Annotated in this window: 85 protein-coding genes, 1 tRNA gene and 3 pseudogenes (1 of these 89 running past the window's edge); 38 read left to right on the forward strand and 51 right to left on the reverse strand. The window is 69.9% G+C overall.

What is annotated here, in order from left to right:
- The 3 genes from OG587_RS44130 to OG587_RS44140 all read right to left on the reverse strand — a co-directional run.
- On the reverse strand, positions 1-290 hold the beginning of the coding sequence (locus OG587_RS44130) for a hypothetical protein (protein ID WP_329084822.1). It extends 613 nt beyond the left edge of the window; the window shows 290 of its 903 coding nt (coding positions 1-290); its start codon is at positions 288-290; its stop codon lies off the left edge, out of view.
- Positions 291-1290: 1000 nt separating this feature from the next.
- Complete coding sequence (locus tag OG587_RS44135) at positions 1291-1872, reverse strand: hypothetical protein (protein WP_329084823.1); 582 nt, start codon at positions 1870-1872, stop codon at positions 1291-1293.
- A 55-nt stretch (positions 1873-1927) separates the two neighbouring features.
- Positions 1928-2089 carry a hypothetical protein gene (locus OG587_RS44140; protein WP_329084824.1) on the reverse strand — a complete coding sequence of 54 codons (162 nt, stop codon included), beginning with the start codon at positions 2087-2089 and terminating at the stop codon, positions 1928-1930.
- Positions 2090-2138: 49 nt separating this feature from the next.
- On the opposite strand from OG587_RS44140, the gene OG587_RS44145 reads away from it, so the two are divergent.
- Positions 2139-2885, forward strand: a complete 747-nt coding sequence (locus tag OG587_RS44145; protein WP_329084825.1) for a hypothetical protein — start codon at positions 2139-2141, stop codon at positions 2883-2885.
- Positions 2886-2934: 49 nt separating this feature from the next.
- Here the strand turns inward: OG587_RS44145 and OG587_RS44150 are convergent, their stop codons facing one another.
- The 3 genes from OG587_RS44150 to OG587_RS44160 are packed head-to-tail and all read right to left on the reverse strand — an operon-like array spanning position 2935 to position 7442.
- A complete protein-coding gene (locus OG587_RS44150) occupies positions 2935-5196 on the reverse strand; it encodes a protein kinase domain-containing protein (protein WP_329094199.1) in 2262 nt (753 codons plus the stop codon).
- Between the two features lie 53 nt (positions 5197-5249).
- A complete protein-coding gene (locus OG587_RS44155; RefSeq protein ID WP_329084826.1) occupies positions 5250-7082 on the reverse strand; it encodes an NERD domain-containing protein in 1833 nt (610 codons plus the stop codon).
- A 12-nt stretch (positions 7083-7094) separates the two neighbouring features.
- Positions 7095-7442 carry a hypothetical protein gene (locus OG587_RS44160; protein ID WP_329084827.1) on the reverse strand — a complete coding sequence of 116 codons (348 nt, stop codon included), beginning with the start codon at positions 7440-7442 and terminating at the stop codon, positions 7095-7097.
- Positions 7443-7747: 305 nt separating this feature from the next.
- Between OG587_RS44160 and OG587_RS44165 the strand changes: the two genes are divergently transcribed.
- The 3 genes from OG587_RS44165 (at position 7748) to OG587_RS44175 (ending at position 12265) form a co-directional block, all read left to right on the forward strand.
- A complete protein-coding gene (locus OG587_RS44165) occupies positions 7748-10276 on the forward strand; it encodes a DUF4132 domain-containing protein (RefSeq protein ID WP_329084828.1) in 2529 nt (842 codons plus the stop codon).
- 340 nt (positions 10277-10616) lie between these two features.
- On the forward strand, positions 10617-11519 hold the full coding sequence (locus tag OG587_RS44170; RefSeq protein WP_329084829.1) for a hypothetical protein: 903 nt from the start codon (positions 10617-10619) through the stop codon (positions 11517-11519).
- Entirely contained in the window at positions 11516-12265 is a 750-nt protein-coding gene (locus tag OG587_RS44175; RefSeq protein ID WP_329084830.1) for a hypothetical protein, read from the forward strand. Before OG587_RS44170 ends, OG587_RS44175 begins: the two co-directional genes overlap by 4 nt.
- Before the next feature lie 182 nt (positions 12266-12447).
- Here the strand turns inward: OG587_RS44175 and fusA are convergent, their stop codons facing one another.
- The 11 genes and pseudogenes from fusA to OG587_RS47440 all read right to left on the reverse strand — a co-directional run bounded on the left by fusA (position 12448) and on the right by OG587_RS47440 (position 30055).
- Complete coding sequence (fusA, locus tag OG587_RS44180) at positions 12448-14562, reverse strand: elongation factor G (protein ID WP_329084831.1); 2115 nt, start codon at positions 14560-14562, stop codon at positions 12448-12450.
- Positions 14563-15287: 725 nt separating this feature from the next.
- Complete coding sequence (locus OG587_RS44185; protein ID WP_329084832.1) at positions 15288-16592, reverse strand: proton-conducting transporter transmembrane domain-containing protein; 1305 nt, start codon at positions 16590-16592, stop codon at positions 15288-15290.
- Positions 16589-17932 (reverse strand): proton-conducting transporter transmembrane domain-containing protein, encoded by a 1344-nt coding sequence (locus tag OG587_RS44190; protein ID WP_329084833.1) that lies wholly within the window; start codon positions 17930-17932, stop codon positions 16589-16591. Before OG587_RS44190 ends, OG587_RS44185 begins: the two co-directional genes overlap by 4 nt.
- On the reverse strand, positions 17929-21252 hold the full coding sequence (locus tag OG587_RS44195; RefSeq protein WP_329084834.1) for a DUF2309 domain-containing protein: 3324 nt from the start codon (positions 21250-21252) through the stop codon (positions 17929-17931). Before OG587_RS44195 ends, OG587_RS44190 begins: the two co-directional genes overlap by 4 nt.
- Entirely contained in the window at positions 21249-22868 is a 1620-nt protein-coding gene (locus OG587_RS44200; RefSeq protein WP_329084835.1) for a SulP family inorganic anion transporter, read from the reverse strand. Before OG587_RS44200 ends, OG587_RS44195 begins: the two co-directional genes overlap by 4 nt.
- 87 nt (positions 22869-22955) lie before the next feature.
- Positions 22956-23435, reverse strand: coding sequence for a hypothetical protein (locus OG587_RS44205; RefSeq protein ID WP_329084836.1), 480 nt, complete (start codon positions 23433-23435; stop codon positions 22956-22958).
- Between the two features lie 739 nt (positions 23436-24174).
- Positions 24175-24947, reverse strand: a pseudogene (locus tag OG587_RS44210) (transposase family protein).
- Between the two features lie 291 nt (positions 24948-25238).
- Positions 25239-26546 (reverse strand): group II intron reverse transcriptase/maturase, encoded by a 1308-nt coding sequence (ltrA, locus tag OG587_RS44215; protein ID WP_329094200.1) that lies wholly within the window; start codon positions 26544-26546, stop codon positions 25239-25241.
- 1397 nt (positions 26547-27943) lie between these two features.
- The gene (locus OG587_RS44220) at positions 27944-28177 is read right to left on the reverse strand and encodes a hypothetical protein (protein ID WP_329084837.1); all 234 of its coding nucleotides are present in this window, start codon (positions 28175-28177) and stop codon (positions 27944-27946) included.
- 7 nt (positions 28178-28184) lie between these two features.
- Complete coding sequence (locus tag OG587_RS44225; RefSeq protein WP_329084838.1) at positions 28185-29483, reverse strand: erythromycin esterase family protein; 1299 nt, start codon at positions 29481-29483, stop codon at positions 28185-28187.
- Between the two features lie 443 nt (positions 29484-29926).
- On the reverse strand, positions 29927-30055 hold the full coding sequence (locus tag OG587_RS47440) for a carotenoid oxygenase family protein (RefSeq protein WP_443075358.1): 129 nt from the start codon (positions 30053-30055) through the stop codon (positions 29927-29929).
- On the opposite strand from OG587_RS47440, the gene OG587_RS44230 reads away from it, so the two are divergent.
- The gene (locus OG587_RS44230; RefSeq protein ID WP_443075650.1) at positions 30038-30532 is read left to right on the forward strand and encodes an aldo/keto reductase; all 495 of its coding nucleotides are present in this window, start codon (positions 30038-30040) and stop codon (positions 30530-30532) included. The genes OG587_RS47440 and OG587_RS44230 overlap by 18 nt on opposite strands.
- A 305-nt stretch (positions 30533-30837) precedes the next feature.
- Here OG587_RS44230 and OG587_RS44235 read toward each other — a convergent pair whose 3' ends face one another.
- Entirely contained in the window at positions 30838-34665 is a 3828-nt protein-coding gene (locus OG587_RS44235) for a S8 family peptidase (protein ID WP_329084841.1), read from the reverse strand.
- Positions 34666-34835: 170 nt separating this feature from the next.
- Here OG587_RS44235 and OG587_RS44240 point away from each other — a divergent pair, with 170 nt between their 5' ends.
- Positions 34836-35039 carry a helix-turn-helix domain-containing protein gene (locus OG587_RS44240; protein WP_329084843.1) on the forward strand — a complete coding sequence of 68 codons (204 nt, stop codon included), beginning with the start codon at positions 34836-34838 and terminating at the stop codon, positions 35037-35039.
- A 62-nt stretch (positions 35040-35101) separates the two neighbouring features.
- Positions 35102-35755, forward strand: coding sequence for a hypothetical protein (locus OG587_RS44245; protein ID WP_329084845.1), 654 nt, complete (start codon positions 35102-35104; stop codon positions 35753-35755).
- A gap of 106 nt (positions 35756-35861) precedes the next feature.
- Here the strand turns inward: OG587_RS44245 and OG587_RS44250 are convergent, their stop codons facing one another.
- The 3 genes from OG587_RS44250 to OG587_RS44260 all read right to left on the reverse strand — a co-directional run bounded on the left by OG587_RS44250 (position 35862) and on the right by OG587_RS44260 (position 39337).
- Positions 35862-36230 (reverse strand): carotenoid oxygenase family protein, encoded by a 369-nt coding sequence (locus tag OG587_RS44250; protein WP_329084846.1) that lies wholly within the window; start codon positions 36228-36230, stop codon positions 35862-35864.
- A 222-nt stretch (positions 36231-36452) separates the two neighbouring features.
- Positions 36453-37076: a hypothetical protein gene (locus tag OG587_RS44255; protein WP_329084848.1), complete on the reverse strand. Its 624-nt coding sequence runs from the start codon at positions 37074-37076 to the stop codon at positions 36453-36455.
- A gap of 311 nt (positions 37077-37387) precedes the next feature.
- Positions 37388-39337 carry a hypothetical protein gene (locus tag OG587_RS44260; RefSeq protein ID WP_329084850.1) on the reverse strand — a complete coding sequence of 650 codons (1950 nt, stop codon included), beginning with the start codon at positions 39335-39337 and terminating at the stop codon, positions 37388-37390.
- A gap of 252 nt (positions 39338-39589) precedes the next feature.
- Here OG587_RS44260 and OG587_RS44265 point away from each other — a divergent pair, with 252 nt between their 5' ends.
- Positions 39590-41671: a hypothetical protein gene (locus tag OG587_RS44265; RefSeq protein WP_329084851.1), complete on the forward strand. Its 2082-nt coding sequence runs from the start codon at positions 39590-39592 to the stop codon at positions 41669-41671.
- Between the two features lies 1 nt (position 41672).
- Here the strand turns inward: OG587_RS44265 and OG587_RS44270 are convergent, their stop codons facing one another.
- Positions 41673-42116, reverse strand: a complete 444-nt coding sequence (locus OG587_RS44270; protein ID WP_329084852.1) for a hypothetical protein — start codon at positions 42114-42116, stop codon at positions 41673-41675.
- Positions 42117-42201: 85 nt separating this feature from the next.
- Between OG587_RS44270 and OG587_RS44275 the strand changes: the two genes are divergently transcribed.
- Positions 42202-42492, forward strand: coding sequence for a hypothetical protein (locus OG587_RS44275; protein ID WP_329084854.1), 291 nt, complete (start codon positions 42202-42204; stop codon positions 42490-42492).
- 46 nt (positions 42493-42538) lie between these two features.
- On the opposite strand, the gene OG587_RS44280 is transcribed toward OG587_RS44275, so the two are convergent.
- Together OG587_RS44280 and OG587_RS44285 are read right to left on the reverse strand one after the other, a co-directional pair.
- Positions 42539-42850: a DUF397 domain-containing protein gene (locus tag OG587_RS44280; RefSeq protein ID WP_329084855.1), complete on the reverse strand. Its 312-nt coding sequence runs from the start codon at positions 42848-42850 to the stop codon at positions 42539-42541.
- A gap of 24 nt (positions 42851-42874) precedes the next feature.
- On the reverse strand, positions 42875-43729 hold the full coding sequence (locus tag OG587_RS44285; RefSeq protein WP_329084858.1) for a helix-turn-helix domain-containing protein: 855 nt from the start codon (positions 43727-43729) through the stop codon (positions 42875-42877).
- 196 nt (positions 43730-43925) lie between these two features.
- Between OG587_RS44285 and OG587_RS44290 the strand changes: the two genes are divergently transcribed.
- The 6 genes from OG587_RS44290 (at position 43926) to OG587_RS44315 (ending at position 50851) form a co-directional block, all read left to right on the forward strand.
- On the forward strand, positions 43926-44201 hold the full coding sequence (locus OG587_RS44290; protein WP_329084860.1) for a hypothetical protein: 276 nt from the start codon (positions 43926-43928) through the stop codon (positions 44199-44201).
- Positions 44198-44608, forward strand: a complete 411-nt coding sequence (locus tag OG587_RS44295; RefSeq protein WP_329084861.1) for an ATP-binding protein — start codon at positions 44198-44200, stop codon at positions 44606-44608. The genes OG587_RS44290 and OG587_RS44295 overlap by 4 nt, the downstream gene beginning before the upstream one ends.
- 46 nt (positions 44609-44654) lie before the next feature.
- On the forward strand, positions 44655-44906 hold the full coding sequence (locus OG587_RS44300; protein WP_329084863.1) for a hypothetical protein: 252 nt from the start codon (positions 44655-44657) through the stop codon (positions 44904-44906).
- A 308-nt stretch (positions 44907-45214) separates the two neighbouring features.
- Entirely contained in the window at positions 45215-48331 is a 3117-nt protein-coding gene (locus OG587_RS44305; RefSeq protein WP_329084865.1) for a HelD family protein, read from the forward strand.
- A 130-nt stretch (positions 48332-48461) separates the two neighbouring features.
- The gene (locus OG587_RS44310; protein WP_329084867.1) at positions 48462-50666 is read left to right on the forward strand and encodes an N-6 DNA methylase; all 2205 of its coding nucleotides are present in this window, start codon (positions 48462-48464) and stop codon (positions 50664-50666) included.
- Positions 50663-50851, forward strand: coding sequence for an RNaseH domain-containing protein (locus OG587_RS44315; RefSeq protein WP_329084869.1), 189 nt, complete (start codon positions 50663-50665; stop codon positions 50849-50851). Before OG587_RS44310 ends, OG587_RS44315 begins: the two co-directional genes overlap by 4 nt.
- A gap of 123 nt (positions 50852-50974) precedes the next feature.
- On the opposite strand, the gene OG587_RS44320 is transcribed toward OG587_RS44315, so the two are convergent.
- Genes OG587_RS44320 through OG587_RS44330 form a run of 3 tightly spaced genes read right to left on the reverse strand, consistent with a single transcriptional unit; the run spans position 50975 to position 56519 of the window.
- Complete coding sequence (locus OG587_RS44320; RefSeq protein ID WP_329084871.1) at positions 50975-52144, reverse strand: hypothetical protein; 1170 nt, start codon at positions 52142-52144, stop codon at positions 50975-50977.
- Complete coding sequence (locus tag OG587_RS44325) at positions 52141-55095, reverse strand: DEAD/DEAH box helicase (protein WP_329084873.1); 2955 nt, start codon at positions 55093-55095, stop codon at positions 52141-52143. Before OG587_RS44325 ends, OG587_RS44320 begins: the two co-directional genes overlap by 4 nt.
- Positions 55092-56519: a hypothetical protein gene (locus OG587_RS44330; protein ID WP_329084874.1), complete on the reverse strand. Its 1428-nt coding sequence runs from the start codon at positions 56517-56519 to the stop codon at positions 55092-55094. Before OG587_RS44330 ends, OG587_RS44325 begins: the two co-directional genes overlap by 4 nt.
- A gap of 1051 nt (positions 56520-57570) precedes the next feature.
- Here OG587_RS44330 and OG587_RS44335 point away from each other — a divergent pair.
- Positions 57571-59865, forward strand: coding sequence for a hypothetical protein (locus OG587_RS44335; RefSeq protein ID WP_329084875.1), 2295 nt, complete (start codon positions 57571-57573; stop codon positions 59863-59865).
- 21 nt (positions 59866-59886) lie between these two features.
- On the opposite strand, the gene OG587_RS44340 is transcribed toward OG587_RS44335, so the two are convergent.
- The gene (locus OG587_RS44340) at positions 59887-61443 is read right to left on the reverse strand and encodes a serine/threonine-protein kinase (protein WP_329084876.1); all 1557 of its coding nucleotides are present in this window, start codon (positions 61441-61443) and stop codon (positions 59887-59889) included.
- Between the two features lie 289 nt (positions 61444-61732).
- Here OG587_RS44340 and OG587_RS44345 point away from each other — a divergent pair, with 289 nt between their 5' ends.
- Entirely contained in the window at positions 61733-62713 is a 981-nt protein-coding gene (locus tag OG587_RS44345; protein ID WP_329084877.1) for a D-isomer specific 2-hydroxyacid dehydrogenase family protein, read from the forward strand.
- Positions 62714-63065: 352 nt separating this feature from the next.
- Here the strand turns inward: OG587_RS44345 and OG587_RS44350 are convergent, their stop codons facing one another.
- From OG587_RS44350 to OG587_RS44390, 9 genes are all read right to left on the reverse strand, one after another.
- Complete coding sequence (locus OG587_RS44350) at positions 63066-64139, reverse strand: helix-turn-helix domain-containing protein (RefSeq protein ID WP_329084878.1); 1074 nt, start codon at positions 64137-64139, stop codon at positions 63066-63068.
- 268 nt (positions 64140-64407) lie between these two features.
- The gene (locus tag OG587_RS44355) at positions 64408-65571 is read right to left on the reverse strand and encodes a M20 metallopeptidase family protein (RefSeq protein ID WP_329084879.1); all 1164 of its coding nucleotides are present in this window, start codon (positions 65569-65571) and stop codon (positions 64408-64410) included.
- Between the two features lie 37 nt (positions 65572-65608).
- Complete coding sequence (locus OG587_RS44360; RefSeq protein ID WP_329084880.1) at positions 65609-65842, reverse strand: hypothetical protein; 234 nt, start codon at positions 65840-65842, stop codon at positions 65609-65611.
- A 4-nt stretch (positions 65843-65846) separates the two neighbouring features.
- A complete protein-coding gene (locus OG587_RS44365) occupies positions 65847-67166 on the reverse strand; it encodes an amidohydrolase family protein (protein WP_329084881.1) in 1320 nt (439 codons plus the stop codon).
- Between the two features lie 149 nt (positions 67167-67315).
- Entirely contained in the window at positions 67316-68104 is a 789-nt protein-coding gene (locus tag OG587_RS44370; protein WP_329084882.1) for an oxidoreductase, read from the reverse strand.
- 221 nt (positions 68105-68325) lie between these two features.
- Positions 68326-69603, reverse strand: a complete 1278-nt coding sequence (locus OG587_RS44375) for an MFS transporter (protein WP_329084884.1) — start codon at positions 69601-69603, stop codon at positions 68326-68328.
- Between the two features lie 519 nt (positions 69604-70122).
- Positions 70123-70593: an ATP-binding protein gene (locus tag OG587_RS44380; protein ID WP_329084886.1), complete on the reverse strand. Its 471-nt coding sequence runs from the start codon at positions 70591-70593 to the stop codon at positions 70123-70125.
- 377 nt (positions 70594-70970) lie between these two features.
- Positions 70971-71927 (reverse strand): TIGR03885 family FMN-dependent LLM class oxidoreductase, encoded by a 957-nt coding sequence (locus OG587_RS44385; protein ID WP_329084887.1) that lies wholly within the window; start codon positions 71925-71927, stop codon positions 70971-70973.
- 247 nt (positions 71928-72174) lie between these two features.
- Positions 72175-73239 (reverse strand): hypothetical protein, encoded by a 1065-nt coding sequence (locus OG587_RS44390; protein ID WP_329084888.1) that lies wholly within the window; start codon positions 73237-73239, stop codon positions 72175-72177.
- 260 nt (positions 73240-73499) lie between these two features.
- Here OG587_RS44390 and OG587_RS44395 point away from each other — a divergent pair, with 260 nt between their 5' ends.
- Positions 73500-74474 (forward strand): SCO6745 family protein, encoded by a 975-nt coding sequence (locus OG587_RS44395; protein WP_329084889.1) that lies wholly within the window; start codon positions 73500-73502, stop codon positions 74472-74474.
- A gap of 6 nt (positions 74475-74480) precedes the next feature.
- Here the strand turns inward: OG587_RS44395 and OG587_RS44400 are convergent, their stop codons facing one another.
- Positions 74481-77327 carry a glycosyl hydrolase gene (locus OG587_RS44400; RefSeq protein WP_329084890.1) on the reverse strand — a complete coding sequence of 949 codons (2847 nt, stop codon included), beginning with the start codon at positions 77325-77327 and terminating at the stop codon, positions 74481-74483.
- 873 nt (positions 77328-78200) lie between these two features.
- On the opposite strand from OG587_RS44400, the gene OG587_RS44405 reads away from it, so the two are divergent.
- Both OG587_RS44405 and OG587_RS44410 read left to right on the forward strand, forming a co-directional pair.
- Entirely contained in the window at positions 78201-78578 is a 378-nt protein-coding gene (locus OG587_RS44405) for a hypothetical protein (RefSeq protein ID WP_329084892.1), read from the forward strand.
- 396 nt (positions 78579-78974) lie between these two features.
- Positions 78975-80126 carry an FAD-dependent oxidoreductase gene (locus OG587_RS44410; protein ID WP_329084894.1) on the forward strand — a complete coding sequence of 384 codons (1152 nt, stop codon included), beginning with the start codon at positions 78975-78977 and terminating at the stop codon, positions 80124-80126.
- Positions 80127-80178: 52 nt separating this feature from the next.
- Here OG587_RS44410 and OG587_RS44415 read toward each other — a convergent pair whose 3' ends face one another.
- Entirely contained in the window at positions 80179-81924 is a 1746-nt protein-coding gene (locus OG587_RS44415; protein WP_329084895.1) for a hypothetical protein, read from the reverse strand.
- Positions 81925-82187: 263 nt separating this feature from the next.
- On the opposite strand from OG587_RS44415, the pseudogene OG587_RS44420 reads away from it, so the two are divergent.
- A pseudogene (locus tag OG587_RS44420) lies at positions 82188-82391 on the forward strand (transposase family protein); the annotation flags it as partial.
- A gap of 169 nt (positions 82392-82560) precedes the next feature.
- On the opposite strand, the gene OG587_RS44425 reads toward OG587_RS44420, so the two are convergent.
- Complete coding sequence (locus OG587_RS44425; protein WP_329084897.1) at positions 82561-83475, reverse strand: alpha/beta hydrolase; 915 nt, start codon at positions 83473-83475, stop codon at positions 82561-82563.
- 115 nt (positions 83476-83590) lie between these two features.
- On the opposite strand from OG587_RS44425, the gene OG587_RS44430 reads away from it, so the two are divergent.
- Positions 83591-84007: a MarR family winged helix-turn-helix transcriptional regulator gene (locus tag OG587_RS44430; protein ID WP_329084900.1), complete on the forward strand. Its 417-nt coding sequence runs from the start codon at positions 83591-83593 to the stop codon at positions 84005-84007.
- Here OG587_RS44430 and OG587_RS44435 read toward each other — a convergent pair.
- Positions 83991-84907: pseudogene (locus tag OG587_RS44435) on the reverse strand (helix-turn-helix domain-containing protein). The gene OG587_RS44430 and the pseudogene OG587_RS44435 sit on opposite strands and share 17 nt — an antisense overlap.
- 67 nt (positions 84908-84974) lie before the next feature.
- Positions 84975-86630, reverse strand: a complete 1656-nt coding sequence (locus OG587_RS44440) for a pyruvate, phosphate dikinase (protein WP_329084901.1) — start codon at positions 86628-86630, stop codon at positions 84975-84977.
- A 17-nt stretch (positions 86631-86647) separates the two neighbouring features.
- On the opposite strand from OG587_RS44440, the gene OG587_RS44445 reads away from it, so the two are divergent.
- Positions 86648-87274 (forward strand): transcriptional regulator, encoded by a 627-nt coding sequence (locus tag OG587_RS44445; protein ID WP_329084903.1) that lies wholly within the window; start codon positions 86648-86650, stop codon positions 87272-87274.
- Positions 87275-87339: 65 nt separating this feature from the next.
- Here OG587_RS44445 and OG587_RS44450 read toward each other — a convergent pair whose 3' ends face one another.
- Complete coding sequence (locus OG587_RS44450; protein WP_329084904.1) at positions 87340-87555, reverse strand: hypothetical protein; 216 nt, start codon at positions 87553-87555, stop codon at positions 87340-87342.
- Positions 87556-87573: 18 nt separating this feature from the next.
- On the opposite strand from OG587_RS44450, the gene OG587_RS44455 reads away from it, so the two are divergent.
- Complete coding sequence (locus OG587_RS44455; RefSeq protein ID WP_329084906.1) at positions 87574-88005, forward strand: hypothetical protein; 432 nt, start codon at positions 87574-87576, stop codon at positions 88003-88005.
- Positions 88006-88293: 288 nt separating this feature from the next.
- A complete protein-coding gene (locus tag OG587_RS44460; RefSeq protein ID WP_329084908.1) occupies positions 88294-88935 on the forward strand; it encodes a tetratricopeptide repeat protein in 642 nt (213 codons plus the stop codon).
- Between the two features lie 236 nt (positions 88936-89171).
- Here OG587_RS44460 and OG587_RS44465 read toward each other — a convergent pair whose 3' ends face one another.
- Both OG587_RS44465 and OG587_RS44470 read right to left on the reverse strand, forming a co-directional pair.
- On the reverse strand, positions 89172-90020 hold the full coding sequence (locus tag OG587_RS44465; protein ID WP_329084911.1) for an alpha/beta fold hydrolase: 849 nt from the start codon (positions 90018-90020) through the stop codon (positions 89172-89174).
- A gap of 395 nt (positions 90021-90415) precedes the next feature.
- A complete protein-coding gene (locus OG587_RS44470) occupies positions 90416-93286 on the reverse strand; it encodes an AfsR/SARP family transcriptional regulator (RefSeq protein ID WP_329084913.1) in 2871 nt (956 codons plus the stop codon).
- Positions 93287-93918: 632 nt separating this feature from the next.
- Between OG587_RS44470 and OG587_RS44475 the strand changes: the two genes are divergently transcribed.
- Entirely contained in the window at positions 93919-97590 is a 3672-nt protein-coding gene (locus OG587_RS44475; protein WP_329084915.1) for a choice-of-anchor D domain-containing protein, read from the forward strand.
- 146 nt (positions 97591-97736) lie between these two features.
- On the opposite strand, the gene OG587_RS44480 is transcribed toward OG587_RS44475, so the two are convergent.
- Positions 97737-98666, reverse strand: coding sequence for a phosphotriesterase family protein (locus OG587_RS44480; RefSeq protein WP_329094202.1), 930 nt, complete (start codon positions 98664-98666; stop codon positions 97737-97739).
- Between the two features lie 26 nt (positions 98667-98692).
- Positions 98693-99367, reverse strand: coding sequence for a GntR family transcriptional regulator (locus OG587_RS44485; RefSeq protein ID WP_329084916.1), 675 nt, complete (start codon positions 99365-99367; stop codon positions 98693-98695).
- 270 nt (positions 99368-99637) lie between these two features.
- Between OG587_RS44485 and OG587_RS44490 the strand changes: the two genes are divergently transcribed.
- The 10 genes from OG587_RS44490 (at position 99638) to OG587_RS44535 (ending at position 111381) form a co-directional block, all read left to right on the forward strand.
- On the forward strand, positions 99638-100561 hold the full coding sequence (locus OG587_RS44490) for an ROK family protein (protein WP_329084917.1): 924 nt from the start codon (positions 99638-99640) through the stop codon (positions 100559-100561).
- On the forward strand, positions 100561-101343 hold the full coding sequence (locus OG587_RS44495; protein ID WP_329084919.1) for an SIS domain-containing protein: 783 nt from the start codon (positions 100561-100563) through the stop codon (positions 101341-101343). Before OG587_RS44490 ends, OG587_RS44495 begins: the two co-directional genes overlap by 1 nt.
- 8 nt (positions 101344-101351) lie before the next feature.
- Positions 101352-102038, forward strand: coding sequence for an SDR family oxidoreductase (locus OG587_RS44500; protein ID WP_329084920.1), 687 nt, complete (start codon positions 101352-101354; stop codon positions 102036-102038).
- Complete coding sequence (locus OG587_RS44505; protein ID WP_329084922.1) at positions 102035-103387, forward strand: FAD-dependent oxidoreductase; 1353 nt, start codon at positions 102035-102037, stop codon at positions 103385-103387. Before OG587_RS44500 ends, OG587_RS44505 begins: the two co-directional genes overlap by 4 nt.
- A 175-nt stretch (positions 103388-103562) precedes the next feature.
- A complete protein-coding gene (locus OG587_RS44510; RefSeq protein WP_329084924.1) occupies positions 103563-104492 on the forward strand; it encodes an ABC transporter permease in 930 nt (309 codons plus the stop codon).
- Positions 104489-105364, forward strand: coding sequence for an ABC transporter permease (locus OG587_RS44515; RefSeq protein WP_329084925.1), 876 nt, complete (start codon positions 104489-104491; stop codon positions 105362-105364). Before OG587_RS44510 ends, OG587_RS44515 begins: the two co-directional genes overlap by 4 nt.
- A gap of 47 nt (positions 105365-105411) precedes the next feature.
- Positions 105412-106929 carry an ABC transporter substrate-binding protein gene (locus OG587_RS44520; protein WP_329084928.1) on the forward strand — a complete coding sequence of 506 codons (1518 nt, stop codon included), beginning with the start codon at positions 105412-105414 and terminating at the stop codon, positions 106927-106929.
- Between the two features lie 238 nt (positions 106930-107167).
- Positions 107168-107977, forward strand: a complete 810-nt coding sequence (locus OG587_RS44525; RefSeq protein WP_329084930.1) for an ATP-binding cassette domain-containing protein — start codon at positions 107168-107170, stop codon at positions 107975-107977.
- An 18-nt stretch (positions 107978-107995) separates the two neighbouring features.
- Positions 107996-109858, forward strand: coding sequence for an MGH1-like glycoside hydrolase domain-containing protein (locus OG587_RS44530; protein WP_329084931.1), 1863 nt, complete (start codon positions 107996-107998; stop codon positions 109856-109858).
- Between the two features lie 686 nt (positions 109859-110544).
- A complete protein-coding gene (locus OG587_RS44535; RefSeq protein ID WP_329084932.1) occupies positions 110545-111381 on the forward strand; it encodes a hypothetical protein in 837 nt (278 codons plus the stop codon).
- Between the two features lie 232 nt (positions 111382-111613).
- On the opposite strand, the gene OG587_RS44540 is transcribed toward OG587_RS44535, so the two are convergent.
- Positions 111614-111871: a hypothetical protein gene (locus OG587_RS44540; protein ID WP_329094248.1), complete on the reverse strand. Its 258-nt coding sequence runs from the start codon at positions 111869-111871 to the stop codon at positions 111614-111616.
- Between OG587_RS44540 and OG587_RS44545 the strand changes: the two genes are divergently transcribed.
- Entirely contained in the window at positions 111857-112399 is a 543-nt protein-coding gene (locus OG587_RS44545; RefSeq protein ID WP_329094204.1) for an IS66 family transposase, read from the forward strand. The genes OG587_RS44540 and OG587_RS44545 overlap by 15 nt on opposite strands.
- Before the next feature lie 207 nt (positions 112400-112606).
- Here OG587_RS44545 and OG587_RS44550 read toward each other — a convergent pair whose 3' ends face one another.
- The 3 genes from OG587_RS44550 to OG587_RS44560 all read right to left on the reverse strand — a co-directional run bounded on the left by OG587_RS44550 (position 112607) and on the right by OG587_RS44560 (position 114539).
- The gene (locus tag OG587_RS44550; protein ID WP_329084933.1) at positions 112607-112999 is read right to left on the reverse strand and encodes a peptidase inhibitor family I36 protein; all 393 of its coding nucleotides are present in this window, start codon (positions 112997-112999) and stop codon (positions 112607-112609) included.
- A gap of 162 nt (positions 113000-113161) precedes the next feature.
- On the reverse strand, positions 113162-114190 hold the full coding sequence (locus OG587_RS44555; protein WP_329094206.1) for an IS630 family transposase: 1029 nt from the start codon (positions 114188-114190) through the stop codon (positions 113162-113164).
- 272 nt (positions 114191-114462) lie between these two features.
- A tRNA-Lys gene (locus OG587_RS44560) sits at positions 114463-114539 on the reverse strand.
- Between the two features lie 257 nt (positions 114540-114796).
- Between OG587_RS44560 and OG587_RS44565 the strand changes: the two genes are divergently transcribed.
- The gene (locus tag OG587_RS44565; RefSeq protein ID WP_329084934.1) at positions 114797-115168 is read left to right on the forward strand and encodes a PRC-barrel domain containing protein; all 372 of its coding nucleotides are present in this window, start codon (positions 114797-114799) and stop codon (positions 115166-115168) included.
- Positions 115169-115343 lie beyond the last annotated feature (175 nt).

Genomic DNA, 115343 nt, shown 5'->3' on the forward strand with positions numbered 1-115343 from the left:
GCCAGCGTGGTGTCGCCACCGGCCGACAGGGTCACCTCCACTTTGGAGACCTTGGGGCGGACGACCCCGCCCTCCTCCACCAGGGTCGTGTCGATCGCCGCCCAGGCCCCGTCCTTCTTGACCCGGATGGGCGCGCTGTGGACGTACGTGCCCAGCGTCTTGCCGTTGGTGGTGGCCACTGTCGTCGAGTTCTCGGTGTGCAGAGCCTCGATCTCAACCTGTTTATTCTGCCGTTTCGCCTCCTGCTGTGCCGCCTCCACCGGGTCAGAGGTGGCGGTCGGTCGCGTCACGGGAGAGGTGGGAGCAGGCGCGGGGGTAGGTGTGGCTGCGGCGGGAGTCACGAGGAGCGAGGTGGACAGCCCTACTGCGACTATCAATGAGGTGCGGCGATGGTTACGGAACGGAACGCCAGGTCTTGGTTTCTGTGGTTTCACTCCGACCTTTCCGGTAAACGGTCTTGGGCCGGAGTGATCTTCACATGGAACCAGCGCAAAAGTAAAGGCATGATCGCGGAAGCCGGATAGCTTTCACAATCGGTAGCGTAATGAAAACCTCACATTCCGCATTCTCGACGGCGTCCGATACCTAAAGAAGCCTGCCATCAAAATAAAACCGAAGCCAAGGGATATCCCCTGTTTCTGCAGTTCAGGCGGTCAAAACAAGCTACAACCAGGCACATCGACCACGAGACGGAGAGCAGCTTTGTCGAAAATGTCGGTGACCCTGCCCATACTCCCCGTCCGCGAATGATTCGGTCAGTGACATCGGCATTTTACGGATGAGACATATGCACCCACCACTCATACATGCGCTCCTCAACACTGAGGATTTCCGGGGCGAAGATCTGGCGGACGACCACCCGGAACATCACATCAGGTCGTCGGTGTGAAACCGATCAGCCGACGGATGCGATCGACCTAAACGGGGCGGGTGACGATGACCACACCGCCCGGCGTCCGAGAGAGCTCCCTACCCTTGGCGATGATCATCCTGGCCGGAGGTGCTCCCAGGATGCTGTGGGGCGAGGCCCACGCCCCGAGGAGGTCGCCCCCTCCCGGCGCCCCAGAGATGCGAGACGACGGCCGAGACTTCGCGAAAAATCGCGGTCGATCAGCGCGAGGCGGGGTATATTCGGGGAGTCGCGAAAGCGAGCACATGCTTACCCGGGGCTTCATGCCCCTGAGGGCGCGGTCTTCGGACCGCGCCCTCTTTTCTTCCCCCTTGCTTCTCCCCCACCCGAGGCTGCGCCGCCATGAACGCGATCCCCATCGGGCGTGACCCTCGCTCCGCCTACTCACGGCATGTCACGACCCGCCTGCTCGACTTCAGCAGCGTCACCACCCCGTGGACACGCCGGCTCTCTGGGACGTGAGCTCCCTCCTCGCCTTGGAGGAGCTGCACGAGGCGGGCATCTGGGTCGATCGCAGGGTGCTGTCGCAGGGCGCGGTCGACTGGCAACGCCACACAATGGAGCGGCTCCTCGGCAACGACCCGGCGATGGGATCCGGGACCTACCGGCGCGAACTGCAGGAATGCATCAAGACCACTCTGACGCTGGCCAGTGACGGCCGCCGCAAGCTGCGCCACCTCATCGACGTCGCCCGTCCCGGCTACCTGGACCGCTGGGCCACCTGTGTCGCCGTCGACGCCCCGCCCGCACCCGAGCGGGTCGCCCGTGCCGTCGCCTCCCACCTGCTCGACAGCGGGCACAGCCTCTCCGGCCTGCAGCGCTGGCTCCGCGACGGGCGCCAGAACCTCTCGGCCACGGACCTGCTCTCGGAGGCGGCGACCCTGATCGCCACGCCGCCGCGCGGCCGGCACGTCGTCGTCCCGTTCCACGCCCTGCACAGGTACGAGGAACTGGCCGGGCATCTGCCGCACTGGCGGGCGGCGGCCGAGACGCAGATGCTGATCGCGGAGGCGGGGCTCAGCCTCCGGAGCGGATCGTGGGCTCGCTGGTCTTCACCGTGGAGGCGCGAGACTCCACCCGTGCCGTGGAGATCGTCTCCGACCTGGTCGAGCGGATGTAGGCCAGGGCCAGATTTGCCGCGAGCGGGCCCGTTCTCCCCCTCGGGGACGCGTACGTCATCGGAGAGACCAAGCCGGTCCCGCTGCAGCCGCCCGCCCGGGGAGCCCAGGTGCTGTCGCTGGCCGCCGAACGTCAGCTTTACGTGGTCGGCGGGGAGACACAACGCTTCGGTGAGCAGGCACGGAGCACACTCGACGACGCCTTGGAGATCGCCTCCGCGCTCAACCAGGGGCCGCTCGCACCCGCGATCGCCGGAGGCTGGGCAGCCCTGGAGTCCCTGCTCACCGAGGCCCGCGACCCCGACGAGCGGGAGAAAGTGGCGGCCGCGGCCCGCGCCGCCGCCCTCGTCGCCGCCTCCTGGCCACGCGCCGAACTCACCGCGCTCTCCTACCGGATCCGGAAGGTGAAGGGCGGCGATCTCGATACCCGCCTCGAAGCGTGCGAGTCGAACCGGAGCCGGGCCGCAGTGATCGCCGCCGAGCTGAGAAGCGGGAGCTCCCTCCCCCTCGTGCGCTCCTGGCGGACCGGCAGCGACGTCGCCTCCGTCCTGCGCCTGCGCGAGCTGCTCGCCGACGAGAGGCACGTACTGGAGCGGGTCCGCTTCTACGTGGAGGTTTCGCTCAGGCGCCTGTACCGCTGCCGCAACATCGTGCTACACGGCGGCTCCACCGGAGGCGTCGCGCTCCCTGCGGCCCTCCGCGTGACCGCTCCCCTGGTCGGAGCCGCCCTGGACCGCCTCACCCACACTCATCTGGTCACCGGGGTCTCCCCCATCACCCTCGCCTCACGCGCCGAGACCGCCTTGCGCATGGTCGGCGACGAGCTGGGCCCTGACCTCTGCGACCTGCTCGAATAACCTCCGGCAGGGTTACGAGGCGGCGAGGTGGCGGTGTGCCTCGACCCACTTACCGGAGACCTTCAGCGCACCAAGGGAGCCGGGGGCCGGCCGGTCGTCGACGTAGGGCGCCACCCCGCTCGACGGGGAGCAGCAGCCACCGGGCAGCGGGTCTGGCGGTCGCCTTGTCGGCCAGGCGTTCCAGCACGCCCAGTCGGTCGTAACGGGCCAGCGGGGCCGCCTCGACGACCAGCAGCGGCTCAGGGGCGGTGGTCAGCCGCTCCTCCAGCCCGGCCGCCGCGAGCTCGACGAGCCGCCTCAGATTCGCGGCGTCCTGCGGAGCCGCGTCCGGACGGTCGGAACGGAGCACCAGGGACCAGTCGACGCTGAGGGCCTCGGCGGTCACCCGCATCGCGGCGAGCAGCTCGGCGGTGACGTCGAGCACCTCGGCGCCGAAACGGGCGCTCAGCGCGGCGATGGCGTCGGCGTACAGACGGTAGTCGACGCTGAGGGTGACGAATCCCCGCTCCTGTGACGAGAGCGCCATCCGGCGTTCGAAGTCCGCGAACTCCCGGTCGCCCGCGCCTCCACTCAGGCTCGTTACCGGTCGGCTCTTGGACGAGGGGAGGAGAGTCGCCTGCACATTGCGAGGCGCGTAGCCGCTCTGGCCGGGAACCAGCGGGACGCCGGCCTTCTTGAGCAGGGCGTCCAGGTCCTGGCGTTGCTCGGGGAACGCGCCGACCCTGGGATAGCGGGCGCGGATGCGCGCCTTGAGCTGCTCGGGGTCCATGCCGTGGCGGATCACACCGAGCGAGGAGGCCATCTGCTCCAGGGCTCGGCGCGGGTCCAGCTCGTCGGGGTAGACCTCGCCCCGGCCGTTGGCCGCCGCCGTGCGCGAGGCGGCGGCCGCGAGGAGGGCCAGCCGTTCGGGCCGCAGTTCGGCGAATCCCTGTGGCAGCCGCACGGCGCGAAGCCTGGCCTCGGTGCGGGCGGCGGTCGGCAACGGGCTCTCCGCGGCCAGCTGGTCGGCGGCCTTTCCGAGTCGTACGGCGTAGTCGAGCAGGTCCGTGCCCGGCACTGCGTCGGGATCGGTGGGCTTTTCCAGCGCGATGATGACGGAGTGGTGGGAACGTCTCTGAAGCAGCCTGGCCTCCCCACCACGCTCGGCCTCAACCTCGACGGCCGCGCGGACGAGCCCCAGGGCACGGCGCATCCGCCGGTCGCCCGCCGCGTCGGACCCCCGCGAGGTCAGCAGCGCCTCCGCGACGCCGGTGGCGGAGATCACCCCTCCGGCATCCTCGACGATCTCGTCACGGACCTGGGTGAGACCTCTCTTGGGCCGCCAGCCCTTGCGTGCCTTGGGGATGATCTGGCCGACCCGGCCAGCGGTGACTCCGGCCGCCCGTGCCAGCTCGTTGTTGCCCGGCCAGTCGGTGGCGGTGTCCTCCAGCCCGAGGTAGAGCCGGAGCACCTGTGCCTCCGCGGAATCTTTTTTGAGGTGCTTCGGTACGAGGGAGCCGAGCACCGAGCCGACACCGCAGTCGGAGTCGTCCTGGACCTCCTCCGCCTGGGAGGCCGCGGTGACCGGCGGTTGGAGACGTCCGCGCCACTGTTTGGCCCTGCGCCTGATCTCCCGCTTGGTGGGGTCGGCCACGCCGGAGAGCCGGGAAAGCTCGAACGGGGAGCGGGCCAGCAGATCTCTGACGGTCCTGACGTCGATGCGGTGCAGCGCGTCGACCGCGCGTGGGGTGAGACCGGCCGAGACGATCGCCGTGTCGAGGAGAGCCTTGGCCGCCGCCTGGTCGAGCTCCTCGCCCGTCACCGGGTTGACGCTGGTCGGCGTGGCCGCGGCGGGCGGTACGGCCTCGAAGGCCGACTGCCAGGCGATCCTCATCGTCTCGATCGAGTCGTGCCGGGCCTTGACGTCGCGCGCGAGGGCGCTGCGGAAGAAGGCGATCACCCCGTCGCGGGCCGGCCCCGGCTCGAAGTCGTCGGGGTCGATCGTGACGTCATCCTTGATCACTGCCGGGTGGCTGCCGCCGGTGCCGTAGGAGGGAGTCCGGCCGGTGGCCATCTCGTACAGGGTGACGGCTACCGCGTAGCGTTCGGCCGCCGCGTCGTAGCGGGGCCGGTGAACCGTGTCGAAGAACGGGTCGAGGTAGGGCGGTGTGCCGACGCCGGTTTGTTCCAGCGGCGCTCGTGACAGGGAGAAGTCGAAGAGCGACAGGTGGACCTCGCGGCTCTTGCCGCGCTCACGGAAGGCGAGGTTGTCGGGCTTGATGTCTCGGTGGTTGACCCCGGCCAGGTCGAGCGCGGCGAGAATCTCCAGCAGGTCCCTGCCTCAGCGGCTGAGGAAGTCGAGCGAGAGCCGTCCCTCGCGGCGGATCATGGCCGCCAGGCTCCCCCTGCCGGCGTCCTCCAGCAGCAGCCCCCCACGAGCAACGGCCCCTCCAGGCCGCGGGCGATGCGCGGCTCGCGGGCAAGTTGGAGCACCTCGGACTCGTCCAGCAGTCTCCGGCGGGCCCCGTCCTCGTCCAGCGCGACCTTGAGCACGGCCGGGCCGTGCTCGGGATCCTTGACCAGGAGGGCAAGGGCGGTGGAGCCCTGGCCGAGACGCTGAACGACCTCGAACCGGCCCGGCCGCTCCAGAGTGCCGATCGTCGAACCGGGCGTCGCCTCCAGCGGGTCGACCTGCTGTGCGACCCCCTCCCGCAGGAAGATCTCCTGGATCAGATTCTCGAGCTCCTGCGTGAACTTCTCCGCCGACTCGGTGCGGAGGTCGACGTCGCCCGCCGTGGCGTTCCTGACCAAGTCGATCATCGCCTGGGAGGCGCCGTCGAGCTCGACGCCGACGTCGAGGCCGCGTTCGCGGGTGAGCCGCTGCTGGAGCTCCTCGCTGCTGCCGGCCGGGGCGTTGCCGGTGAAAATGAGAAAAGAGACGGAGCCGAGGCCGAAGACGTCCGCCAGGATCGGGTCGGCGTCGAGATTGTGGAACGTCTCGGGCGCGATGTATCCGTGGGCCGCCTGATCGGTCATCGCCTCGAGGGTGCGGGTGCCCGCGGCGTAGCTGCCGTGACCGGGGGAACCCGGTATGAGCCGGCCCGCGGTGTGCCAGTCGCGGACTCGCGCGCCGTACCGACCCCGGGCGAGGGTACGGACGAAGATGGACAGCGGACTGAGCCTGCGGTGGACCAGTCGTCGCGAGTGCGTGTGCCGCAGCGTGTTGGCCAGCGTGCGGACCAACCTGATCCGGTCGTCGACGGAGAGCTCCCCGGCCTTCTGCATCAGGAAGTGGTCGAGGCGCACCTCGGTCGCGTCGTGGTCGAACACGACGGCGGGACCGCGGTCGTGTTCGTAGAACTCGATCGCGCGGGCGATCCCCGGATGGTTGACGTTCTCCAGGGTGACGAACTCGCGCTTGGCCGCCCGGACGGTCGCGCCGCGCTCCTCGTCGGAGACGGTGCGGTCGACCAGGTAGAAGCGGACCCGCCGGGCACTGTCCAGCATGGGGTGCTTGGCCAGGTAGTCCTGCCAGCCCGGCCCCTCGGCCAGCGGGGTGTCTGCCAGCTCCAGGTTCCCGACCCTGCGATGTCGGACGCTGGGCCGCACACCCGCCCTGTCGATCAGTCTTGCCAGCATGACCGAGCGCCTGTGGTCGACCACGTTCCGGGGATTTCCCGGCGTGACGGCCAGCTCGTCCCCGATCAGCTCGGCCAGCCCGTCGGGGCCCTGCCCATCGATCCGGTAGACACCGTGTCTACCTCGGTCGGTGAGCCTGACCTCGGTGGTCGGCTGGTGGAGGACCACCCCGGCGTGCACGAACGGCAGGTCTCGCCCGCCCGCATCGATGAGGAGCTGCTTGAAGTGCTTGGCCTTGCTGTCGGCGAGGATGCGCGGGTTGTCCTCGGCTTTGCCGTTGTGGAACCAGGTCTGGTGGTCGCCGGTGATCCACCCCGACCAGTGCTTCAGCTCCAGCAGGTAGATGCCGCCCCTGCCGATGATGAGGAGGTCGACCTCGTACTGGCGGCCACTGCGGGTGGTGAAGGTGAAGTTGCTCCACGCCCGGTAGGGGTCTTCGTCGTCCAGCTTCGCCCGGATCGCGGCGAGACCACCCGTTCGTGGGCGTACTCGGAGGGTGTGACCTCCACCCAGCGCCTGCTTCCGGACTCCACACGCCCCTCCGTTCCTCGGCGCAGGGTCTAGTCCTGGCAGTGGCATCCTTTCCCACGGTCATTCCTGCTGGGTAACGGTGGCCCGAAACCAGTCCAGGCAGCCCGCCACCACATCCCAGACGCTCGGGGCGACGAGGGAGGTCACCCGGAAGGACGGGTAGAGGTCCAGTTTCGCCAGTGGGATCTCCACCTCCGGAGCGGCGTTGAGACGTTCCCTCAGTTCCTCCCTGACGGCGACGTCGTCGAACGGATTCCTCTTCGCGAGCGTGCCGAAGGGGATCTCCACCTTCTTGGGGTAGATCCGGATCGCCGCCAGCACCTCGCTGCCGCGTTTGACGACGGGAGCGCAGGAGGCGCCCCCAGAGCCGTACTGGATCTCGCCTCCGCCCGCTCGCCAATGCTCCATCAGTCGCTGAACCGCTCCGGCCGCCTGCGGCCCGCTCGCCTCGCCGAGTTGCTCCAGGAAACGCCGCTGTGGGTCCGCGATGTGCTGGTGCTCGCCCGGCGCCAGTTCCGACTCGCGCAGGCACTCGCCAGGCCGAGGAGGGCCGCCAGTTCTCGGGCAATGATCCGCTGCGACGTCTGCGCCCGGCCCAGCGCCGAACCCTTCAGTTCATCACTCCACTCCTCGCCTACCTGCCGATCTGCGTCACCTGGTTTGTCAGAGCCGGCTGATAGTCATGGCAACGTCTCCACCGCTGGAGGCGACCGATGACTTCGGAGGCTGACATGGGTCTTCTCGACGAGCTCTCCCCCGAGCAGCTCGGCTGGCTCGGCGACGACCCCGGCCGGGTTCGCGCGGACCTGTTCGCTCGGCTCGACGAGCTCTACGTGCCGGCGCGGGAGTGGCCGGCGCCGACGTTCAGCGAGACGGTCTTCGCCGAGCTCGGGCCCAGGCTCGGCGACGCGCAGTGGCGCGCGCTGGGGGTGTGGGCGCAGCTGCGAATAGACCTTCATCTCCACGGGACGGACTATCGCCCGGATCCGGCGATGCTGACCGCGCGGGTCGCCCAGCGGAAACTCGCCTGGACCGGCGACGAGGTCGAGCTGCTCTGGCGGGCCGCGATCGGGCCTGGCCTGCTCGACTACCGCCACGAGTCCTCGACGGCCCTTCCGTGGGCGGCCACCAAGAGGCTCTCCCACGAGGCACAACGCCGCCATCTCCCGCTCCTGCGCCAGATCCAGGAGAGCCTGGTCGGCAACCCGTGGGCGTCCCACTCCCGGCTCAAACGCGACATGGACATCTTCCTGGGGGAACACACGGAGAACGACCCCGTGCGGGCCACCACCTACCTGGTCGGCGAGGGCGACGGCTTCGCCGACCTGCTGGCCACCGAGTACGGCTCCCGCCTCGGTGATTCGAAGACGCTTCCCCTGCTGTGCCACTGGGTCACCGCGACCGCCGCGCGCCCCGCACCCACCTGGCTCCGACAGGCCGCCGCCCTGCTCACACCGGACACCGGCCCGCTCATCCGGGACATCCTGAGCCGCGTCCCCGCTCACCGGGAGACGACGACCCGGCACCGCCAAGGCACCCACGAGTGGACCACGACGACCTATCTGAACGAACGCACCGCCGTGGCGCTGCGCGGCCTGATATGGACGTGCGAGCTGATCGACGAGCCGTGGGTGGTCCCGCTGCTCGGGGAAGTCGCCCTGGCGGCGGGCACCGGCATCGGCGGATCCGGGTCCAACTCGCGCAGCGAGAAGCTCGTCAACGCCGCCCTGCTCGTGCTGGCCGAGCACGGCGGCCTGGAGGTGGTGGCTCCGCTCGCCCGGATGCAGACCAAGGTCAGGAAGAGGTCGATCCTGGCGAAGGTGGCGCTGACGCTGGACGCGGTGGCCGCACAGGCCGGGCTGAACCGTGAGCAGCTGCTCGACCGGACCGTGCCGACGTTCGGGCTCGGCCCGGACGGCGTGCGGGAGGAGAAAGCCGGAGATCACGTCCTGCGGCTGGCGCTGGACGAGGCGGGCACACCGCTGCTGACCTTTCTCAATCCGGCGGGCAAGCCGGTCAGATCGGCTCCGAAAGCGGTCAGGGAGAACCACGGCGGGCTGCTCACCGAGTTCAGGAACACGCTCAAGGAGATACGGAAGACGCTGTCCTCCGAGCGGCTCCGCGTCGAGCGGGCGCTCGCCGAGGACCGGCTCTGGCGCTGGAACCAGGTCGAGGAGTTCTTCCTCGACCATCCCGTCACCGGTGTCCACGGCAGGCGGCTGATCTGGCAGATCCTGCAGGGCCCCGCCGGGATACCGGTCAGGACCGCCGACGGCTGGGAGCTCACCGATCCGACCGGCCGCCGGATCCAGCCCCGCGCGGACACCCCGATGCGGCTCTGGCATCCCATCGGGGAAACCGTCGAGGAGATTCGCAGCCGGCGTGACCACCTTCTGGAGATCGGGCTGCGGCAGCCGTTCAAGCAGGCCTTCCGTGAGGTCTACCTGCTCACACCGGCCGAGGAGCAGTCCGGGACGCTCTCCAACCGCTTCTCGGGACACAGGCTGCGGTACGGCCAGGCCAAGGCGCTGCTGTCCGAACGCGGCTGGACCGGCCTCTCCCTCGGCCACTGGGACGCGGCGGGCGGCTCGGAGCAGAGCGAGGCCGTCAAGGAGGTTCCAGGCTGGCGGATGCGCTGGGACATGCACCTGCCCATGGGGTCCTGGGAGACGGATCGCCACGGCGACCCGGCCTCGTTCTGCGTCAGCGGTCCGATTCGGTTCGACCGCACCGACTCCGACCATCTCGGTGAGGAGTCATGGAAGGGGGTTCCCAAGCCGACGCCACTCATCGAGGTGCCCCCGCTGGTGCTGTCGGAGGCCATGCGCGACGCCGACCTCGCCGTGGGCGTCTCCTCCGTCGGCCTCGACCCGCAGGGACAGGGCGACTACTGGAACTCCTACAACTTCGGCGACCTCACCGAGAGCGCCGAGATCCGCCGCGACGCCCTGACCCGGCTGCTTCCCCGGCTGCGCATCGCCGACCGGGCCGAGCTCACCGACCGTTTCCTGCGGGTCCGTGGCGACCTTCGTACCTACCGGATCCACCTGGGGTCGGGCAACATCCTGATGGAGCCCAACGACGCCTACCTGTGCATCGTCCCCAACGTCACGTCCGACCAGGTCTTCCTGCCGTTCGAGGAGGAGGGCGGCATGCTGTCGGTCATCATCTCCAAGGCGCTCCTGCTGGCCGGCGACGCCGCCATCACCGACCCGTCCATCACCCGCCAGATCAGGGTCTGACCTGGTGCCCGCCGGGAGACGCGGCGTGGCGAGCACGGCGCGTCTCCCGGCGGACTCGCCAGCCGCGTCCGCACCGCCCTCCACGAAGCGGGCAGACCGGGGAGTGTCCGTTTTACGGCCCGCGGAATCTCTGACTCTCCAGCTACCCAAGGGCATCATCGCTTCGTCTCCAGGCCCGGTCACGAGGCGGGGCGGGGTGGTGCGTTCCTCGTCCGCCGGTACGCGCGTCCTGTGCAAAAATGATCATGGCTTCCATGAGCCATGAACCGGTCCATCCGGATTGCCGAAAAGGCGCTCGGCACCACCGAGGACACCATCGAGGAGAGGATGTCGGTTGTCCGTGACGGACTCGGAGCTCGCCGGCGAGCTCCGCGAGCTCGCCGATCATCCTCATCTGGCGGCCCGCCGGGACCAGCTGAACGACCTCGCGAACGCGATCACCGATCCCGGGAGAGCCGGACGCTGGTGCGAGGTCGACCTGTTCGCCGCCTTCGCTCCCGACGACAGCATCCTCGTGGACGACGAACCGGTGGATACCACCTCCTCGCCGAGGAGACCGCGATGGCGCCGGGGGCTCGGCGCCGCCGTCGGCCCGGCCCTCGTCTTCGTACCGATCCTCATCACCTGGCTCGGGTTGATGATGGCCACCGGCGCCTACGGCGACGTCCTCGACGACGGCGGGGTGGACGCGGCCCGACGGCCTTTCCTGGAGATGTGGCAGCAGGGCTTCGACGGCAGGCTGCCCCGGTTGTTCGAGTTCGGCAACATCGCGCTCTGCACCCTCGCGGCCATCTTCTGCCTCATCTGCTGGACCGTGTACGAGAACATCGCGCGGAACAGCAGGGAGGATGCCTCGGAGCGGGCGCTCCGTGCCCTTCGCGTCCGGCTTCGCGGGGCGCTGACCGAGGCGAGCCTCGTACTCGGCCAGGTACGGCTCTCCTCCCCGGAGCGGTTCGGGGCCGAGCTCAGCAGGACGGCGGCCGACATCGGCTTCGTCGGGACCACCGCGCGCAAGGTGCACACCGAGCTGGTCGAGGCGCTCACCCTCACCCTGGAGGCCACCCGGAAGACCACGGACGCGCTGGCCGGCAGCGCGATCGACGTACGCGACGCCGTCGAACTCCTCAGCGGGCACCTCGCGGCCATCAACAACACCTGTGACGACCTCGCCGCGGTCGTGGCGCGGGCCTCGACCGTGATCAAGGTCCAGGACGCCTCCCAGAAAATCCGGACCCCGCGGTGACTGCCCGGCGAAGAACCCCCACCTCGACCCTGCTGGCCGGTTTGCTCTTCGCCGACCTGCTGCTCGGGCTCACGATCATCATGCTGGGAACGCAGGCGCCGCCTCCCTCGCCCGCCGAAGCCGCAGCGGACACCACCAGGCTCCGGCTGGACACCGTCCGGTCCCTGCCGGAGACCACCCGGCCTCCGGCGGAAAAACCCGAGACGGAAAAACCCAGGACGGAAAAGCCCGAGGCCGAAAAACCTCGGGGGGAGAAGCTCCCGGAGGAAAAGCCGACGGAGGAAAAGCTCCCGGCGGAGGAGTCCCCACCGAAGGAGCGGAAGGAACGGGAGAAGAGCGAGGATTCCCCGGGGAAGGAAAGCCCCGCCCGGCCCCGCCCCTGCGCCGATCTCGTCGGAGGCGTCCGGGCGGAACCGACCACGATCTCGTTCCGGGTCGCCCCCGGCGCCGGTGACGGCGTGCTGGCCGCGCGGGTACGCCAGGAGCTGCGTAAGTACGGGGACCGCCTGGCCGGACGGCACGCCGGCATGGTCCTGACCTTCGGCACCGGCGACGGCGCCGGGGAGGGCGTCCGCCTGGCCACCCGGGTCAACACGGTCATTCGCGAGGCGTACCCGCGCGTCTTCGGGGCGGCCGTGACCCGGAACTTCCACGACCTCGCCGCCCCGAACGGGTCGGTCTCCATGGAGATCTACTTCGTGACCCACGGCTGCTCACCCGATCCCACGAACCCGAGAGACCGATAAACCGCTCGCGCGGGCCTTCCCGGAACCGTTGCCGTTAGCGCGGGTCTTACCCGGACGGTCGGCCGGCGGGGCGCCGAGCGATGGTCCCGCCCGGAGGCGGGACCATCGCCGGTTTCTACCGGGGCGACGTCCCGTCGGGCACCGGGGCGTACCCGGTGGCCCAGGTGGTGAAGGTTCCCCTTCTACCGGGGCGGCGTCCCGTCGGAGACCGCGCCCGGCACCGGGGCGTACCCGGTGGCCCGGGTGGTGAAGGTTCCCCGGCCCTGGGTCCGGCTGCGCAGCCGGGTCGCGTAGCCGAACAACTCGGCCAGCGGCACGGTCGCGGTGATCACCACCGTCCCCGCCCGCGCGGTCGAGCCGGAGACCCGGCCGCGCCGTGCCGACAGATCGCCCAGCACCCCGCCGGCGGCGTCGTCGGGCACGGTGGCCGTGACCTCGACCACCGGTTCCAGCAGCACCATCGCGCTGGCCCGCAGCGCCTCCCGCAGCGCGAACCGGCCGGCCGTGCGGAACGCCATCTCCGAGGAGTCCTTGGGATGGGTGGCCCCGTCGGTCAGCGTGACCCGCAGGCCGGTCACCGGATGCCCTCCGAGGGGACCCTCGGCCAGCGCGTCCCGGCAGCCGGCCTCGACCGCCCGGACGTACTCCTTCGGCACCCGCCCGCCGACAACGGCCGAGCGGAACACGAAGCCCGCCGCACCGCCGTCAGCGGTGGTGTCCGGGGCGCCCTCCAGTGGTTCCACGTCGAGGACGACGTGGGCGAACTGGCCGGCGCCGCCGTCCTGCTTGACGTGCCGGTACAGCAACCCGGACACCCCGCGTCCGACCGTCTCCCGGTAGGCCACCTGAGGCCGCCCGACCCCGACGTCCAGCCCGTGGGTACGACGGATCTTCTCCACCGCGACCTCCAGATGCAGCTCGCCCATCCCCGACAGCACCGTCTGACCGGTCTCGGGGTCGGTCCGTACCACCAGCGAGGGATCCTCCTCGACCAGCCGCGCCAGCGCCGACGCCAACCGGCCGGCGTCGACGCTCCTGCGGGCCTCGACCGCGACGGAGACCACCGGGTCGGCCACGGTCGGCGGTTCGAGAACCAGCGGCGCCGAGGGCTCGCACAGGGTGGCTCCGGTACGAGCCGCCTTCAGCCCGATCACCGCGACGATGTCCCCGGCCACCGCCAGGTCCACCTCCGTGTTCCGGTCGGCCTGTACCCGCAGGATCCGGCCGATCCGCTCGGTACGCCGCGCGCCCGCGTCCAGCACCGTGTCTCCCTTCCGGATCGTCCCCGAGTAAACGCGCAGGTAGGACAGCCGCCCGGTGGCGGTCGAACTCACCTTGAACACCAGCGCGGCGAACGGCGCCGCCGGGTCGGCCGCCCGCTCCCGCACCGTGCCGTCCCGGGAGCCGTCCTGGGTGCCGCGTACCGGCGGCACGTCCAGCGGCGAGGGCAGGTAGGCCACGACGGCGTCCAGCAGCGGCTCGATCCCCCGGTCGCGGTAGGCCGATCCGCACAGCACCACCACGCCCTCACCCGTACGGGTCAGGTCGCGCAGTGCGGCGGCGAGGGTCGGCGCGGAGATCTCCGGTTCCGCGCAGAACTCCTCCAGCGCGATCGGGTGCAGTTCGGCCACCGTCTCCTCGAGCAGCCGGCGGCGCCGGCGCGCCTCCTCCAGGAGGGCGTCCGGCACCGGCCCCTCCTCGAACGTGTCTCGGCCTCCGGCCCACACCAGCGACCGCATCCGCAGCAGGTCCACCACGCCGGTGAACCCGTCCTCCCGCCCGATCGGCAGCTGGACCACCAGCGGGACCACGCGCAACCGCTCACGGATCGACGCGACCGCCGCGTCGAGGTCGGCACCGGCGCGGTCGAGCTTGTTGACGAAGGCGATCCGCGGCACCCCGTGCCGGTCGGCCTGCCGCCACACCGACTCGCTCTGCGGTTCGACGCCCGCGACCGCGTCGAACACCGCGATCGCGCCGTCGAGCACCCGCAGCGAGCGCTCCACCTCGTCGGAGAAGTCGACGTGGCCGGGTGTGTCGATCAGATGGACGCGGTGGCCGTCCCATGCGCAGCTCACCGCCGCGGCGAAGATGGTTATTCCACGGTCACGCTCCTGGGAGTCGAAGTCGGTGACGGTCGTCCCGTCGTGCACCTCGCCACGCTTGTAGGTGGCGCCGGTGACGTACAGGATCCGTTCGGTGATGGTGGTCTTGCCCGCGTCGACGTGGGCGAGGATGCCCAGGTTGCGGACGCCGGTCAGCGAGTCGGTGATATGACGGTGCAGGTCGGTACGCACGGCCCATGGCCCTTCGGAATGATCCGGACAGGACGGCGCGATTCCCGGACGAGACGAGACGACCCGAGGTCAGGTCGTGAAGAGACCCCTCACGCGGTGCGACCGCGTAGGGAGATGCCCTATACCGGGCAGGGCAGGGGTCAGGCGTTCGTCACGGGCATTCGACGCGGGCCGCGCGGCCGGCGTCGGGCACCAACGAAGACACCAGGATCACGTCGTAGCGTGACGGGGGAATGACCACAGCGGTGCGACAACGCACGGCCTGCTCCCCTCACTGGTCAAGGCGCGCGCCGCGGTGTCGCGGCAGCGCGTGATCAGTGGCGAGTGTACTGAGACCGGCCTGGGCGGGAAACCGATTTTTCCGCCGACGGCGACCGGGGTTCGACGTGTCAACGACAGACGAAGCCTGGATCCGGCACCGAGCTCGCTCCGCTCCAGCCGCGTATCCGCTTCGCCCCTGAGCAGGGTGATCCCGTACGGAGCCCGCCCGAGATGACAGGTCCGCAGCTGGCTGACCCCCTGCGCACCGCTGCAACGCTGGTGGCGCAACTGGCACCTGCAATCCATGGTTTCTTCCGAAGCTCCGTCCTCCGCGTGACAGATCGCGTGCGTAAGCATCCGCATTTGAAGGCCGGAGTATGACGACGGCCCTATCGCTCCAGCTCGGGCGCGCGGGCCGCGCGGCGATCATGGCGACCTCGCCTCCGCTCCGCCCTTCCCATCGTTCACGGGGTCATCGGGAGAACGGCGCCGAGCAGCGACGCGCCGATGACGACCGTGAGCGCGTACGCCTCAAGCGGGACGAGATCACGTTCACCGCAGTGCACGCGACTGCCCGTAAAAAGCATGAAAAAGCATCTCATCACGGTCATCCCATTGATGGCGACGGTCCCGAGGAGCGCGAGCCAGACCGGTAGGAACCCGGCGGCCGAGCCGTGGACCAGCAGGTGGCCGCCGGCGAACCCGAGGGACGGCGGGAAGCCGACCGCGGCGAGGCCGCACAGCAGGAACGCCACGGCCAGCCTCGGGGTCCGGGTGAAGTCGCCGCCGGGCGCCACCAGTGACAGTGGCCCTCGCCGGGCTTCCAGCGCGGCCAGGGCCATGGCGAGTCCCGACAGGGCGAGGGCCGACGCCTGCCAGGTCAGCACTGCCCCGGACCTCGCGACCGGCGAGCCGGCGCCGAGCCCGAACGCGATGAGCCCGGCCTGGCTCATCGCCAGGAAGGCCAGCGCCCGCCTGGCCCGCTCCTGCACCACCGCGAACACCGAGGCCGCGGCGGCGGTCAGGGCGCCGAGCAGCGCGACCCCGTACGCGAGCGACGCGGGCAGCCGCGTGGACAGCAGGTCGAGATGGGTGATCACACCGGCGGGCGCGATGCCGAACGCGACCACCAGCCCCATCGGCGCCCGCTCCACGAACCTGGGGTACCAGCCGTGCGCGGGCAGGAGGGCGAGCCTGATCGCGACGCCGAGGACGACGAGGACCGCTCCCGCCGTCTCCCGGCCGGACGCCGTCAGGGCGGTGCCCGCGCCGAAGAGCACGACCCCGGGCACCTGGTAGGCGGCGAACAGGCGGCCGAGCCCGTCACCGCTGTCGTGATCGCGTAGTTCGGCCCAGACGATCCAGGCCGAGAACGCCCACAGCGCGACCGTCACCCCGTCGTTCCTGAAGGCCGCGAAACCCGACGAGACGGCCAGCAGCCGCAGTATCCGGGCCAGGGTCGCCGGCGGGTGCGAGGCGAGCGGGCTCATCGCGACCACCAGCAGGCCGGCCACGCACGCCAGGGTGCCCGCGAGCCGCCCGGTGCCGCCCGGCACGGCCGCCACGAGCAGGCCCCGCACCTGCCCCCCGGTGGCCGGGGCGAGCATGCCGGCTAGGGGCGGTGCGGCCGACAGCGCCGTGACGGCCGTGGCGGCCGTGGCGCAGGCCACCGCGACGCGGCGCGCGAGCCGCCGATCGGCGATCCGGGCGACGACGACGGACGCGGCCAGGAACAGGGCCGTCACCAGCGACGGGACCAGTGCGATCACGACTGCCGCCCTCCTCGCCCGGTGCTCAGCCGCCGCGCCCAGCGGTCGTCCAGCGCGTCGGCCCGCCGGATCAGGCGGGTGAGCCCGCCGACCAGGTGATCGCGCAGCCAGGCGTCGAAGTAGCCTCTTTCCAGCGCGTACCGGTACAGCCACGCCTGCGCCGCCCGGGGAACCAGGCGGTCCAGATGCCTTCCGGTGCGGGGCAGCGGGCCGCCGGTCAGCCGCTCCAGGTGGTGGTGGTCGTGGATGAGGCTCGGCGACCGCAGGATCTGCGCGCTGCGCGACGCCGCGTGCGCGACCAGGTGTGCCAGCGCGAGATAGCGCAGCCCGAGCCCGATCTCGGCCATGATCATCCCTATCTGGGTCATCGACGCGTAGGCCAGCGCGCTCTTGATGTCGGTCTGCACCCGCCCGCTCAGGGTGACGTGGACGGCGGTCAACGCGCCGACGGCGACGATCGCCGTCCGCGCCGCCGGGGCCTGCGCCCAGACGGACTCGGTGCGCAGCAGCAGGTACGGACCCAGGCTGACGGAGATCGCGCCGTAGAAGAGGGCGCTCGACGGGGTCGGCCCCTCCATGGCGCGGGGCAGCCATCCTCCCAGGGGCACCTGGGCGGCCTTCCCCATCGCCGCCCACAGCAGCAGGATCCCGATCAGGGCGGCGTCCCCGCCGGCGGCGGGCGCCTCGAAACCCGCCCACCCGCCGTCATGCAGGACACCGGTGACGGTGGACCCGCCGGTGGTGCGGTGCAGCCATACGACGGCGGCCGGCAGCCCCACGTCGCAGGCCCGGTAGGTCAGGAACGCGCGCAGCGCGTGCTCCACGGGCTTCCTGCGCTCGTGGAAGAACGCGATCAGCAGCGCCGAGGCCAGGCCGGCGAGTTCCCAGCCCACGAAGGCGAGCTCCAGGCCGCCCGCCAGGGCGACGATCTCGACGCCCGTGCCGAACAGGGCCAGGAGCAGGTAGAACCGCAAGTATCCCGGTTCCCTGTGCAGGTAGCGCCGGGAGAAGACGCCGACGAGGCCCACCAGGAGCGCGGTGAGCGCGGCGAAGGGAAGCGACAGCCGGTCGCCCACGAGCACCAGGGGGAACCGGTGGTCTCCCTCGCCGAACCAGGCGCCCGCCGACACCTCCAGGGCCCGGTCGCCGCCGGTCGTCACGGTGAGGGCGAGCACGAGCGCGCACGCCGTCGCGAGCCCGAAGGCCGCCGTGACGACCGTCGAGACGATCCGCTCGGCTCCCCCGCGACGCCGCAGGGCGAGGGCCGCGAGGAGCAGGAACGCGCCGAGCGGCAGCCCGGCGACCGCGATCAGCAGGAACCGGTCCGCCGCGACGCTCACGACGGCTCCCCGGCTCGCGACCCGCGACCCGCGAGCTCGTGTCCGGCACCGGAGGTCCCAGACAGGCCCGACATATCCGATACGCCGGGTGGTGTCTGCCCGAACGCGGCCATCACGTGGGCGCCGCCCAGGTGCCCGCGCTCGCCCGCGTAGAAGTGCGCGGAGCGGTCCACGACGGGAAACGCGGTGGTCTCGGGAGTGTGGGGCCGGAAGGCGCCGTCGCGGAAGACGTGCATCGCCTCGGAGTCCGAGCTCCACGCCACGAGCTGAATCCAGCCGTTCGCCGCGAGCCGGTTCAGGCCGGGGTGCGCGCGCAGGATCGCCACCAGGAGCTCGGGCTCGGCCTCGACGACCAGCAGCAGGCGTACCGGCTCGTGGATCTCGACCATCTGCCATGGAAGCCCGGTCCGCAGGTCGGAGGCGTGCCCGTCCATCACACCGAGCAGGCCCACGATGTTGTGCGGCAACTTCGTCCCGCAGCCGTGACCGGCCGGGTCCACGTGGCTGAAGTAGTACTCCAGGTTGATGCCGGCGCAGACCGGCCCGGCCGCGAGGAGCAGACCGGCCAGGAGTTCCCCCGAGGGGTCGCCGCCCGGGTCGTAGGAGACGAGGAAGGCCCGCCGGTCGAGGAAGAGGCCGCGGGTGCGTGACCGCCGCCCCACCACGCACGCCGCGTTCGTGGCGTGCCCGTACTCGGGCCGGGGCTGCCCGAGGTCCACGGTACGGGTCTCGACATGGGCCGGCGCGGTGCCGGGCGTGAGACCGGCGGGCGCGGACTCGAAGCGGCGGGACCGCTCGTGTGCGGCCAGGGCGCACGCGGCGGCCAGGGCCTCGCGCGCCCCGCCCGCCTCCGTCCGGCACCGCTCCGGCACCAGGTCCTCGTCGTAGTAGGTCATCGAGTCGTCGCAGGTGTCGTGGTAGGCGCCCACGAACCACGTGTCCTCCGGGACGTCGATCCCCCGGTCGCGAAGGTTCGCGCGCACCCCGGGGTGGTTGGCCATGGCGGCGAACGCGCGGGCGTTCGGACCGCCGCGTCCGCCGCCGGTGGCACCGCAGTCGTGCGCGGACTCGTGCGGGTTGTTGAGGCTGGAGGAGCCGTGGCCCACGATCAGTACCACGGGGCACGGGCTCCGTCCGAGGCCCGTCACCCGCAGGACGCCCGACACCACGTCGGCCATCTCCGGTACCGAGTAGCCGGGGAGCAGGCCGTCGCCGCGTACCTCGGCCGTGATCCGTTCGAGGGCCAGGCGGGTGCCGGACCCGGCGTCCCTGCCGTGGCCGAGACGCCGGGACCAGCGGTGGGACGCCAGGGGGAAGAGGCAGCGGCCGGCCAGGACGAGCAGGTGGGCGAGGCCCGTGCCGAGGGTGATCGCACTCCCCCGTACGAGGGTTCTGCTCCCCACCGCGACCAGCCGGCTCCATGAGGCCCAGCGGCGACGTGAGGCCGCGTGCCGGCGGGACCGTGCGGCGTCCACCGGCTCCACCGGCTCCACCGGCTCCACTGGCTCCATTAGCTCCGCTCGCTCCACCGGCTCCACCGGCTCCACCGGCTCCACTGCCTCCACCGGCTCCTCCGCGAGCTCTTCCGCGACCGGGTGCCGGGGCGCGGGGCCCGGCGGGGTCCGCACCGGCTCCCCCACGACCTTCTCCACGACCAGGTGCCGGGGTGTGACGCCGACCGGGCACAGCGGGCGGGCGCGCACGTCCTCCAGCCCCCGGTAGACCATGGCGACCCCGAAGAAACCGGCGTAGCCGAAGGTCTCGGCCCCCGGGAAGTGCTCCTCCAGGTGCCGGCGCAGCGACTCCTCCCGCTCGTCGATGCAGAACACGGCCTGGAAGCGGGGAGGGGGCGAGGATCGCCGCGCGGCGACCCGGTGATGTGCGGCGAGCGCGTCGAGCACCCCGATCCGATGGCGCCGCTCGTAGGCGAGGTGCAGCAGGCGGCGCCGTTCGAGCGCGTCGCAGGACCCGACCGCCGCCAGCCAGGCCGCCGCGTGCCCCGCGTCGGCGAACACCGCCGTGTCGACCGGCATCACCTGGGCCAGGAGGAACGCCTCGTACACCAGTTCCAGGCCAGACCTGGCCCGCGCGGCGGGCTCCCCGCCGCCGCCCAGGCCGGGAAAACGGCTCGAATCGAGAAACCGGTCCTGGCCGGGAAGGTCGTCCGGGCTGGAGCCCGCGTCCGGGCCGGGGAACGCGTCGAGGCCGGCGAGCGTGGCGTGCGCGCCGAGGTGCTCCGCCACCACGTGGCGTGCCGCGTACGCGTCGAGGACGAGCTGCACCGCCAGGTAGTCGACCAGCCGCGCGGGACGCGCCTCGACCGGCGAACGGTCGGGCCACCGCTCGAACCGGTGCGTCATGCCCGCCCACCCGCGCAGCGACAGCAGGGTCGCCTGGATCACGGCCCCCCAGTCGCCTTCGGGCACGGCGAGTTCCGCCAGGGCCCACCCGACGGTCCGCTCGGCCGTCCACGACTCGGCCTCCTGCCGTCCCAGTTCGGGGGCGAGGCCTCGGAGAAATCCGTCGGGCGGGCCGCCCGCCCGGCCGTAGAGGTGCCGGAAGGCGCACAGGAGGCCCCTGTCGCGTTCCGGCATCGGCCAGTAGGCGACCCCCTGGTCCAGGAACGCCGCGGACAGCCGGATCAGCAGCGGGTGGACGAGGTCGTCGGTGTCCCGCCCGGTGGCGGCGAGGATGAGGTCACGCGGGCGCGGCGACGCGCGCCCGGCGTGCCGTACGGCCGGCGCCGCCCCTTCCAGCCGGTCCCAGAGCCGCCCGAGCAGCTGCTCGCCCAGCGCCCGCGCGTCCGGTTCCGGCACCGCCCGCCCGGTCCAGTCCCGCCTGGCCTGCCGCAGCAGCTCGGCGCGGCGGCGCGTGCCGAGGTGGGCGGTGAAGCGGGTCCGCTGGGGCGTCTCGTGCAGCAGCCAGCGCAGGGCGTGGCCCCGAGGGAGGTCGAGCAGGTGCCGGAGCCGGATGGCGCGGAACTCGCGGCTCGTCGGGCCGCCCGGCACGAGCGGGACGTCGTCTCCGGCGCCCCCGGGTTCGACGACCGCGTCGAGATCGCCCGGCAGGATCCGCCCCGAGCCGAGGTGATCGTGGAAGGCGGCCTCGCTCAGGAAGGGCTCGGTGCCGAACAGCCGCGCCGCGTGGACGACGGCGTCCTCGAAGGGCAGGTGCTCGAACGCGTGCAGGGTGTTGTGGTGGACGAACGCCTGCAGGGGCGCCTGCTCGGGCAGCAGCCTCGCCGCCCGCTCCACCAGGTCCGCCACGCACGGCCGGCGGCCCTCGCGGGCCGGATAGGTGACCACGTTCGTATGGTTCATGCTCGCCTCCTGCGCCGGGTGGCCTGCGGGTGGGGCGAGACGGGATGGAGCCGGTCGAGCCCGCGGAAGGTGAGGGTGGCGGCGGGCCATTCCCGGGACATCGTGTCGATCCCGGCCAGGAAGGTGTGGTCGACCACCGCGGCGTCCTTGACGTCGATGACGATCTCGGTGATGCCGCCGGCGCGGTTCACCGTACGCCGCACGGGCAGCAGGGCGGTGAAGACGGCCGCGCCGAGAACGCGGACGTGCAGCACGTCGCCGGTGCGGACCGCCTCCGCGCGGGGGTGGAACAAGGCGGGCACCGGCACACCGCGCAGCAGGTGCAGCAGGAACTTGGCGGCGAGCCCGGCCGCGACGCCGGCCAGCAGGTCGGTGGCGAGCGTGACGAGCATGGTGATCAGGAACAGGGCGAGCTGGTCGAGGCCGACCCTCCTGGCGTGCAGGAACTCGCGGGGCGCGGCGAGCCTGGTGCCGGTGTAGACGAGCATGGCAGCCAGGACGGCGAGGGGGATGATCTGCAGCAGGCCCGGGGCGAGGGCGACGAACAGCAGCAGGAAGGCGCCGTGGAAGAAGTTGGACCGGCGTGAGAGGGCCCCAGCGTCGACGTTGGCCCTGCTGCGGACGATCTCGGAGATCATCGGCAGGCCGCCGAGCAGGGACGAGACGAGGTTGCCGCCACCGAGGGCGAGCAGGTCGCGGTTGAGGTCGGCGGGCCGCTTCCCCGGAACCATCGAGTCGACCGCGAGGACCGTCAGGGTGGACTCGATGGTGCCGATCAGGGCGAACATCACCACGTACTTCAGCGACGCCGCCGTCAGGAGCATCGAGAAGTCGGGGAAGGCGACGGCGTCGAGCAGGGAGTCGGGAAGCCGGACGAGATACTCCGGGCCGAGGTGGTAGGTCATGGTCATGAACCGGTAGTCGTGCGGGCTGTGCAGGTCGAACAGCAGTCCGATGGGCACGGTCACGGCGAGCACGACCAGCGGGGCGGGCACGGCGCGGGCCCACCGGGCGCGGATCAGGGGCAGGCCGAACAGGAGCGCCAGCGACAGCGCGCCCAGCAGCAGGATGCGGGGGTTGGCGTGGGTGAGGCTGCGGGGAATCTCGGCGATCAGCTCGAAGGGGCGCTCACCGTGGGGTTTCACCCCCAGCACGACGTGGGCCTGCTTGGCGATGATGACGACCCCGATCGCGGCGAGCATGCCGTGCACGACCGAGGGGGACATGGCCACGCCGACGCTGGCCACCCGGCACAGGGCGAAGACGATCTGTACGCACGCGGCGACGACCCCGACGGCCAGCGCCCGCCGGTATCCGGCGGCGAGATCGCCCCCGCCGAGTTCCTGGACCGCGCCCAGCGCGATCACGATGAGGCCGGCGGCCGGGCCCTTGATGGTCAGCGGCGCGCTGCCGAGGAAGCTGACCAGCGTGCCGCCGACGATCGCCGTCAGGACACCGGCGACCGGCGGGAACCCGCTGGCCAGAGCGATCCCCAGGCACAGCGGGAGCGCGATGAGGAAAACCAGGAAACCGGACTTGACATCCGCTTTCTGGAACGCGGACCGGCGCGTGGCCGGTAAGGCGTCATGGATCTTCGAGTCTTGCCGTTCGGGCATGAGCGTGGTCCTCACATGGGCAGGGATGGTCCACTCCGGCCGTGTCCGGCCGGAGGCGGTGCGCTGAGGGACGCCTGGGAACAGGCGTCAGGTGCGCACAGGTGGACCGCGGGCCCTGCCCGCCTCCGGACTCGTCTGGGACGGCCGGGTCCGGTGAAGCCCGGCGACGGCACCCGACGCCGGTTGCCGGAACCCGCCCGGCGCGATGTCGGAGAGGTCGTCCCTGTCGTCGAGACGTTCGTCCTCGAACTCGCACGGCTCCCCGCAGGGAGGCGCGGTGAACCGGTCACCGGGCGGCGTGATGACCGCGTTACCGGAAGACGTGGTGACCGCGTTACCGGGAAACGCCGTCCGGACCGCCGGGGACGCCCCGGAGGTGACCGTGCCGCCGCTCGGCGAGGATCCGGTGGGAACGCGGAATAGGATGACTCCCAGGACCGCCACCAGCGACATCACCAGCATGACCGCCAGCGCCGCTCCCGGCGCGCGGCGCGGCGTCGCGCGCTCGCGGCTCGACGGGTGCATGGCGGTCCGCGGATTCAGGCGTTGGTCGTGTGGTGACGTCACTCTGGCTCCAGGCGAGAAATCCTGGTGGGTGGGGGCAGGATGAAGCCCCCGACTGATCCGGAAAACGACAGGTGCGGTCAATATCCATGAAGCGCGGGTTAGTCAATCCGCATATCCGCTTCCATGACTCCCGGCCGGCCGCCCTCCGGCGACCGCGATTCAACCGGCGCCCCACTCCGTCCAGTCAGCGTCAATATAACTTTCCACAGGCGACACGGGCCAAGAATATCGAAGCATTACCGAAAAGTCGCCAGGTTGCGATACCCAATTAACACTTTAACGCCATTTATTATAGTCGTTCACTATATTTAGTTACATCAACCGATAAAAGGCTTTTCAGTGATCCCGAGATGCGACTTTCGGCATTCGCGATACGGCTTCACGGCACGACCTGGGCCCGCCGGAGTCGAGGGCGGCGAGGACCTGGCATAGCGGAGCCGGGCCGGCCTGATCAACGATGGGCGTCTGGGCTGGAACTCCTGGAGCTACGGCGAACCACCACGTGGTTGATGGGTGGTGTTGAGAGTCGATCGATCAACCGGCAAAATCACAGCGGGTGGCGGGGCTCGCGCAGGCCTCACGGAGAGTCCAGGGAACGTGTCGGGAATCCGAAGCGTCCAGCAACCTGTACGGATTTCTCTTCCGCACACCGAAGCGGACGATCGTCACCCCCTGATCGTCACCCCCGCCAGGTTCGGCGGCGGCCGGGGTGCGCTGCGTCAGTGAACCTTTTTCATCCTCAGGCGGCCTGTGCGACGCGGTGGTTTTGAAGGACGGCGATGGCCTTGCACAGGTGACCGGCCTTGGAAGGGCTGCAACGTAGCTTCCGGAGGATTTTCCAGCTCTTCAGCTGGGCGTTGGCGCGTTCGCCGGGTCCGCGGAGGCGGGCGTGGGAGCGGTTGGCCTGTTTCTGTGACGCGGGCTTGTTCTTGCCCTTGTACGGCGTGGCAAGCGGGCCCTCGGCTCCCTGATACGCCTTGTCGGCCAGGGTGATGATTGCGGCCTGCTCCAGCGCGCGCAGGATACCCCAGATGCGGGCGGCGCCAGATCATGGGCCTTGCCCGGCAGGGCTCCAGAGGTCCACAGGATCGTCCCGTCCGGCGAGGCGATGACCTGCACGTTCATTCCGTGCACGCGGTGCTTGCCGGAGAAGTACGGCCGATCGGCTTTCACCCGGTCGGTGTGGATCAGCGTGCCATCCAGCACCAGGTAGTGCAGCCCGTCGCTCTTCGCCTTGCGCAGCGCCTGTCGGAGTTTGGGCGAGCGCGCCGACAGCAGCATCACGGCCTCTTCCACGTACCGCCACGCGGTCGCCGTCGACACCCCGAAACCGGCCCCAAGCTCCTCGAACGTCTCGCCCTTGCGCAGGTAGACCAGCACCAGCAGCGCTTGCTGCCCTGCATTGAGCCGTCGCCAGATCGACTTCATCGCCTTGCGGTGCCGGCGGATCAGCCCGGCGACGTAGTTCAGCGTTGAACGCGACAAATCGACGGCAGCACGATAGAACAGCATCCGAAGCCCCTGGTTGTGACGGATCTGGTTGTGGTGATCAACCCGTCTACCAGGGGTTTCTCTACATCGTCAGGCGAATACCGGCCTTGCGATCATGCTGTGACCAGCAGTTCGCCCCCAGGGGATGTAGGGTCGGGAGCTGGCGCGGTGGCGTGGCCTGGCGGTAGGGCTCGGGGCCTGTATTCCGCCGGTTTCCCGGTCGGCTGTGCTCTCCCCGATGACCGTGGCCAGGTCGCTCCGTTTCCAGCTCCCGCCGCTTCGAACCGTGCATGCGGTTCTCCCGCACACGGCTCACCGACGTCGTTCACCGCCGGCATTCGGTCTCTCCCGCCAGGGCTTGCCTGCCCTGGGTGCGACGACGATTCCATACAAGCTGATCAGGCCCAGGTCGATCGGCCGGGAGCAGACCATCACCCACCAGCCGAACGCCGTGCTGCGCCGGTGCTTCTTGCTGACGAACCGCGCCAGCCGCTGTTGCGCATACCGCCTGATCTTGCTGAGACGCTGGGCCGAATGCCCGTACTTGAAGTACGCAGCCCAGCCGCGAAGGAAGGCGTTCAGATCCTCCGTAATGGTCTCCGGCCGCAACAGGAGCCTGCGCCGGTCGGTGATTTCCCGAATCCGGTCACGGGCATACCGCATGGCCTTGTCCGCGGGCCAGCGCGCGAGGAACGCCACCTTCGCCCTGCCCCGATCGCCCCGCGAGCGCACCAACCGGTGATGAAAGCCAAGAAAGTCCAGGCCCTCGCCCCCGACCTGCAGGTGCACGATGCGGGTCTTAGCCGCCTTCGGCTCCAGGCCGAGGTCGGCCAGCAGGCCGGTCAGACGCGCGAGCGCCCGTTCGGCCTGGCTCTGCGACCAGCACATGACGATCAGGTCGTCGGCGAACCGCACCAGCGTCCCATCACTTTCGTCCCATTCCCGATCGAGCCGGTGCAGATAGACGTTGCAGAGCAACGGTGAAAGCGGGGAACCCTGAGACGTTCCAGTGACCTTTCGCCGGACCTGTCCGTCCTGCATGACTCCCGCGCGCAAGATCACACGCAGCAGCTTGAGCACGGACCGGTCACTGACGCGTTCCTCGATCGCGTGCATCAACTCCTCATGCGGAATCGCCGTGAAACAGTTGGCGATGTCCGTCTCGACCACCCACCGCCGCCCCCGCCGCTGCTCATCGATGAGCACCTGCAGAGCGTCGTGCGGCGACCGTCGCGGGCGAAACCCGAACGAACAGTCGGCCATGTCAGCCTCGAAGACCGGCTCGAGCACGATCTTCACAGCGGCCTGCACGATGCGGTCACGAACTGAGGGAATCGACAACGGTCTCTGCTCACAGGCGCTACCCGGCTTCGAGATCATCACCCGCCGAGCGGCCAGCGGCCGATACCGCCGCGTCTTCAGTTCGCCGGCCAGCTCGCCGAGGAGCCGGTCAACGCCGTACTCCTCGACCTCGGCCAGAGTGGTCCTGTCGATGCCGGGTGCGCCGTTGTTATTGCGCACCGCGACCCACGCGCGCTGCAGGACGTCTCTGCGGAAGACCTTGTCCATCAGCGCGTGGAACCTGCGTCCGGGATCGGCCTTGGCCGCCCGGTAGAGCACATGCTGCAAGGCACGGACCGGATCACGCGGACGTGATCCCAAAGCGGCGGGACTAGCCTGACCGGCACTCACCGGGCCTCCTCCTTCAAGACGCTGCGCATCGACGAAGTAGTGGCCCTTCCCTCACCGCCGGTTGTGTTGTCCGGTCGGCTCAAGCGGTACTACGGCCACCTCCGACGCCCACCCGGCCGGCCATCCACTTCCCGAGGTCATCGGTTATAGGACACCACGCTCCGATGACACTTCCGCAGGTCACCGGGCCGGGAAAGGCCTCCCCAGTTCCCGTCGTCACTATCGATACGTTCCGCGCCCCATACGCCGGGGAGTCCTTGACGGCTGCAATTTCCAGGCTCTTCGCCGCTTCCATGGCCTTCACCCCGATTTCGAAGGGCTCGGCTCTCCCTGTTCCCACCCGAAAGCAGGCTGAGTAACGACGCCGCAGGCTTCGCTTCATGCTACGGACCGCATCCTCGCTCCCCCTCTTACAGGGCCTTTGACGCTGGGCTTCGACCCCGCCCGTTTCCAGACGAAACCGCCAGCCTGCTACCGGGCCTCCTGGCAGCTACCCGGACCGGACTCACACCGGCAAGCGACGACGAGCCTACGAACACGAAGATCAGCTACTCACGTAGCCCCACCTCCGTTCTGCTGGGCGCACAAAAAAGGTTCACTGTGACGATTTCCATCTCCCCGAGGGGCTGGGGTACCCGGCTCTGTCTCTGTCCGCCAAGGCAAGTGAGGACGACTACTGGGCCGCGATCGGCTTCGAACCGAACGGCGATGCCCTGGGGTCGATAGCGATCTCGGCGAACGTCGTCGCGCTGACCGGAGCATCCGGAAAGTGGGGGTGCTGGGGTGAAAGGGACCCCGAGGTGGCGGTATTCCAGGGGTTCCCCGACGCGACCGCGCGCAGTGAATGGTGTGAACGGTTTGGGCCCTTCCTGGACGTGGCAGGCGCGTTGAAGTCATATCTTCCGATGCCTTTCGGCGGGCGGCCCGTCCCGGAGGAGTATGCCGCAACCCTGACTGCTAATTACGGCAATTAAGCGGGCAAACGACCGTAACAACACGAAGGGCTCCGCCGGGATTCCGGCGGAGCCCTTCGTGTTGTTACGGGAGGTCAACCTCATTATTGAATTCCACAATCCGGACCAAGTAATCAAACTCCGACAACAGGTATGCGTCTGCAAAATTTAAGCTTTGCCAGATCTGTCGGACCAGGCGGTCGGCCCCGCGCCCGCGGCAATGATCCTGCGGCCTCGTCGTCGGCCTACAGCGGGTCGATGTGCTCCCCATGTTAGCGAGGGATGGGATTCATCGTTAGATCGATCATGGATGCGTTCCTTCAACGACTGGTGCCCGATGGAGTTTTCGAATGGCTCTCTTGGTGCCAGGGCCTATCCCCGCAGGTGCGGGGCCGACGTCAGGACGTAGTGCCCCTTACCGGTCTCGTCCGGACCATCCCCGCGCGAGGATGGCCCGTGGACCGCGTTGAGCCTCACATACGCGATCAGGGCCAAGACGGTGGCGTTGATTCGGGAGACGGTCGGATCGAAGGCGATCGGGCCGAACAGTTCTGGTTGGGAGCGCAGCATCGCGATGTCGGCCAGGCAGTCACCTCCCAGCGTCAACGGCGAGTCATGAGTCCGGTCCGGGAGCGACGTGCTTGACGAAGAGGAGTCCGTCGGTCTCGCGCAGTTGGCCGGGGTCCAGCGGGAAGTAGCTGTGATTGGCCGACGTACCGGTGCGCGGGGCCGGTTCGGTCCCCGTGGCGCCGAGAGCCCCGGCCAGGCTCGCCGAGTCGACGACGTAGCGGTTTCCCGGCAGGGTGGACAGGATTCCCTCCAGGGTGTCCGGCTCCGGAGCGTCGAGCCCCTGGTGCGTCGCGGCTCCCAGGGCCGAGGCCACGAAGGCGTACTCGTCGCCCAGCCGCGCGGCGACGACCGCGCCGGCGCTCCACCACTTCAGCGTCCGGCCTTCCAGCGGCCCCCAGCCCGGCGGTAGCAGCCAGAGGCTCTCGTCTCGCTGGAGGTGGCGGTTGTGGGCGTGGACCAGCGTCGGTCCGCGCCGCGCCTGGCGCTCCCGCTCCGCGATGGCCAGCAGGTTGTCGGCCATCATCGCGTCCCGGAGGCCCATGAGCCGCACCATGCGCGCCTCGGACGTGTCGGCCATCACGGCGTGGTAGCGGAGCAACCCGGTCGCGGTACGCCCGTGCAGGTTCGCCCGCCACCAGTCCTCACGCGACGTCGCGCGGATCAGGCGCGGTGACTCCGCGGTGAGCAACGCCAGAAGGTCGTCCGCGATGAGGCGCAGTTCTCCGGCGTCGGCGGACAGTCCCACGGACAGGGAGGGATCCATGGTCACCGCGGGATCGCTCCATCGGTCGTCGGAGCCGACCAGGTGATCGATGGTGCCCACGGTGTACGGGAGAAGCTCGATCTCCACATGGGCCGCGAGGTAGCCGTGCAGCGCGGTGAGGGCCCGCCTGGGGCTGTCCGGGCCGGTCATCTCGAACGGACCGTCGAACCCGAAGAACCGGACCCTGTCCGACGCGGGACGATCCTGGTTGTGCTCCCTCATCCACCGCACGAGCTCGCGGCTCGACTCCAGCTCGCCGGATCCGTGACTGAGGCCGCGGCGCACGACGTCGTCGAGCTCTCCCACCCCCTCGGTGACGTACGCGTCGACGGTCAGGCCCGCGAGGCAGTCGCTCTCGAGCGCGATCGACCGGTAGCCCTCGTGCTCGACGAGATGCCGGAAGACCTCGTTTCGCAGCCGGGGAAGCGTCTCCTCACCGTGCATGGCCTCGCCCAGGCCGAGCAGGCGGGGCCTGGCGGGGAGCGACCGGAGGAGTCTCGTGATCGCGGCGCCGAGATCGGCGGCGTTTTCACCGGCGAAGGCCCACGCGTCGTCTCGGACCGGTGCGTCAGCGGCCATGGCGGCTCCTGTCTCTTCGATGACCCTGGCAACACCTTCAACCGTATCGCTGAACTCTTCTTTTAAACTTTGGTGCTTCTCTGCTGGTCTACCTGGTCAAAACCTTCAACCTCATAGGACGGCCCCAGATTCCGCGGGCGACTGCGGCCGCGCCCCACCCCCGGGTACTCGGTCGCGCCGACCGCACGGGAGCCGCGGAAGTTCTGGTACCCGGACACGACCATGGCAGATCTCGTACGCATCGCGATGTCTCCTCCACGGTCGCGGACGGCGCGCGTCGGCACCACCCCGACTGTGGTCTCGTGCCGCCACCCGGGATCCGCCCCCGTGAACCCCCGGTGACGGGCACTCGACAGAACCCGCACGGGAACAGAAGAACGTTCCGCGCGATGAGCCACAGAGCGAATGCGCCGTTCTCCTTCAACCGGCCGGTCTCGCGGCCGTCACAGGTCGGGCAGCCAGCTCCCGTGGAAGCCGAGCGGCACCCGCACCGGGAGGTGGACGCGTGCGACGGGCTCGCCGGTGAAGTCCCCGGCGGGGCGGTCCAGGGCCTGATCGAGCTGCGCGAACAAGGTCTGATCGGCGCCATCGGCATCGCCGCCGGCGAAATCAAGCTGATGACCCGGTACGTGACCAGCGGCGCGTTCGACGTGCTGCTCACCCACAATCGCTACACCCTCATCGACCGGCGCGCGGAGGAATTGATAGCCGAGGCGGCGGCGCACGGTATGGGCATCTTCAACGCCGCCCCGTTCGGCGGCGGGCTCCTTGCCGGCGACGGCACCCGCTATGCCTACTGTGAGGCGTCGCCGGAGTTGCCGGCCTGGGTCGACCGCGCCCGGGAGTTGTGCCATTCGTGGTCGATCGAGCTACCCACGACGGCGTTGCACTTCTCACTGCGCTGCCCGCTGATCCACTCCACGGTGGTCGGCGTGAGCCGGCCGGAACGGATCGCTCAGCTCGAGAAGTTGCGCCTCACCACGATTCCCGACGACTTCTGGCCCGCATTGCAGGCGCTGGGAACGCCGCCCTCCACCATCGATGACTGACCCGGCACGCCGAATCCCTTGCCCGATCCCACTTTCGCGCCGAGGTCAAGGACCTTCGTGACCCATCGCGGTGCCGCCCGGAACACGCGCATCGCCATACAGGGCTTCGGCGAGTTCGGCCTCAAGAAGGTGGTTCGGTCTCAAGAAGGCGGAAGGCGTCCACTGCGGCTGAGCGCGGTGAGAGCCGCCCGGCTCCCGGGAGCCGGGCGGGCCTCGGTCGGGGCCCGCCCGGATCCCGGTTCGGTGTTTCGCACGTCCGGGACGGCTTTCGGTGCTTTGCCGTCCGGGGACGGCTGCGTGCGCCGTCAGCGCCTGGCGTAGGCGCGGATCACCTCCTGGGTCAGCGTGCCGCCCGTGCCGTCCGCGGCCTTGACGCGAAGCGAGACGTGGTCACCGGTGCCGCGGCCGAGGGTGGCCTCGTAGGCGTTGCCGCCCTTGGCGCGGAGCCGCTCGGCGGCACGCCAGGTCGCGCCGTCGTCGTAGGAAACCTCCAGGGACACGTCGTTGATCGCGCTCGTCGCGGCCCCCTTCTGGTGGTACACCCGCAGCCCGAGCTTGTCGGACGAGCTCCTGTTGCGCAGGTCGGACGGGATGTCGTAGTCGGCGAACAGCAGCGGGAGCACCGTGGTCGCGGCACCGCCGGGGCGCTGCGAGCCGAACGTCCACACCGACCTCGTCCGGGTGGACAGTTTCGCCCAGGGGGCGCGCATCTCCAGGTCATACTCCATCCGGTAGGTCGCGGCGGCCTCGGGGATCGCGATGGTGCCGATGGCTTCCTCGTTGGTCCCGGCGAGCAGGGTGTCACCCTGGTAGACGCGGAAGTCGGTCTTCGTGCCGTTCTCGATCGGCTCGGTCCGGGCGGGCCCCATGTTGCCGTGGGCGTCCGCGAAGCCCTGCAGGTTGATCGAGACCAGGTTGCCCTGCCTGCGTATCGGGTCGTTCAGCGGGACGCCCGGGAGGATCGGCTGCTTCAACCAGTCGAGTGTGGTCCGCTCGCCTGGCCGGTAGGAGCGTACGTCCGGCGCCGCGAGCATGGTCCTGGAGATCGCCGGTGGCTGCCATTGGGCGTTGTAGTGCGGCTCCGGTGTGATGACCGACGCGGACCATTTGACGCCGGGATCGGCCGTGATGTAGTCGGCCCTGGTGAAGGGCGTGCGCCGCACCGGACGCGAGAGGTCGAACGCCGTGTCCTCCCATGACTGCTTGCCGATGCGCGTCTCGGCGATGACCGTGTTGCCGGTCTGCTGGGTGCGGAACGTCATGTCCACCCTGGCCATGGATTTGGCCCGCTCGACGTATTCGAGCTTGTCGGGGACGCGCCCCTCCTCGCGTGGGTAGACGTCGTAGGCGTAAGGGCTGGCCACGACGCCGGTGGCGGCGATGGTGACCGGCAAGCGGCGCATCCGGTCAAGCAGCTGCCTGCCCTCCTCATGCGTCAGCCGTACCGTCGGGACGGAGAGCTTCTCGCCCGCGCCGGGGAACGCGCCGTCTATGCCGGGGGTGTCACTGTAGACGGCGACCATCTTGGCACCGGCCGCGGCGGCGGCGTTGGCCTGGGCCGCGACCGTGACCTGCGGGTCGCGGCGAATCAGCGCGAGCCTGCCGCGCAGGTTCACCCCGGCCAGGTCCTTCGCCTCGGCCCGCTTCGCGTCGGCGGCGCGCAGGATCGAGGTGCCGTCCAGGCGCGGGTACTGGGTGGAGTCGTCGCTGAACCACACCGGGTCGTAGTACTCGGGGCGAAGTTCGACGCCCGGGGTCTTCATGGTGATCTCGGGTGCCTCCAGCCGCCAGCGGCTGGCGACGCCGAACTCGCCCTTGGTGACGCGCTCGGTGGGCTGGATGAAGATCCGCTCTTCGAGGTTGCCGCCGGAGGAGAGGTAGAAGTCGACACTGTCCGGCCCCTTCTCGGGGGAACGGTGCCAGCTCACCTTGGACGCGGCCCCCGGGTTGCGGTGCGTGCCGTGGTCGGGGGTCGTGACGAGCACCTCGGTCGCCTTGCGGGCGTCGAGCACGATCTCGGTGTCGCCGGTGACCTCCACCTCCGGGTCGCCGACCAGGCTGCCGTGCAGCACGCTGCCGCGGTCGTTGTTGTACGGGTCCTTCGACGGGTGCATGGTCTCGACCCGTCCGAGGACCGAGTAGGTGCCGGGCAGGACGAGCAGGCATTGACCCGACTGGTCACCGGGGCAGTACTGGACGGGGTCGTGCGGCATGGTCTTCCCGTCGAGGCCGCCGTCCGCCAGGTTGACCACATTGGCCACGGCACGAGTGGCCCGGCCGTCCCTGGCGATCGGGGTCATCTGCAGTCTCAGCCGCTTGAGCTCGGCGTTGCCGGTCAGCAGGGTCCGCAGGGTCCCGCCGGCGCGCGAGGTGGCGACCAGTTCGGCGCGCTGAGGTCCGGCCGCGACCTTGGCAGGGTCAAGGGTGACGGTCACCTGTGCCTCGCCGCCCGGGGGCAGGGAGAGTTCGGCGGGGGTGACGGTGAACGCGCCGCCCGCCGTCAGGTCGAGGACGACCTGGGCGGACCCGGGGTTGCGGTACGTCATGGTCCGGGTGACGGGCTCGCCATCGGGCATCACCATCACCCCGAAGCCGAGAGAACCCGAGGAGGCGACGGCCGGTCCGGCGAGCGCGGCGGCGACGTCCACCCTGCCGGCGCCCTGCCGATCCGGTGTGACATCCGCCGTCGGCTTGGCCGTACCCATCAGCAGCGACTTCAGTTCGGCGGCCTTGATGCCCGGCCTGGCCTGCCTGAGCAGCGCGGCGGCCCCGGCGACGTGCGGGGCCGCCATCGAGGTGCCCGACATTCTGGTGTGGGTGTCGCCCACCGGCTCACCGAGCTCGGTGCCGTGAGCCCTGGCTGCGACGATCCCCACGCCGGGCGCGGTCACGTCCGGCTTGATCAGGCGGTCCAGGCCGACCGGGCCGTAGCTGGAGAACTCCGCCATCCGGTCCTCGGCATCCACCGCGCCCACGGTCAGCGCCGCCGGTGAGTCTCCAGGGCTGCCGATGCACGCCGCGCAGCCGTAGTTGCCGGCGGCCACGACGAACAGGGTGCCGTACCGCTCGGTCAGCGCGCCGATGGCGTCGGTGAGCGGGCCGCCGGGCTCCGAGCTTCCCAGGCTCATGTTCACGATCTCGGCGCCGGCCTCTCCGGCCGCCCACTCCATCCCGTCGATGGCCCAGGATGAGAGCCCGATGCCGTCCGCGTTCAGCACCCGGCCGTTGACGATCCGGGCACCGGGGGCGACGCCCTTGTGTTCCCCGACGCCTCCCACGGTCGCGGCGACGTGGGTGCCGTGGCCGTTCAGGTCCTTGGCCGAGTCTTCGTCGCTGAAGTTACGCTCGGCGGTGACCCGCCCGGTCAGGTCGGGATGGCTGGTGTCGATCCCGCTGTCCAAGATCGCCACGGTGGTGCCCGCGCCGTCGAACCCGGCCTGCCACGCGGCGGGCGCGTTGATCTGCGGCACGCTGCGGTCCAGCACCGGCTCGATCTTCCGGTCGAGCCAGATCTTCGCCACCCCGTCGAGCGGACTCGCCGCCTTGGTACGAGGCGCGGCGGCGAGCTGGGACAGCGCACCGCCGAACTGGGCCGCCTGGTCCTTGGCCAGGGACACGCCGGCACCATTCAGGCTCTCCAGTGCACGTACCTGTTTGACCTGCGGGATCGCCGCCTTTGTGGCCTGTTCACGGTAGGTGAGGATGAGCGGGATCGAACGCGCCGCCGTGTCGGCCTGGCCCTGCTCGGCAAGCGCGGTGACGTTGAACAACTCGGGGTCCAGGCGCTCCGGGATCAGGTCCAGCATGTCGCCGGGGTAGACGTAGACCTGTCCGCCGCGTTCCTGGATGTGGAAGCCGGCGGGCAGGACTCCCTTCGCGCGGGGCGCCGGGGTAACCGTCGCGGTGCTGCGATCGTCGGCGGCCACGGTGACGTGCACCCGGTCCCCGGTGATCAGGGTGATGTCGTGGGTGCTGGACTTCGCGGCGCCGAATTCGGCCTGCGGCACAACGGTCCGCGCGACCGCCTGCCCGGTGAGCATGGTGGAGGCCACCGCGGTGGCCAGGCAGACGGTCGTGACGGATACGGTGACGGCGGGACGGCGTAAGCTTCGTTTTCGGTTCCGGAACCCCATATGGCAGCATCCCTTAATTGGCAATAACGGCTGTCCAATTCGTAATCATCAGATCAATTGATGTCTACGACCTTTGCTGGCGACAAGTGGACATGTCATGAATCAGACAGGGAGGACGGCGTCGGCCCTAAGCTCGGCCCTGCTGGCCGGATCCAGACGAGGGCGGGGAAATGACGGAACGGCGATTGCTGGAGAGCCTCGGAGTCGGGGGCGCCGAGGAGGTGACATACCGTGCGCTGCTCCGGCACGGACCGTCCACCCTGAGCAGCCTCTCCTCGGAGACCGAGGTGTCGGTCACGGCGATCCGCCGGATGCTGCCGAGGATGGAGAACCTCGGCCTGGTACCCGGGTCGCGGGCAGACCGCTCCGGCTGATCGCGACGCCGCCCGACCTCGCCGTCGACATCCTGGTGGCCCGCCGCCAGGATGAGATCACCTTGAGCATGACCGCGGCGGCGCTGCTGGCCGCCGAGGTCTCCGACCACGGCGGGCACCCGGAGGAGGTGCTGGAGGTGGTCACCGGGCGTGACACCGTCGCCCGCCGGTTCCTCCAGCTCGAACGCAACGCCACCGAGGAGTTCCTGGTGCTGGTGCACCCGCCGTACGCGGTGGACATCAGCGACGAGGAGGAGAACCAGCGGCGCAGCCGGTCCCGGGTGCGAGCCGTCTACGGCCCGCTCGCGTTCGACGAGCCGAAGATGCTCGAACACACGCGCCGCGCGATCGAGGACGGCGAGCAGGCGCGCTTCGGCGAGGCGCCGCTCAAACTGGCCATCGCCGACGGGCGCACCGCGATCCTGCCGCTGGTCTCCGAACAGGCGAAGGCTGACGAGCACGCGCTGGTGGTACACCCCTCGGCGCTGCTCGACGCGCCGCTCGGGCTGTTCGAGGCGCTGTGGCACTCGGCCGTCCCCCTGCACCTGGCACCACTGCCCGGCGGTGCCGACCCCCAGTTCGAACCCGGCACCCGGCTGCCGCCCTCGGACATCGAGGTGCTCACGCTGCTGGCCACCGGCATGAAGGACGACGCGATCGCCAGGCAGCTCCTGCGTGCCCTGATGGTGCTGACCAACATCGAAGTCACCCGCTGACCACTACCGGCAGACGATCAAGGATCATGATCCAGACCCGCCACCAGCGCGAGCACGCCCTACCGGACTCACACCACCCCACCTGACCAGCAATTTCAGGATGGAACTAGCTCAGTGCGAGCGTACGGCCGGCGTGCCGGATCACGTGCGTGTTCGCGGCGAAGTCCGTGGCCGGGTCGACGTCGCCGGTCCGGCCGGGGCGGCGCGGCTCCCCGAGCCGGTCGGTCACGTCGGCCGAGCGCACCCACCGGTTGCGGTACCACTCGGCGCGGCCGTCGCGGAGCCGGATGCCGTGGATCATGCCCTCGCCGAGCATCCAGTGGTGGGCCGCCGGGTCCTCGATGTTCAACGGGTTGGGGCCGTTACGCAGCAACCGCCCGTTGAGCTCCGGCGGGATGCGCCCGGACACGGGCAGGTCGTACGCGGTGACCTCTTCCTTCACCGGCGCGAAGGGACCTTCCAGGTAAGGATTCATGACGAACGTCCTTCGGTGAGGTTGTGACGTCACCGACCTTCGCCGAGATGGCTGACGGCCCGCGTACCGGCCGCTGACGAGGTGGTCACCGAGCCCACCGGCTTTCCGCGACAGGTCAGTGGTGGCCGAACCGACCGAGGCGCGCGCCGGAGATCAGGCGCGCCCCATCCTGGATGATCATGTCCGATGGCCTGAGAGGAGGCCGAAAGGCTGCGACACGGTTCAGCGCAGGTCGTATGGGACGTGAAGAGCATGGGGAAGGTCACCGATGATCCGGGCGTCGAGTCGCACGCCCGTCTCCAGCTCGAGAACGGTCAGCATGACGGCCCGCAGGTAAGTCGGGTCCGCCCCCTCCTCGTCATCGGCTTCCTCTGCCCGGAGATAGCGGTGGAACAGGTCGGCGTACTCCGCGAGAGGCCCTTGCCGCAATGCCTCGACCATGCCCTCCCCCGCTTCCTCATCGGCACGTGATTCCTCGTCCCAACTACCGCCGCCGCCGTCACGGCGTACGTAGGCGAACATCAGGTTGTAGAAGTCCCACTGCACGATTCCGTAATCACATCCTCTGGCGAGAGCGTCTCCGCCGCGAAGAAAGCGGCCGACCCCTGCCTCGTCGAACGTGACAACGGCCTGCCCGGCCTGCCCGATGAGGAGGCACCCCTCCTCGGCAAGCGTGTCGTGCCCCTCCGCGGGGAGAAGTGATTTCTCATGCATGCCGATGCGCCGAACAGCCTCGTCGACGAGGAGAGGCGTGATCACGGTGTAGCAGAAATGCTCCCGGTATTCGATCAATTCGTGATAGTAAGCAATGATGTCACGGTAGCGCGAGGGAATGTCGTCGTACATTGCAACCTTTCTTCATAGGCAAAGGACAGGGGCGCCTCCGAGAGGCTGAGAGCCTGCCGGGGTCACCCGTTGTTGCCGATCCGTCGCACTCCAGGGCTGACAACCTGGAACCGTCCCTCAACAGAGAATCTGAAAATACCCGCCGATCGATGACTGCGGCGAGCACTTCATCGACATCCACTCCGCCCGCCAGGCATATGACGGTGACATCATGAAACGTAGACAGGAAACAATTCGAGCCCATGACAACCATCCGCCTCAGTGCGATTTACAAGGCGATCGCCCTCGCTTTCACAGCATTGGCCTTGACATCATGCAGCACGCCCTATTGGGAGAAGATCTATTTCACGACACTGTCCGATGATGAGTTGACCTTGACAACAAATGTGATCTTCGGAAATCCCGACAAGAACAGCACACCCTGCGAGCGAGTCACAAGGGCGGAAATATCCGAATCCTCCTCCAAGGTGATCATCAGGGTTCAGGTGAGCGAAAGCGCCTGCCCCCAACCCTGGCCCTGGGAAAAGGTCACCACCCATTCGATCGGCTATCTGCATCCCGTGCAATTCAGGCTGAAGAAGCCACTCGCGGGGCGGACCGTCGTCGACGGTACAAGCCGACGAGCGATCGGAGTCAAGCGATCGACGGATTTCCCCTGACAGCCACCGGGGTACGGAGGTGTCGCGCGCGGACGGCAGCACGCCAGAGGTCCGCACCGCGCACACGAAGGCCCGCTCACCGGTCATCGGGCGGGACGTGGCGGGATCCTCGGATCCCGCCGTTCTCCCCCGGCCGGGCTCGGACAGCGCGCAGTCGCTCGCCGAGGTGACCGGGCCGCGCGCCTGGTCCGCCACCGGAAGCAGGCAGAGCACCGCGACCGGCGCGAGGCACGCCGCGACCACCCGGTACGGCGAGCGCCGGGCCAGGCCCCACCCGTACAGGGAGATCAGGATGAGCGCGGACGCGACGAAGGCCGCGCTGTGCCACAGCGGCGAGACACCGAAGGCGAAGTCACCGCCTTCCCCGGCGGGATGGAACATCCAGTCGGGGTACAGCCGCCCGCCCACGTACGGGAAGGCCATTTCGCCCTTCGACAGCTCGGCGGCGGTGTAGGACCCGGTTTCCCGGGTTGTGGCCGCAGTGACGACCCCGACCACGGCGGCGACGAGCAGGACGCACACCGTCGCCCACACGGAACGGCGGGTTCTCCGTGTCACCGCGGCCAGGACGAGGAGACCGAGGCCACCGACCCCGACGAGGAGGTCGAAGGACAACCACAACTGCGTCAGGTGCGCGAGATGCGCGCGGACGGCGGACTCGACCGCCCCTCTCGGCCCGATCCAGAACGGCATGCCGTGGGCGAGGTTGACGGCCACCGGGAGCAGCGGCAGCACGACCACGGTGACAGGTAGCGGCCACCGTCCGAACGGCGCCTTGACCGGAACCGGCCGCTCCCGCCGTCGTACGGCCTTCGCGCGCGGGCCGGCGAGATCGTGGGCGGACCGGGCCAGCCACACCGGCAGCAAGACGTTGAACAGGAGGTAAGCCACCGTGAAAAGGAGCTCACCACTGTAGGGGAGGCCGAACGTCATCGGTATGGCGAGAAGCGGAAGCGTCATGCACGTGGCCCCCGACCATACGGTGCCCCTCCCCCAGCGACCGTCCCTGGCCTGGGCGACGAGGGTGAGCAGCATCCAGAACGCCCAGACCAGCCCATCCAGTTGGACGAGCTCGAAGACGTTCTCGACCGACTGGGAACCGAATTCGTCGGACACCCCTTCCCCGATCGAGCCCAGCACGTCGAGTGTCCCGACCACGAGCGCGGTGAGCCGCAGGACACGGGAGGCGCCGTCCAGCACCCGGTAGAACAGCACCACGAGAGCGAGCTGACCGATCTCGACGACGACGTACGCCCCCTGGGGCAGATCGGGCCCGAACTCGGAGATCAGATTGGCGGCCAGGCTGGCGTAGAGCACCACGCGCAGCCGGCGGATGTGCCTTCCCGCTTCGCCTGTCTCTCCGGCCACCCGCCCGCGCAGGATCTGCCACAGGGCCCAGCCCTGCACCCCACCGGCCAGGACCAGGGGAAACACCTGCCACCTCGGGTTCTGGTCCGGCCACGGCCCCTCCCAGTGGAACACAAGCCCCCGGAGGAGGTCGCCGTCACCGATGACCAGCGTGATGACAGCGGCCACGATGATGGCGGTCAGATACCCGGCCGCGACGAAGGCTGCGAAACGGCCGAAACGATGGCGGCGCACGTGCTACTTCCCTGGGGAGTGAGAAAAGGGATCAAATAGGCGAAGCGCCCAACCATAGCGACTCACTCCCACGAAGTCGATCTTCCAATCGTCATACGACGAACGGGATGCGGTGTCAGCGATGCATGCTTCCACACCTGTTCTACCGTTTTTTGACCAATCCCCAGAACCTGGGGTTATCTGTAACGACGGATGAAAATCACTCATTCTGGAACTAGGGTGAAATAACCAAAATAGAGTGAGGGGGAGTCGATGTCGCCGGGAACGGGGCCCACGTCGCCGGACTTCACCGGAATCGACCCCGATCTGATGCGGAGCTTCGTCACCGCGCTGGAACGCGGTCGCGACGTGATCGGTGAGCAGTCCGAGCGGATCCGGCAGCTGCTCGCGGCGGCCGAGGTACCGGCGGCGGGGCTGGGGCCGATCAGGGAGATCGACGGCTGGGTCGGCGACGAGCTGCCGAAACTGCGTGAGCGCCTGGAGACGATCAACCAGGACCTCCCCATGATGGGAGACGCGCCCCACATCCCCAAGCAGGGCTCGATGTGGACCGGCGACCCGCTCCAGGACCCGTTCCAGTGGGGGCTGCTGCCCTACGACGAGAAGACGGGAAAGTCCCCGGCAGGCAACGCCAAGAAGGGCACCGACCTCGCCGCCGAGTTCAGGCGTCTACCCGAGCTCTCCCCTGGCCGGTCCAACGCCGCCTACGACCGGATCCTCGACAAACTCGCCGACGGGCAGAAGGACGCCTACCTCACCGCTGGTTTCTTCCGGTCCCTCGGCCCACAAGGCATGATCAGCATGATCAGCCGCCTGGAGAGGTACGACAAGAAGGCGTCCGACAAGCACCGACAGGTCATGGGCGACGCCCTGGCCACGGCGGTCGGCGCGCAACCGGCCCTCCTCGGCTCCGCCTGGCAGGCCGGCAATCTCAAGAAAGCGCCGGACCACGAGCTGACGTCCCTGCTCCGGCACGGCATGTTCCCCACCGCGTGGCTCACCGAGATAGCACGGAGCAGGGTGGGCAAGCCGGTCGGCGACGGCGACGGCTCCCGCCCCCGGCGCTGGGAGACCGAACTCGCCCCGCTGCTGCCCGCCCTGGCCAACAACCCCGACGTGGCCAGGGGCCTGTTCAACGCTATGTCCCGCGAAGATCTCAGAGACCTGTTCACCGAGCTCAACCGCTTAGGAACCCTCAAAACCTACGTATTCCCCGTGTGGGGGACGGAGCTCCCGAAACCCTCCTGGCGGGGGCCGAAGAGCATGGACTTCGAGACCGGCGCGGAGTTCGGCCGGATGCTCGCCGCCGCAGGCGGGGCCTACGAGAAGGGCCCGCACAGCCCCGAGGCCGCGAAGTTCGCCTTCAACGTCATGACCATCATGGGAGACCTCAAGGACGCCGACGGCACCTCGGACACTCCGGCCACCCCGATGGAGGTCGCGCCGAAAGCCAGGATCTTCATGTCGACGCTGGCCGGCGCCTACGCCGCCGAGATCACCGAGGGCGCGAACATCGGCGACGCCAACATGATCGAGGAGAGCACGCTGAAGCCCTTCACCTCGGCCTTCGGCATGACATCGGCGTTCACCCTGAGCCCGAAGGACACCTACCGCTTCCTGAAGACCTTCGCCGACTCCCCGGCGAACCTCGCCCCGTTCGACCGGGCGATGGGCGGCCTCTCCCAGAAGCTCATCGCCGACGCCTCGGAGAAGGCCCGGCGTACCGGCGACGTCGACCACCTGGACCGGGTCTTCACCGCCCTGGGCAACGTACGCGGCTTCGAGCTGGGCGCCGTCGAAAAGGTTCAGGGCAACCTGGACGCGATCGACAAGCAGCAGAAGGACACATTCAACTTCTTCCGCGACGCCACCATCGGGCTGGTGAGCATCTACGCCTCCCCCGTCAAGGCTGCGGACTTCGCCTGGTACGCGCTGAGCACCAGCTTCTCCGGCTACGGCGCCTTCATCGAAGAGGACAAGACCCGGATGGACCAGGTGACCAAGAACGAAAGAACCGCGACCCTCGGCCGCCAGCACACCTACGCGCACATCCTCATGGCCAACGGCTTCGACCTGAAGGTGACGCCCGCCGAGTTCCAGGCCACCTGCCCACCGGGCGTGGCCATCGCCGACGCCAAGGGCAACCTCAAACCATTCTCCGAACTGATCAAGCAGGGGAACGAGGGGCTTGAGGCGTTCGAAAGGTGGGCGGTGCTCAACGGGATGGGCAGCAGGGAGAAGCTATCCATAGGAAAATTGTCCGATGACACTGCGAACTGGTTCGAGGGCGGCAACAAGCGAGGCAGAGAACGCAGTCTGGCGTTCGACAGTTAGCTCATGAGATCGGCAAGCACTCGGTTTCACCGCTGACTGCGTACTGCCCGTTACCTGGCGATTCCAACGTCATCCTTGTCTTGTACTTGTCGTTGGCAAGCTTGAGAGGAGCGTCACCACGATCTTCAACGATGCGATAGTCAGCCACTCCGGAGAGTGAGCCCAAAAGGAGGGTATTAAGACTGTCCGCTCTCCGCGTCTCCGCTCCATCTTTACCAGTGGCCGCAAAAGTGCGCTTGGCCTTACCTTCACCACAGGGAATATCACGTCCACCAGAATCAGTGATTTGGACATCCAAAGCATGGCGTCCCTTCATCAAGTCGGTGATGTGTATTTTGAGGGTCTCCCCCGCTTCGGCCGCCGTGGGGCCGCTGTCCCCGCATCCGGACACCGTCAGCACCACCGCCACGCCGACCAGGATGCCGCGCCATACAAAACGTGTCATGCATTCCTCCGGGACTGGCCGAGGTGCTGTAGATCCAATAATGTCCAATAGTCCGCCTGATGTATCGGCATCCGAAGAGGGATATATGAATCCTGGCCCGGAAGGTCTGGTGCCCAACCCGCGGCGTCAGGTGCTGGAACAGACATTGGTAGAGGTCAAAGCGAGAGTCGCCATCCTTGAGGCCGCACTCGACCCGGCCCACGGCCAGTTCACCGGCCAGTCGGTGTGGGTGGGACCGAAGGCCAGGACGTTCACCGAAGATCTCACCGCCCGCCGTGCTCGACTACGCCAGGCGGCCAAGGCGCTCGTCGAGGCGCTCGAAGAGGAAATCCAGTCCGCCCCCGCGAAGGTTCAGCCTTCCGCCGCGCGGCAGTGACGCGCCAGGCTGGACATCCGGCCGCGAGCCGACGCCGCGACATACGTCACGCCTCGTGATGCGCGACCAGTTCGCCGAAGTCATCGCCCTTGATCCTGTCGAGGAAGCCGTCCCATTCGGCCGAGGTGAAAGCCAGCATGGACCCCTCGGGGTCCTTGGAGTCGCGGACAAGGACGAGCAGGTCGACGTCCGAGCCGGGCTCAGCTTGGGAGGTACCGACGAGGGTGACTTCGACGCAGTCAGAGCCGTTGCCGCTCAGCGAGCTCTTGCGCCAGACACCGACCTCGACGCAGTCTTGACCGTTTCCGCTGCGTGAGCTCTTACGCCACGTCACCTGGGACAGTTCCGGTGTGGACATTCCACATTGCCTTTCACGGAGTGGTCATTCGAACTGGGAAGCCGCCTCGGCGATGAAGCGGCGGGAGTCGTCCGGGTCCAGCGCTTTCGCCCGCAGGTGATCGAAGGCCAGGCTGTATCGGTAAATATCCGTCTCTCGCTCTATGTAGAGACTTCCCGTGAAGTTCTCCATGAACACCACGTCGGGGTCGGCAGGTTCGGGAAACTCCATGATCTGGAATGCGCCGTTCGTACCAGGATGAACTCCAACAGCGAAGGGCAGGACCTGGATGGCGACGTTGGGCAGGTCGGTTATGTCGAGTAGCCGTTTGAGCTGGGAGCGCATCACCTCAGGTCCGCCGACGGGACGACGGATGACGGCTTCGTCCAGAACAGTCCAGAGGCGCAGGGGCACGTCTTGAACGAGAAGCGTCTGGCGAGCCATGCGGACCTCGACGCGGCGCTCGATCTCGCCCGGGGATGAGATGGACAAGGCGGAGCGGATCACGGCGCGAGCGTAGTCCTCGGTCTGGAGAAGGCCGGGAAGAACCGTGGGCGCGAAGCTGCGCATCGAGGTCGCTTCGGCTTCGAGCCCGATGTAGGTGGTGTACTCCGTGGGGAGATCGCCGTACGCCTGCCACCAGCCCTTCTTGCGGGCATCTTTCGCGAGGTCAAGCAACTCCCCCCGCTTGGCGGAGCCGACGGCGTAGAGGTCAAGAAGGCGCCCGGTGTCCGTGAGGGCCACCCTGACGCGGGCCGTCTCGATCCGCGAGACCTTCGTAGCGGACCAACCGAGCCGTTCTCCTACCTCTTCCATCGTCAGTTGAGCCCGTTCACGCAAACGTCGCAGCTCAGAGGCCAGACGGCGCCTGCGCACCGTGGGACTTGCGGTTTGCTTCACGTTCACCCCTCCTTGAGTCGAAGCCAAGAGTAGCGGTCACGTAACAGAAAGTGTTGAAGTTACTTCCCGAGCAATTTGCCAATCCCGTTGCACAGCCCTCCGCCTGGCTGCATGCTCTAAGTGCACAGTCAGTGACTTTAGGTCACCAAGAGGTGTTCGGGCACCTTGGCCACGAAGGGCGGAGGATCAGATGAGGGTGCGTGATCTTCAAGGGTGGGGCGGTGAGTTGCTGGAGCTGGCTTGGGAGTTGAACGATCTCGGGTTCGACTCCGTGGTCAGGCTCTCGCCCGGTCGGCGGCCGAGCGTGGAGATCTTCGTGCCGCCGGGGCGATCAAGGGTCGCCACGGCTCAGCGGGGCCGCACGTCGGTGTTCACCTGGGAGCGGCGAGGCCGCGCCCGGCAGAGCCCGGACCGGCAGGGGCGCGGCAGGATGCGGGAGGCGGCCGAGCGGCTGGTGGAGGTGGCGCGGTGAGGGCGCTGGGGCTGCTGGGCCAGGTCGATCAGCCCGCGCAGATCGCCGCCGTTCCCCGGGCCCGCCGCTACGTCCGCGATCTGCTGAAAGGGATCGACCACCCGCACACCGACGATGCCCTGCTCCTCCTCACCGAACTCGTCACCAACTCCGTACGCCACTCCGACTCCGGCCGATGCCCCAGCGGACGGATCACCATCGCCGTCGCCCACCATGATGGAACGCTCCACATCGACGTGATCGACGCCGGTTCGACAGCCGGACACCAGCCTCTGGTCTGCGCGGGCGTGACCCCCGACAGCGGCGGAGGACGTGGGCTCTGGCTGGTCAGGGAACTGTCATCGGCCTGGGGCTGGTACGAAATCTCGGCCGGACGCGTTGTCTGGTTCCAACTGGGCGGAGGCTGACTCCATGGTCCGCTGGGAATGTCCACCCCGCTGCCTCAGCCCGCACGTGCTTCCCGCGCGATCCCACTGCGAGGAGCTGACCTGGCATCCCCCGCGCGGAGACGGCCAGGCCCGGGTCGTGCGATGGACCTGCGACTGTGACCCGGCCTTCTACGAGCTGTGTCAGTCGGGCGGCCTGAGGTTCATCCGCCGGACCGTACGCGCGCGGAACAACCCGTCGATCGACGAGAGCGACCACTGGCCCGCCGGAGAGGCCGACGCGATGTGGATCGCCCTGCTTCACGGACTGGCGCGATAACCGGATTCCACCGCCTGCTCCAGCCTGGCTGCGCTCAGGTGCCCGCGAAGTCGATCGTCCCGGGAACGTTCCGTCGAGGACGTGAACCGGACCGTACGCCTGCCGCCGTTCCATGTCCACACAAAAAATCATTGTGCACTTAGTTCACATTTTCCAAGAAATGGTCTACGTTCCATGGATGTGACGCGGCGCACATCCGATCGGGTTACCGAGCGGAGTCCTTTCGCTCCGATCCGGCGCGGGCCGCGCGTCCCACCGAAGAAAGCCCCCGGCCGGTGAGGTCGACGGGCACCGACCTCGGAGGAAACATGGGCAGTGCCGACCTCGCCGATCTCACCGACCGCACCGACCGCACCACCGTGGCGAACGGCGGAAACACCGACCGTGCCGCCGTCGTGGGTGGCGGCAACCGTCCCGTCGCGCCGATCGGCGGCAACCCCGCGGCCCTGGCGGCCAGTGCCGGTCGCGCGGTCCTCGCGGCCGGTGGTGACCGTGCCGCCGCGCTCGCGAGCGACCGGGCCGAGACGATCGCCGAGGAACAGCGCGCCGTCGACCACGCGTACGACTGCGTCGAGCGGAAGCGGCTGAACGCCGACCGGGTGAGGAGCACGCACGGCCAGGAACACCCCGACACCGGCCTCCCCTTCGTCCCGGACGTTCCTCCCGAGTTCGGCGTGGACGACGACCTCGGCGGGCAGCCTCTCGTCTTCATGCGCGTCGACGTCGCCGACGATCCCGACGGCCGGGAGACCTGGCGCATCGGGCGCCGCTCGGTCCGCGACGCCGAGGGCGACCTCGTGGTGATCAGCTGGACCTCCGATCAGGCCGTCCGCTGGATGAAGGCCCGCTCCTCCCGCCCCGGGGAGATCCGGCTCCGTCGCAAGCTGCGCCTGCACGGGCGCACGGTGACCGACTACCTCGACGACATCCGGCCCCGGGTCGCGAACCGCAGGGCCCCGGAAGCACTCCCGGACAGCACGGAGGCCCCCGCCCTCGATGAGCCGCAGGCCGTCGAACCACCCGGCGAGGCCGCCGACGCCTTCCTGCTCGCCGACCTCGACCGGGGACGAGACGGGCTGATGCGCGACATCGTGGAGACCATCCAGCGCGACCAGCTGGACCTGGTCTCCGACGGGCGGCCCGGAGTGCTGGTCGTCCAGGGCGGCCCGGGAACCGGCAAGACGGCGGTCGGCCTGCACCGCGTCGTCTGGCTCCTGGATCCGACGAACCGGGGACTCACCCCGGACGACGTCCTCGTGGTGGGACCGCACCGGGGGTTCCTGCGCTACGTCAGCCAGGTCCTGCCGAGGCTCGGCAGCCGCGGAGTGGCCACCGTGGAGGTGTCACGGCTCTGGGACGGCGAGATCCGCGCCGAGGACACCCCGCGGGCGCACCTGGTCAAGTCCGACGAGCGGATGGCCGAGGTCCTGCGCCGCGTCGTCGAGAGCGGCATCCGCCCCGAGGCGCTGGCCTCCCACATCAGCGACGACGTCTTCAGCACCCCGTACAAGGGCACCGCCCTGACGCTTCCGGCCGCCGAGATCGAGACGCTCGCCGTCGACGCGCGCGACTCCAGCGGCCCCTATCGGGTTCGCCGTAGCAAGTTCGTCGACACGTTCGTCGACCGCCTGCTGGCCCGGTACGCCAAGGCACTGCCCGGCCAGCGCCCGGACGGCGCCCTGCGGTCCGGCATCGAGAAGCACGGCCGGGTGGCCTCCCTGATCAACGCCGTGTGGCCCGCGCTCAACGCCGAGACCATCCTGCGCAGGACACTGAACGACGCGGAGGTGCTCCGGGTGGCGGCCTCCGGCCTGCTGACCGCCGAGGAGCGGGAGGCTGTCACGCGCCCCCGGGTGAGCCGCGCCTCCGAGGAGCCCTGGACGCTCGACGACCTCGTCTGCCTTGAGGAACTGCGCCACCTGCTGTCCGGGGACGAACCGCGCCGCTACCGCCACATCGTCGTGGACGAGGCCCAGGATCTCACGCCCATGCAGGCGCGCTCCCTCGCCCGCCGCTGTCCCGGCGGTTCCATGACCGTGCTCGGCGACCTCGCCCAGACCACCGGCGCCCGCCAGTACGACGTGTGGGAGCGGCTCGCCGGAATCCTGGGTGGGCGCGACGGCTGGCACATGGCCGAGCTCACCGTGGGCTACCGGGTCCCGGACGAGGTCATGCGGTTCGCGGCGCCGCTGGCCAGGGCCGTGTCCCTCTCCACCGCGGTTCCGGTGTCGGTGCGCGGCGCCGACGAGACATCGCTGACGATCACGCGTACCGAACCAGACCGGCTGGCGGACGAGGCCGTCGCGCGGGCGCTGGACCTCGCCACGGCCGGCTTGGAGCGGTCACGGTCGGTCGCGCTGATCGTCCCCGACGGCACCGCGCTGCTGGAGGAGCTGGAACGGAAAGTCGCGGAGATCCAGGGGGTCGTCCCGGCGGACGGCGTTCCGCCGGTGAGCGTCCTGCCGGCGACCATGGCCAGGGGGCTGGAGTTCGACCACGTCGTGGTGGTCGAACCGGCCGCCATCGCCGACCAGGGACCCGCCGGACCGCGCAGGCTCTACGTGGCGATCACCCGGTGCACCCAGTCGCTCAGCGTGATGCACACGGCGCCGCTCCCGGCGGTGCTGGGCGGACCCGCCGCCCCGGCATCCGCCGTTCCCGGCGGGCAGAGGACTCCGGCCCTCACCGTGCCGGGTGAGCAGGCCCTCGTCGTACCAGGTGAGCAGGTCACCTCGACGCTCGTCGCGGCGAACGAGCCGACCGCTCCGACGCTCACCGTGACAGACCGGCCGGCCTCCCCGACGCCGACCGTGCCGGACGCGCCGGTCATCTCGACGCCGACCGTGCCGGTCGCGCTGACCGTGCCGGACGCACCGCTCGCCTTGACGCCGACCGTGCCGGCCGCTCCGCTCACCACCGACACGCCCAGCCGGCCCGCCGAGGAGAACACGACGATGGAGTCCGACACGACGGTCAGGGGCGACGGCTTCCAGGACTTCGTCTCCTCGCTGGAGGAGCGCGTCCGCGCCGACAGGCGGTGCCACGTCCACGAGCAGCTGCGCTACATGCTCATCGCCGAGTTGCACGGGGCCCGGCTCGCTCCCTCGCAGTCCCCCTTCGCCGACATCACCTGCGAGGGGCCGAAAGGTCCGGTCCTGTACGAGGTCCTGGGAGAGGGCGGGCACACCTACGAGCACATGCGCGAGGCCATGCTCCGGATCATGGAGGTCGAGCACGTCGGCGGGGAGCGGGCGGAGCACCGGTTCCTCGTCCTTCCCCAGGCTCCCGAGCCCGCGTGGGCCCCGGCGATGCCGGCCACGGCCTTCAACATCACGACGATCTGGAGAGACGGCACCGGTTGGGCCGGAGACGACCTCGCCGTCGCCCTTGGCCGGGCTTCCGCGGCCGGGTCGACTCCCGGGTGAACTGAGTCAACGGATAGGCTGCCAAAGGACCTTCCTAGGAAGCCACGGCGCCTGCCCACCTGGGCACATGCCGTCATCGTGCCTTCCAGCGGGAGGTCGCCACCGGTCCTGTCCACTACCCGGAGACACAATGCCTCCTTCTGTCGACCCATCCGTCTCCGTCACCCTGGCGGAGATAGCCAGGATCGCCGGTGTCGGGCGCGCGGCCGTCAGCAACTGGCGCCGGCGCCACGACAGCTTCCCCGCGCCGGTCGGCGGCACGGACACCAGCCCGCAGTTCGCGCTGTCGCAGGTGGAGGAGTGGCTGAGGCGGCAGGGGAAGCTCGACGAGGTCGGCAGCCGGGAACGGCTCTGGCCGGAGTTCGAGGCGCTCGGGGACCGCGACACGATGGGGAGGGCGATCGCCGCGGCCGGTGCCCGGCTCGCCCGGGAGGAGGCGGGGCACGCGGCGGGCCCGCCGGACACCGACGTGGCCGAGGGGCTTCCGTATGACACCCGCCTCTCCGAGGCCCAGCGGTCCCTGGTGGAGCGCGCGGTCGGCCTGGCGAGGAAACACGGGGCCCGGGAGACCTTCGACTTCCTGCTCGGCCGCTGGCTCGACACGCACGTCCGGCAGATCGGCGTCACGCCGCGCCCGCTGGCGGCTCTGATGGCCGAGGTCGCCGAGCTGTCACGCGACGGTGAGGCGGGTGACGTCGGCACCGTGCTCGACCCCGCGTGCGGCACGGGCGGTCTCCTGCTCGCCGCCGCCCGCCAGTGGGCCGGCAAGGTGGACGCGCACCCCTCGGGTGTACCGCTGAAACTACTCGGCCAGGACGTCGACCCGACCCAGGCTGCGCTGGCCGCCGTACGGATCCTGCTCGCCGGCCACTCGCCGAAGAGTGAGACCGCGGGGGAAGTGGATGCACGGACCGGGAACACTCCGCGCCTCGACGGCCACTCGCCGGGGCGTGAGACCGCGTGGGAGGTGGACGTCCGGGCCGGGAACACGCTGCGCGCCGATCCCCATCCCGATGTCCGCGCCGACGTGGTGCTGTGCAACCCGCCGTTCAACGAGCGCGACTGGGGATACGAGGAACTCGCCACCGACGCCCGCTGGACGTACGGCCTGCCTCCCCGTACCGAACCGGAGCTCGCCTGGACGCAGCACGCGCTGAGCCGCCTGGCACCCGGCGGGACGGCCGTGCTGCTGCTGCCGCCCGGTGTCGCCTCCCGCAGGGCGGGTCGCCGGATCCGGGCCGGGCTGCTCCGTAGCGGCATGCTGCGCGCGGTGGTCGCCCTGCCACCGGGGTCCGCGCCCCCGCACAGCGTCGCGCTGCACCTGTGGGTCCTGCGGGCCCCGGCCGGAGGCGGAACGGACGCGGGGGCCGGGGTGCTCCTGGTCGACGCGGCCGAGATCCAGCCGGAGCCGTCAGGGGGAACGCAGAGGGCGGGCAGGGCGGCGATCGACTGGTCCCTCCTGCACAGGCGCGTGGTGTCGGCCATCCAGGTGATCCAGGTGGGAGACGAGGTCGGGAACCGTTCGGCCCACCACGCCGTGGTCCCGGTGATCGACCTCCTGGACGAGGAGGTGGACCTCACCCCCGCACGGCACGTCCCGAAGAGGGCGGCCTCCGCGAACCTGGGACTGCGGCGCTCGTGGAACCGGTTCGGCACCCTGCTTCACGAGCTGCGGGACCTGACCGCGACCCTGTCCGCGCTCGAACTGAGCGGCGACGAACCGGCGGGTCAGGGCACGGTGACCGTGGGCGACCTGCTCCGGGCGGGCGCGTTGACGATGCGGGCCGGGCAGCAACCGGCGGACGGCGCGGTGCGCACCGGTGACGCCCCCGATGACGCCGTACCCTTGCTGACCATCACCGACGTACTGGCCGGAGGCAGGCCGTCCGGCTGGTTACCCGCGAGTGAGGCCTCGGCGGGCGAGACGGCGGGCACCCTCACCGTGACCGTCCCGGAGGAGGTGGTGGTCGTCGGGGCCTACCGGGCGTTCGGCGCCTGGGTCGACACCGACGCCCCCACGGTGCTGGGCTCGCAGCTGTCCGCCCTCCGGGTGGACCCCACGCTGCTCGACCCCTGGTTCCTGGCCGGTTGCCTGCGAGCCCCGGCCAACGCGAGGCAGGCCGGAACCCACGCCTCGACCTCCTCCCGCATCGACGTCCGCAGGCTGCAGGTGCTGCGGCTTCCCCTTGAGGAGCAGCGCCGTTACGGCGAGGCCTTCCGGCGGCTCACCGCCTTCGAACGGTCGCTGCGGGAGGCGCGGACGATCGGCGGGGAGCTGGTCGACGGGCTGACCGACGGACTGGCCGCCGGGACGATGCCCCGCGACTGGTCGTGAGCAGCCGCCCCACCCTGCTGCTCGCCCACTCCCGGAACGGCCGGGCGCACTGGCCCTGGCTCCAGGACGGTCAGGCCGTACCGGATCTGATCAAGACCGGCCACGCGTCGGCCGGCCGGCTCGACTCCGATCTGCGGCTGGTCAGGGTACGCGACGCGAGCGGGCGCGAGACGCCCCAGTGGTGACAGCAGATGGTCTCGCGGCACCGCTGGACGCGGAGGCGTAGTCGATCCGGTCAGTGATGCCAGGACTCGTCAGGATTCACTGCTCATCTGTCCAGGCCCGCCGCCTCTTGTCTCGTTGCCGGCCTACTCAAGCGCGTCGAGATGGGCGAGATGTTCGTCGGACCGTCCCCTCTCGGCGTGCGAGCGCACATCGGCGAGTGTCGGGGTGGGCACCTCCAGCTGTCCGGCCAGGGCGGCGATCCTGGTGGAGAGATCCGCCTGGGTACGGACCTCTCGCAAGCGCGCCATCCCCAGCGCCCTCTCCTTCACGGCGCGGAGCCGAAGGGAGTCGTCGTCGCACCACAACTGCAGGAAGTGGTGTCTGTAGAGCTGGAAGGAACCGAGCCGGCTCAGCGGCAGCCGGGGAGGACCGCTGAATGTCGAAGAGCCGAAGGTGGCCCGCCACAGGCCCCGGGGAAGCTGCCGCAGAAGCCCGGGGCCGAGCTTGCCTCCCGCGAGCCACTCGGTCCACAACCGCCGCGGATCGACGCGGTCCTCCGCGTCGATCCGCGCGTGGATCGCCGGGACGTCCCGGCACACGTCCTCCAGGAAACCGTCGCGTTCCGGACCGATGGCGGTATAGGCGAGGAGAGAGCGGTCACCGGTCTCGATGAGGTACGCGGGCAAGTAGGCGTCCTGCTCCTCGACGTTCCTGATCTCGCGCAGCTGGTCGGGCAGGTTGTACTCGGTCCGATCCGGCCGCGCCGCGAGATCACTGACGATCCGGGCCTGGAAGGGCACCGTCACGAACAGTGGTAGGAACCGGGTGCGATCGGTGGCCATCTCCGGTGGCATCTGCGGGCTGGTGAGCACCGGAAGCGATCCCCGGTAGTGGCTCCGCGGCAGGGGCCTTCCGGTGAAGCGCTCGATGAGCAGTTTCTGCCTGCTCTCCTTCGGGACGAAGCGCACACCCGCCTGAGCGGAGCGCGATCCGAGCTCGGTCAGCCGGATCCTGCCGTCCACCTCCGCGATATGGCCGATCGCCGCGAGGAAGGCAAGACAGCGCTCGACCAGTGAGAGGGGAAGCCCGAAGAACGCGGCCAGTTCCCGTGGTCTGTCGATCCCGCCCTCGACGACGGCGCGGACCAGGAAACGGTCGACGACCTCGTAGGCCTCCTCGTCGTAGACGTTCGCGGTGATCTCCACCTGCCAGAGCGGCCACAGAACCGGGAAGAGCCGGAGCGGGCGGACTCCCGCCAGGGCCGTCGCGTGCTCGACGGCCCGCAGGGCCGGGTAGATGGCGCGCAAGGTCATCCCGGCTCACTCTCCAGACCGTCGAGGCGGGCGGTGACCTCACGCGAGAGACGCAGGTCACCGTCACGACGGAGGTGGTCGAGCATCTTCACCACGAGCTCGCGGAATCCCCGGTCTCGGGCACCGCCGAGCGTCGCGGTGTCACCCACCAGAACGAGCTGTCTTCTCGCCCGTGAGACAGCCACGTTCAGCCTCCTGAGTTCCTTGAGGAAGCCCACCTCGTGGCCGTCGTTGCTGCGGGTGAAGCCGTACACGACGAGATCCCGCTCCCCGCCCTGGAAGGAGTCGACCGTGCCGACGTTCTCGGCCGCCGCCGACGTGTCGCCGAGCGTGCGGGCGAGCTCGACACGGATCCGCTCCGCCTGCGCGCGATAGGGCACGATCACCGCCCAGTTCTTGTAACGCCGCGCGTAGACCGTGACCAGCCGGACGATGAGGTCGGCCTCCATGGCGTTGACGTAGCCGCGTCCGGCTCCGTCGTCGCCGCGCCCGCCCGGCCGCTCACGGCGTTCGGCCGCGGGCCTGTCCGCGGTGTCGACCATGGCGAAAGGACTGGTGAAGATCGGATCATCGTGGTCGCCGGGGTGATCGGTGGCGAGAATCCCGTCGTAGAAGGCGTCCGACACGAACGTCCCGATCTCTCTGGGCATGCGTCGCTGCCGGGTGAGCATGACCTTGTGGTCTTCGGGAAGCTTCCCGTAGAGCCGTTCGAAGGCACTCATCCGGAGAATGTCGCCGACCTCCCGCACCTCGGCGGGCGTCGTGTCCGCGTCTCGAGCCAGCCCTTCCCCCCACTCGCGCACCTCGTCGTCCAGGTACGGCGGAAGCTGCTGGTGGTCGCCCACCAGAATGCTCCGCCTGGCACGCGTCAGAGGGACGAGCAGGTTGGGCGTGGAGATCTGCCCGGCCTCGTCCACGATCACCAGGTCGAACTCCAGATCGGCCAGTAGCTTGGTGGTCGCCGTCCCGATGCAGGTGGCGGCGACGACTTCGGCGTAGCGGACGAGTTCGCGCTGAAGGTCCTGCTCCGCGTCCCCGATCCCGGCTCGCCACTGCCCGAGCATCGCCGCTCGCCGGCCGAGAAGGGCGACGGCGTGCCGCATCTCGCCATGCAGCCGTTCCAGACCATCCAGGTCCTCCGGCCGATCTTCCGGCGCGGGCAGGGACATGGCCGTTCCGATCATCGCGCGCAGGACGGCCATGGCCTTTCCAGCCTCCGCCACCTCGTCGTCCCGTCTCCGGACGGCGGTGTCCCTGACCGCGACCAGCCGCACGGCCTCCGGATCATCGGCGAGCAGTCTCTCCGCCTCGGAGCGCAGCGCGTCGAGTTCGGCCACCGCCCGCTCCGCCTGAGCGTGCAAGGTCGCGAGTTCCTCCCGGGTCGACTCCAGCTTCCGGGCCAATCGAATCTCCAGCCACCTGAAGAGGAAGGCGAGGATCCCGGCGCGCGCCCGGCGGTCGACGGCCGCGCGGCGCCGTTCCTGGATGACTGTTTTCTCCTCCAACCACCGCGTGGTGGCCCGTATCTCGCCGAGCCCGGTCTCGACGACGGCGATTCTTTCGGCCACGGGGGGCGCGGCGCGGCGGATCACGACGTCGAACGCGGCCGTGTGATCGCGCACCGCACGCTCCGCCGTACGGGCCTCCGCGAGAGAGTCGCCGAGGTGGGCCATCCACCGGTCGGCGACCTGTCCGTCAGAGGTGAACACCGCCAGGCGCGAGACCGTGCCCTCCGTCGCCGCGAGGATGTCTTCCTTCAACGCCTTGACGTGGGTTTCCACCATGAAGCCGCGGGCATGTCCGGTCATCGCGTCCTCGTTGCCGACGCGTACGGCCCGAATGCCTCCCGGCAGCTGCTCCAGGACGTTGTCGACCGCCCTGTTGGTATGCGAGGTGATCAGCACACGCTCGCCACGGGCCGTGCACGCGGCGGCGATCTCGGTGATCGTCCTGGTTTTCCCCGTGCCCGGCGGTCCCAGGATGAGAAGCAGGTCGGGCACGGCCAGCGCCCGCCGGAAGGCCAGCAACTGCCGATCAGGATCGAGTGTTCCGTGCGGCCGGTCCTCGGAACGGATCCCGAAGGGTGAGACCTGCCGGTCCACGAGCTGGCTGAGCAGGCGGTGGTTGACCGCCTCTCCCTCCCTCAGCGCCTCTATGGTTTCGGCCTGGGCCCGGAAGACCCGATCACTGGGCATGATCATGAGGGCACCCTGGTTCGGGATGCGGTTGTAGTCGATCGCCCCCTCGAAACGGACCACCACCTCACGGTTCTTGACCCGCACCACCCTGCCGCGCAGATCGGGCCGGTCGGCAAGGTAGACGACGGCTCCGGCCGCCAACTCGGCGGGACGTACAAGATGAAAGGTGTAGACCCCGCGGACCGAGTGACGCTCCTCCCTCGCGCTCTCCCGGCGGCGGTAGTGGAGCGGCGGCGCCTGATGCTGCCGCGCGACCTCGATGTCTCGGCCCGCCTCCACAACCCTGGCCATCAGGTCCAGATAGGAGGTGTGCCGGGGGGGCAACTTCGGCCGGGCGTCCTCAGGACGGCCCACGGCGGCCCACGCGTTCAGGAGCAGCGGCCAGTGCGCCGACATCGTCTCTCGCGGCACGTCCCTGAGCTGGTGGAAGGCATGCCAGCCGGCGGCACAACGGAGCGTCATCGCACCGCGTACCAGGCGTTCCTCGTCCTTGAAGGTACGCGGGGAGGCATGGCCGAGGCTGTAGGCGTCGCCTCGCTGCGAGACGTAGAGCCAGGCGACGTACCTGTCGGTGTAAACAGCCAGCCGTCCGCGGTCCTCCTCAACGCGCGCGGGGAGCGCACCGACCGCCGCGAGGTGGGACATCTCCGCGATGAGACGTTCGGGCTGGGAGTGCGGCGCCAGTTGGTCGTACACCTTCCGGGAGGGAACAACCGCCACCGGCACGGAGAGGAAAACCTGCGGTACCGTCATGGTCGCCCTCCGCGTGACAGTTCCTTCCGGCCTCGCCGGAGCGCCGCACCGAGAGAACGGATGCCGCCGGGCCGTCGCCGCGGATCCTGGTCGAGGGCTCGGGCCAGCACATCGTCGAGGTCGGCGGGAAATCCCGGTAGCCCCGCTCGTACGGGCGGGGACGCCATCGGAGAGGGGGAATGGCCGGTCAGCGTGTGATAGGCGAGCGCCGCGACCTGGTAGAGGTCGGTGTGCGGACCTGGGGCGGAGAGATGCGGGCCACCACGGGCCTGTTCGGGGGCGCGGTAGGCGGCGGGCACCTCCCCCTGCCGCGCGGGGATGGCCGCCAGCCCGATGTCACGCAGCATCGGATCCCGGGATCGGCCGACCATGACGATCGCGTCCGGGCTCAACGCGCGATGAGCGTGTCTCCGGCGGTGCAGCGTGTCCAGGGTGTCACACAGGCGAGCGGCGGCGTCGAGCACCGCGGCGGCGGTGAGGCGGTCGAGGGGCGAGTTCCCCGGTCCGAACACCTCGTGCCACGTGGGGCCGAGGGGCAGGCGGGAGACGACGGTGACGGTGTCCGGTCGCTCATGGACACCGAGCAGCAGGGGTAAGCCCGCCTCCCCGGCCGCGGCGGACAGCAGCGCCGCCTGGGCGCGTACCGCCTGGGCGAGTTCCGTGGCCTCGGGCGTATCCCGGAGGAGACACAGGCGCCGAAGGCGCACCCGCTCCGAAGTCGGCTCGACCCTGTCGGCGGTGGCGACCAGCCAGGACCACGAACGGCCGGGGTCGGTGGTTTCCGACGCGTCGTCGTACAGCAGGTAGAGCTCGTCGCCAAGGCGCTGTTCCTCACCACCTCTCCAGGGGGCGCGGACCGGGACCGTTGACGTGTACGGCACGGACGAGGAATCGTCCGCGATCGGGATTTCCCGGTAGGGGTGGTAGTACAGGCGGCGCAGGTCTGCGGCTTTCGGGGAGGAGAGCAGACGGCGCAACTCGTTCTCGTCCCACAGCTCGATCCGGATCCCGGTCGCCGCCTGTTGCTGGCGACGCCAGGAGTGCCACCAGCGCAAGGCCGGGGGGTCCATGCTGCACGGGACACACAGCACCCATCGCTCCACGTCGTACTTCTTATCCGAGGCGTACTTCAGAGCGGATTGGAAGGACTTCCTCACCTGCGCCTTCTGGCTCTCTCCGAACTCCTTGACGAAGTACTTGGCCTGCCAGATGGAGACGCGGTCGTTCAGGTTGCCCACCAGCACGTCGATCCCCCAGTCTCCCGGGTTGGCCTGGACGAGGTTCGTCTCCTCGCCCGTGTGCGCCTGGACGAGGAGGCCGAGCATCTGCTCGAAATCCTCACTCGCACCGGCCACCCCCTTGCGCTGTTGGTGCGCGAGGAAGTGGATCGGAGGCTCACCGGCTCCGAATCCCGAATCGTTCATGCCGGGTAGTCCTGAGCCGGGGAGTGGGAAGTCGACTGCTGTCCGGCGCATGGCCTAAGCCTGGAGAAAACGACCGATATGTCTCTTAGCAAGAGAAACTCCGGGGGCGCGCACGAGGAAATGATCTTTGGGGCAAATCGGCGGGCGAAGGCCGGAACCTCGCCACCTCAGCTCTCATGCGAGATCCGAACGTTTTCCCCAGATCTCGACGGAACCGCACCATACCTGGTCCCCCTTGGATCCAGACCCGAAATCCAGGTATGGCCTGCCGGACAGCTCGGCGGCTCTGCGATGACCGTGGGTTACTTCTCCACCGAGGCGCAACAAAGCGGTTAAGTTTATAAAATCGAGACACATCTATCATGGCCCCACCATCCCCGCAAGCTCCCCAAGGCCTGGGATAACGCTGCCGGCTCGTGCCGTTCATCGACACCTTCGCGCCCGGGGCGGTCCCGTACGCATCGGCGTGGACCCCCGACACTCGCCGTACGGAAAGAGTCCGCCCTCGTGCGGGCCTCAGGTTGAACAACGGCACACCGGTCGAGCAAGACCCCACCTCACGAAATAGCGAAAAAATATCGAATATAACTCGCGAACAACACAGAAATCTCCACCGGCGGCCACCCGCCGGGATCCTGCGCCACCCCGGCCGGGCGGTCCCGCCCGGCCGGGCCGTGTGTCGGCACTCTCTCGATACGCCTTCAACGACGAGGTCCATGCCGGATTCCCCTCGACCGGGGAAAGGCCCGGCGCGGGTGAGCGTCCCGGATGGCCGTTGAGCTGCGACCTCCGAAAAGGCCGCGACACCGCGTCAGCATGTCGTCACACTGAGGTGTGACAAAGTCGGCTGATTGCGGCAGCGCCCGGAGCCCTTGAACCCGATTTACGTCATATACAGCCTAATTCTGCATTAAAACAGTATTTATGGCGCACTTTGCGCTCACTGGAACCTGCGGAGCCCGGCTGACATCCAACCCCGTACGACTGGCGTCCATTTATCGGAAGTGAGCCGTACATCCCCCAGGTTGATGACATATGAGGTGTCGTGACTATGGCGTCGAACGTGACGCGGTTATATCAGGCGGTACTGCGCGACCCGGCCGCCCCGATCTCGATCCGGCTGCGCCGCACCTTCTCGGAGTGGGTCGTGGAGAAGGGGTTCCCACCTCCGGGGGCCGCGCGGGCGATGGTCGAGGCCGAGGCCGGCCAGGCACGGCTCACGATGGAACGGCGCGGCGACTGCGGCCGCTACACGCTGGACGAGCCGTACGGGGAAGGGCACCTGCGGACCCGGGTGACCTACGCCGAATCGGTACCGGGCATGACCGGGTGGGTCATCGTCACCGTGGACCGGCACGAGGGACGGGAACCGGAACGGCACCGCCGGGAACCGTACCGGCACGGAAGGCGTGAACCGGAACGGCGGGAGACGGAACGGCGGGAAAGGCGGGAACCGGTGGTGAGCGTGCCCGGTTTCCTCCCGGCGTACCTGCGCACCGCGCGGATCAGCGACGGCGGCGTCCACGTGGAGGACGGCCCGGTGGTCCTCCACGAGGACGGCCTGGACCGGTTCGTCCCCGTGATGACCGAGCCCCGCCGGAGGGTGCCGATCCTCGTTCTCTCCGTGGATCTCCAGAACCCGGAGGCGGCGCGGGCCCATGCCGACTATCTGGCCGGCGCGGTCACCGGCGCGAGCCTGGTGGTACGACTGGCCGACATGCGTGCCCAGAACCGGTTCAACAAGGTGATGGGCAAGGAACTGGGCGTGTTCGGCGGCGGGATCCGCACCTACGTCGCCCCCTTCGACCCGGCCGGGGAACCTTACCCCCGCAGGCATCCGCCCATGGGCGCCGCCATGATCCGGGATCAGGGTGACGCCGCCCTCGACCGGATCGTCACCGGAGCGGTCGGCGAGAGCGTCCATCGCGAGCTTCCCGAGGACGTCCAGCGGACGCTCCACGTCGTCTACCGCGTGCTCGCCGGACGTGCCGACCTGAGTGAGATCGCCGCGGCCGCCGTGCTCCGGCCCGCGAAGACCGATCCCGCCCGTGAGGAACTGCGACGGCGGATGATGGCCATGACCCGGCGCCCGGCACCCGCCACAGCCGGCGGGACCACCGGGATCTCCGCCGGGCAGCCGGGTCCCGGCTCGGAGAAGCCCACCGCCGCCGACGCCACCGCCGAGACCGAGGAGATCGAGAAGACCGAGGAGACCGTCACCACGGCAGGCGTCCCGGCGTTCGGTACGGGGGAGATCGCCCAGGTGGTGGCGGACATGGTGGTCAAGGAACTGCGCGGGGAGTTGGAGACGGCGCTGGGACTCGCCACGTCGTCGCAGGCCGCGGGCGGCGACTCCGCCAGGGTGCTCCGCGAGATCCGCACGCTCGGCGCGCACCTTTCCGGCCTGCGTGACGTCGTCGCGGAACAGCGTGGCAACATCGTGGAACGACGGAGCGACCTCACCGAACGACGTGGCAACGGCGCGGAACGACGCGGCGACGCCGCACGACGTGGCAACCTCGCCGAACGACGTGGTGACCTCGTGGAACGGCGGAGCGACGCCGCCGAACAGCGCGGCAACGGCGCGGAACGGCGAAGCGATCTCGCCGCACGACATGGCGACGCCGCGGAACGGCGGGGAGACGAGCCTCTCGCGGAAGACGTGGGCGACCGGCCGGCCGCCGAGATCAGGAGCCTCCGCGAGGAGCACCGGCTGCTCACCGAGGAGTACGCCGAGGCCGTCACGAACGCCAGGAAGCTCACCGAGCGGGTCCGCTGGCTGGAGGGCAGACTGGCGGAGGCGGGCCAGCCGGTGTACGGCGTGAACGGGGAGGTCCCCGTCTTCGAACCCGCGAGCCTGGTCGAGGTCCTGATCGAGGCCCGCGAGAGCCTGCGCCACATCGTCGTCGGTGACACCGACGGCGCCGCCGCCCGGCTGGACCTGGACCACCCGGCCCAGTCACGGACGTGGGCGGCGAAGGCATGGGACTCCCTGCGCGCCCTGGAGGACTTCGCTAGAGCCCGGTCCGGCGGGAAGTTCGCGGGCGGTTTCTACGAGTGGTGCGCCCACGGCTCTCCCGGGCGCCTCACCATCCCCACCGGGATGCTGTCCATGCGCGAGTCGAAGAGCGTGGTCACCCGCGCCAAGTTCAGCGATCGCCGGACCTTCGCCGTCCCGCCCGAGGTGAACCCCGGTGGACAGGTCCTGATGGAGTCCCACGTCAAGCTCAGGCCCGTGGGCTACCCCGCGCCCCGGATGTACTTCCACGACGACTCCGGCGGTGCCACCGGCAAGATCTGGATCGGCTACCTGGGCGGGCACCTCCCCAACACCCGTACGAACTAGCCGTTCCGGGGGATGCCCGTGTCAGCGGTCGGCGAGGCCCTGGAGGATCGAGCGGACCTTCCCGGCGTTGTGGTGGTACGGGCCGTAAAGGCGTTCGAGGTCCGGCAGCAGCTCGCTCAGCACTCGTTTGGCCCGCCCCCTGTTGCCCGCGTCGAGTTCCACCATCCCGATCTGGCTCCGGAGTTCGAGGATCCGTTCCTCGTCCGCGCCGAACCGTTTCTCGTCGGCCAGGAGCCGCCGGAGCTGGGTCAGGGCGAGGTTCGTCTCCCCGATCGCCGCGTTACATCCCGCCTCCATCAGCCGGCATCGCAGGGCGAGGTTGTTGTCCGGCCCCTCGACCCTGGCGACGTCGGCCGCCAGCCGATGGAACTCGGGCGCCGCCCGGCGGTAGTCACCGCCGAGGAAGAGGGCCTCGGCGAGCTCGATCCGCAGGTCGACCACGGCGGAGCTCGTCGAGCCGAAGGAGCCCGCGGCGGGCCCGATCACCTCCGCCAGGAGGTCCGCCGCCTGGCCGAAACGGGCTTCCGCCTTGAGGAGATCGGCGTCCCTGCGGGCGCGCTCGATGTCGGCGCGCTCGATCTGCGCCAGTCCCGCGGCGCGCCTGATCCGCATCGGCCGTACCGGATGGGTGGGCCGCCGATTGTCGGCCAGCGGGGAGGGGATGCGCCCGACGACGGTGGCGTACATGCGCACCGGGTGAGGTGTGTCCAGGTTGACGTAGCCGGGAAAGGGCGGCAGCTCGTGGCAGAAGTCGAGCAGCCGCTCGTAGACGACGTCCGCGCTCTCCGGTCGTTTCTCGGGAGTCTTGGCGAGCAGCCACAGGACGAGCCGCTCCAGCCCTTCTGGCACGTCCCGCCTTCTCGCGCGCAGCGGCCGTGGCGCGACGTCGGTGTGGTTGCGCATCGCGGCCAGCGCCGTGGGCGCGGCGAACTGGTTGCTCCCGGCGAGCATCTCGTCCAGGATCACGCCGAGGGAGTACAGGTCACTGCGCGGCCCCGCGGTTCCGGTCATGGCCTGCTCCGGCGCCATGTACGCCGGTGTGCCGAGCACCTCGCCCGTCCTCGTGAGGTTCGTCGCGTCCGTGGAGGCGAGCGCGGCGGCGATACCGAAGTCGAGGACCTTGACCGTGCCGTCGGGACAGAGCATCAGGTTGCCCGGCTTGAGGTCTCGGTGGACCAGCGAGTTGGCATGGGCCACGGCCAGCACCGAGCACACCTGGGCGGCGATCGCCACGGCCCAGGGCACGGGCACCTCCGTCTCGTCGAGCAGCGTCGAGACGGAACACCCCCTGACGAGTTGCATGACCATGTAGAGGTCGTCACCGTACGGCCCGCAGTCGTAGATGGTCGGCACTCCCGGGTGTTCCAGCCGGGCGGTGATCCGTGACTCGCGTACGAAACGCCTGGCCAGTTCCTCGTCCCGGCGGCCATCGGGAAACCTATCGGCTTTGATGAATTTGATGGCGATCTGCCGATCCAAACGTTTGTCGTAGCCGAACCAGACCTCTCCCATTCCGCCGGAACGGCGTGACAGGGGATCCAACTCGTAACGGCCACCGATGATCGTTCCTCTGTCCAAAACGATGTGCCCTCCAGAAATGCCCCGTCTTCCCCAGGAAAATGTAGCGCTCCCGGGATCCCATTGCTTTGGGCGGGGATTTCACCAGGTCACCGCCTTGCGGCCGGATTGGTTCGCGCCGGAAGAGATCACCGAATGCGCCACGAGTCCGCAACTCGGCTTTTTCACAGGCCCGCGTGATACCGGTCAATTCCCGGGCTACTTCCGGCCTTCCGGGAAGTGCCCGGCGGGGCGGGATCGCCCTCGGGCCGGTGATACGCCGCAGGTGGGCTACGACAGAATGTCGTTCATGGAAGCCCGCATCGCGATAGCCCCGTCCACGGAGGCGAGGACGTCCCACGGACGCCCCGACTCCCCCGGCTCCGACCTCGACCTCCTGCGGCGCGGGGCCGAGGAGGCCGTGTCCCGAGGCGGCGGTGCCAACGTCCCGCTCGCCGAGGCCAACGGCCTGGTGTGGCTCATCCCCGGCGAGCCGGAGCTGCTCGGGTCGGCGCTGGAGGCCCACCCCCGGATCGAGTGGGTGCAGTTTCCCTGGGCGGGGGTGGAGAAGTTCACGACATCCGGAGTCTTCGACCGCCCGGTGGTCTTCAGCTGTGCCAAGGGGGCGTTCGCCGGGCAGGTCGCCGAGCACGCGCTGATGCTGATGCTGGCCTGCCTGCGCAACCTCTCCCGCCAGGCGCGGACGCCGACCTGGTGTCCGGCGGCCCCCCGGTCGCTGCACGGCCAGAGGGTCACGATCCTCGGCGGCGGCGGCATAGCCACCGAGCTCGTCCGCCTCCTGCGGCCGTTCGAGTGCCGGATCCGGGTGATCCGCCGCAATCCGGAGAAGGTCGAGGGCAGCGACGAGACACTGGAGACACTGCCGCCCTCGGCTCTGCCCGCCGTGCTTCCCGAGACCGACCTCCTGGTGCTGGCCCTCGCCCTGACGCCGGAGACGCGGCACGTCGTGGGCGCCGCCGAACTGGCGCTGCTGCCGCCGCACGCCGCCGTCGTCAACGTCGCCCGCGGCGCGCACATCGAGACCGGCGCGCTCGTCGAGGCCCTCGACGCGGGCACGATCTCCGCCGCCGGTCTGGACGTGACGGACCCCGAGCCGCTCCCCGACGGGCACCCCCTGTGGGCCGATCCCAGGGTGCTCATCACCTCGCACTCCGCCGACTCCACCGAGTACGTCAGGCGGATGTTCTGCGAGCGGGTCGAACGCAACGTGGGCAACCTGCGCGCGGGCCGCCCGCTGGAGGGAGTGATCGACCCCTCCACGGGATACTGAACGCCGCCCGTACCTCCGGACCGCCGAGGGTGCGGAGGTCGGCATCGCGGCGGATCGGCGATGGGGAAACCGGTGGGTTCGCCCGCATGCCGGAAGATTCCCCGTACGTTCCGGAAGACCCGTCGCGTGTGCCGGCGGGCCGGTACCGGCTGCGGACCCTTCTCGGAGAAGTCGACGGCCTCCGGCGACCCTGGGCGGAACTCGACGGCCTCACCCGGCCGGAGCACCGGACTCCGCCGTCCCGCGTCCCGGTATCTCGCGTCCCGCGTCTCGCGCCGGACTGAGAATGGCCCGCCTCGTCGGGTCGGCCGGTGCCGCGAACGTGACGCCGAGCCGGTCGGTGCTCACTTTTTCATGACCCCGTGGTTTTCTCCAGATCCGCGGGATGGCTGTCGACCGCCGTCGAACGTTCGTCGGGACCGCCCACCGTGTCCCTCAGTTCCTGGAGGTGGCGCCGATAGGCCGCGGGCGAGGTGTCATAGGCCGTACGGAAGGCCCGGTTGAAGTGGGAGTCGCTGGTGAAACCCCAGCGGGAGGCGACGGTGCGGACCGGCAGGTCGCTCATCAGGGGGTCGGCCAGGTCACGGCGGCAGCGTTCGAGCCGTCGCAGGCGGATCCAGCTCCCGATGGTGACGCCCTCCGACTCGAAGAGCTTGTGCAGGTGGCGAAGGGAGATGTGGTGGGCCGCGGCGACGGACGCGGGCGACAGGTCCGCCTCCCCCAGTTCCCTCTCGATGAACGCCTGGATACGCATGAGAAGGACCCCGTGGGGGTTGGACAGGGAGTCGGACGCGTCCGTGTCGAGTTCGTGGGCCAGCAGGGCGGTGACCAGGTCGAGGGCGATCGCCGACAGCCGCAGGGCCTCGGCGGGCGAGCCCTGGCCGGGCTGCGCGATCAGCTGGTGGAGGAACCCGCTGAGTAGCGCGCCGAGGCCGTCCTTGCCCGACAGCCGTACCGCCAGCAACCGCTCGACCGCCGAGACCCGGAGCGGCAGGACGTCGTGGGGGAACTGCAGGATCAGCCCGTCGGCCACGCTCGGGCGGGATCCGCGCACCGCGCCGGGCCCCGGATCGTCCGCCACGGTCCAGGCGTGAAACGTGCGTGAGGTGTCGTACAGCGTGATGTCGGTCGGCGCCAGGCCGGCCTCCCGGCCCTCCTGATGGATGCCCGACCGGCCGTTGAGGGTCAGGGAGAGCTGGTAGTGGCCGGGGTCGGAGTGACGGATCCGGCTCGGACTGCGGCGCGCGTCGAACGAGACGCACCGCACCCGGGACAACTGCGCCACGCCGAGGTCGAACATGCGCATCTCAGCCCAGAAGTCCGCGGCCCGGTCACTGGAAACGTCCACCGAGACCACCGACTGCGCGACAGCCTCCCACCAGAAGTCGAACCGCTCCTGGACGGGGACGCCGTCAAGCCGTAACACGGAAGGAAGCAGCAACTTTTCTCCCGACAAACACCGTAAAGATGACTAACGACAAACTGTCAGAAGTCTCGCATTTTCCGGTGTTCGGTTGCCACCGACGGCCGAGAGGCGGAGCGGCCCCGCGCGGGAGGCGGAGGGCCGCGGTCGTCCGTGTCTCACCGTCCCCTCACGTGAGTCCCGGCCCTATCACGCCAACGACCATCACACGCCCGGTGTTCCGTACATTTCCGTATCCCGGGGAATCTGGCCAGATACCCGGAACGCCCGCTCAGGTACCCGCGCCGATCACCCGCGCGGCGGCGAGGTAGGCGGCGAGCAGGCTCTCGGCGACCGCCGTCACGGTCTCGTCTCCGGGCAGGAAGTACGGGCTGTGCAGCCCCGACGCCGTGTCGGTGCCCACGAACAGCATCAGCGACGGCACGACCGACGCGAAGTGGGCGAAGTCGTCGGCACCGCAGGAGCGCAACGTGGCGGGCATGTGGTGGGCGACGTCGACGAGGATGCAGCCGGTCTCCTCTGCGAGGCGGGCGTCGTTGACGAGCACCGGCTCCCCGTGCGTGATCCGCACCTCCGCCTCACAGCCGTGGACGCGGGCGACGCCCTCGGCGACCTCGCGGAAGCGGTGGTGCAACTGGTGACGCCAGGGCTCCGACATCGTACGGAGGGTGCCGCGGGCGGCGGCCTGCCCCGGGATCGCGTTGGGGGCGGAGCCCGCCGACACGGTCCCGAAGGTGACCACCGTCGGCGTCATCGGGTCGGCGTCGCGACTGACGAGCTGCTGCGCGGCCACGATGATCTGGGCGAGCGCCAGGACCGGGTCGCGGGACAGGTGCGGATAGGCCGCGTGCCCGCCCTGCCCCCGGACGATGACGGTGAACTCGTCGGAGGAGGCGTTGACCGCGCCGGGAGTGCAGGCCGTCTCACCGGCGCCGAGCACCGGCTGGACGTGTGCCGCGATCATCGCGCCGACCTGGTTCCTGCGCAGCGCGCCCGAATCGACGATGTCGCGGGCACCGGAGGGGTGGGTCTCCTCGCGCGGCTGCAGCACCGCGACCATCGGCGCCGGTGCCCGTACGCGGTCGACCGCCCGGGTCAGCGCGACCAGGGCCGCGAGGTGCACGTCGTGGCCGCAGGCGTGCATGGCGCCGTTGCGCGAGGCCCAGGGCACGTCCGTCTCCTCCGGGATCGGCAGGGCGTCCAGCTCCCCCCGCACCCCGACGGCCAGACCTTCGCCGCCGACGCGCAGGAGCGCGCCGGTCACGGCCACCCGCTCCATCGCGCCGCCCTCGGGCAGCGCGTCCAGCACACGCTTGAGCGTCGGCTCCTCCTTTCCCGACACACACGGCTCGGCGTGCAGTTCCCGCCGCAGTTGGAAGGCGGCGGGCAGCTCGGCGTGGAGGGCGGCGCGGAGCCGCTCGTGGAGCTCGTTCATCGCCTCTCCCCGAACCGGTGGGCGTCGTGGCTGACCCTCACGCGTCCTCCTCGGCGAGTGCGCGGACGTGAGTGCCGATCATGGATCTCCCTCTGCTGTGCGTGGTGCCGTTCTCGTGGTACGTGGGTGAGTGGTACGTGGGTGAGTGGTACGTGGGTGAGTGGTACGTGGGTGAGTGGTACGTGGGTGAGTGGTACGTGGGTGAGTGGGCGCCGTTCTCGTCGTACGTGGTGTCGTTCTCGTTCTCGTCGCCGGCCCCGGGGCCGGTCACCCGGTCACCCGGTCTCTCCAAGGCCGTAGACGCGACGGGCGTTCCGCGCGCCGATCATGGTGGCGACCCGGACCGCCTGCGGCTCGCTCCACTCGCCGTCCGCGACGAATCCCCCGAGGACGCGGGTCATCGCGCGGCGCCAGAGCAGGGCGCCCAGATGGTGGAGCTCCGCGGGCCCCCAGGCGTCCGAGGAGAAGAGGATCTTGGCGAACGGCGCGAGCTCCAGGCTCTCGGCCACGACGGCCACGCTGCGCGCCCCGGTGTGGTTCACGCCCAGCCCGACGTCGAAGTAGACGTGCGGATAGACCTGAGCGAGATAACCGGCGTTGCGGTGGTACGGGTAGCAGTGCAGCAGGAGCAGGGGGACGCCGCTGGGCTCGGCGAGCTCGACGAGGCCGCGCAGCAGCAGGGGGTCGGAGCGGCGCAGGTCGATGTCGGGGTCGCCGTACCCGATGTGGAACTGGAGCGGCAGCCCGCGCCCGATGCCCGTCCAGATGAGGTGGCGCAGCAGCACCGGGTCGTCGACGCGGACCGTCCCGGTCCGCGTCGACTCCCGCAGCCAGCGTCCGGCCGCCGCCACCACCTCGGCCGGGGTGGGCGGGGCGGGGTCGACGTCGAGCCCGTACCGGTAGGCGACGATGCTCTTCAGGCCGCGCGCCGTACGGGTGCGCTCCCACAGGGCCGCCTCGAAGCGAGCGGCGAACCCGGCGGCGTCCGTTCCCTCGGCGACGACCCCCTCGGCGACCGACTCCAGCCGGACGACCTCCTCGACGGGCCGCCCCGTGAGGGCCGCCATCGGTGCCGGGCCGAGAATCTCCTCGCCCCCGTAGCCGGTCTCCAGGAGGAAGTGGCCGACTCCGGCGGCGGCCAGCAGGCGCCGGTTCACCTCCCCGGCCCCGAGTTCGGCGCGGCGGGCGAGGTAGGTCTCCGGGTCCGGGTGCGGGTCGAGACCGAGGACGGGCGCGCAGTGCCGCAGGACGGCGAAGCCGAGCTGCGAGTCGAACTGGGTCATCCAGGCGGGCACCGGCCGGTCGGATTCGGTGATCAGCTCCTCGAACCGCCTCCGCGACGGGTCGCCGTCCAGGGCGCCGTGGACGTGGTGGTCCACCAGCGGTATCGCCCCGATCGCACGCCCCAGGGACCCGGCCTCCCCTGCCCCGGTCGCACGCTCCCGAGCCTCGGGCTCCCCCACCCCGGCCGCGCGCTCCCGAGCCTCGGGCTCTCCCACCCCGATCGCACGCCCCAGAGCCTCGGACTTCGCCGTCCCGGCCGCGCGCTCCAGGGACGCGGCCCTCGCCGGAGAGTCCACGGGTGGCGGGATCATGTCGGAGCGCTCCTCGAATGTGCGGTGTCGCTGGGATACGAGGTGCCCCTGGAAGGGGGTTGTCATGCCCGGGTGCCCTGTCAGGCATGTCACACCGGGTGCGTCGTCCCCCGGGCGGACGGTGCGGCCTCGACCGGCGCTACCGGGCGTCACAGCGTGGTGATCAAACCGCCGTCGACGGTGAAGTCGGCGCCGGTGACGTTCGCCGTACGGTCGCTGGCCAGGAGCAGGACGAGGTCGGCGACCTCCTCCGGGGTGGTGAACCGCCCGGTCGGCGTGGTGCCGACGGCCTTCTTGGCGACGGCCTCCGGATCACCGCCCACGACGCCCGCGACGGTCGCGGCGATACCGTCGTCACCGAGCCAAAGGGCGGTGGCGACAGGCCCGGGACTGACCGTGTTGACGCGTACTCCGCTGGGACCGACCTCCTTGGACAGCCCCTTGGAGAAGTTGGCCAGCGCCCCCTTGGCCGCGCTGTAGTCGAGGACCAGCGGGTCGGGCAGCGACGCGTTGACCGAGCTGACGGTGACGACGGCACCGGCGCCGCGGTCGAGCAGATGAGGCAGGGCCGCGCGGGTGGTGCGGACCGCGGAGAGGAAGTTGATCGTCAGCGTCTCGATCCACTCGTCATCGGTGATCGACAGGAACCCGTCGAGCCTCGGACGTACGGCACCGACGTTGTTGACGAGGATGTCCAGGCCGCCGAACGCGGAGACCGCCTCCTCCACCAGCCGCGCCGGGCCGTCCGGGGTGCTCAGGTCGACCCGCACGGGCCGTACGGGAAAGTCGACGGCCAGCTGGGCCAGCTCGCCGATGACCTCGCGGGCTCCGGCGACCACGCTCACGCCCTCCGCGGCGAGCGCACGGGTCACGGCCAGGCCGATGCCCTTACTCGCGCCGGTGACTACAGCGATCTTGCCGGACAGATGCAGATCCATCGGAGACTCCTCGGCGGTCCGCGAGTCCGGGACTACCGGACGTGACAGGGCTGGTCATACCCATGTGGCCCCTGGAACCACCGGTACGGCCCCAACGGCGCCTGCTCCTAAGGTCACGAAACGGCATTCGATGATGTGGCCGTCACCGGCACCGGCCACCACGACTCCCCCATCCGCCCCGCCGTCACGGGCCGCCCGCGAGGCTGAAGGTTCCGGCCGCCTCACCCGCCGACCGGGCGCTCCACCTCACCGGGCGTCGCACCCGCCCCCTTCCCCCGGGTGGCGTACGCGAGGGTGAGGGCGACGACGGCGAGCGGGAAGACGGTGGCGACGAGGATGCCGGTGCGCAGACCGGAGCCGCCGTCCTCGGGCAGCGCGGCCGACAGGGTGGTCAGGAACCCGTCGGCGGCGGAGGAGGCGTCCGCGGCGGCCCCGGCGATCCAGGGACCGGCCGCGCCACCGGCGTCGCCGAAGACGGCCAGCACGCCGAACATGGCCGCGCCGCCGAGGGGGAAGCGGGCCGCGGCGAGGCTGAAGGTCCCCGGCCACAGGAGGCTGACGGCCAGGCCGCACACCGCGCAGCCGATGAGGCTGACCACCGGGTTGGAGGACAGGCAGACGACCAGGTAGCAGACGGTCGCCAGCGCGCCGCACGAGACCATCGCGGGCACCAGCGGGATCCTCTCGCCCCACAGGCCGTAGACGATGCGGCCGATCCCCATCAGGACCGCGAACAGGCATGGCCCCGCCAGATCACCCCACACCTTGGAGACGCCCAGCCCCTCCTCCGCGAAGAGGGAGGACCACTGCGACATGGTCAGCTCGGCCGCGCCCGCGCAGAGCATCAGCACGACGGCGGCGGCGAAGGCGGGAGCCCCGAAGAGCGCCCGCAGGGAGGTACGGTGCTCGTCGGGCACGGTCGCGGGCAGCGGCACCCTCAGGAACGCCACCATGTTGACCAGCGGGACGATCGCCCAGGCGACGGGCAGGACCTGCCAGGCGTCCTGGCCGATCCAGGCGAGCAGCAGCGTGCTGCCCGCCACCACCGCGACCTGTCCCCAGCAGTAGAAGGAGTGCAGCAGGCTCATCGCCGCCGCCTTGCCCTCCTGCGGGCTGGGCAGCGCGTCCACGACGGGACTGACGAGCACCTCCAGCAGGCCGCCGCCGACGGCGTAGACGACGATCGCGACACACAGTCCCAGGTACGGGGAGGGCGACACGGCCGGGGCCACCGCCAGCAGCACCAGTCCCAGCGCGGACAGGATGTGGGCCAGCACCAGCGGGACCCGGTAACCGGTCCGGTCCACGAACTTCACGGCCACGATGTCGGTGACCAGCTGGGTGGCGAAGTTGAGCAGCACCAGACGCCCGAGCATCTCCAGCGGCAACTGGTAGCGGCTCTGGAACACGATGAACAGCAGGGGGGCCAGGTTGTTGACGATGGCCTGGGTGACATATCCGGTGTAGCAGGCGCGGCGGGTGTGGTCGTACGTCGTCATGGGTGATGCGTGTCTCTCCCTGGGGGGCTGGCCGCCCCGCACACTACGGGGCGGGCCGACACGGCGGCACACCCACCCCCGGCGTGAAGGACCGCCAGGTCATCGGGGCATCGAGGCATGGGGCATTGGGGCATCGAGGGTCGATGGCTGGGAGCCGGGGGCAGGGGGCAGGGCCGGGGCCAGGGGCAGGGCCAGGGCAGGGGCCAGGGCAGGGGGCGGGGTGGGAAACCCGCTCCCGGCGAACGCGACCGCTCCGGGCCTTCCGGCTCGCGTGCCTCTCTCGGTCCCGCCGGACATCCGCGCGATCATGCCCTGCGAGCCTTTCGGTCCCGCCGGACGGCCGCGATCCCGGCTGGTGGGTCTCTCGGCCTGCCGGACGGTCGGTGGATCCCGGTCGCGCGATCCCGGTCGGTGGATCCCTGCCGGTGGATCTCTCCGGCCCGCCGGACGGCAGTGCGATCCCGGCCGGTGGAACTCTCACGCCCGCCGGACGGTCGGGCGGCTCCCGGCGCGCGGTGCCTACTTGAGTTGCAGGACCGGGGCGACGGCGGGACGGGGGCGAGTGGGGGCGGGGAGTCCGAGGACGAACCAGACGATCTTTCCTCCGGAGGGAGGATGGGCGACACCCCAGTCATCGGCGAGGGAGTCGACGATCTGGAGGCCCCGGCCGCCGGTGGCGTCCATGTCGCGGGCACACAGGCGAGGAGTTCCCGCCCCGGGGTCGAAGAGCTCGCCCCGGACGAGGTTCCCGCCGCCCCGGATCCGCAGCGCGCACGCGGCACCGCCGTACCTGACGGCGTTGGTGACCAGCTCGCTGACGATCAGCACGCAGTCGTCTATGAGATCGTCCGCACCCCACAGGGAGAGCTCCCGGCGGACCAGCGAGCGGGCGTCGCGCACACTCGTGGGGGCGGCGGACAGCAGGCACTCGCCTACGTACTCGTGGGCGACGTCGAGGGACGCCGCGGATGAGTTGTGCTGGAGAGACACTGCGCCTCCTTCGAGTGGGAGCGCTCCCATGACAAATGTAGAACATTCACTCACATCTGGGAATTGATTCCTCCCTAATTGTTTCCACCACATATCGCAAAAATTAGGGAGATTCACTTCATCGCACGACACTCAGAAGATTCCCGACATTCGTGATGTTCGTGACACTCGGGAGGCTCCTGACACTCAGCGGACGGGAGCACCAGCCGTCCACCTCCACCGGGAACCCCACCGCTCCCTCCCGGGCGGGCTCCCCTCCGTCCACGAACCCGCCCGTCCGCAAACCTGCCCGTCCGCAAACCTGCCCGTCCGCGAACCTGCCGGTCCGTCCCCCTCCGCGAACCCGCCCGCGTCGTCCCTCCGGCCGCGCGAGGGCGTCAGCCCAGCTGGGGAAGGACCTTCGCACCGAAGGCGTCGATGTAGGCGTCCTGCTCCTGGCCCACGTGGTGCAGGTAGATCTCCTCGAACCCCAGGTCCGCGTACTCGTTGATCCTGGCGGCGTGCCAGCCCAGGTCGGAGGAGACGTTGACGACCTCGGCGACCTTCTCCGGCGAGACGTCCGCGGAGACCACGTCGAAGAGCTCGGCGGTCTCAAGATCCCAGCTGACCGGCGGGGAGAAGGTATTGCTCCGCCACTGGTCGTGGGCGATGGCCATGGCCTCGTCGTCACTCTCGGCCCAGCTGAGGTGGACCTGGAGCGCCACCTTGCCCTTACCTCCGGCGTCCCGGTAGGCGCCGATGACCTCGCGCAGCCGGTCGACCGGCCCTCCCACGGTGATCAGCCCGTCGGCCCACTCCGCGCACCAGCGGGCCGTCTCGACGCTCACCGCCGCGCCGACCAGCTTCGGGGGGACGTCCGGGCGGGTCCACAGCCGGGCGCGGTCGACGGTCACCAGGCCGTCGTGGCTGACCTCCTCCCCCGCCAGCATCGCCCGGATGATGTCGACGCACTCCCGCAGCCGCTGCTTGCGAAGCTCCTTGCGCGGCCAGTGGTCGCCGGTGATGTGCTCGTTGCTCGCCTCACCCGTGCCGAGGGCGGCCCAGAAGCGCCCGGGGAACATCGCCCCGAGGGTGCCGATCGCCTGGGCGATGATCGCGGGGTGGTAGCGCTGGCCGGGGGCGTTGACCACGCCGAACGGCAGGTTCGTGGCCTGGAGCGCCGCGCCCAGCCAGGACCAGGCGAACCCCGACTGCCCCTGCCGTTCGCTCCACGGGGAGAAGTGGTCCGACGACATCGCCGCCCCGAACCCCGCCTGCTCGGCCCGTGTGACCGCTTTCAGTAGCTCTGCCGGATGGATCTGCTCGTGTGAGGAATGGAAGCCATAAGTCGCCATCGTCTCCGGCTACCCGGAAGGAGGACGTCCATTCGGACGCGCGCGCCCGATCGGGCCGTACGGGCGACCGGGGAGCCGGTCCGCGCGGGCGGGGGATGCGGGCGGAGGCGCCACCTCCCGGGGCCGCGCGGAGCCGCCGCCCACGCGGACGAGGAGCGCGGGTGAGGGCGCCACCGGCTCAGGCCCCGCCCATACGGACGAGCGGCGCGGTACCGCCCGGCGTCCCGGACGGTACCGCGCCCGGACCTCAGAAGGCCGAGGTGTAGGTGACCAGCGAAGGCCGGTCGACACGGGTGGCGGCGTTGTAGCAGACCACGTTGCGGACGAACGCGTTGCCGCCGCTGGTGTTCCAGATGGTCTGCAGGTTGCAGAACTCGGGGCCGGTTCCGTACGCGGTGACCTGGACCTGGTCCTGCAGGATCCCGACCCTCGGGAAGGTCACCAGGCGCTGGCCGAGCCCGGAGCCCTGGATCGTGTTCACGAATCCCTGGGAGTTGTAGTTCACGGGCGGGGGCACCGGCGCGTACGGGCCGGGGTTGGCCGGGGTGTTGTCGAAGGTGTAGGCGAAGTTCTTCGGCGGGATCGCCGCGCCGGTGATGGCGCGCTCACGCTGGTAGGTGAGGGTCCATCCGGTGTTGAGCGGCACGTTCGTCGCGTTGTGGCAGCGCACCTGGACCGCCTGCGCGCCCACCCCCGGAGCCCAGGCGCCGACCTTGCAGCGGGCGGGCTGGCTGGGGTTGACCGCGGTGACCTGGAGGTTGCCCGCGAAACCCGAGGAACCCAGGCCGGGCAGGGTGACCGTCCAGACGCCCGCGCCCCCGCCGACCGTGTTCACCGCCCCGGCCGAGTTGAACTGGGTGGCGATGGCGGCGCCGTTGTAGTGCACGTAGCCGAACGCCTGCGGCGCGGGCAGCAGGCCGGTGCTCTGCTCGAAGACGATGCTGTACGGGGTGAAGACCGGAGCCCCTCCGTACCGGTAGCACTGCACCGCCACGACCAGGTCGGTGCCCGAGGGCCCCCAGTTCTGCGCCTGGCACCAGTAGGCGGTATCGGAGATCGCCGTGACGTGGACCACGCCGCCGGTGATCGCGATCTGCGGGAACCTCACGAACGTCTGCCCGACCCCGCCGGGAGTGACGCTGACGTTGAAGCCCGCCCCCCAGCTGCCCGCCTGGTGGTTGGGGTCGGGGATACCCGAGGTCACGTTGACCACGGCGAAGCCCCACCGATTGGGAACGGAGGCCTGCGCGCCCGTGGCCACCGCGGTGACGCTCGCGGCGAGCATCGCGATGACACACAGGATTTGGAACATGACTCTTCGTAACTGCCGCATGCCGTACTCCATCGACTCGGGGGGTGGGGCGATCGGACGCGACCGTGGCACCAGCATGTGGAAATGTCTGGAATCACAGTTCGTCCTGAGCTCTTGATAACCCGCCCGCCCTCCCTTGAAAAGACCCAACCTGACGGGTGAGATGACTTCGTCTTCCCTGATCAGGTCAGGGTTCGGACCAGATGACAGCTCTCTCATCGAGAGATCGTCCGGTCGTTTCGCCGAGTACCGTATGAACATTGCACAGCCGATCCGCCAGGATCCACGAGACGGGGTGTGAGACCGTGCCGGAGCCCGAACCGAACGTTCCGCGTGTCATGTGGCAGTTGCTGGAGCCCCTGCACGCCGTCACCTATTTCGCCCCCGAGGCTCGGGCGGCGGCCGACGCGGTCGGCATGCGCGGCTTCTGGATGGGCTACTTCGCGGCCAGGGCTGCGCCGCTCGGGCCGGTCGGCCCCGGCGTCGTCACGGCGGCCTTCCACGGTTTCCCCCCGGCCAGGGTCGCCAGGGCGCTGCCCGACGCGTGGACGTTCGCGACCCCCGGCGATGTGCTGCGCGCCCGGCTCGACGGGGCGGGAGCGGCGCTGCGGAACCTGCTCACCGACAAGGTGATCGGCTCTGACGACCTGCGCGCGGCGGCGGACCTCGCCTGGGAGGCGGCCGGGCTCGCCGACACCGCCGGCCGGGTGCTCGGCGCGGCCAACCAGGCGCTGCCCGCGCCCGACGAGCCGCACCTGCTGCTCTGGCAGGCCGCGACCACGCTGCGCGAGCACCGGGGCGACGGGCACGTGGCCGCCCTCGTCGCCCACGGCGTCTCCCCCGCCCAGTCCCACCTGCTCAAGATCGCGGCGGGCGAGACGGACCCGGACCAGCTGCGCCTGGCACGGCGCTGGGACGACGAGGAGTGGGAGGCCGGTGCCGCCGCCCTGCGCGAGCGCGGGTGGGTCGACGGTTCCGGCGTCCTGACGGCCGAGGGCGCGCGGGAGCGCGGGCGGATCGAGCGGCTGACCGACGAGGCCGCGGCCACTCCCTGGCGGGCCCTGGGAGACGAGCGCACCTCCGCGCTCGCCCTGCTGCTCCACCCGCTGACCATGGCCGTCCTGGAGTCGGGCGTCATGCCGCCCTCGAACCCGATCGGCCTGTCGTGGCCACCCGCGGAAAACGAGGACGGCCGGGGGCTCACGCTCCCGGCCGCCCCGTCGCGGATCGGCTGAGAGGGATCAGCCGAACGGCAGCCGTAGGACGGACTGGTTACCGATGCCGAGGTTGACGGCACCGTTGCCGATGGCGTTCCAGACCTCGACCCTCACCTGGCCGTTCGACAGGTTGCCGAGCGTGCCGGAGGAGGACTGCGGGCCGGTTCCCTGCGTGTAGTGCTCCCAGCCCGTCGCCGGGTCGGTGGCGAAGTACCCGTAGGTCTCCACCCTGTCCCAGCTCCCGTTGCCGGTCAGGTCGTAGGAGACCCGGACCTGGGTGCCGTTGGCGACCGAGGTGCCCGCGTCCACGAAGAGGTCGAACGCGGTGGCGCCTCCGTTGTGGGTGGCGGTGAGGCCGGTCGCCGTGAAGACCCGGGCGTTGGTCGGGACGCCGTCGTGGTTGCCGTTCGCGGCGGTCACCGCGAGGCTGCCCGCCGCGCCGGCCGTGCCCGGCAGGCCTCCGCCGCTCTGCAGGTAGCGCGTCGCGGCGAAGCCACCCGGATCCGGCGTGGGAGTCGGGGTCGGGGTCGGAGTGGGCGTGGGGGTCGGGGTGGGCGTCGGGTCGGGGTTCGTGGTGCCGCCGCCCGCGTTGCCACCGCTCCAGGTGAAGGCGCCGGAGGTGGCCGTCTTGCCCGCCGGGACGTTGAGCACGGTCCCGTTGGAGAAGGTCACCGTGAGCGGGCTGCCGGTGATGTTGGACGCGACGTAGGTGCGCGCTCCGTTCTTGTTGAACACCTTGGCCAGCGGGTGGTTGGCGGTGATGGAGACGTCCACCGTGCCGAGGGCGGCCAGGTTGCGGATCCAGTGGAAGGTGTGCGCCCTGCTCTCCCCCTCCTCGGGGGTGTAGGCGCCGGCGGCGCGCAGGTTCGCCAGGGCCGCGTCACCGTTGCCCAGCGCCTGGAACTCCCACAGGATGTCCCGCCACACCGTGGGTGGCCCGCCGTTGTTGCGTACCAGCTCGGCGTAGTTGGTGTTCACGTAGGCGGGGTTGTCGCCCAGGTAGAAGTGCCCGCCGGTGATCGGGAGCATGTTGATGCCCTGGATCATCTCCGGCTCGCCGCTGAACCAGGTGGCGTACGCGCCGCCGCTGCCCCAGACCATGCCGACCGTGCTGTGGCCGAAGGCCGCGGGGAAGTTCTGGTCGCGCACGTCGAACCAGTACTCCTGGATCGCCGCGTTCTGGGTCGTGTAGATGAAGATGCCCGCGTCACGGACGGCGGTGTTGCCGGTGGCCTGGCCCCACTGGATGAGGGCGTTGGCGAAGTTCATGCCCTCCGACGACGACTCCTGGTTGTTGCCCGAGCCGAACGAGCCGTGCCCGGCCGCCCAGTCGTGGCCCGCGTAGATGTCGAAGTCACGCAGGTACGGGAAGCGGGTGTCGCTCCGGTCGTAGTTGTTGGCGTCGCGGATCAGCAGGTCCACCATGCCGCCGTACTGGCTCGTCCTCGCCCAGTTGGGGTCGAACTTGGCCAGCGTCGCGGCGGCGGCGATGTAGTAGCCGTAGTGGAAGTGGTGGTCGTTGAGCTCCAGGTCGGAGCCGTAGGAGGCCGGGTAGCCGAGCAGGGTTCCCCAGCTCGGGTTGTAGTAGAAGACCCGGCTGGTCTTGCCCGGCGTGGCGGTGAACCAGTCGTTGAGGCGGGTGCGGATGGCGTTCAGCGCGGCGGTGCGCACCGACGTCAGGTTGAGCTGGTCGGCGATCTCCGCGATGCGGGTGGCCCGGCCCAGGCCCTTGCCGGTCCAGTAGGTGTCGTCGCCCCGGATGTCCATCGGGTTGCCGAGCTCGGCGTTGAGCTGGTTGGTGATCGTGGTGAGGTCCGCGCCGGAGCTGTCACCCACCGCGGGGATCTCGGGCAGCACGCCGGTGTACTTCATCGTCGTCTGGAACTGCGTACCGGTGACGATCTTCATCTGGCCGCGCGCCGACACGTACGTCTGCGCCAGCGGCGTCGAACCGGTCAGGTAGTTCCACTGGTGCGGGTAGAGCGCGATGACCGTGCCGGTCTGGGCGCCCTGCCTGGCCGTGGTGGTGAAGGCGTACGTCGTGGTGAGCGAGCTCGCGGCCTGGTTGTAGGCGTACGAGACCCGGGTGCCGGTGACGTGCGCGTGCGCGTACTGGCCGTAGGTGGTGGCCAGGGCCGCGCGGTCGCCGCCCGCGGGGAGCGCCGCCACCGAGAAGAAGCCCCTGCCCGCCAGGGCGGAGCTGATCGTCGTGCCGCTCACCGACCAGGTCGCGCCGGTCGGCGCGTAGGCGACGTAGTCACGGCCGCCGGCGGTGAAGCCGATGGTGGCGCCGCTGTTGGACCACACCGTGGGGGTGCCCGCGGCGGTGATCTGCGCGTCGCCTCCGGTGACCTGGAAGTACGCGAACGGCAGGCCGTGGCCGATGGTGGCCTTCATGGTCCGGCCCGCGCCACTCCAGTACGGGGTGACGGTCCAGTCGCTCCAGCCGTCGACCTTGACGTCCGGCGAGCTCAGGCCCGCGACGCCGACGCGGATGTTCTCGACGTACGGGTAGTGGAACTCGCCGACGCCGGTCGCGGTGCCGCTGATGGCGGGGGTGGTGTTGTAGGAGAAGCCGAGACCGTTGCCGAAGGTGTCGTACGAGATCGGGTGGGCGTGGAGCGGCTCGCTGTACGCGCAGTCGGTCCTCTTGTAGAGGAGCGACGACCACCAGTCGTTGGTGGGCACGGCCCCGGCGGGGGCGTTGGCCGTCACCCACTGGCGGGGGTTGGTGGAGATGGAGCCACAGCCGGCCGGCAGCGAGCGGCCGGCCGGGAGGGTGTCGGCGTAGCTGCCGGCGCCGACCACGGCGGCCTCGGCGGAGCGGGCGGCGCCGAGGCCGAGCAGCCCGGCCACCATCGCGACGACCACACCGGCGGCGAGGCTTCGCCGTCGAGTCCTGAGACGGGCCGCCGACCGGGCGAGTCGTCCTTCACGGGGGTGCGCACTGTCCGGACCCGTGGTCCGGATCGAGGGATCCATTGGGGGGTGCCTCCGGGGAGAGGAATCGGGCTCTGAAGCGGACCGATGTGAGAGAGCGCTCTCTCACCGAAAAGTAACGGGCTGCGTCACGGCAGTCAATGTTTCGCGTTGGTAACGAATAGGTAAAGTACAGAGGTGCAGGCGAGAGGGCGTAAGCGCAGAAAATAGGGCGTTCCACCATCTGGCGATGCCCCCTCGTGCACGCGCATCCCGCATCGCCCCTCTGGCCGACGATCAAGAAGTGGCCCTATCCTGATCTGAGAGCGCTCTCTTAGCTGATCGACGTTCACCGCCGGTCGGCCCCTTGGCGGTGCCCGCCCCACCTCCGGCCCGCCATCGCGAAGAGCGCGCGAGCCCGAGCCGCCGAAGGCGCGGAACGCCGCGCGAGGGACGGGCCCGAGCGGAAGACCCACCTTCCGGCGCGCACGACCTCCGGAACACACCACCGCGCGGACGCGGGATCTGGACAGGAAATCCCCCTCCGGAACACGGCTCCCATCGGGCTCACCACCCGCGAAAGATGGGGTCCGGACGAGAGACCCCCTGGCACGCGCTTCCCGCCGGACCCGTCACCACACGCAGGGCGAGAGACCCCCTTCCGGGACGCACCGCCACACCCGTGCCCCCTCCAGGACCGCACATGCCCGATCGCCGGGACGGGCGCAACTGTCGAGGTGGTGACAAAACCAAGGCTGGACACAGAGAGTGATGACTAATTTACTTTGCGTGACCATCCAGGCACCCCCTGCCCCAGGAGACAACATGCGAAGCAGGAAGCTCACGACCGCCGCGCTGAGCGCCGCCGCCATCGGCGTCGCGGGTCTGACGGCGATGACCCTCGCCGCTCCGGCCACGGCCTCCGTACCCGCCGCCCCCGCCGTTCCCGCGTCCGCCGACTTCACCGGCTACCAGCTCGTCAAGCTGCCCAACGCCAACGTGCCCAACTTCCAGCGCCGCGTGGTCCGCTGCCCCGGCGGCAAGAAGGCCGTCGGCGGCGGCGCCGAGGCGCAGGGCAACGAGGCCGTGCTGGTGGGTTCCTTCCCCACCGACGACGGCAGCGGCTGGATCGGTCTCGGCCGCCAGCCCGGCCACAACGACGTGGGCATCAGCGTCTACGTGATCTGCGCCAACGTCAGCTGATCACCACCCCCGGTGGTCACCGTCCCCTGTGATCACCCCGCTCTGCCCGCGTCCCCTGTGATCACCTTCCCCTGATCACCTTCCCCGTGATCACCGCTACCTGATCAACGTCCCCTGATCAGCGCTCCCTGTGATCACCTCCGCCCGATCAGCGTCCCCTGATCACCGTCCCCGCGAGGAAGCGCCGGCTCCGGCCGGGCCCGGAAGGGCCCGGCCGGAGCCGTTTCGCTCGTCCGTCCAGAATCGCCCCCGTGGAGAGCCGGACCACCTGGAGTCCGAGAATCCGGCGGCGCTTACCATCGAGTCGGCGGCCATGGACAGGGTGCCCTTGGCCGGCACCTCCTGGATTCCGGGCAACGGCCCGTGAATCCTCCCCCTCGAAGGGAGCAGCCGCCGATGAACAACCCCGACCGGATCGAGACGGAGATCGCCGTGATCGGCGCCGGGCTGATGGGCTCGGCCACGGCGTGGGAGCTCGCCCGTCGCGGTCACGCCGTCACCCTCGTCGAGGCGTACGACATCGGCCACCGGCGCGGCAGCTCGCACGGCACCTCACGGATCTACCGCCGGGCCTACGCCGACCCGGAGTACGTGCGCCTCACCGGCCTGGCCGGGGAGCTTTGGCGCGAGCTGGAGAACGACACCGGGGCGGCGCTGCTCCGCGTCACCGGCGGCCTCGACCTCGGCGCCGGGCGCGACCCCGAGGGGATCGCCCGCCTGCTGGCGGAGGCGGGCGTGCCGCACGAACTGCTCTCTCCCGGCGCCGCGACCGAGCGGTGGCCGTTCATGCGCTTCGACGGGCCGGTGCTGCACCACCCGGAGGCGGGTACGGTCGACGCCGACGCGACGGTGGCCGCCGCGGTGGGCCGGGCGGCCGAGCTGGGCGCCCAGGTGATCGCCGGCGTACGCTTCACCGGCGCGGAGTCCCTGCCCGGCGGGCGCGTCCGGCTGCGCACCGAGGGCCCCGAGGGCACAGAGGGCCCGGAGGTCACCGCCGCCACCGTCGTCGTCGCCGCGGGCGCCTGGCTGCCGGAACTCGCCGAACCGCTGGGCGTGCCGTTGGGACTGCCCCCGCTGCGGGTGACCCAGCAGCAGGTCTTCCACTTCCGCTCGCGCGACCCGGAAGCCCGCTGGCCCATCTTCATCCACGACGGCGACACGCAGATCTACGGGCTTCCCTCCGGCGGCGACGGCGGCCCCCTGCCCGCGGTGAAGGTCGCCCAGCACGACGCGGGTAAACCCGCCACCGCCTCCACCAGGGACGGCGTCGTCGACCCGGCCTCCCGCGCCACGGTGACCGCCCACGTCCGGACGTGGCTGCCCGGTCTCGACCCGGTTCCGGTGGCCGAGGCGAGCTGCCTCTACACCGTCACCCCCGACGACGACTTCATCCTCGACCGCGTCGGCCCCTTCGTCATCGCCTCCCCCTGCTCGGGCCACGGCGCCAAGTTCGCCCCCCTGATCGGCCAGATGACCGCCGACCTGGCCCTCGGCCACACCACCCCCCACCCCCGCTTCGCCCTGCGCCGCTTCACCGGAATCGGCTGAAACGATGCCACCACAGGTACGGCTTCACGCGGATCACCCAGAACACATCGGATCACGTCAGGTGTTCCAGGGACCTGACGCGTTCGGCCGCGAGGATGTAACGCTCGGCGAGAAGCGGCCTCTGCGCGTGAAGATCGGCGAGGTCGGCCCGGTCACGGTCAAGCGCGTCGGCCATGAGCATGGCGCGTCCCCCTTCGAGCGCGACGACGGCGGCGGCGAACTCGCCGACCATGACGTCGGCGAAGGCCGCGGCGGCCGTCAGCCCGTCGGAGCTCACCAGCCAGGTCTGCTTGTACACGCGCGACAGCTGCAGGCGGTAGAGCTGACGGGCCGCCTGCAGAGCGAGTTCGTAAGCTTCGACGGCTTCGGCCCACGAGCGCCGTTCGGTCGCCCACAAGCCCCAGTTCTGAGCCGCTGCGAGTGCCGTCTCGACGCTTGACTCCAGCCCCAACCGGCAGCTGTCGCGGTAAGTCTCGACGGCCCGGCGCCGGTCTGCGGCCAAACCCGTGCGGGAGTGACGGAAACGCGGGCCGGTGGCCAGGTTGTTGAGACGGCTGGGGAGATCCGGAGATCCGGGGAGGGTCGCGGTGACAGCCTGATCGAAAATGCCGACGGCCCGATCGAGATCCTCGGCCGAAGCCATGACGCTTCCCCGATCCATGAGGCTGTTGCCCAGGTTGGTGAGAAACTTCGGCAGGTGCGGCGAGCCCACCGGAGTCAACTCGATTGCCCGCTGATACGCCTCGACGGCGACCAAGAGATCACCGACCTCGATGTCCGTGGTCGCGCTGTCCCCAATCGCGTCAATGCTCACCTCTGCCAGATGCTCGAAGCGCATGCGCCGGGCATTGCCAAGGTTGTTCAGGTAACCGGGCAGCTCCGCCGCTTCGGGTGGCGTCAACTCGACGGCCGCCACAGCCGACCTGATGCTCATGTCGAGCTGGAGGGGACTTCCCGTCCGCTCATACCGGTCAAGCCACAAAATCGCCGCGTTGGAGTGCAACCTGGCCGTCTCCGCCACGTCCGCATCCGCCTCACCAACGGCTTCCATGATCATCTCCAGGGCGCTGTCCAGATCACTGAGATCACCGGTCCGGTCATATCGATCGGACAGGAAAACTCCAAGATTGCCGAGGTAGGTGACTCTGTCAGGACTGTCCGCCGGAGTTTCGCGCACCGCTTGCTCAATTTCGGCGATGGCGCTGTCGAGATCCGCCGGCTCTCCTGTTCGCTCGTATCGTTCCGATAGGGCCACCGCCAGGTTGCTGTGGAACGCGGCGCGTTCCAGGTCACTTTCCGCAGTGGCGATCGCCCGCCGGAAGTTCGCGATGGCGCGCTGGAGATGAGGTAGCCCTCCATCGGCCTTGTACTTGAGGCGAAGCATGCCTCCGAGGGCGTTCAACCTGGCTGCCAGCCTCGGGGCGTCCTGAGGAGTCTCAGACACGGCCTGGCCGGCCGGGTCCAAAGCTCGTTCAAGGTCATCCAGCCGACCCGAGTCGCTGTACCGGTCCCGTAACCGACCAGCGAGACCGCTCAACAGCACGGGGTCCCGCCAGACCGTTGCATCGGCCCCTTCGGCGGCGAACTCGTACACCGCGATCGCCTTTTCGAGAAACTCCCTCAGACCGGTCCGCCTGTACCGCGCGGCGAACACGGCGGCAGCGTCGTCACAGGCTTCGATCCAGCGCTGCCGCCCCAGCGAGAGCCGGTCTGGGTGGGCGATGACCTTGTCCCACAGCAGGAGATCGGCGTCGGCGGTGGCCCCCTTCTCCGCGGCCTCACGCAGACGTAGAAGCAACTTACGCAGTACGGCTCCAGTCATGGCACGGTCCGTTCTCGTCACAACCGCCGGATATTCCTATACAGAGGCCCCCCTTTGACCGTCTCACGTCTCCCACGGCCAGCATGGCGACGTCACGAAAGCAGCGATCGTGAATCACCGAACACTCCCTTCCGCCACTGGAGGCGGCAGAATGGAGGAGGCTGGCGAAAGACGGTGGCGGACATGTTCGATGAAGCGGCGTCCAGGGTCGATCTGGGAATTCTGGCGCAGGTCCACGCGTACTGGTGCCGTACAAGGGCCGAGGCAAGCCCCAATCACAGAAGACGGCCAACTCCGCCCACGCCAAGCTCCGCGGCCCCGGCGAGCGCGCGAATGCCGTGCTGAAGACCTGGCGAGTCCTGCGCAAACTCCGCTGCTGCCCTCTTCGTGCGGGCCAACTGGTCAAAGCCATCCTCACGCTTCAAATGCGCGAGGCAGGATGAAAAAGCTCAAGGATCCGTACCGCATATACGGCATTGACAGTTTGGATTCCGCCTGTCTCGATCAGTTCCATATGAACCAACCGAAATCGCCGGCCTACCTGAAACGGGACCATACGGAGCTGGATCGCGGCCAGTGCTGTGACCGCACAGGTTCACCGGGTTGGATGATTTACAGGTTGTTCAAGTAAAAGTTGACGAGCCGGTCGACGGCGGCGTCGACGTACTCGGGCTCGTCGTACATCTCGTAGTGGCCGGCGCCGTCGATCACCATGAGGTCGACCGGGTTGGGTGCCAGCTTCCACAACTGCATGCCGGACTCGTAGGAGCCGGTGTTGCCGATGCGTCCGGCGAGGATGACCTGCAGCGGCTGGGTCATGAGCTGGTCGACCAGGTGATACGCGTCGTAGCCCAGCAGCAGCGAGTCGCCGCGCGCGAGACGGCGGTTCGTGGAGTGTTCGTTCCTGCCCCGCTCGGTGCGGTAGTAGGTGATTGCCTGGGTCGTGTCGATATCGGTCAGCCCGACTGCTGTGGCTTCCTCCAAGGTGTCGGGCAGCCAGTTCACGCGGGTCAGCTCGCCGGAGCGGGTCTCTTCGATGCGCGCGTCGGCCATGGTGTCGAGTGCGGCCGCCGCGCCATCCGGCTGGAAGCTGCGGAACGACGTGCCCATGTTGCCTGGGACGACCGTGCCGACCGCCTTGATGCGATGGTCCGTGCGGGCGGTGTGCACTGCGTAGCCTCCGCCGGCGCAGATGCCGAGGACGCCGATGCGCTCCGGGTCGATGCCGGGGGTCGTGCTGAGCGCGTCGATCGCGTAGGAGATGTCCTCACCGCGGCGGTAGGGGTCTTCGAGGTCGCGGGGCTTTCCGCCGCTCTGACCTTGATGGGCGGGGTCGAACACGAGCGCCGCGACGCCGCGGGCGGCGAGACGGGATGCGTAGTTCGCGCCGATCTGCTCCTTCACGCTACTGCCGGGCGTGGAGAGCACCACGGCGCGCAGCGGCGCCGCATCGTCGATGCTGTCGGGCAGGTAGAGGTCGGCCGCGAGATCGATCGGTCCGCGCGGGATCGTGATGTGCTGAAGCATCTGATGGCGCCTTTCGCGTCGGTGTTTGTTCCACAGCTGTCCAGTACGAAACACCCTCTGATACAATTTGGAACTAATTCAGAACTGTACCACCTGGACCGATGGAGGGGCTTGCGTGGCGGTTGACGGGGCGCAACTGTGGACACTGAACCAGCGTCTGCTGAGCGTCGTGATGGATGCCTGCAGCGCTGAACTGGCCGAGCTTGGGCTGGAGACGAAGGAGTTCTTCGTGCTGGCCGAGGTGGCCGCGTCGCCGTACCCTGCCGAACTCGCGGCGGCGCTGATGATCCCTAAAGCGAGCGTGACGGTCTACGTCCGCAACCTCGTCGCAAAGGGGTTCATACGGCGCGAGATCGACGACGAGGACCTGCGGCGGCATCGGCTCATACTGACTGCCGAGGGCGAGGCGGCGCGGGACCGCGCGCTCTCAGCGCTCGCGGCGGAGTTCGACCGCAGGCTGGCGAGGATTACCCCGCAGGACCGCACCGATCTGCAGCGCATCCTTCTGGAGATGCTCAAGTCGCCAGAATGAGGCCATGACGACGAGCGGTTGGTCTTCCCGGCGAATGCCTTGCCCGCTGGCGTCCGCCCCAGCGAATGCCCTTCTCACTTCGGATGCGAGCGCGTTCCTTGCGTTCGGCGGCCAGGACGTCGCGGTGACGGGCGTTGGCGTTGCGCCAACGCAGGTAGGCGTGCAAGGCCCGGGTCTGCACGGTTCTTGCGGCGGTTGACACCCCACAGGCGGTCGTCGCAGATGGAGTAGCAGCCGTGGAAGTAGCGCACTCCGTGGGTGCGGTGGTAGGTGGCCGGTACCCGGTCGGGATGCTTGCGTTCGGCCCAGCCCGAGCCCGCGGTGGGCCGGATCCCGAGCGGGCCGAACTCGTCGAAGGCGAACACCCGGTCCGGGAAGCGGTCAAAGACCTCCTCGATCCGGTCCAGCTTCGCCTCACGCTCGGGGTCGGGGGATTCCTTCCAGGTCTTGGTGCGCTGGAAGGTGACACCGCGGCGGGCGAGCAGGCCGCGTAACGCCTCGCGGCCGATGCGAATGATCCGGCCGTGGACTTTCCGCAGGTAGGCGACGAGCTTGCGCAGCGACCAGCGGGTGAAGGGCTGGCCGAGCTTGGCGGGGCGGGTGGTGGCCGTCTGGACGACGAAGTCCTCGTCGTCAGGACTGAGCAGGCGGGGACGGCCTCCCGCCCACCGAGGGTCCAGACAGGCCAGGCCGATCTCGTTGAACGATCACATCGCGCACGGTGTCCTCGTCGGCCTGCACCAGCTGGGCGATCACCGGCACCCGGTTCCCGCCGGCCGAGGCCAACAGCATCATCGCGCGCCGATAGCGCACCGAACTCGTGCTGCCCCGGCGCACGATCTGCTGCAGCCGCTGCCCCTCCTGGTCAGTCAGTCTGCGCACACGGACAGGCTCGGCCACCGCACCTCCAGCAGTCGGATCGGACGTCACCCCACATCCAACCGCCACGACCACCAACCCGGTGAACCTATGCGGTCACAGCAAGAAGGACCGCGCGGGCCGCCGTGAGGCGTTCCGCCTCGTCGCGGCCCGAGTCGACGCCCGAGCCGACGCCCGAGACCTCGTCGGCCCATTCGAGCAGGCGGTGCAGGTGGGAGTCGGTCGTGGCCGTGGCGGGGCGGTGGCCACCGACGAGGACCTCTCCGCCGGTCCCGTCAATGGTGATGAGCGTGCCCTCCGGGAGGGTGCGTCCACCGGCTCGCACGCAGGCGGCGGCGACGTCGACCGTGAGATCCGCGGCTCCCACGACGGCGGGTTTGCCCATCGCCCGCGCGACGACGGCGGCGTGGCTGGTCGGCCCGCCCCTGGCGGTGACGACTCCCGCGGCGGCGGCCAGGCCGTGCATGTCGAGCGGGGAGGTGTGTGGACGGACCAGGATGACCGGGCCGTCGGCGGCCATCCGCGCCGCCTTGTCGGCGGTGGTCGCCACCCTGCCGACCGCGACCCCCGGGCAGGCACCCAGCCCTCGGGTAAAAAGGTCACTCGCGTCGGCCGTCTCCATCCGGGGCGTACGGGCGTGGCGGAGGTGGTGCGGAGATACCCGGAGCAGTGCCTCGCGGCGGCCGATGACGCCCTCGTCGGCCAGGTCGACCGCGACGCGGACGGCGGCGCGCCCGACGAGGTTGCCTGGCCGCGTCTGCAGGATCCACAGCTCGCCCGCCTCGAAGGTGAACTCCACGTAGCACGTGTCGCGGTAGTGCTCCTCGAGCCGGTTCATCGCCTCCAGAAGGCCGGTCCACACCGCCGGCTCCCGTTCGGCCAGGTCGGCCAGCGGCCGGGTCGTCGACCTCCCGGAGACGACGTCCTCGCCCTGGCGGCCGAACAGGACCTCACCGAACGGGACGTTCTCCCCGGTGTTGGGGTCGCGGCTGAACGCGACACCGGTGCCGCTGTGGTCGTCGCGATTCCCGAACACCATGGCCTGCACGATGACGGCCGTGCCGAGTTCGTGTGGGATGTCGTGCAGTGCGCGGTAGGTTCTGGCGCGCGGTGTGTCCCAGGAGGAGAACACGGCCCGGATGGCCGGCTCCAGTTGCTCCGTCGCGTCGTCCGGCACCGATCCGCCGGCCCGTCCGCCGATGAGGGCCTCGACGCCTCGGATCGCGTCGGCGAGGCGTGTCTCCTCGTCGCCGTTGCCGTCGCCGCGTTCGGCCACCTCGCGCGCCACGGCTTCCAGGCTCTCCGGCTCCACGCCGAAGACCGCCGAGGCGAAACCGGACAGGAACCGCAGGCGCGAGTCGAGCGCGAAGCGCGGGTCGCCCGTCTCGGCCGCCAGCCCCGCCGTGGTCTCGGTGGTGAGACCGAGGTTGAGGATCGTGTTCATCATGCCGGGCATCGACACGCTGCCGCCCGAGCGCACCGACACCGCCAGTGGCCGCTCGGAGCCGCCAAGGCGCCGTCGCGTGGCGGCTTCGAGCCCGGAGACGGCGGACGCCAGCTCGGCGTCGAGGCCGTCTGGAAACCGCCCGTCACGGAGGAAGGCGCGACACGCCCCGGTGCCGATGACGAACCCGGGGGGCACGGGCACCCCAAGCCGTCGCAGCACGACCAGGCCGTACCCCTTGCCGCCAAGGACGCTCGCGGTCTCCTCGACGTCCTCAGAAAGCGGGTGAATCCAGGCCATCGATGTAGCATATCGGCGTGCCGAACCCACCCCACGCGACCAGCGCCGACCTGCTGGCGCTCCACACGCTTCGCTGCGTCGGGTTCGCCGGCCTCGCCCGCGTGGCCGAGGCGACGGGGCTCCCCGAGGCCGATGTCGAATCCGAGCTGATCGATCTCGCGGTGGCCGGCCTCGTCACGTACGCCGCGGGTGACTTCGGTGGATGGGGTCTCACCGAGGCCGGTCGCGTCGAGGACGCCAAGCGGATCTCCGCCGAGCTCGACACGGCGGGCACCCGGACCGTGGTGGCCGAGGCGTACGACGACTTCCTCGTGCTCAACCCGGAGCTGCTGGATCTCTGCACGGCGTGGCAGATGCGGTTCGTCGACGGTGTCGCGATACCGAACGACCACACCGACCCGGCCTACGACTCCCGGGTCCTGGACCGGTTCGCGGACTTCAATCGGCGTGCCGACGTCGCCTGCGCGGGCCTGTACGCGGCGATGCTCCGGTTCCAGCGGTATCAGGCCCGGCTCACCGACGCGCTCGCGCGCGCCGGGGCCGGCGAGCTGGACTACGTGTCGGACAACCTTGAGTCGTACCACACCGTGTGGTTCCAGCTCCACGAAGACCTGCTCGTCACCCTGGGCATCCCGCGACACTGAGCTGCCCTGACCCGTCCAATCACTCGACTCGGCCGCGCGATGTATCACCTCGCGCGACCGACTGTTCAGCACGGCCCTGCGCCTTCGGCGGCGGCGCTTTGTTCGAGACCGGCAAACCCTTCGTCATCGCCTCCGGCATCCTCGGCGTGCTCGGACTCCCGTCCGGAGTCGTCGCCACCGAACGCGACGGACTGGCGGATGCCGGGAATCGCGAGGGTCCGATCAGCGGCGCAGGCGGGCGGATGGGCAACGCCCACCACACTCTCGCGCTCGCCGGCCACGGAGTCCGCTCCTCGGTCGTGCGTCTCCCGCCGGCCACGCACGGCAACGGCGACAACGGGTTCATCTCGACCGCGGTCGGATTCGCGCGCGAGAAAGGCGCCGCGGTCTACGTCGGCGACGGCGCCAACCGCTGGCCGTCCGTCCACCGCGACGACGCCGCGCGCCTGTTCCGCCTCGCGCTCGAGTCCGCGCCGGCCGGGTCGGTACTGCACGCGGTCGGCGACGAGGGCGTCCCGATCCGCGAGGTCGCCGAGGTCTTCGCGTCACACCTCGGCGTTCCCGCCGTCTCCGTCACCCCCGAGCAGGCCGGAGAATACGTCGGCTGGCTCGGCGGCTTCTGGGGAGTCGCCGGCCCCGCCTCAGCACAGATCACTCGCGACCTGCTCGGATGGCAGCCGACCTGTCCGGGACTGATCGCCGACCTGAAGGAGGGCCACTACTTCGCCTGAGCGCGTCCGGATGCCACTCTCCTCTGCCTTGCCGCCACCGGCCACTGCCCAGACGAGAAGTTCCGAAGTAGGTCAGTGGCCGTAGGCGATCGGTGACCGGGTGATCGGTGCATCGGTCTTGCTTGTTGTGCCAGATCGCTGCGGCCATCGCCAGGATGCGCTGGGCGACGCGACTCATCGGCTCTGTCTCCCAGGTTCTCGCGACGGCCGGGGGCTGGTGCCACGCCTCGTCCGCCGCGTACGGTGTTCGACGCGGCGGGCGGACACGGGTGGACGGGGGTTGAGCGGATGAGCGCGGAAGGACGGCTCGAACGGGCCAGGTCGCTCTACGATCGCGCGGTTTTCGACGGCGAGGCCGGAGTGCTGGAGGTGGCCGACCGGGAGCTGGACGCGGTCGAGGCCGGTCTGGCCCTGGCCCGTGGCCGGATCATGCACGCGCGCTTCTTCGAGGACGGAAACGAGGACCCGCGCGAGCCGGCGCTGTTCGAGCGTGCGGTGGAGCTCTACCGGACGCTCGGTGACCTCCGCGGCGAGGGCGAGTCGCTGTTCTGGGTCGGCATCTTCCATCAGGTCGTCCGCGGGGACCACGAGACCGCGGTCCCGATCTTTGAACGGTCGCACGAACTCGCGGCGCGGGCCGGCGACAAGCTGACGATGTCGTACGCGCTTCGGCACCTGGGTACCGCGGAGCACGCCGCCGGACGGCTGGAGACGGCACGGGAACGGTTGGAGGAGTCAGCGCGGCTCCGCCGTGAACTCGGCTTCCTTCCGGGCGTCGCCGCGAACATGGTCGGGCTGATCTACATCGCCGCCGCGGAGGGGCGCCGTGACGACGCGCTCGCGTTGGCCGAGGAGGCTGCTGCCCTCGCCGAGGCCACCGGCGCGAAGAACATCGCGCGCCAGATCGAGGAAGCGCGCACGCGGGTGTAGGCGACCTCACCTCTCTCCGCGAGAGCGTGGAGCGCATCGGCTGTTCTTACCCCGCTACGCGAGACAGTCCGCTTCACCTCCGGCCCACAAGCCAGAGCACTACGGACGAAACCGGCAGAACCGGAGAGACCGGAGCGGCCCGTCGGTGCGGTCACGACCGCCTCCCGGGCCGGGTTGTCAGGAGACGGCCGTGCTCGGCCTCGTCGGGCCGCGTTCTCCCAGGGGCCGGAAAGCTCTCAGGGGCTCGAAAGCACCTCGTCGAGCTTGGCGGCGAACGCCTCGTGCTGGGTGCCGAAGGCCCCGTGGTCACCGGGGAACATCACGTGCCGCCCCCCGATCCGCTCGGCGACGACGAAGGAGGCCCGGTAGGGCGGCTGCCCCTCCGAGTCCTCGCCCGCCACCATCACGACGCGCGCCGAGGAGGCCCGCAGCGCGTCGGTGTCGGGGATGTATCTGACGAACGGCGGCACCTCGTAGCCGATGAAGAACTCCGTGTTCTTCTCCATGCGCCCCATCGCCTCCGCCATCTCGGGGGTGGGCTCTCCCCGCTCCCCGCGGGTGGCCGCCTCCTCGTGCTCGCTGCCGGTCCTGTCGAACCCGGTGGCGAAGGCCTGCATGGCGGCTCCGGCCCCCTCCTTGGCGAACGCCTCCTCCACGTCCTGGACGACGGCGCGCCAGCGGTCACGGTCGGGCAGCAGCTCGAAGAGGGGCGGTTCGTGGGAGACCAGGGTGCGCACCTGCTCGGGGTGGCGGGCGGCCAGCTCCAGGCCGATGATCGCACCGGAACTGTTGCCGAAGACGTACGCGGGCTCGTCGGCGGTGACCCCCGCCTCCACCAGCACGCGGTGCGCGTCGTCGCCGTGCACCTCGATGCTCTGCGGCTCCGGAGGCCCGTCCAGGGGGCTGCGCGAGTTGCCGCGCCGGTCGTAGGTCACCACGGTGTAGCGGTCGGCGAGCCGCTCGGCCAGGCCCGCGTATCCCGCGGCGTCGTAGATCCCGCCGCAGATCAGCAACAGGGTCGGCCCCGAGCCGCGGATCTCGTGGTGAAGGGTCGCGCCGGGAACCTTCAGAGTGTTCGTCCTCATGGGCTGCATGGTCGTTCCTCCTCGAAAATCGTCGTCCGTCTCGCTTCGCTGATCACAGAGAATCGGAGCCACGGATGCGTTCTCGACATCCCCACCCGCAGGACCTCAGGGAAAGAGTGCCTCCTCCTGTGGCGAGCCACCCCGGGTTGGCCGCGCGTGTCGGACCGCACCACCGCCGCCGTCCTCCTCGCTTCCCCTCAGGGAGGACACCACGCGTCGCCGACCGGCCGTCCTGACGGCCGGAGCGACGACGCGCGCGTAGTAGTGCAGGTCCACACCCCTGATGATGCCAGCCGGCACCGACAATTCCGGGCCCGAGCACGGGTTCCCCGCCCGCTTCCGGCCCACCGGCCACGCACACCCCACGGCCGGGCGGCACACCGTCGCTCAGCAGGTCAGCAGGTCAGGGCGGTCTCTTTGGGCTCGGTATCCCACCGCGAGGCCTCGTCCCGGTCCAGCAGGGCCCGTACCTCGCCCGCCTCGGGCATGTCCCGCCGCACGAAGATCTCAAGCGCCTCGGCCAGGCACGCCCCGGCCCTGCCCGGCTGGCCGAGCCGGGAGAAGGCCTGGCCGAGCGCGACGAGCGCCTTGCCCTGGATCCATTCGTCGCCCGCCTCCGCCATGAGGCCCAGCGAGTCCTCGGCGCAGTCGACGGCACGGTCCAGCTGTCCCAGGGCGAGGTGGGTCTCGGCCATCCGCAGCAGGGTCGCCCCCTCCCGGACGCGCTGCTTGAGTCTCCGGTACGCCTTCCGCGTCTCCAGGAGCCGGGAGAGCGCCTCCTCGGGTCGCCCGGCGTCGCGCAGCACGACGGCCGACCGGTACATGATGTCGGGATCCGCCCCGCCGCCCAGCTCGCGGATGGTGCGGTCGGCCAGTTCCACGGCCTCCACCGCCTCGTCGGTCCTGTCGGCCGACGCGAGCGCGAGCGCCATGTTGCCCAGGCCGACGGTCTCGCTGCTTCGGTCGCCGAGCCCGCGCCAGACCTCGATCGCCTCGGCGTACAGCGCGATCGCCTCGGTCTCCGAGCCGCGGTTGGAGGCGACCGTGGCCAGCAGGTTGAGGCTCTCCGCGTACCGTGCCAGGTCGCCCTCGGCGAGGCTGAGGTCCCGCGCGGCGACGCCGTCCTCGATCGCCGCGTCGAGGAACCAGCGGCCCGCCCAGAACCCGCCGCGCACACACCGGGCGTGCGCCTCGGCGCGGCGTTCCCCGCGGGCCGCCGCCGCCTCGACGAGGGCCCCGGCCGCCCGCTCGTAGCGCTCGGGGGTCACGTCGGTCTCCAGTACGTCGGACGCCATGTCGAGCAGCCGTATCGCGTCGGAGAGGACGCTTCCCGGTGTCCGGGCGATCTGGTGCACGCAGCCGATCACCCCTTGCTCCTCGTCCTCCGCCCAGATCACCCCGGCCTCCTCGTCCACGAAGGACGGCCCCGCACCGGACGGCCGGTCCGGGCCGAACAGCGGGATGCCCGGATAGGTGAGGTGGTAGGCCGCCGTCATGCCGGCGAGGTAGTGGCCGAGCAGCCTGGTCAGCGCGGCTCGCCGCGCGTCCTCGTCGTCCGGCCGCGACCGGGCGAAGATCTTGAGGAGGTCGTGGTAGCGGTAGTGGCCGGGAGAGGGCGACTCCAGCATGCTCACGTCCACCAGCGCCTCGCACACCTCCTCCGCGTCCGGCTCGTCCAGGCCCAGTACGGCCGCCGCCGAGCCCAGCGAGAAGTCGGACGCGTCGGGGACGGCCAGCAGCCGGAACGCCGAGGCGTGCGCGGCGTCGAGCTGGTCGTAGCCGAGGGCGAACGTCGCCTCGACGGCGAGGTCGTCCACGCGCAGTTCCGCCAGGCGCCGGCGCTCGTCGGCCATCCGGTCGCGCATCCTGGCCACGCTCCAGGCGGGCCGCGCCGCGAGCCGCGAGGCCACGATCCTGATCGCGAGGGGCAGGTACCCGCACGCCCCGATCAGGTCCGCCGCCGCCTCGCGCTCGGCGGCCACCCGCGCCTCCCCCACCACCTTGGCCAGCAGCGCCATCGCCTCGTCGTGGGGCAGCACGCCCAGGTCGACCTGGCGTACGCCGGCCAGGCCGATCATCTTCGCGCGGCTCGTCACCAACACCGCGCACCCGGCGGCGCCCGGCAGCAGCGGCCGTACCTGCGCCGCGTTCGCGGCGTTGTCCAGCACGACGAGCATCCGCCGGTCCGCCAGCGTGGAGCGGTACATGGCCGCCCGCTCGCCCGGCTCCTCGGAGTCAGCCGGGACCTCCGCCCCGAGGGAGCGCAGGAACCGGGCGAGCACGGTCTCCGGTGCGAGCGGCTGCGCCGTCGAGCCCCTGAGGTTCACGAAAAGCTGGCCGTCGGGGTAGTCCGGTGCGAGCCGGTGCGCCACGTGGACGGCCAGGGTGGTCTTGCCCATGCCACCCGCGCCCGACACGGCCGAGATCACCAGTGCCGAGGTGTTCCCCGGCCTCAGGGCGTCCACCATCTCGTCGACCTCGGGCTCCCTGCCGGTGAAGTCCGCGGTGTCGGCGGGGAGCTGCCGGGGCACCTGCCTGGCGACCGGGCTCGCCACCTTCTTCCGGCCGAGGGCGGGGTCCGCCGTGATGATCCTTTGATAGAGCTCCGCCAGCTCGGGTGAGGGATCGATGCCGAGACCCTCGGCGAGCAGTTTCCGGGTGTCGGTGAACACGCCGATCGCCTCGGCCTGCCTGCCCGAGCGGTACAGCGCCAGCATCAGCAGGCCGGAGAACCGTTCCCTGGCCGGATGCTCCGCGCAGAGCGCGGTCAGCTCGGCGACGACCTCGGCGTGCCCGCCCTCCTCGACCTCCTGGGCGAGCCTGCGCTCCAGTACGGCGAGCCGCCGCTCCTCGAGCCGCACCCGCTGGCCCTCGGCGTAGCCACCCTCCAGCCCGGAGAGCGGCTCTCCCCGCCAGAGCGCCAGGGCCTCGCCGTATCTCCCCTCGCCGGACAGCCTCTCCATCGTGACCAGGTCGCAGGTCCCGCCGGCGAGGGCGTACCCGCTGCCGAACGAGGTGATCACCTCGGTGCCGAGGGCGGAGCGCAGGCGCGAGACGTACGTGCGCAACGTGCCCATGGCTGTGCGGGGACGCTCCTCGCCCCAGACGGCGTCGAGCAGGTGGTCGTTGCCGACGGTCCTGCCCCCGGCCAGGAGGAGGACGGCCAAGACGAGCCGCTGCTGGGGGGAGCCGATCTCCACCTCGTCGCCGTCCCGCCAGACGCGCACCGGCCCCAGTATCGAGAACCGCAGTCCGGGATCACTCATCCGACAGCGCCATCTCTCGTTCGTCCTCGAACAGTCCCACGTGACCGCCGCCGTTCTCTCGCGCCGGGGCGCCGTCCGGCCTGCTCGGGGTCGTTTCGTTCCGCCGTGCCGTACCGTGCCGGCTCACCACGATGAAGCATCGTAGGGCAGCGCATCGGCCTTCGCCGAAAAAACCGGCGAACCTCCTCGTATTGCGCATTTCGGATGTTCTGCCAGCGATCACGGCAGCGGCGGCCCGGGGGACCTCACCCCTATCCCGGCGAGCACCGGCCGGACCGGCCGCGTTGGGCGGACCAGGCACGCCGGGCGGACCGGGCGCGTTGGGCGGACCGGGCGCGTTGGGCGGACCGGGCAGACCGGGCACGCCAGGCGGACCGGCCGCGCCGGGCGAACCGCCGAGTGCCGCTTCCATCACGGCGCAAGCGGCTTCCGGAGCCACGCAAGCACTTACATGAAACTTTCCGTACGGGAACCAACGCAACATGGTCGTTACGTTTCATGTATTCGCTGAAATCTTGCAGCAATCTGTTCGTCATTTTAAGGTGTGGATACCCCCCGGGCACCACCGGCCGGCGTCCCCGGCGCCTCTGGCCGCGAAGCGTCCGGCTCTTCGTAAAGTGAAGGGTCAGCCGATGAACAAGTCCGGCAGGCTAAAGGCCTGGACCATCGCCACGATCGCGGCGCTGACGGCGGGAGGGCTGGTCTCCTTACCCGTCACCCCCGCCGCAGCCGCCGTACGAGCCGATTCCCCGTTCGACTTCCCTGGGCGCGGCGCCACCGTGCCCTTCTTCGAGATAGAGGCCGAGGACACCGCCCACTCGGGCCAGGTGATCGGCCCCGACCGGATCTACGGCCGCCTCCCCTCGGAGGCCTCGGGCCGCAGGGCGGTGACGCTCGACTCCTCGGGCGAGTACGTGGAGTTCACGCTCACCCGGCCGGCCAACGCGATAACGCTTCGCTACAGCGTGCCGGACAACGCCTCGGGAACCGGGCAGAACACCACCGCCAGCCTGCGGATCAACGGCACGCACCTGAAGGACCTGACCCTCACCTCCAAGTACGGCTGGTACTACGGCGGCTACCCGTTCAACAACAACCCCGGCGACACCAACCCCCACCACTTCTACGACGAGACGCGGACCATGTTCGGGTCCACGCTCGCCGTGGGCGCCAAGGTCCGCGTCCAGTCCACCGGCGGCATCCCGGTCACCGTGGACCTGGCCGACTTCGAGGTCGTCGACGCCCCGATCGGCCGTCCGGCCGGATCGCTGTCGGTCGACGACTTCGGCGCCGTCAAGAACAACACGAGCATCGACAACACCGCCGCCTTCCAGGCCGCCGTCGACGCCGGAAAGGCCCAGGCCAAGGAGGTCTACATCCCCGAAGGGACGTACAACCTCTACGACCACGTGGTCGTCGACGGTGTCACCCTGCGCGGAGCGGGCCCCTGGTACAGCGTGCTGGGCGGGCGCCACCCCACGCAGCGCAACAGGGCCGTCGGCGTCTACGGCAAGTACGTCCCCGGAGGCGGCTACACCGGCCCGGTGCGTCCCCACGAGGCGAACGGCCCGAGCCGCAACGTCAGCCTCAAGGACTTCGCCATCATCGGCGAGATCATGGAGCGCGTCGACGACGACCAGGTCAACGCCATGGGCGGCGCGATGACCGACTCGGTCGTGGACAACGTGTGGATGCAGCACACCAAGGTCGGCGCCTGGATGGACGGCCCGATGAACAACTTCACCATCAAGAACAGCCGCATCCTCGACCAGACCGCCGACGGCGTGAACTTCCACACCGGCGTCACCAACTCGACGGTGACGAACACGTTCCTGCGCAACACCGGTGACGACGCCCTGGCGATGTGGCCGGACCGGCTGCCGAACGTGAACAACAAGTTCACCTTCAACACCGTGGGCGTCACGCTGCTGGCCAACAACATCGTCACGTACGGCGGCAGGGACATCCAGATCACCGACAACGTGGTGGCCGACACGGTCAGCAACGGCGGCGGCATCCACATCGCCAACCGCTACCCGGGCGTCAACTCCGGCCAGGGCACCGCGGTCGCCGGAACCCACACCGTGGCCCGCAACACCCTGCTCCGGGCGGGCAACAACGACTTCAACTGGCACTTCGGTGTCGGAGCCATCTGGTTCAGCGGGCTCAACGAGCCGGTCAACGCCACCATCAACGTCACCGACACCGACATCCTGGACAGCTCGTACGCCGCGATCCACATGATCGAGGGCAGCACGAGCACGGTCAACTTCAACAACGTGAACATCGACGGCACCGGCACGTACATGATCCAGGCGCAGTCGAGCGCGAACATGACGTTCAACAACGTCAGGGCCGCGCACATCGGCGCGGGTGTCGCCATCCACAACTGCGTCGGCGCGGGCTTCACGCCCGTCATGGGGACCGGCAACACCGGCTGGAGCCCCAGCAGCACGACCTGCACCGGCACCTGGCCCACGCCGAACTACATCTACCCCGGTGGCGGCGGCAACACCGGCGGCCTGTCCGGCTCCCCGGGCAGCCTGTCCTTCGCCGCGCGCCAGGTCGGCAGCACCAGCCCCGCGCAGGCCGTCACCATCACGAACGGAGCCGCCACCGCGGCCCCGATCGGCTCGGTGACCGCCACCGGCGACTACGCCCAGACCAACAACTGCGGCAGCTCCCTCGCCGCGGGCGCGACCTGCACGGTCAACGTCACCTTCACCCCGACCGCGACGGGCACCCGCACAGGTACGCTCACCCTTGCCAGCAGCGCTTCCGGCGGCCCGGTGACCGTGAGCCTCACCGGTGGCGGCACCAACGGCGTCGCCCTGACCGCCTCCCCCGGCAGCCTGTCCTTCGGGGCGCGCCAGATCGGCGGCACCGGCCCGGCGCAGGCCGTGACGGTCACCAACACCGGCACCGCCACGGCGACGCTCGGCACGGTCGCCACCACCGGCGACTACGCCCAGACCAGGACCTGCGGCACCACCCTCGCCGCCGGCGCCTCCTGCACCGTCAACGTCACCTTCACCCCCACCGCCTCGGGCACCCGTACCGGCACCCTGACCGTCGCCAGCAACGACCCGAACAGCCCGCTGACGGTCGGCCTGACCGGCAGCGGCATCGGCTCGACCACCAACCTCGCGCTCGGCGCGACGATGACGGCGAGCAGCTCCAACGGCGGCTTCCCGCCGAGCAACGCCAACGACGACAACACGGCCACCTACTGGGAGTCGAACAGCAACGCCTTCCCGCAGTGGCTGCAGGCCGATCTGGGCACCTCGCAGAGCGTCGGCTCCGTCACCCTGAAGCTGCCGCCGCCGGCCGCGTGGGCGACCAGGACGCAGACCCTGTCCGTCCAGGGCAGCACCGACGGCACCACCTGGACCACCATCAAGCCCTCGGCCGGCTACACCTTCAACCCGGCCACCGGCAACAGCGTCACGATCCCGCTGGGCAGCTGGAACGTGCGTCATGTCCGGCTGAACCTCACCGCCAACACCGGCTGGCCCGCGGGCCAGATCGCGGAGTTCCAGATCTTCCCGGGTGGCGGCGACCCCACGCCGACCGTGTCGCTGGCGGCCTCCCCGGTCAGCCTGACGTTCGCCGCCAGGGCGGTCGGCAGCACCAGCCCGGCGCAGGCCGTGACGGTCACCAACACCGGCACCGCCACGGCGACGCTCGGCACGGTCGCCACCACCGGCGACTACGCCCAGACCAGGACCTGCGGCACCACCCTCGCCGCCGGCGCCTCCTGCACCGTCAACGTCACCTTCACCCCCACCGCGACGGGCACCCGTACCGGCACCCTGAGCGTGGCCGGCAACGACCCGAACAGCCCGCTGACCGTGAGCCTGACCGGCACCGGCGGCTCGGCGCCCGTCACCAACCTGGCGCAGGGCAAGCCGACCACGGAGACCAGCCACGCCCAGGTGTACGGCTCGGGCAACACCGTGGACGGCAACGCCAGCACCTACTGGGAGTCGAACAGCAACGCCTTCCCGCAGTCGGTCACGGTCGACCTCGGCTCCACGCAGAGCGTCGGCCGGGTCGTCCTCAAGCTGCCCCCGGCCGCCGCCTGGGCCACCCGCACCCAGACGGTCACCGTCCTGGGCAGCACCGACGGGACGACCTTCACCAACGTCGTCGGGTCGGCGACCTACACCTTCAACCCCGCCACCGGTAACACGGCCACCATCACCTTCCCGGCCACCAGCAGGCGTCACCTGCGCCTGACCTTCACCGCCAACAGCGGCTGGCCCGCCGGCCAGCTCTCCGAGTTCGAGGTCTACGCCTCCTAGCCTCGTAGCCGACCCGGGCACCGGATGGGGCGAACGCGCCCCATCCGGAGCTTTTCCGTTCGGCCTCGACCCGGTGGGCTTCGACAACCTGACCGACCTGTTGAAGCAGGCGCGACGGCCCAAGCTCGGCGAGGGGTGGGGCGGGGTCAGCGCCCGGAGAACAGGGCGGCGACGGCGTCTCGCAAGACCAGGTCGGCGATGTCACGCCCCAGCCGACGTTCGAGCCGGGGCACGAAGACCCGGCCGAGCACGTCCATTCCCGGCCCGCCACCGTAGGCGCGGAGCATGGAGCGGCGACCGACGTCCGTGCCGAGGCAGACGTGGCCGGCCAGCCCGGCCGCGGCCATGCCCTCGATGAGGTCGAGAATGCGCGAGTCGGGGCCGTACTTGATCCGGCCCACCGTGTCGTAGACGAGGTAGGCGCCGCGAGAGGCCAGCTCACGGTGCAGGTCGAGGTCGGGGTTGCGGTCCGTGTGGGCCAACAGGATCCGGTGGGCCGCGACGCCGAGGCCCGCGAGCGTGTCGAGGATGTCATGCGCCGCCGTACCGTTCTCGCAGTGCACGGCCACGGGCACGCCCGCTCGCGACGCCGCTTCGGCGCCGGCCTGGAACCAGCGGGTCTCGTCGGTCGTGATGCGATGGTAGGAGGCGCCCAGTTTCACGATGCCGGCCCTGACCGTCGTCGGCTCAGGGCGTGGACCGGCCCAGTCGCGACCGTCGATGCCGGTGGTGAGATCCGTCAGCAGGATGTCGACGAGCACCTCGGCGGAGACCTCGCGCGCCCAGTGCCACGGCGGGTAGTGCGCCGACCGGTGGTATCCGGTCGCGGCGACGACATGCAGACCGGCGTCGGCGGCCAGCCTGGCCAGCGCGACCGGCTTGCGTCCGAGGCCGACGGGAGTCAGGTCGATGACGGTCCCGATGCCGCTCGACCGGACCAGCGTGGCCTCGGCCGTCGACTTCGCCTCGTCCCAGAAGTCGTCGCCGGGCAACGCCGGAGTGCGCAGGAAGAGGTGCTCGTGCGCGTCGACGTAACCGAGCTCCGATGGTGCCACCGGTCCGCGGACCGTCATCACTTCTGTCAACGGGGACTCCAGGCTCACTATCGCGACAGCGCGATGTGGAAGACGAACTCCCCGCCCGCGTATCGGGTCTGGGTGTTCTCCAAGGGCTGGCCGTTCTGGTTGAGGATGAGCCGTTCCTCGACGAGCAGCGCGGCGGCGGGCTGGACGCCGAGCAACTCCGCGTCGTCCTGACCGGCGTTGGCCGCGATCAGGGTTCCCGTGGCGCCGGTGGGAATCTCACCGATCTCCCGAAGCGCGTCGTGCAGGGAGCCATGCTCAAGGTCGTGGTTGAGCACGGCGGCACAGGAGATCGGAAGCACCACGTTCTCGATCGCCACGGGTTTCCCGTCGGCGAGGCGGAGCCTGCGCACGTGTGTCACCTTCGCCCGGGGAGCCAGGTGGAGCGCGGCCAGCTCGGCGGGCTGACCGGTGCGAATCTCCACCACCAGCACCCGCGAGCTCGCCACCGCTCCGCGCCGGGTCATCTCCTCGGTGAACGACCGGAGCCGTGCGATGTCGCGATGGACCTTCGGCTCGGCCACAAAGGTGCCGACCCCGGGCACGCGATAGATGAGGCCCTCGTCGGCGAGGCGCTGCGCGGCCTGGCGCACGGTCATCCGGCTGACGTTGAACAGGGCGGACAGCTCCGAATCGGACTCGACCGCGTCGCCGGGCCGCAAACCGGCGATCCGGCTTCGCAGGTGTCGCTCCACAGCTTGATGGCGAGGGATCGCGTGCCTGGTCACGACCACACCCGCGCGGTGACTCGCCGTCGAAACCTGGGTCCTTGACCAGAGTGCATGGCCATCAGTCTAGACGGGTTGACCCACCTCCCGGTACGCGACCGACGATCGGCGCCACCGCCCCGCCCGCCCGCACCAAACGCCGGAACATCATGTGAGGGCCTTGACTACTCGCGTACACGAAAGCTAATTTCAACAACCAGTCTAGACAGGCTGTACTACTTCGATTCGGGGTGATGCGTGGACGGGCACACGGCCGTACTCGGCATCGACGTCGGCGGCACCCAGATCAAGTGGGCCCGCTGGTCACCCGCCTCCGGCATGCTGGACCAGGGCCGGCGGGCGACCCCCCGGCTCGACGCGGCGGCCGTCGTGGACGCGGTCGCCGACCTGATCGGCGGCCAGCCGGTGAACGCCGTCGGAGTGGCCGTTCCCGGGCACCTGTCCGACGATCTGCGCGCCATCCGCCTGATCCCGAACCTGCCGGGCGACTGGTCCGGCCTGCGCTTCGCCGACGAGCTGGAAGCCAGGACGGCCATGCCCGTCCGGCTCGTCAACGACGCGCGGGCCTTCGCGCGCGCCGAACTCCAGCTCGGGGCGGCCAGGGGACAGGACGACGTCCTGTTCGTGACGATGGGCACGGGCATCGGGGGAGCGCTCGCCCTCAACGGGCGCGTCCTGTCCGCCCGGGGCGATGCCGTGGGCGAGCTGGGTCACATGATCTGCCGTCCGGACGGGGCGCGGTGCGGGTGCGGGGCGTTCGGCTGCCTGGAGACGGTCGCCGGCGGATCCGCGCTCGTCGCCCGGGTACGCGCCGGCGGCGGCCGGGCCGAGACGCCGGCGGACGTGGTCGGCGCCGCCGTGCGGTCCGACGGCCTGGAGCGCGCCGTGCTCGCCGACGCGGGGCGTGCCCTCGGCCTCGTCCTGGGCAACGTCATCGCCTACTCCAGCGCCACCACGGTCGTCATCGGCGGCGGAGTCGCGCCCGCCTACGAGTTCATGAAGCAGGCCGTCGCGGCCGAGCTGGCCGCGCGGGCCCGGCTGGTGGGCCCGGTAAGCGTCCGGCCCGCGCACCTGGGCTCCGGAGCGGGCGCGCTCGGAGCCGCACTCATGGTGGCGCCCCACCAGACCATCTCGAACCACCTCATTGATGGAGACACCTGATGACGATGAGCTGGATTTCCGCGGCACAGAAGGTGCTGGAGGAGGTCCACCGCACGCAGGACGCCGCCATCGAGCGGGCGGCCGTGCTGGCCGCACGGTCGATCGCCGGTGACGGCGTCGTCTACACGTTCGGCACCGGGCACTCCCGGATGCCGGTCGAAGAGATCTTCCCGCGCTATGGATCGTTCCCCGGGTTCCATCCGATCGTCGAGCTGTCGATGACCTTCCACAACCAGGTGGTCGGCGCGAACGGGCAACGCCAGGCGATGTTCATCGAACGTGTCGAGGGCCTCGCCGAGCAGATCCTGTCCAACTTCCGGCTCCGGCCGACCGACAGTCTCATGATCTTCAGTGTCAGCGGGTTGAACGCCGTGCCCGTCGAGATGGCGATCGGCGCCAAGAAGGCGGGCATCCCGGTGATCGCCGTGACGTCCCTGGCCGAGTCGAACGCGGGCCGGATCCGGCACCCGAGCGGCACCCGCCTGGCCGACCACGGTGACGTCGTGATCGACCTCTGCTCGCCGGTGGGCGACGCGCTGATCCACATCGACGGGGTGAGCGAGCCGATCGGTCCGGTCAGCACCCTCACCGCGGTGGCGGTCGTCAACGAGATCAAGGTCCGTACGGCACGCCTGCTGGCGGCCGACGGTATGGTCCCACCGGTCATCACCAGCTCCCGCCTGGTGGGCGAGGAGCGCAGTGCGGAGCTGTTCGAGGCCGCGTACCTCGACTTCGCGCGACGGGCGGCGGGGACGCTGCGCACGGATCCGGCCGGGATGTGAGCGCGCCGATGCGAGTTCTGGTGGCCGGTGCCGGCGGTGGCATCGGCGGTGCGTGCGCCGACGTCGTCCGTGCGTCCGGAGGGCGGGTGCACGGCGTCGACGTCGACACGACGGACATCACGCTGCCGGAGGGCGCCGAGTTCGCCGTCGGCGAGGCGCACACCGCGCTCGGCGGCCTCGACGGTGTCGTGCACGCGGTCGGCATGTCGGGCCGGCGGCTGGGCGACGGCACCATCACCGAGTGCACCGACGAGGCGTGGGCCGAGGTGCACCGGGTGAATCACGAGTCCGTCTTCCGCCTGCTCCGGGCGTCGATTCCGAAGATCGCGCCCGGCGGATCGATCGTGATCGTGGGCTCCGCGCTCGCCACGTCACTCGACAGGGACTTCCGGACCGTGGCGTACGCCAGCGCGAAGGGGGCGCTGATCCCGCTGGTGCGCTCGGCCGCGTTCGACGCCGCGCCCGCCGGCGTCCGGGTGAACCTGGTCTCCGCCGGTCTGGTGGACACTCCGATGGCCCGGCGGGCGCTGGAATCCCCCGGGATCGCGGCCCGGACGGCGGAGCTGATGCCGCTCGGCGGCACGGCCTGCTCGCCGGAGGAGGTCGCCGGCGTCGTGTGCTGGTTGCTGTCCGACGCGGCCAGGCGAACGACCGGAGCGGTCATCCCCGTCGACGGAGGGTGGCACCTGCGATGAGCCACCCGGAACCGCTGACCACCACCGAGGCCGCGTCCGTACCGCTCCTGTGGCACGGTGACGTCGTCGTCGTGGGCGGAGGATCGGCCGGCTGCGCCGCCGCCGTCGCCGCGGCACGGGCCGGCGCGAGGACCCTCCTCGTCGAGGCGGCGGGTTTCCTCGGCGGCACCGGATCGGCGGTGCTCGACACCTTCTACGGCTTCTACGCCCCCGGAAGGAGCGATCGCGTCGTCGAGGGAATCGGCTGGGAGCTCTGCCGCCGCCTCCTGTCGTGGGACCAGGCGTTCGAGCGGCCGAACACCTACGGCGCCGGCACCGGCGTGACGTACGAGCCCGAGGCGTTGAAGCTGGCCTGGGACGAGCTGACCGAGGAGGCGTCCGTCGAGACGCTGCTGCACTGCATGGTGAGCCGCGTCGTCATGGACGAGGAACGGATCACCGAGGTCATCGCGGAGACCAGGGCCGGCAGCGGGCGAATCCGCGCGAAGGTGTTCATCGACGCCAGCGGCGACGCCGAACTCGCCTGGCGGGCCGGCGCCGCGGTGGAGCGCCCCGGCGGGGAGCGGCGGGTGCAGCCGCTCACCGCCACCTTCCGGCTGGGCAACGTGGACGTCACGGCGACGCCGCCCGGGGAACTGCACCGGCTGATGCGCGCGGCGGCCGAGTCGGGCGACTTCGCGCTGCCCCGCACCGAGGGCTCGGCGCACCGCACGGTGCTCCCCGGCGTGGTCCACACGAACATGACCCGCGTCAACGGCGTGAACCCGCTGGATCCGTGGGAACTGTCCGCGGCCGAGCGGCTGGGCCGCCGGCAGGTCCACGAGTACACCCGGTTCCTGCGGTCGCGCGTTCCCGGGTACGCGGACTCCTACCTGCTGGGCGTCTCCACCCGCATCGGGGTCCGCGAGAGCCGTCGCCTCGTCGGCAGGTACGTGCTGACCCGCGACGACGTCCTGTCCGCTCGCCGCTTCGACGATGACGTCGCCCAGTGCGGCGCGCCGATCGAAGACCACGCCGGCGGATCCTCGACGATCTGGCAGTACGTCGGGGGCGACGGCGATCCGACCGGCATGACGTACGGCGTGCCGTACCGGTCCCTCCTGCCGGAGGAGGTGTCGGGCCTGCTCGTCGCCGGCCGTTGCCTGTCGGCGACGCACGACGCGCACGCCTCGGTCAGATCGATGGCGCAGTGCATGGCCATGGGACAGGCGGCGGGGGCGGCGGCGGCCATCGCGGTCTCCGCGGGAAGGCCGCCGGCGGAGATCGACGTGGCCGAACTCCGCACCGCGCTGATGGACGGCGGGGCACTGCTCGACTCGCCGTCACGGCCCCGAACGCGTGAACCGTGACGGGCTCCCGGACCCCGACCTGTCGCGAGGCGACAGCCGGCACGCTTCCAGCCCGTTACCCACCGCGTGACCAGGAGATTATCGACGTGAACCTCAGGAATTCCGAGCGGGTTACGCGGACGAATCGTGCACCGTCCGTGCCGGTGTCTCGCCCGGCCAGGCCAGGCGGCTCACCGTGTTGAGCCTGATCGTCCGCCGGCTGCTCGCCGGTACGCTCGTGCTGTGGGGCGCGTCCACCCTGATCTTCCTGATCGTGCGGGTCGCGCCCGGTGATCCGGCCACGGTACTGCTGGGCCCGGACGCGGATCCGGGCCAGATCGCCGCCCTGCGCGTCACGCTGGGGCTGGACCAGCCGATCCCGGTTCAGTACCTCGACTACATGGGCCAGATCCTCCATCTCGACTTTGGCCAGTCCTATCGCCTGGCGAGCTCCGCGCTCGACGCGGTCCTGTCCCGCCTTCCCGCCACCGTCGACCTGACCCTCACCTCGGCGGTGATCTCCGTCTTCGCGGGGTTGCTGCTGGGATCCGCGGCGGGAATCCGGGCCGGCTCGACGCAGGACCGGATCGTGACGACCATCACCATCGTCCTGCAGTCGTTCCCGACGTTCTGGCTCGGCATCATGCTGATCCTCGTCTTCGCCCTCGGGCTGCGCCTGCTGCCGAGTTCGGGCGTGAGCGGCCTCAGCAGCATCATTCTCCCCGCGCTGACCCTGTCCTTCCCGTTCACCGCGATCGTCGCGCGGGTGGCACGCAGCGGCATCGCCGAGGCGATGGCCGAGCCGTACGTGCAGACGGCGCTGTCCAAAGGGCTGACGCCGCGCCAGGTACTGACCGGCCATGTGCTCCGCAACGCGCTCATTCCGGTCACCACCGTCGTCGGGCTGCAGGTCGGCGCGCTGCTGGGTGGTGCGGTCGTGGTGGAGAACGTCTTCGCCTGGCCTGGCCTTGGCACCCTCATCGTGGACTCGGTGGGCAATCGCGACTACGCGGTCGTGCAGGCGGCGACACTGATGATCGCCGCGATCATCGTCCTGCTCAACCTCGTCACGGACCTGCTCTACGCGCGACTGGACCCCCGCATCCGCGCGACGGCGGCGTCATGACGGGCCTCGCCGGCCTCGCCGGTTCCAGGCAGCGGGTCCGCACGCGCCGGCGGGCACGCGGGGGCGGGCTCGTTCCTGCGATCATCATCGGCCTGTACCTCGTGCTGGCCGTGGTCGGTCCAATGCTCATCGACTACGACCCGGTGCGCACACCGCTTGAGGACCGGCTGCTGGCGCCCGGCGCGCGGACGTCCACCGGCGCCACCGCCCCGCTCGGCACGGACGCCCTCGGCCGCGACGTGTTCGCCCAGGTCGTGTACGGCGCGCGGACCTCTGTCCTCATCGGGACCGCCACGGTCGCGGTGTGCGTGGCGATCGGGATGCTCATCGGGTTCATCGCCGGCTACCACCGTGGCTGGGTCGACTCGGTTCTCACCCGGTTCATCGACATCCTGCAGGCGTTCCCCGGAATCCTGCTGGCCATCGTCATCGCGGGCGTCTTCACGCCGAGCCTCGGGGTCATCATCATGGCGCTCTCCGTCACCGGCTGGATCTCCTTCGCGCGGGTGGCGAGGGGGGTCGTGCTCAGTGTCCGCGAGCGCTACTGGATCGACGCGGCCAGGCTTCTCGGTGTGCGCACCGGCCGCCTGCTACGACGGCACATCCTGCCATTCACCGTCGGGCCCATCGTGGCGATGGCCACACTCGAATTCGCCCTGGTGGTGCTGGCGGAAGCCGGCCTGAGCTTCCTCGGAATCGGGTTGCCCACGTCGTCGGTCTCGTGGGGGCAGACCGTCGCCAACGGCAAGGAGTACCTGAGTTCGGCGTGGTGGATCTCCGCGGTGCCGGGCATCGCCCTGTCCATCCTCGTCGTCAGCGTGGGCCTGCTCGGTGACAACCTGACGGCCCGGTACGGCCGCGCGCGATCGTGATGAGAGAGAACGTTTCCATGACAGCACACCCCCCAGGAGCGCCAGTAATGCGTACCAACAGATCACCCAACATCGCGGCCGGACTCGTCGCGGTCGCCCTGACCGTCTCGGCGTGCTCGATAAGCGGCGGCGAACCGGCGGCAGGCACAGGCGACCAGGCGATCGTCGCCAGCGGCACCTTCGTCATCGACAACATCGACCCCGGTTCACCCCAGGGCGGCGCGGCCGGCAAGGAACTCGCCGGCCAGCAGATCTACGGCCGGCTGGTGAAGCCGGACGCCGCCGGAGAGCTGGTGCCGGACCTCGCGGAGTCGTGGCAGCCGAACGCGGACGCGACGAGCTGGGACTTCACCCTGCGCGGCGGGCTGAAGTTCTCCGACGGCAGCCCGCTGACCGGGGCCGACGTCGTCGACACGTTCGACCGGGTGATCGAGCTGAACGGCCCGGTCGCCGCCAACTTCAAGGAGGTCACCGCGAAGTCGGACTCCGACACCACGGTCACCTTCACCGCCAAGACCCCCGACCCGGCCCTGCCGAGCAAGGTGACGACGCTCTTCGTCCTTCCCTCGGAGGTGCCCACCGACGCGGGCTCGTACTTCGGCAAGCCGGTCAGTTCCGGCCCGTTCACGGTCGAGTCCTTCAGTCCGAGCGCAGACCTGAAGCTGGTGCCGAACCCGCAGTACTGGGGCGGCGCGCCGAAGGTGCGGTCCCTGACGCTCCGCAGCATCCCGGATGTCTCGGCCAAGCTGACCGCGCTGAAGACCGGTGAGATCGACCTGGTGTGGGGCGTGCCGGACGACCAGATCCCGTCCCTGCAGTCGGACGCGAACCTGAAGGTCCAGGCTGTTCCCAGCAACGGCAACTTCACCATGTGGTTCAACTCCGGCACATCAGCGATATCCACCGCGAAGGTCCGCAAGGCGCTCTGGCAGGCGGTCGACTTCAAGACGATCATCAAGCACCTGTACCCGGTGACCGGCCAGCCCGCCGATTCGCCGCTGGCGCCCACGGTGTTCGGCTACTCCCCGCAGACGCCGGTGGAGTACGACCCGGACGCGGCCAGGAAGGCACTGGAGGAGGCGGGGTACTCGTTCGACAAACCGTTGCGGGTACAGTTCGGCCAGGCCCCGTTCAAGCCCTTCCTGCAGGCGGTCGTCTCCTCCTGGGACAAGATCGGGGTGAAGGCGGAGCTGCTGCAGAAGGAGCAGGCGGTCTTCATCGAGGACCTGCTGGCGCTCAAGTGGGACGTCAACTTCCAGTTGCTCGGCACCGCCGGATACGACGCGGCGACCAACCTCGGCCGCCTGTACACCTGCGACGCCAAGCGCAACGGCTACTGCAACCCGGAGCTGGACAAGCTGCTGGCGCGGGCCGGTTCCGACGCCGACCGCGACGAGCGGGCGAAGCTGTACGCCCAGGCATCGAAGATCATTTGGGATGACGCCGTCGGCATGTTCCCGATGACGTCGAAGGTGTCCTATGTGTGGAACAAGAACCTGTCCGGCTTCACCCTCGACGCCCTTGGATATCCGGACTTCTCCAAAGCGACCCTGTCGGGTAGCTGACCGGTGACGGAAACCACGACGGACGAAACGGGCCCCGACGTGCTCCCGCGGGTCACCGGGCTGTCGGTGGACCTGCCCGACCGGGAGGGCACCGACCTGGTCTCCCGCGCCCCGGCGGATGCGCCTTCCACCCGCGCTGCTCGCTCGCGGTCGATCGGTGCCGTACCGAGATTCCCCGGCCGCGCGAGGTGGGCTCGGGTCGCTGGACCGCGTGTCACGAGACGGAGAAGGTGCTGACATGACGAACCCATCGGATGCCGAGCCGGTGCTGACCGTGACCGGGCTGCGGGTGACCTTCCCGATCAGAGGGTCCTTCGGACTGCGCCGATCCCGGTTCGTCGCCGTCGAGGACGCGAGCCTCAGCGTGGCCGAGAACGAGATCGTCGCCGTGGTCGGGGAGTCCGGATCGGGCAAGACGACCATCGCGCGGTGCGTGACCGGCCTGCGGCGCGCCGACGCCGGTGTCATGACCTTCGAGGGAACCGAGCTCCCAGCACGTCGTACGCCGGAACTGCGGCGGGCGATCCAGATGGTGTTCCAGGACCCGCGATCCTCGCTGAACCCCCGCATGCGGGCCGGCGACATCGTCGACGAGGCCTGGCTCACGCACCCCGACGCCGCACCGGAGGGACCACGCGGGAGCGCCATCGAGGCCGTGCTCGCCGACGTGGGACTGAACCCCGACGTCGCCGAGCGCTATCCGGCCCAGCTCTCCGGCGGCCAGTGCCAGCGGGTCAGCCTGGCGCGGGCGCTCGCGCTGACACCCCGGCTGCTCGTCTGCGACGAGGCCGTTTCCGCGCTGGACGTGTCGGTGCAGTCACAGGTGCTGCGCCTGCTCGTCGAGCTCCGGTCGACGCGGCGGCTGTCCATGCTGTTCATCAGCCACGACCTCGGCGTCGTCCACCAGATCGCCGACCGGGTGGTGGTCATGCGGGACGGCCGGATCGTCGAGCACGGCCCCGCGGACGAGGTGTTCTCCGCCCCCAAGCACGAGTACACCCAGGCGCTGCTCGACGCCGCCCTGGAACTCAACGACCTGAGCATGTGATTGAGGAGTGAAGGAACGATGACGAACGACAGTAAGGTCGCCTACGCCCAGGTCCAGAACTCGCTCGCGCGGGGCTGGAACACCTGGGACACACGCAGCGTGCTCACCCAGGTCCTGCTCCCCGACGCGCTGGGCCTGTCCTTCGGTCTGAAGGAGTACTACCGCGGCACCTCACTGCGCACCGTCCAGATCGGCCGCCGCACGGACGGCGCGGAGACCGTCACCCTGGGCAGGCACGCCTACGACGGCGGTTACACGGAGGTGACCGTGCGGTGGGCGGGCATCACCATCCGGGTGCAGACCGCCCATGCGGGCGACGACCTGGTCGTACTGGTGACGCCGACCGGCAACCAGCACAAGAGCGCGCTGCTGACCGTCGCGGCCGGCTACCTGTGGAACCGGCCGGGCTACGTCAGCCGGACGGGCGACCGGCTCACGGCCACCGGCCCGGACGGCGCGGCCGTCGACGTCTTCTGCACGGCCGCGCACGTCGACGACCCGTACACCGACATCGACGGACCGTACCTCGCGATGGAGCTGACCTCCGCCGTCGGGGTCAGCACCGGACGCGCCCGCGACCTCGGCGAGATCGCGGCGATCGTCGCCCGGGCCTCCGCCGGCATCGGAAAGGCCGGTACGGACGCGCTGGCGCAGCACCGAGAGATCGTCAGGGACGCCATCTCGTGGAACACGATCTACGAACCGGCCGGGTCCCGGGTGATCACGACGGTCAGCCGGCTCTGGAACGTGGGCAAGCGCGGCGGATACGCGCTGTTCTGCTGGGACGCCTTCTTCAACGCCCTGCTGGCGGCCGTGTCCAGCAGGGACCTCGCCTACATCAACACGGTCGAGATGCTGCGGGCGCTGACGCCGGAGGGATTCGTCCCAAACGTCGAGCAGGGCACCGGGCGGCGGACCATCGACGGATCGCAACCGCCGGTCGGCTCGCTGGTGACGCGCGAGCTCTACCGGAAGTTCGGCGATGTCTGGTTCCTTGAGGAGACCTTCGACGCGCTGCTCTCCTGGAACCGGTGGTGGTGGCGGGTACGCCGGGACGGCGATCTGATCTGTGCGGGTTCGACGTACTTCGATCCGGAATTTCCTTCGCCGCAGGACATCCCACGGATCCATCAGCACTTCGGCGCGACGTGCGAGTCCGGCCTGGACGGGCATCCGGTCTTCGACGAAGTCCCCTTCGACACGTCCAAGAGCCTGCTCGCCGCCCACGACGTGGGGCTGAACAGCCTCTACGCCGCCGACTGCGAGGCCCTCGCGGAGATCGCCGACATCATCGGCGACCAGGCGGCCGCGGGCGAGCTCCGGGAGCGGCACGCGGCCGTCACCAAGGCGATGGAGTCCCTGTGGGACGAGCGGAGCGGCATCTACCGCAGCAGGCGGACCGACACCGGGCTGCCGACCGAGCGGCTGTCCGCGACGAGCTTCTATCCTCTCCTGGCCGGCCTGGGCGCCGGAGACCGGGCCGGACGGATGGTCTCCGAGCATCTGCTCCCCAACGACGGCTTCGGCGGCGAATGGGTGCTGCCCTCCTCACCACGTAGCGAGCCGGTCGACCTGAACGACGGCGGCTACTGGTCCGGGAGGGCGTGGCCACCGGTGAACTTCCTCGTCTACCTGGGTCTCCGGCGCGCGGGTGAGAAGCCGGTGGCCGGGTGGCTCGCCGAGGGGAGTGCCAGGCTCGTGCTGAAGGAGTGGAACGAGCTGCGCCACGTGCACGAGAACTACTCCAGCATTCACGGCGGCGCGTGCGACAAGCCCAACAGCGAACCCTTCCAGACCTGGGGCGCGCTGCTGAGCCTCATCGTCCTGATGGAGAACGGCGAGACCGGCTTCCTTGAGGACTGGATGAATGCCGAGCCGTGAACGGTACCGGACGAATCCACTTCAGCGAGGAGAGTGACACGGCGTGACCGGTCCGACGGCGGCCGAGTTCGAGCGTCGCGGACCTCGCGCCACGCCTGGCCGTCGGCGTGACCGCCGCCCGTGACGCCGACGACAACGCCGCGCCCGACCATTCCTCTCCACCGCCCCTACTCTCCACCGCCCCGAAATGGAACATGAAGCCGATCACAGCGAGTGGTCACGGGCCCGGCTTCCAGCAAGGGGCCGCCGAGCGGCGCGCGAAGCGTCGGCGTCCGACGCCGATGTACACGATCTGTACACGCGCGCCCGCCCGGATCCCGCAAGCACGAAAACGGCCCGCCACAGGGCGGGCCGTTTCGAGAAACCGCAGGTCATCGGCCTGCGAGTGGGTGCGCCGCCAGGGACTCGAACACCTTCCCGGCCACCAGCAGGCGCCACCTGCGCCTGACCTTCACCGCCAACAGCGGCTGGCCCGCCGGCCAGCTCTCCGAGTTCGAGGTCTACGCCTCCTAGCCTCGTCGCCTTGTAACCGACCTGGGCACCGGATGGGGCGAACGCGCCCCGTCCGGTGCTTTTCGTCCTGGCGGACAAGCACCCCGGCCGTACAAGATCGGGTGATGGTGTCAACCAAACACCCTTATCCCCCGTCTCCCCTTATGCCCCATCTGTCGTAAGCAGGAGGCGACGTGCGCGTCCGCTCGGTTCTCTCAGTCGCCGCCCTGGCCGGAGGGCTCGCCCTCCTCTGGCAACCCCTTCCCTCTTCCGCGGGGCAGGACTCGGTCGTCGCGGCCGACACCGTGGAGTACGAGTGCACCACCGACGGCGTGACCGAGAAGCAGACCATCGAGATCGATGTCGAGATGACGATGCCGACCGGCGTCACCACGGGACAGCCGTTCACGATCGGCTGGCGCGGCACCTACATCGGCACCGGCCTGACGGCGCCCGCCGCGGGACTGCCCGAAGGCACCAAGCTGTACGCGTACGCCTCCATCAGCAACCTTCCCGGGCTGACCTCCGCCACCGGGGTGGGCACCCTCGACGCGGTCAGCGCGGGTCAGAGCATCCCGCTGCCGACGGCTTCGATCTCCCTCGCGGCCACCTCGTCCAATCCGGGCACCGCGGCGGTACGGCCCGCCGCCATCAATTTCGGGACCCTGCCCACCAATCCGCTGATCGAGTGCGAGTCCCTGAACAGGGACACCCTGACGACCTACCCCCTCACCGTCGCCGCGGGCGGCCAGGCGACCGACCCCGCCCCGACGGACACCGCCACGCAGCCCGTCGGCGGGACCGAGACGGACGAGGACGCCGGGACGGGCGAGACGACCGAGACCCCGCAGGACGCGAACGGCGAGATCGCCGAGACACCGGCCGGAGGAGCCGACACCGGCGGGGGCGGCGAGACCGGCCCCGACGGGCGGGCACTCGTGCTCACCGGCTCCCTGATCACCTTCGGCGCCGTCACCGGGCTCCTGCTGCGCCGTCGCGGTGGCAGAACGGTCGTGAACCCACGAGCCTGATCCCGCCGGACGGGTCACGGCGACTTCGACCGGGCGGCATCGCCATCGCCGCGGCCCTGTACGAAAAGCTCGGCTTCCGACCATGGAACTACGACAGATCCGCCTACCACGCGGCCCACTCCTCCACTCCCCTGACCGGCCGACCTCAGGCTGCCACACGTCGAAGCGCCTCGGGAATCCGGATCTCCGCGCCGTCGAGGGTCACCGGGGTGCCGCCGTCAAGGGCCAGGCCCTATTCGCCGAGCGCCTGACGGGTGAGAGGGATCTCGGCCGTGACGCGCGTACCGTTCAGGGGGGAACTGGTGACGGAGAGCCGTCCGCCGACGACGGCGACGCGGTCGGACAGGGCGCGTAGTCCCAGGGCGTGCGGGTCGGCGCCGCCGATGCCGTCGTCGGCGACCATGAGGCGGATCAGGCCGCCCTCGTCGCGGACCTCGACGGTCACTCCGAGCACCTCGGCGAACACCTGCACCAACTGTGTTGCTCGCATCTACTACGCGATCTTGAAGACTGCGCCGAGACCTACCCCGAAGCCGCCTGGCCGACCCAGATCCAGACCGCGCTGCGCGGGCTTATCCATGCCGCCAACCTCGCCCGCCGGCAGAGCAAGAACGCCATCGAGGCGGGCACCAAGGCAATGTGGCTCAAGAGTTTCCGCCACGGAGTGCGGGTCGGCCTGTCGCAGGTGCGCCGCCTCCCCGGACCGGCCAAGACCGTCGCCCAGCCCTTCGGCCGCGTCCTGCTGGAAGTGCTGCGCGACCGTGAGGACGACGTGCTGCGTTTTGCTCACGACCTGCTCGTGCCACCGACGAACAACCAGGCCGAACGCGACGTCCGTCCAGCCAAAACCCAGCAGAAGATCTCCGGCAGGCTCCGCTCGGAGGCCACCGCCGAGCACCGCTACGCCATCCGCGGCTACATCTCCACCGCCGCCAAACACGGCGCAGACGTCATGGCGACGATCCGCGACGCTCTCCTGGGCCGCGCCTGGATGCCACCCGACCCGACACCAGCCTGAGCCCGGGCCACAGCCCGCGACGGCCCACACCCGAAGCCGATCACACACCGCGACCATGCAACGCCGGAATGCGGTGGGCGTGAATGCTTACCCGCGGTGGTGTTCACCGGGCACTCACCCGGCGCCCGGAGCCGCGCCCTCGCAGGGAAGCGGAGGCGCGGCGAGAACAGAACGCGGACAGCCGGGTGGCGAGACGCCCGCCGGGCGTCAGGGACTCGCGTTCCCCATGCACACCTTGTCCATCGACATGGCGCCCAGGCCGTCGTCGCCGATGTCGCTGCTGAACCCTCCGGCCACTAGCGTGCGGGCCTTCACGTAGCCCCAACTGTTGAAGTCCACATGCCAGACGATCGCATTTACCGACAGGTTGTTACGGTACGACACGATGTGCTCGAACGTTTTAAACTCTTCCATCGTGAAACAGGCATTGGTGCTTGCGCTGGCAATCCGTTCACCACCAAAGCTGGCCCTGTCGTAGATGCAGAGCCGGTTCACCGGGCAAGAGAGGGCAGCGGCGGCGGGCGACGCCGTCACCAGCATGCCCCCCACTGCGACAAGCAGCGCCGAAGCGGCGGCCGCGGTCTTCTTCGTCCACGTCACGCGGAGCCTCCCTAGGTCTAAGAATAGGATCCAGATAGTGGATCACTATCACTTACCGGCAACCCCACCGTCAACCGCCGATTTCGCCCGCCCGAGCCGGCTCTCGACCAGGACGTGGGTATCAGAGCAGGGTGCTCCAGTACGACCAGAACCGGATGCCGATCAGGGTGATGATGCCGATGAACCAGATGGTGAGAGCGACGGTGTGGTAGCTGGTGACCGCCTGGACCACCCGGCGCGCGCCGGACGGGATGGGCAGAAGGCATGGATCTGTCTGAGACGGCCAGGCCAGCTGACGGCAGTGTTGGCGATGAACGCCTTAAGCACGGCCCAGATCCGCTCGACCGGATTGTCGTGCGGACTGTAACGCGCCCCGTACAACACCTCCACCCGCGGGTGCGCCTGCAGGTAGCACGCGACGGCCCGCGCATGGTGGATGCTGTCGTTGTCGCAGATCACCACGATCTTCGGCGCGGCCGGGAACGCGGCGGCCACCTCATCCAGCAGGTGCAGGAAGTCGGCCGCGCACCGGCGGCCCAGCCGATACACCCACCGCCCCGTGGTCAACTCCACAGCGCCGAACACGGTGACCTGCCGGTTCTTGCCCGGCGTGACAACGGCCGGACGATCGGCGCGCAAGGTCCACCCCGCTCGGATGTGGGGCAGCAGGTGCACGTGGGTTTCATCGGCGGCCCAGACCACCGCCCCGCGCGGCAACGCTCGCAACCGTGCGGCAATGGCGGCCACCACCCGCCAACGGTCCGGGTCGCCCCGCGCGACCAGCTTGGGACGCCGCCAGACGGCCACCAGCCGCACACGCCGATACAGCGTGCGCCTGCTCAACCGGGGCCGGTTCAGGTAGCGCCACAGCCGCGCGAGGGTCCACTGTCCCGGCCGGGCCAGCAGCTTGGTGATCCGGCCGGTCAGATGCTCGCCGCCCAGGTGAGGGCGGCCGGGGCGGGGGCGGTCGGCCAATCCCGCCAGGCCGTGGCGGTTGAACCGGTCGATCCATCGGCGCACGGTGGCGGCGTCGTAGTCCAGCAGGTTGGCGATCTGCGCCGCCGGCAGGCCGTGCAGCGACAGCAAGACCATCACCGCGCGGATCGCCTGCCGCCAGTGACCTCGCAGTTGGGCGTGTAATTGCTCGATCGAGGTGGCAGGGGCATTGGCGAACACGATAGGCGGGCGCATACTGACCACGACCTCGCCGGTGGGTGGACGTTGTGGCAACCTCGATCCAACCCCCGGCGAGGCCTATGTCAACACCCGCACACCCCGGCGATCTCACGCCCGGTTACGCACAGAACTTCTGGATAGACGCTTAGAACGACGAAGGCGATCTAAACGATCTACCGCGTGCCCGATCCGTGCCCATGAGCAGCCAGCGAGCAACCAAACAAGATCAACTGCTCCACCGGAGAGCCTCAGAAACCAAGAAACCGCAGGTCAGGGACCTGCGGTCATGGTGCGCCGCCAGGGACTCGAACCCCGGACCCGCTGATTAAGAGTCAGCTGCTCTAACCAACTGAGCTAGCGGCGCTTGACTTCGACAAGCTTACCGGACCTGGCGCTGTGGTCCGCACATAAGCCGATATATGCCCATGAGGGGTATCAGACGGCGGGAATTCCCGCCGGACGGGGCGTGGCGAAACCCCGCGATGACCTGGCGGCACGGGCGGAAACAGAGTGGAGCGAACAGTGTTCCATACCGGCTGACTTGGGCAAATGCCGTTTAGGGCTCCTCGCTCGGGTACGTGACCGGAGCCCGGAGTATCAAGTCAAGGGAGATGTTCAACCATGCAGCCTGAGCTCTGGAACTATCGCACCGACGTGTACGGCCAGGACAGGACGCTCGACGTCGCCGGGTACCACGTCGAGGCCACCGACGGGAAGATCGGCTCCGTCGACGAGGCGACGTACGAGGTCGGCGAGAGCTACCTCGTCGTCGACACGGGCCCATGGATCTTCGGTAAGAAGGTCCTCCTGCCCGCGAGTACGGTGACGCAGATCGATCCGCAGGAGAAGAAGATCTACGTCGCGCGCACCAAGCAGGAGATCAAGGATGCCCCCGAGTTCGACGAGTCGAACTTCAAGGAGCCCGCGTATCGCGACCGCGTCGGCGAGTACTACGGCCGCTTCCCCTTCGGCGGCGGACCGGGTGCCTTCTAACCCCGGAGCACCGGACGACGAGAGGGGGCCCCGCCGGATGGCGGGGCCCCCTCTCCCGTTCCCGGCTCCGCTCCCGGCGTCTCCGGCTGCGTTTCCGTAGGTCGGCCGCGTCTCAGGGCCTCCCGTTTCCAAGGCCCCCGTTTCGGAGCCTCCCGTTTCCAAGGCCTCCCGAAGC

The organism is Streptosporangium sp. NBC_01469 (genome assembly GCF_036227305.1).
Taxonomy (GTDB): domain Bacteria; phylum Actinomycetota; class Actinomycetes; order Streptosporangiales; family Streptosporangiaceae; genus Streptosporangium.

What these genes read in the sequence shown, in the direction of transcription:
- OG587_RS44135 (WP_329084823.1), bottom strand. Translation starts at nt 1,872, where the DNA reads ATGCCCGGCCAGTTCCTCGTACCTGTGCAGGGCGTGGAACGGGACGAC.
- OG587_RS44140 (WP_329084824.1), bottom strand. Translation starts at nt 2,089, where the DNA reads ATGACGTACGCGTCCCCGAGGGGGAGAACGGGCCCGCTCGCGGCAAAT.
- OG587_RS44155 (WP_329084826.1), bottom strand. Translation starts at nt 7,082, where the DNA reads ATGCCACTGCCAGGACTAGACCCTGCGCCGAGGAACGGAGGGGCGTGT.
- OG587_RS44160 (WP_329084827.1), bottom strand. Translation starts at nt 7,442, where the DNA reads ATGGAGCATTGGCGAGCGGGCGGAGGCGAGATCCAGTACGGCTCTGGG.
- OG587_RS44165 (WP_329084828.1), top strand. Translation starts at nt 7,748, where the DNA reads ATGACTTCGGAGGCTGACATGGGTCTTCTCGACGAGCTCTCCCCCGAG.
- OG587_RS44195 (WP_329084834.1), bottom strand. Translation starts at nt 21,252, where the DNA reads ATGAACCATACGAACGTGGTCACCTATCCGGCCCGCGAGGGCCGCCGG.
- OG587_RS44200 (WP_329084835.1), bottom strand. Translation starts at nt 22,868, where the DNA reads ATGCCCGAACGGCAAGACTCGAAGATCCATGACGCCTTACCGGCCACG.
- OG587_RS44225 (WP_329084838.1), bottom strand. Translation starts at nt 29,483, where the DNA reads ATGGCCGCTGACGCACCGGTCCGAGACGACGCGTGGGCCTTCGCCGGT.
- OG587_RS44235 (WP_329084841.1), bottom strand. Translation starts at nt 34,665, where the DNA reads ATGGGGTTCCGGAACCGAAAACGAAGCTTACGCCGTCCCGCCGTCACC.
- OG587_RS44240 (WP_329084843.1), top strand. Translation starts at nt 34,836, where the DNA reads ATGACGGAACGGCGATTGCTGGAGAGCCTCGGAGTCGGGGGCGCCGAG.
- OG587_RS44250 (WP_329084846.1), bottom strand. Translation starts at nt 36,230, where the DNA reads ATGAATCCTTACCTGGAAGGTCCCTTCGCGCCGGTGAAGGAAGAGGTC.
- OG587_RS44255 (WP_329084848.1), bottom strand. Translation starts at nt 37,076, where the DNA reads ATGTACGACGACATTCCCTCGCGCTACCGTGACATCATTGCTTACTAT.
- OG587_RS44265 (WP_329084851.1), top strand. Translation starts at nt 39,590, where the DNA reads ATGTCGCCGGGAACGGGGCCCACGTCGCCGGACTTCACCGGAATCGAC.
- OG587_RS44270 (WP_329084852.1), bottom strand. Translation starts at nt 42,116, where the DNA reads ATGACACGTTTTGTATGGCGCGGCATCCTGGTCGGCGTGGCGGTGGTG.
- OG587_RS44275 (WP_329084854.1), top strand. Translation starts at nt 42,202, where the DNA reads ATGAATCCTGGCCCGGAAGGTCTGGTGCCCAACCCGCGGCGTCAGGTG.
- OG587_RS44280 (WP_329084855.1), bottom strand. Translation starts at nt 42,850, where the DNA reads ATGTCCACACCGGAACTGTCCCAGGTGACGTGGCGTAAGAGCTCACGC.
- OG587_RS44305 (WP_329084865.1), top strand. Translation starts at nt 45,215, where the DNA reads ATGGGCAGTGCCGACCTCGCCGATCTCACCGACCGCACCGACCGCACC.
- OG587_RS44310 (WP_329084867.1), top strand. Translation starts at nt 48,462, where the DNA reads ATGCCTCCTTCTGTCGACCCATCCGTCTCCGTCACCCTGGCGGAGATA.
- OG587_RS44320 (WP_329084871.1), bottom strand. Translation starts at nt 52,144, where the DNA reads ATGACCTTGCGCGCCATCTACCCGGCCCTGCGGGCCGTCGAGCACGCG.
- OG587_RS44325 (WP_329084873.1), bottom strand. Translation starts at nt 55,095, where the DNA reads ATGACGGTACCGCAGGTTTTCCTCTCCGTGCCGGTGGCGGTTGTTCCC.
- OG587_RS44330 (WP_329084874.1), bottom strand. Translation starts at nt 56,519, where the DNA reads ATGAACGATTCGGGATTCGGAGCCGGTGAGCCTCCGATCCACTTCCTC.
- OG587_RS44335 (WP_329084875.1), top strand. Translation starts at nt 57,571, where the DNA reads ATGGCGTCGAACGTGACGCGGTTATATCAGGCGGTACTGCGCGACCCG.
- OG587_RS44345 (WP_329084877.1), top strand. Translation starts at nt 61,733, where the DNA reads ATGGAAGCCCGCATCGCGATAGCCCCGTCCACGGAGGCGAGGACGTCC.
- OG587_RS44355 (WP_329084879.1), bottom strand. Translation starts at nt 65,571, where the DNA reads ATGAACGAGCTCCACGAGCGGCTCCGCGCCGCCCTCCACGCCGAGCTG.
- OG587_RS44365 (WP_329084881.1), bottom strand. Translation starts at nt 67,166, where the DNA reads ATGATCCCGCCACCCGTGGACTCTCCGGCGAGGGCCGCGTCCCTGGAG.
- OG587_RS44370 (WP_329084882.1), bottom strand. Translation starts at nt 68,104, where the DNA reads ATGGATCTGCATCTGTCCGGCAAGATCGCTGTAGTCACCGGCGCGAGT.
- OG587_RS44375 (WP_329084884.1), bottom strand. Translation starts at nt 69,603, where the DNA reads ATGACGACGTACGACCACACCCGCCGCGCCTGCTACACCGGATATGTC.
- OG587_RS44385 (WP_329084887.1), bottom strand. Translation starts at nt 71,927, where the DNA reads ATGGCGACTTATGGCTTCCATTCCTCACACGAGCAGATCCATCCGGCA.
- OG587_RS44390 (WP_329084888.1), bottom strand. Translation starts at nt 73,239, where the DNA reads ATGTTCCAAATCCTGTGTGTCATCGCGATGCTCGCCGCGAGCGTCACC.
- OG587_RS44405 (WP_329084892.1), top strand. Translation starts at nt 78,201, where the DNA reads ATGCGAAGCAGGAAGCTCACGACCGCCGCGCTGAGCGCCGCCGCCATC.
- OG587_RS44410 (WP_329084894.1), top strand. Translation starts at nt 78,975, where the DNA reads ATGAACAACCCCGACCGGATCGAGACGGAGATCGCCGTGATCGGCGCC.
- OG587_RS44425 (WP_329084897.1), bottom strand. Translation starts at nt 83,475, where the DNA reads ATGCTTCAGCACATCACGATCCCGCGCGGACCGATCGATCTCGCGGCC.
- OG587_RS44440 (WP_329084901.1), bottom strand. Translation starts at nt 86,630, where the DNA reads ATGGCCTGGATTCACCCGCTTTCTGAGGACGTCGAGGAGACCGCGAGC.
- OG587_RS44460 (WP_329084908.1), top strand. Translation starts at nt 88,294, where the DNA reads ATGAGCGCGGAAGGACGGCTCGAACGGGCCAGGTCGCTCTACGATCGC.
- OG587_RS44465 (WP_329084911.1), bottom strand. Translation starts at nt 90,020, where the DNA reads ATGAGGACGAACACTCTGAAGGTTCCCGGCGCGACCCTTCACCACGAG.
- OG587_RS44470 (WP_329084913.1), bottom strand. Translation starts at nt 93,286, where the DNA reads ATGAGTGATCCCGGACTGCGGTTCTCGATACTGGGGCCGGTGCGCGTC.
- OG587_RS44475 (WP_329084915.1), top strand. Translation starts at nt 93,919, where the DNA reads ATGAACAAGTCCGGCAGGCTAAAGGCCTGGACCATCGCCACGATCGCG.
- OG587_RS44495 (WP_329084919.1), top strand. Translation starts at nt 100,561, where the DNA reads ATGACGATGAGCTGGATTTCCGCGGCACAGAAGGTGCTGGAGGAGGTC.
- OG587_RS44500 (WP_329084920.1), top strand. Translation starts at nt 101,352, where the DNA reads ATGCGAGTTCTGGTGGCCGGTGCCGGCGGTGGCATCGGCGGTGCGTGC.
- OG587_RS44505 (WP_329084922.1), top strand. Translation starts at nt 102,035, where the DNA reads ATGAGCCACCCGGAACCGCTGACCACCACCGAGGCCGCGTCCGTACCG.
- OG587_RS44515 (WP_329084925.1), top strand. Translation starts at nt 104,489, where the DNA reads ATGACGGGCCTCGCCGGCCTCGCCGGTTCCAGGCAGCGGGTCCGCACG.
- OG587_RS44520 (WP_329084928.1), top strand. Translation starts at nt 105,412, where the DNA reads ATGCGTACCAACAGATCACCCAACATCGCGGCCGGACTCGTCGCGGTC.
- OG587_RS44525 (WP_329084930.1), top strand. Translation starts at nt 107,168, where the DNA reads ATGACGAACCCATCGGATGCCGAGCCGGTGCTGACCGTGACCGGGCTG.
- OG587_RS44530 (WP_329084931.1), top strand. Translation starts at nt 107,996, where the DNA reads ATGACGAACGACAGTAAGGTCGCCTACGCCCAGGTCCAGAACTCGCTC.
- OG587_RS44540 (WP_329094248.1), bottom strand. Translation starts at nt 111,871, where the DNA reads ATGCGAGCAACACAGTTGGTGCAGGTGTTCGCCGAGGTGCTCGGAGTG.
- OG587_RS44555 (WP_329094206.1), bottom strand. Translation starts at nt 114,190, where the DNA reads ATGCGCCCGCCTATCGTGTTCGCCAATGCCCCTGCCACCTCGATCGAG.
- OG587_RS44565 (WP_329084934.1), top strand. Translation starts at nt 114,797, where the DNA reads ATGCAGCCTGAGCTCTGGAACTATCGCACCGACGTGTACGGCCAGGAC.